Source organism: Burkholderia sp. SR8 (assembly GCF_052851275.1).
In genome coordinates, this window is record NZ_JAULUC010000016.1 from 56,802 (window position 1) to 154,714 (window position 97,913).

Below are 97,913 nucleotides of genomic sequence, written 5' to 3' on the forward strand. Positions count from 1 at the left end.
AGCCATGCGGAGACCTTCGTCGCACTGCGCGCGCACATCAACAACTGGCGCTGGGCGAACGTGCCGTTCTTCCTGCGCACCGGCAAGCGGCTGCAGCGCCGCCAGTCGGAAATCGTGATCGAGTTCGCGGACATGCCGTTCTCGATCATCCCGACCGGCCCGCGCCACTACAGCAACCGCCTCGTGATCCAGCTCCAGCCGGAAGAATCGATCCAGCTGCAGATGCTCGCGAAGGAACCGGGCAGCGGGATGAAGATGGTGCCGGTCAGCCTGAACCTCGACCTGCAGCAGGCGATTCCGGAGCGGCGCGCGGAAGCGTACGAGCGGCTGCTGATCGACGTGATCCGCGGACGCCTCACGCACTTCATGCGCCGCGACGAACTCGAAGCCGCATGGTCGTGGGTCGAGCCGATCCTCGACGGCTGGAAGCAGCTCGGCGACCGCCCGCGCCTCTACACGGCCGGCACGTTCGGGCCCGCGGCATCGTCGGCGCTGCTCGCGCGCGACAACATGTCGTGGGCGGAAGAGGCGTAACGGAAGGCGTAATCCAAGCAAGCGGCGCGAGAAGTCCGACACGCGAAGGCATGCCGACGGCGCGCGCGCCGTTGGCATGCCGGGTGATATCGCGGCGACCGCCGCATGCCCGCGTCGCCGTGAGCTTCGGCGCGAGGAAATCGGGCGAGCCGCCACGCGGCGGAACGACCGCCGGCTTTCGCAACGCAGCCGCCACGCGGCGTAACGGCATGCGGTTTCCCACCACGCAGGCGCCCCCCGCTACAGCGGCCTCATCCACGCCGCCTTGCGCCGCGCCGGCGCATCGCTGCCGCTTCCGCCGCCCAGCACCTCGATCATGTAGTCGACGAACGACGCGATCCGCGACGAAACCGCGGTGTTCCGGTAATACACCGCGTTGATCGGCTGCTCGACGTCGAGCGTCTGCCGCGCGAGCACCTGCACGAGCCGCCCGGCCTCGCGATCCTGCGCGGTCAGGAAATCCGACAGGCACACGACGCCCGCACCCTCCAGCGCAAGCTGCCGCAGCGTCTCGCCGCTCGACGACCAGATGCGGGGCTCGATGCGGAACGGCTCGCCGTCCGCGCCGAGGATCGGCCACACGTTCAGCGATTCGGGCTGCGTGAAGCCGAGCAGCGTGTGCTTCGCCAGATCCTCTACCTTGCGCGGCTGACCGTGCGCTTCGAGATACGCGGGGCTCGCGAGGATGCGCACCCGACTGTTGCCGATCCGCCGGCTATGCAGCGTGGAATCCTTGAGCCGGCCGATCCGGATCGCGACGTCGGTGCGCCGCTCCAGCAGGTCGATGATGCCCTCGTTGCTGTTCAGTTCCAGGTCGACCTTCGGGAAGCGCTCGCGGTAGCCGCGCACGAGCGGCACGATCACGTGCAGCATGAACGGCGTCGCGGCGTCGATGCGCAACCGCCCCGACGGCATCTCGCGCCGCGCGAGCATCTGCTCCTCGGCGTTCTCGACCGATTCGATGATCGCGCGCGCATCCTGCAGGAACGCGCGCCCCTCTTCGGTGAGTTCGAGCCGCCGCGTGGTCCGGCGCAGCAGCGTGGTCTTCAGCTTCTCCTCGAGCCGCGCGAGCGTGCGGCTGGTGGCCGACACGGTCAGGTCGAGCTGCTGCGCGGCGGCCGTGATCGAACCGGTGTCGACCACCGCGGCAAACGCCTGGAGTTCATCGAGCGTGATTTTCATTGTTGATTTGAAATCAAAACAATTTGGTTTATAGACCAGTTTTTCCGCAAAAGTAAAGGCGGCACACTGCGATCCATCCTTACCGGAACCTGGATCCCATCATGCCACTCGCCCTGCTTGCGCTGACCATCAGCGCGTTTGCCATCGGCACGACCGAATTCGTGATCGTCGGGCTGATTCCGACGATCGGCGCAGACCTCGGCGTCAGCCTGCCGTCGGCCGGCCTGCTCGTCAGCCTCTACGCGCTGAGCGTCGCGATCGGCGCGCCGCTCCTCACCGCGCTCACCGGCCGCGTGCCGCGCAAGACGCTGCTCGCCGCGCTGATGGCGCTGTTCACCGTCGGCAACCTCGTCGCGTGGCAAGCGCCGGGCTACGAATCGCTGATCGTCGCGCGCGTGCTCACCGGCCTCGCGCACGGCGTGTTCTTCTCGGTCGGCTCGATCATCGCGACGACGCTCGTGCCGAAGGACAAGGCCGCGAGCGCGATCGCGACGATGTTCAGCGGGATGACCGTCGCGTTCGTCGCCGGCATTCCGCTCGGCACCTTCATCGGCCAGCACTTCGGCTGGCGCGCGACGTTCCTGATCGTCGCGCTGTTCGGCCTCGTCGCGTTCGTCGGCGCGGTGGCGTTCGTGCCGCGCGGCCTGCCGCAGACGCCGCCGGCGCCGCTCGCCCGCCAGTTTCGCGTGCTCGCGCAACCGCGCCTGCTGCTCGTCTATGCGATGACGGCGGTCGGCTACGGCGGCTCGCTGATCGCGTTCACGTACATGGCGCCGCTGCTCGAACAGATCGCCGGCTTCACGCCGTCGCAGGTCAGCCTCGTGCTCGTCGGCTACGGCGTATCGGTCGCATTCGGCAACGTGTGGGGCGGCAAGCTCGCCGACCGCGTCGGCCCGGTCAAGGCGCTCAAGCAGATCTTCCTGCTGCTCGCGATCGTGCTGCTCGCGCTGACCTTCACGGTGCACGTGAAGTGGCTCGCGGTGCTGACGATGCTCGCATGGGGCGCCGTCGCGTTCGGCAACGTGCCGGGGCTGCAGGTGTACGTCGTCAAGCAGGCGCGCCACTTCGCGCCGGACGCCACCGACGTCGCGTCGGGCTTCAACATCGCCGCGTTCAACCTCGGCGTCGCGGGCGGCTCGTCGCTCGGCGGCCTGATCGTCGCGAACGTCGGCCTCGGCCATACGCCGTGGATCGCCGCCGTCGTCACGCTCGGCGCATTCGCGCTGACCGCACTGAGCGGCCGCCTCGACCGCGGCCAGGGCCTGCCGGAACGCACGGCCGAACCCGTCGAACTCGCCCATTGAACGTCATCTTTTTGCAGGAGCGACACAGCATGAACGCATCGACCCAACGTCCGCCGTTCGCCGGCAAGACTTTCGAAGTCCGTTACGACGGCCTTACCGCACTCAACGCCTATGACGAGGACGGCGTCCACATGCGCTACGAGATCACCGAAGGCGCGTACGCCGGCGCGAAGGGCGAAGTCGCCTATACGTGGCAGCACGTCGCCGGCGAGACCTACGCGATCTCGTGGCAGGAAGCCGATCGCGCGACCGTCGTGCATATCGACGATTTCGCCGCCGGCACGTCGCGCTCGTTCTTCACCGCGGCATCGCTCGATTTCTACCGGCTCGAAGGCAGCCTGCGCGCGGTCTGAACGGAGGCGTCCACCATGTCCACGTCACTCGACAAGCTCGCCGGCGGCGGTTTCAGCATCGGCATCGAACTGCCGATCGACAACGACTGGTCGCCGGCCGGCGACGCGAAGCGCCAGCACGACGGCCGCCGCCCCGGCGTGCCCGATATGGAGATCCACGCGGAGCTCGCGCAACTGGCCGACACCCTCGGCTTCCGCGCGCTCTGGGTGCGCGACGTGCCGGTGTACGACCCGTCGTTCGGCGACGCCGCGCAGGTGTTCGAGACGTTCTCGTATCTCGGCTATCTCGCCGGCATCACGCGCGACATCCTGCTCGGCACGGCGGCCGTCGTGCTGCCGCTGCGCGAACCGCTGCTGACGCTGAAATCGGCCGCGACGATCCAGGAGCTGAGCGGCTCGCGCCTGCTGCTCGGCGTCGCGAGCGGCGACCGGCCGGTCGAATATCCGCTGTTCGGCCGCGACTTCGCGTCGCGCGGCGCGCATTTCCGCGACCAGATCGCGCTGCTGCGCGACGGCGCGCGCGGGCACCTGCCGCCCGGCCTCGACGTGCTGCCGGCCGCGCGTTCGCCGGTGCCGCTGCTCGTCGCGGGCCTCGCGCAACAGACGCCCGCATGGATCGGCGAACACCTGGACGGCTGCCTCGCGTATCCGGGCACGCCGGCCGATCACCTGCAGCGCGTCGCGAACTGGCGCGCGGTGGCCGGCAGCAAGCCGTACGTGAGCTTCATCCATCTCGATCTCGCGGAAGATCCGCACGAACCGCTGCAGCGCCACCGCTTCGGCGCACGTGCGGGGCGCATCGCGCTCGCGGAAGAACTCGCGGCGATGCGCGACGCCGGCGTGCAGCACATCGGCCTGCACTTCCGCCGCAACCGGCGGCCGCTCGACGAGACGATGTCCGAGATCGCGTCGGACGTGCTGCCTGCGTTCCATGCGAACGCGCAGGCGCGCGTCGCGTAAGGCCGTCGAGCATTTCCGAACGGGCGAATCGCCGCCCGATATTTGATTTGAAATCAAATATTTTTGACCTCTGAAGGCGTTTATCTCATCAGTCTCGAGCGTCAGAATGACTTCCATACCGCAATCGTTCCACCTCTTTCAGGAGCACATGATGAGCAACATTCCCGCATTCGGCCTCGGTACGTTCCGCCTGCAAGGTCAGGTCGTCATCGACTCGGTCCGCAACGGCCTCGAAGTCGGCTATCGCGCGATCGACACCGCGCAGATCTACGGCAACGAAGCCGAAGTCGGCGAAGCGATCGCCGCATCGGGCGTGCGACGCGACGACCTGTTCGTCACGACGAAGGTCTGGGTCGACAACTACGCGCCGGAAAAGCTCGCCAGGAGCCTCGAGGAAAGCCTGCGCAAGTTGCGCACCGACTACGTCGACCTGACGCTGATCCACTGGCCGGCGCCGGGCAACGGCGTGTCGCTCGACGCGTTCATGACCGCGCTGGCCGACGCGAAGGCGAAGGGCCTCACGCGCCGGATCGGCATCTCGAACTTCAACATCGCACTGACGAAGGAAGCGATCGCCGCGGTCGGCAAGGACGCGATCGCGACGAACCAGATCGAGCTGAGCCCGTACCTGCAGAACCGCAAGCTGGTCGAGTTCCTGCAGAGCGAAGGCATCCACGTGACGTCGTACATGACGCTCGCGTACGGCAAGGTGCTCGGCGATCCGGTGATCGGCGCGATCGCGCAGCGCCACGACGCGACGCCGGCGCAAGTCGCGCTCGCGTGGGCACTGCAGCTCGGCTACTCGGTGATTCCGTCGTCGACCAAGCGCGAGAACCTCGCGAGCAACCTGCTCGCGCAGACGCTGCGCCTGACCGGCGAAGACATGGCGCAGATCGCCGCGCTCGAGCGCAACGGCCGCGAAGTCGACCCGGCCGGCCTCGCGCCGAAGTGGGACTGATGGAGCGCCCCGCTCTCTCCTCCGATATGACCCGCCCGCGGCCCGCCGGCCGCGGCACCGACAGGACACCATCATGACCCAGGACCCGCTGTTCCAACCGTTGCAATTCGGCGCGCTGACGCTGCCGAACCGCATCGTGATGCCGCCGATGACGCGCTCGCGCGCGAGCCAGCCCGGCGACGAAGCCAACGAACTGATGGCCGCGTATTACGCGCAGCGCGCGAGCGCGGGCCTGATCGTCAGCGAAGGCACGTACATCGCGCCGCTCGGCAAGGGCTACGCATGGACGCCCGGCATCCATACGCCGTCGCAGGTCGCCGGCTGGCGCAAGGTGACCGACGCGGTGCATGCCGCGCACGGCAGGATCTTCGCGCAGCTGTGGCACGTCGGCCGGCTCAGCCATACGAGCCTGCTCGGCGGCCAGCAGCCCGTGTCGTCGTCGCCGCTCCAGGCGAAGGGCGTGAACGTGTTCGTCGCCGGCGAAGACGGCAGCACGCCGGGCTTCGTGCAGGCATCCGAGCCGCGCGCGCTGTCGGTCGACGAGATCCGCGAGATCGTCGGTCAATACCGCGCCGCCGCCCGTCACGCGATCGAAGCCGGCTTCGACGGCGTCGAGCTGCACGGCGCGAACGGCTACCTCGTGAACCAGTTCATCGATTCGAACGCGAACACGCGCACCGACGCATACGGCGGCTCGCTGGAAAACCGTCTGCGCTTCCTGCACGAGGTCACGCACGCGCTGATCGAAGGCACCGGCGACGCGTCGCGCGTCGGCATCCGGCTCGCGCCGCTGACCACGCTGAACGGCTGCGTCGACGACGATCCGGAAACGACCTACCTGGCCGCCGCGAAGCTGCTCGGCGAACTCGGCGTCGGCTATCTGCACATCGCGGAAGCCGACTGGGACGACGCGCCGCTGATGCCGGTCGCGTTCAAGCAGCAGCTGCGTGCCGCGTTCCCGGGCGTGCTGATCTATGCCGGCGCGTACACCGCCGAGCGTGCGCGCGACGCGATCGCCGCCGGCTGGGCCGACCTCGTCGCGTTCGGCCGTCCGTTCGTCGCGAACCCCGACCTGCCCGAACGCCTGCGTACCGGCGCCGCGCTCGCGCCGCACGACCGCGACACGCTGTTCGGCGGCGGCGCCGCGGGCCTGACCGACTATCCGCCGCTCGCGCAAGCCGCGGCATGACGATCAACAGGAATCCGGAATGATGAAAGCCACGCTCGCGCGACTCGCGCTCGCCGCGATCCTGCCGTTCGCGGCGGCCCAGGCGGCCCAGGCGGCGCACGCCGCACCGGTCGCTCCCGCGGCCGACTGGTATCCGTCCGTGTACGGCGCCAATGACGAAATCGGCGCGGCCAACCTGCTGACGCCCGACGTGATCAGGCGGGCCGTCGGTCTCGTGAAGGCCGGCAAGACCTATCCGCTGGCCGTGCCGGTCGACAAGAACCTGCCCGCGTTCCGCCATCGCAGCTTCCGGCTGTACAACGTGCAGGTCGGCCAGCAGGCCGGCAAGAGCCTCGGCCCGAACAAGTTCACGTTCAACGACGAACTCGTGAACGCATGGACCGGCGTCGGCACGCAGCTGAACGGTATCGGCCACATCGGCATCGACAACGTCTATTACAACGGCAACCGCGCGGCCGATTTCGTGACCGTCGACGGCGTGAAGAAGCTCGGCGTCGAGAAGGTGCCGCCGATCGTCACGCGCGGCGTCGTGCTCGACATGACCGCCTACTACGGCAAGCCGATCGTGCCGGGCGGCACCGAATTCACCGTCGCCGACATCCGGGCCGTGCTGAAGAAGGAAGGACTGACGCTGCGCAAGGGCGACGTCGTGCTGTTCAACACCGGCTGGCTCGAACTGATCGGCAAGGACAACAAGCAGTTCCTCGAAGTCGAGCCGGGCATCGGCATGGAAGCCGCGAAGTGGCTGGCCGACCAGGGGATCGTCGCGTTCGGCGGCGACACGTGGGCGTCCGAGGTCTATCCGAATCCGCACACGAACGAAGAATTCCCGATCAATCAGTACATGCTCGCGAAGCGCGGCATCTACAACCTCGAGCTGATCGACAGCCGCGCGCTGGTGCGCGACAACGCATGGGAATTCCTGTTCGTGCTCGGCCAGCCGCTGTACGTCGGCTCCACGCAGGTCAACATCAATCCGGTCGCGATTCGCTGATCCGCATCGACAGCTCGACATCGCCGCCGAACGGCACCGACAGATAACCGTTCCGCGGCGTGCGCACGTACGCGAGGTACTCGGGGCTGTAGTCCGCGTTGTCGGCGACGACGAACGCGCCGGGCCGCAGGTGCGGCTCGACCCGCGCGAGAATCTCCGGATACAGCGCCTTCGCACCGTCGAGCAGCAGCAGGTCGACGGTGTCCGGCAGATCGGCGGCCAGCGTGCGCAGCGCATCGCCTTCGCGGATCTCGACCAGGTCGGCCAGCCCGGCCGCCGCCACGTGCGCGCGCGCCCGCGCGACCTTCGATGCTTCGAACTCGCTCGTGATCAGCCGGCCACCGCCGTTGTCGCGCAGCGCGGCCGCGAGGTGCAGCGTCGAGATGCCGAACGACGTCCCGAATTCGACGATCGAGCGCGCGCCGCAACCGCGCGCGAGCATGTACAGCAATGTGCCCGTCTCGCGCGACACCGCGAGCGGATAGTCCTTCAGGCGGGCGTAGAACTCCGCGTAATCGGTCTTGCTGCGCATCAGCCGCGCGCGCTCGTCGTGCGTCAGGTCGGCGAAATCCGGGTTCGACGCAGGCGACGATGCATCGGCTTCGTCGAACAGGCGCGCGAGCAGCGACGCGAGCGGATCGTGAATCAGGGTGGTCATGCGAATCTCCGGTGTCAGGTTGAGAGCGTCAGTGCGCCCGGCTAGAATATGACGAACCATTCAGGTTTTACTATTCGCATTGGCAGACCCGTCATGACCGACCGCCGCAACGCCCCGATCGCCTCGCGCAGACAGCCTCGGCAGGCGCGCTCGTCCCGGCTCGTCGACGATGTGCTCGAGGCCGCTATTCAGGTTTTGGCGACCGAAGGCGCGCAGCGCTTCACGATGGCGCGCGTCGCGGAGCGGGCCGGCGTGAGCGTCGGCTCGCTGTACCAGTACTTCCCGAACAAGGCGGCCGTGCTGTTCCGGCTCCAGCACGACGAATGGCAGCAGACGTGCGAGATGCTGCGCAGGATGCTGGAAGGCCCGCAAAAGACGCCGCCCGAGCGGCTGCGCACGGCCGTTCATGCGTTCATCCGGTCGGAGTGCGACGAGGCGCGGATGCGCAACGCGCTCGACGACGCCGCGCCGCTCTATCGCGATGCCCCCGAGGCGCAGGAAGCGAGGGCCGCCGGACGCCGGATCTTCAGCACGTTCATGCGGGAAGCGCTGCCCGACGTACCGGACGCCACGCGCGCGCTCGCGTGCGAACTGATCCTGACCACGCTCACGAGCGCCGGCAAGACGTTTTCGGAAACCGAACGCACGCCCGACGAGATCCACGCATACTCGAGCGCGATGGCCGACATGTTCTGCGCGTACCTCGCGCAGCTCGCGCTCGCTTGACGCGAAGCCGCGCGCGAACGCAGCATCCGCGTGGCGCCGGTATCATCCGGATGCGCGTTGTACAGGTCGGCAAATCGCGTCGCACGCGGCCGCTTCCACGCGCCCGCGCGGCTTTTCCGAAAGACATTGGTAAGTTTCGATGCATCGCCCGCCCCGTTCAGCCCCGCCGACCCGCCCGCCGATCCCGCATTCAAATAATCGCCTTAACGGATTCCAACTAGGCGTATACACGCGTTCCGCGACGACGAAGCCCCGTTGCACGCCGATATAAGCGTTGCGACATGCGCTGCATGCTCGTCCCCCAATGGGACGTGATGAGCCGTTCGCCTAACCTTCGCTACGGCAAAGCACACGTGACGGGGTCGACCGCACCACGCGTCGCACGACGCGACCTCCTCGCGCCCTTCGAAGCGCGTACGACGACACGCATCACGCGTCATGCGTCCCCACGACGTTGCCGATAACTTCAACCAGATACGAGACACCCTGACGACGGTCCGCGACGGCCCGTTTCAGCATGCTGATAAAGGAGCAAGCTCATGAGTGATACCCCGGTGCAGCCGACGGTCGGCGTCGGTGCGGAAGAAACGGCCCTCGGCACCACGGGAGTCATCGACCGGTACTTCGACATTTCGTCGCGCGGCAGCACGCAGCGCCGCGAAATCGTCGCGGGCGTGACCACCTTCCTCGCGATGGTCTATTCCGTGTTCGTCGTGCCCGGCATGTTCGGCAAGGCCGGCTTCGACACGAGCGCGGTGTTCGTCGCGGTGTGTCTCACCACCGCGTTCGGTTCGCTGCTGATGGGCCTGTGGGCGAAGCTGCCGATCGCGATCGGCTGCGCGATTTCGCTGACCGCGTTCACCGCGTTCGGCCTCGTGCTCGGCAAGGGGCTGCATCCGAGCGTCGCGCTCGGTGCCGTGTTCCTGATGGGCCTCGTGTTCACCGGCATCTCGGTCACCGGCGTGCGTTCGTGGATCCTGCGCAACCTGCCCGCGGGCGTCGCGCACGGCACCGGGATCGGCATCGGCCTGTTCCTGCTGCTGATCGCGTCGAACGACGTCGGCCTCGTGATCAAGAACCCTGGCGCCGGCCTGCCGGTCTCGCTCGGCCAGATCACCGCGTTCCCGGTCATCATGTCGGTCATCGGCCTCGCCGCGATCTTCGGGCTCGAAAAGCGTCGGGTGCCGGGCGGCATCCTGCTCGTCGTGGTCGCGATCTCGCTGATCGGCCTCGCGTTCGATCCCGCGGTGAAGTACCGCGGCGTGTTCGCGCTGCCGTCGCTGAGCGCGCCGGGCCATGCGTCGCTGATCGGCGCGATGGACATCAAGGGCGCGCTGTCGATGGCCGTGCTGCCGAGCGTGCTCGCGCTCGTGATGACCGCCGTGTTCGACGCGACCGGCACGATCCGCGCGGTCGCGGGCCAGGCCGGCCAGCTCGACGAGAACGGCCGCATCATCAACGGCGGCCGCGCGCTGACCGCCGATTCGGTCAGCTCGATCTTCTCCGGCTTCCTCGGCGGCGCGCCGGCGGCGGCCTACATCGAGTCGAGCGTCGGCGTGGCCGCCGGCGCGAAGACTGGGCTCGCGGCCGCGGTGGTCGGCCTGCTGTTCCTGGTCGTGATGTTCTTCTCGCCGCTCGCGGGCCTCGTGCCGTCGTATGCCACCGCGCCCGCGCTGATGTACGTCGGCCTGCTGATGCTCGGCAGCGTGAGCAAGCTGCACATGGACGACATGGTCGACGCGATGTCGGGCCTCGTGTGCGCGGTGTTCATCGTGCTGACCGCGAACATCGTGACGGGCATCATGCTCGGCTTCTCGACGCTCGTGATCGGCCGCATCGCCAGCGGCGAATTCCGCAAGCTCAACGTCGGCACCGTGCTCATCGCAGCCGTGCTCGTCACGTTCTATCTCGGCGGCTGGGCGATCTGATCGCCGAGCATGCGCGACGCCGCTCGCGCACAGGACGGCGCGCATCGGGACGATACCGTCTCCTCCACCATCGTCATTGATGGCCTCCAGGCCTGGGAACGCATGTTTCCAGGCCTTTTTTGCCGGCGCGGGACGCGGTGCCGCGGTGCTGTCCGGCCAAGGCCGAGGTCGTGCGCCGGGTCGCATCACGAATGCCCGCGCGGTGCTACGATCGCGCTTTGTTCTGCGGAACCGCCATGAATCCGTTCGGCAATCCGTTCGGCATCGTCGCCGAATCCGACACGCGGACCGCGGCGCGCAAACCGCCGTTCATCCCGTCGTTCGGCTTCGTCGAAGTTCACGAATCGCGGCCGATCGACGCGCCGCCTTCGCGCATCATCGACGCGGTGGCCGCGCTCGACATGCGCGCCGATCCGGTGATCGACGCGCTGCTCGCCGTGCGCGAATTCCCGGCGGCGGTCGCCCGCGCGCTGGGCAACCGGCCCGCCGAAGCCGCATCCGCGCGCTTCGGCTTCGATGCGTTCACGCTGCTGCATCGCGACGACACGTCGCTGTCGCTGGGACTCGTCGGCCGCTTCTGGCGCCCGGCGCCCGACGTGCGGGCGATCGCCGACGCCGCAGCCTTCGTCCGCCACGACGATCCCGACGACGCGAAGCTCGTGCTGCGGTTCGAGGTGATCGGTTTGCCGTCCGGCTCGCGCCTGCTGCGCACGGAAACCTTCGTCCACTGTCCGAGCACGCGCACACGGATGCTGTTCCTGCCTTACTGGCTCGCGATCCGGCTCGGCAGCGGCTGGATCCGGCGCCGCACGCTCGCGGCCGTCGAACTGGCGCTCTGCTGATACGCCGGCTCACCCCGCCCCGGCTCGCCACACATCGCATCGCGACGGGGGCACCCGCGCGCGTGCTCGGTCATCTGCCATCCTGACGGCTTGCCGCGCGAAGCCGCGAAAGCACGGTGCGCTCGCCGCAGCGATTTTTGTTCCGCCCGGCGCGCGACGCCGCGGCGCGCTACCCTGTCGGTCTTCGCGGCGGCGCCCCGCCCGCCGCGAGATCCGAACCGACCGATGACCCGCATCCGCAACCACCTGAACATCGCGCAGCTCCAGGCGTTCGTCTCCGCCGCGCATCACAAGAGCCTGCGCGCCGCCGCACGCGAGCTCGGCGTCACGCAGCCCGCGATCACGCACACGATCCGCGAACTCGAAACGGCGCTGAACGCCGAGCTGCTCGCGCGCAGCGTGCGCGGCGTCGAGCTGACCGCGTGCGGCCATGCGCTGCTGCCGCGCGCGGAGCAGCTGCTCGGCGACATGCGCCGCACCGTCGAGGCGGTCGAGCAGGTGAAAGGGGAAATGTCGGGGCGCGTCGCGGTCGGCACGATGCCGTCGATCGCACTGACCGCGCTGCCGCACGCGGTCACCGCGTTCCGCCGGTCGATGCCGAACGTCAGCCTGCATCTCGAGGAAGTGACGGTGCCCGACGCGCTCGCGCAATTGCGCAACGGCACGCTCGACATCGCTGCGATGCACCATGTGCCCGCGCTCGATCGCGATTTCACGCAGGTGCCGCTGCTGTCGACCGAATTCACGATCGTGATGCGCGAAGGCCATCCGCTCGCGCACGCACGCCGGTTAGAGGACTTGCTCGACGCGGAGTGGATCGTGACGGTCGGTGCCGAACAGTTTCCGCACAGCGTGATGATCGCGATGTTCGAAGGGCGCGGGCTGCCGCTGCCCAAGCGGTTGCTGCGCTCGCCGATGTCGTTCGCGGTGACGCTCGGGCTCGTCGCGCGCTCCGACGTGATCGGCTGCTTCACGCGCCCGCTGGCCGCGATGGTGGCGCCGCTCGGCATCCGCACGGCCGAACTCGACGAAAGCATGCCGCGCTTCGACCTGTCGATCATCGCGCGCCGCGATCTGCTGCCGACGCCCGCCGTCTCGCAATTCGTCACGTGCCTGCAGCGCGCGGTCAACGAAACGCTGGGTTGAATCGTTCCTTGGTCTGAAACGGTCGCGCGGCGCATGCGCGGCCGTCCGGTCCGGTATCGGGGCATGTCCTAGGCGCCCTGCCGGTATTTTGTCTTGATAATCTTGCGCACGTCGCGCGCCCGCATCGGGCAGGCGAAACGGACTGTCCGGCGCGAAACCGCACCGGACCGAAGGCTTACGGCGCGGCACAACCGCGCACCCATCGAACAAAACGAGGAGTCACCGAGTGAAAAAGATTCTTGCGGCTGTGACCGTAGCCCTGCTCGCCGTATCGGCCGGCACTGCCTACGCGAAGGACTGGACGACCGTACGCTTCGGCGTCGACGCAAGCTACCCGCCTTTCGAGTCGAAAGGGGCTGACGGCAAGGTGGTCGGCTTCGACGTCGATCTCGGCAACGAAATCTGCCGCCGCATCAACGCGAAGTGCGTATGGATCGAGAACGACTTCGACGGGATGATTCCGGCACTGAAGGCTCGCAAGTTCGACGGCGTGCTGTCGTCGATGTCGATGACGCCGGCGCGCCAGGAACAGATCGCGTTCTCGTCGAAGCTGTTCAACACGCCGACGCGTCTCGTCACGAAGAAGGGTGCCGGCCTGATGCCGACGGCCGAATCGCTGAAGGGCAAGTCGATCGGCGTCGAGCAAGGCACGATCCAGGAAACCTATGCGAAGACGTACTGGGCGCCGAAGGGCGTCACGGTCGTGCCTTACCAGAACCAGGACCAGGTCTACGCCGACCTGATCTCGGGCCGTCTGGACGGCGCGCTGCAGGACGCGGTGCAAGCTGAAATCGGCTTCCTGAAGACGCCGCGCGGCGCGAACTTCGATTTCGCCGGCAAGGATCTCGACGATCCGAAGACGCTCGGCGAAGGCGCCGGCATCGGTCTGCGCAAGGAAGACACCGACCTGAAGGCGAAGATCGACGGCGCGATCGCCGGCATGCGCAAGGACGGCACGTACCAGAAGATCGCGAAGAAGTACTTCGATTTCGACGTGTACGGCAAGTAATGCCGCGTAAAAGCGCGCTTCTCGTCCGCGCTGACGGGCTCCGCAAGGAGCCCGTTTTTTTTGCGCGCACGCGGCGACAGGCCGCGCGCAGCGCGTGCGCAACGGGCTGCTGCCGCGCTATTTTTTACGCGTCAACCCGATGATTCGAAAAGGAAAACGACGTGCCGGGGAACCGGTTTGATAGGTTCGCGGAAGGCAACGTACAATCGATCTTCCACGCATACCGGATCATTCGCGGCTGCGCCGCCCTCCCCTCATCATGCAAACGCAGACCCATCCGCTGATTTCCCCCGCCGTCGGCACCGAGCGCCAGATCACGAGCTTCCACTACGGCCCGCGCGGCGGCAAGAAGGTCTACATCCAGTCGTCGCTGCATGCGGACGAACTGCCCGGCATGCTGGTCGCCGCGCTGCTGCGCCGCAAGATCGCCGCGCTCGAGACGGCCGGCAAGCTGCGCGGCGAAGTGGTCATCGTGCCGGTGCCGAACCCGATCGGCCTGTCGCAGCACGTGTTCGGCGATCATCTCGGCCGCTTCGAGCTCGGCTCGATGCAGAACTTCAACCGCAATTTCTACGATCTCGCGGCGCTCGTGCTGCCGCGCATCGAAGGCCGCCTGACGAGCGACGCGCAGCGCAACCTCGCCGCGGTACGCGCCGCGATGCGCGAGGCGCTCGACGAGCAGAAACCGCGCACCGAACTCGAATCGCAGCGCCTCGCGCTGCAGAAGCTGTCGTTCGACGCGGACATCGTGCTCGACCTGCATTGCGACAGCGACGCGGTGATGCACCTGTACACGAACCCCGACCTGTGGGAGGACGTCGAGCCGCTGTCGCGCTACCTCGATGCGCAGGCGTCGCTGCTCGCGCTGAATTCGGTCGGCAATCCGTTCGACGAGATCCACAGCTTCTGCTGGTCGGATCTGCGCAGCCGCTTCGGCGATCGTTTCCCGATTCCGAACGGTGCGATTTCGGTCACGATCGAACTGCGCAGCGAGCGCGACGTATCGTACGAACTCGCGGAAAAGGATTCGCAGGCGATCGTCGAATACCTGACCGAGCGCGGCGTGATCGACGGCACGCCCGCGCCGCTGCCGCCGCTCGCGCATCCGGCCACGCCGCTCGCCGGCACCGATCCGCTCGTCGCGCCGGTTTCCGGCGTGATCGTGTTCCGCACGCCGGTCGGCGCGTGGATCGAGGCCGGCCAGGAAGTGGCCGACATCGTCGATCCGCTGAGCGATCGCGTGATCACGCTGAAGAGCAGCGTGTCGGGCGTGCTGTACGCGCGCCAGATCGTGCGCTTCGCGACGGCCGGGATGGAAGTCGCGCGCATCGCCGGCGCGACGCCGATCCGCACGGGGTCGCTGCTGTCGGCCTGAGTGCGGTTGGCCTGGGCGCTGTTGGCCTGAATGCGCAGGGCGGCCCCGGCCGCCGGCCCCCGCGCGCGGCATCACCGCGCGCACCAATGAAATCGCCCGCTTGCGCGGGCGATTTGCTTTTCGGCCGGGCGGGATTCCCTGCGGCACTGCGGCTTGCGGCTTGCGGATCGCGGCTCACGGCTTGCGGCTCGCAGCTCGCGCGTCGGCTATCGTCGCTCAGAACGCCGGCACGATCGCGCCGCCGAACTTCTGTTCGATGAACTTGCGTACGTCGTCCGATTCATAGGCCGCGACGAGCTTCTTCACCCACGGCTTGTCCTTGTCCTGCGCGCGCACCGCGATCAGGTTCGCGTACGGCCCGCGCAGGTCCTCGATCGCGATCGCGTCCTTCACCGGCGTGAGCCCGGCCTTCACCGCGTAGTCGGTGTTGATCGACGCGGCGTCGAGATCGGGCAGCGCGCGCGGCAATTGCGCAGCGTCGAGCTCGACGATCCTGATCTTCTTCGGATTCTCGGCGACGTCGAGCGGCGTCGCGTTCACGCCGTTCGTGCCGGCGCCCGCCTTCAGCTTGATCACGCCGTATTTCTGCAGCAACAGCAGCGCGCGGTTGCCGTTCGACGGATCGTTCTGGATGCCGACCTTCGCGCCCGTCGGCAAGTCCTTCAGCGACTTGAGCTTCTTCGAATAGAAGCCCATCGGCGCCGTATACGTGAGCCCGACGTTGACGATCCTGTAGCCGCGCTGCTTGATCTGGCTGTCGAGAAACGGCTGGTGCTGGAAACCGTTCGCGTCGAGGTCGCCCGCGTCGAGCGCCGCGTTCGGCTGCACGTAGTCGTTGAATTCGATGACCTTGATCGCGAGGCCCTCGCGTGCGGCGACTTTCGTCACCTCGGTCCAGATCTGCGCGTCCGGGCCGCTCATCGTGCCGATCTTCAGCGTCTGCGAATCGGCGTGCGCGCCGGGCGCGGCAAAGGCCAGCGCCGCGGCAAGCGCGCCGAGGCCGGTCAGGATCGAACGTCGCATGGTGTCCTCTTGTCCCGTGTCGTTGTTGAAGCGCGCATCGTGACACGGGGCCGGAACGGCACCAACCAAGCTTATTTCATGTGCATATTCCTGATCCCGATCGAATCTCAGGCGGAATCGGTATAACTCCCTGCTGTACAACCGGGCAAAATCCAGTGTCGCATCGGCACCACAGATTCGTCATATGACAAGGCTGTCACATTCATTACGTGGCTCGCCGATAAAGTTGCGACCGGTCCGTGAAAGCGCCCATAGAGAGCGCCGGAACCGCAACTGGACACGCCATTTATTCGCTCGGAGAATCCTTTGAACAAGAAACTGTTGACCATCGCCATCCTCGCAGCAACGGCCGGCACGGCGCACGCACAAAGCAGCGTCACCCTGTACGGCGTGATCGACGCCGGTATCAGCTACGTGAACCACAGCAAGACCGCGAACGGCGGCAGCGGCAAGCTGTTCAAGTACGACGACGGCGTAGCGCAGGGCAGCCGTTGGGGCCTGCGCGGCACCGAAGACCTCGGTGGCGGCCTGAAGGCGATCTTCGTGCTCGAAAACGGCTTCAACAGCGGTAACGGCACGATCGGCCAGGGCGGCGCGATCTTCGGCCGCCAGGCTTATGTCGGCCTGAGCCAGGCGCAATACGGCACGGTCACGTTCGGCCGCCAGTACTCGTTCTCGACCGACATCCTCGGCTCGAACTACTCGACGGGCGGCAACACGGTCGCGGGTAACTACGCTTACCACGTGAACGACATCGACCAGCTGACGTCGAGCCGCATCAACAACGCGGTGAAGTTCCAGAGCGCGAACTACGCCGGCTTCACGTTCGGCGCGTTGTACGGCTTCTCGAACTCGACCGACTTCGCCGGCGCACCGGCGACGACGACGGGCACCACGACGACGGCCGGTTCGTCGCGTGCATACAGCTTCGGCCTGAACTACGCGAACGGCCCGTTCGCCCTCGGCGCCGCATACACGGACATCCGCTTCCCGAGCCAGTCGACGCCGGCATTCTCGACGTCGATTGCGAACATCGCGCTGACGAACATCCGCGACCTGCGCACGTACGGCGTCGGCGGCCGCTACATCTTCGGGCCGGCAACCGCATGGCTGCTGTGGACGCGCACGCAGTTCACCCCGATCGCGGCAGGCGCATCGGGCACGTTCTACAACGCGTACGAAGCAGGCGTGAAGTACGCGATCACGCCGGCGCTGTCGGCAGCAGCGGGCTACACGTACACGAACGCGACGCAAAGCGGCAGCTCGGCGCACTGGAACCAGGGCAACCTTGGCCTCGACTACGCACTGAGCAAGCGTACGGACGTGTACGGCCTGGTCGTCTACCAGAAGGCATCGGGCAACAACGTGCAGGCGCAGATCGGTTCGAGCACGAGCTACTTCAACACGTCGGGCAACGGTTCGTCGAACCAGCTGGCCGCTCGTGTCGGTATCCGTCACAAGTTCTAAAGCATCCGCTTAACTGTCCGCGTCTCACGCGGATCAGGACGGCAACCAGCGCCCCGCTCCACGCGGGGCGCTTTTTTATAGGCTTTTAAGTTTCGCTTAATTCTGGGCTGAGACGATGCTCTCACCCCCCCTGTTGGCCGCCTGAGCATCGGCGGCTTTTTTTTTGAGACCCACTACGGCACCGCCATCAAACTGCCCACAAGACAGGATCGGAGGCCAAGATGATCGAAGATACCGTTTTCAGCCATCTGCACGCGATTCTGACGCGCCAGCATTCGCTTCCCGTCCAGAGCTGCCGCGTGTCGGTGGAAATGCAGCGCCCGTGGGGCCGCCCGTACCGGCTCGTCGAATGGACGATGCATCTCGACGCCCCCGCGCGGCGCCAGATCGTGCCGGCCGAATCGACCGACGAGGAAATCGCCGAAGTCGTCGCCTCGCACGTGCCGGGCCGCCTGTACGGCGACGGCCGGCTGCAGTTCTGACTCCCCTCTTTCCTGCGCCGCGCCCGGCCCGCGCGCATCGTGCGGCACTCGGTCTCGTTTGACGCGGCAACGAAGTCTGCTACGCTGCGCGTTTTCGTCCACGCACCACACGATGGAAAACGCATTCAACGAGCGCGGCGTGACGGTCACGCGCAACGGCCTGTCGGCCGCCGGGCAAGTGTTCCCGCTGCGTGACATCCGCGACGTCGACGTCGTCAAGATCCCGAAGAATCGTCTCGTGCCGTCGCTGATCTCGCTGATCGGCGTGGCTACCGCCGTCGCCGGCGGCATCGGCGCATCGAGCGCCGCGCTGGTCGTCGGCGTGATGCTCGCCGTCGTCGGCTATCTCGCATGGACCACGCAGGACGTCACGTACCGGCTGATGGTCGAGCTGCCCGACGGCAAGCGCGAAGCGCTGTCGAGCGTCGACGCCGAGTTCGTCGAACGCGTCGCGCAGGTCGTGCGCGACGCCCGCACCGCGACCGCCGCCGGCTGATTTCCGCTCGGCGCGCCAACCACCTACCATGAAACGAGCGGCCCGCCGCCGCATCGTTCGAGGAGGTCGGCATGAACGCCCAATTGCTGTCAGGCATGCTGCGCGCGCAGGAACTGCTGCTCGTCTCGATGATCCGCACGCTGCCGCCCGACGCGCGGCGCGCGCTGGTCGACCTCTACGCGGAACAGCTCGCGTTCGCCGAGGAGGCCGGCTTCGAAGGCCACGGCGATCGCGCGACGCACGACGCGTTCATCGCGCATGCACGCAATCTGCTGATTCGCATCGAATCGCTGGCCTGACGGCCGCCGTTCTCCGCGATGTCCTTCCCGCGCGGATCGCCCGATCCGCGCCGACGGCGCGCGTCCGCAATGCCGCCTTTCGTTCTTGTATTGATAATGATTCTCATTTAGACTGGTAAAGTTATCGGTTACCTTTCAATTTGCCGTTCGAATTTGCCGTTCGCCGCGTGTCGCGCGCGAACGGGCCAGCCAGGTGAACGCGTCACCCAGCCAGCCTTCGGGCTAGTCATCGTCAATGGGAGACCACCTGTGCATTGCTATCCGCTGGCGCGGCGGCCGATCTGCGCCGCGCTGTTCGGCGCGTTCGGCCTGTCCGCCGCCCCGGCTCACGCCGATTCGTCGCCGCAAGGCGCCAACCCGCCTTCCACCGTCGTCGTTGCCGCGTCCACGCGCGGCGACGCGGCGCTGCTCGATCCCGTCACCATCACGGCCACCCGCACCGCCACCGCGGCCAGCCGGACGGCCGCGTCGGTGTCGGTGATCACCGACGACGATCTCGACGAACAGCAGGCCGCCAACATCAAGGAGGCGCTGCGCTACGAGCCGGGCGTCACGGTGCGCCGCACTGCGTACCGGCCGGGCAGCGCCGCGCTCGGCGGCGGCCGCGACGGCGATTCGAGCATCAACATCCGCGGGCTCGAGGGCAATCGCGTGCTCTTGATGGAAGACGGGATCCGCCTGCCGAACGCGTTCTCGTTCGGGCCGCTCGAAGCCGGCCGCGGCGACTACGCGGATCTCGACACGCTCGAGCGCATCGAGATCCTGCGCGGCCCGGCATCGGCGCTATACGGCAGCGACGGGCTGACCGGCGCGGTGAACTTCATCACGAAGGATCCGCGCGATTTGCTGTCGATCTACGGCAAGCCCGCGTACTTCGCGTTCCGGCCGAGCTACGATTCGGCCGATCGCAGCGTGGGCGCGACGGTGTCGGCCGCCGGCGGCAACGATCGCGTGCAGGCGATGATCATCGCGGACGGCCGCCGCGGCCACGAGGTCGACACGCGCGGCAGCAACAACTCGGCGAGCACGCGGCGCACGACGTCGAACCCGCAGGACGTCTATTCGGAATCGCTGCTCGGCAAGCTCGTGCTGACGCCCACCGCGCGCGACACGATCAGGTTCACCGCGGAAACCGTGCAACGCCGCGTGAGCACCGACGTGCTGTCGGCGATCAACCGGCCGGCCACGCTCGGCCTCACGACGTACGACCGGCTCGAACGCAATCGCTTCAGCGTCGACTACGACTTCCGCGACGATGCGTTCCGCTGGTTCCAGAACGCGCACGTGCAGCTCTACTACCAGGACGCGAAGCAGGACCAGTACGCGTTCGAGACGCGCGGCACGCAACCTTCGCGCTCGCGCGACAACCAGTACAAGGAACGCACGTTCGGCGGCTCGGCGTTCGCCGAAAGCGGCTTCTCGACCGGCCCGCTTGCGCACAAGCTGCTATACGGCGTCGACGGCAGCCTGTCGCGCGTGACGAACCTGCGCGACGGCACGGTGCCGGGCGTCGGCGAGGCATTCCCGAACAAGGCGTTTCCCGATACCGACTACACGCTGTTCGGCGCGTTCGTGCAGGACCAGATCGGCTATGGCCGGCTGCTCGTCACGCCGGGGCTGCGCTTCGACACGTACCGGCTGAGCCCGACCGAACACGATCCGCTGTTCACCGGCAAGGCCGTGTCGACGAGCGCCAACGAAGTGTCGCCGCGCGTTGCGGTGCTGTACGAGATCACGCCCGCGCTGATTCCGTACGTGCAGTACGCGCACGGCTTCCGCGCGCCCACGCCCGATCAGGTCAACAGCAGCTTCTCGAATCCGGTGTACGGCTACACGTCGATCGGCAATCCGAACCTGAAGCCGGAAACCAGCGACACGTTCGAAGCGGGCCTGCGCGGCAAGGCCGGCACCGGCTACGGCGTCGTGCGCTACAGCGCGGGCGCGTTCGCCGGCCGCTACCGCAACTTCATCTCGCGCACGACGATCGCGGGCAGCGGCCGCCCGGCCGACCCGTTCGTCTTCCAGTACGTGAACTTCGCCGATGCGCGCATCCACGGGGTCGAAGGCCGCGCCGAATGGGTGATGCCGAACGGCATCACGCTGAAGACGGCGATGGCGTTCACCAAAGGCTCGACGCAGAACGACGGCGCCGCGAGCCAGCCGCTGAACACGGTCAACCCGTTCTCGGCGGTGTTCGGCGTGCGTTACGAGCCGGGCGAACGCTGGTTCGTGCAGACCGACCTGCTGTTCCAGGCCGGCAAACGCGACAACGACATCGACAAGTCCGACTGCTCGAACAACGCATGCTTCGCGCCGCCGTCGTCGTTCGTCGTCGACCTGCGCGGCGGCTACCGCTTCAACAAGCACGTGAGCGCGACGATCGGCATCCGCAACCTGTTCGATCGCAAGTACTGGAACTGGTCGGACGTGCGCGGAATCGCGGCCGATTCGCAGGTGCTCGACGCGTACACGTCGCCCGGCCGCACCGTCGCCGTCAGCATGAAGGTGGATTTCTGATGTGCGTTCCGATGTTCCGATGCGCGCCATCGCGCGTTCCTGTCCCAACCGTTACCCGAAGGAGTCCGACATGATGCATTCCGCCCTGCCCGGTCAGCCGGCCACGCCGGCCCGCGCCACCGCATTGCGCGACGCGTTCGTCAAGCTCAAGGCCGAGCGCCAGTTGCGCAACCGCGACGTCGCGCAGGCGCTCGGCGTCAGCGAAGGCGAAGCACTGGCCGCGTTCGTCGGCGAGCACGTGGTGCGGCTCGACGCACGCTTTCCGGCGATGTTCGAGGAAATGCCGCGTCTCGGCCGCGTAATGGCGCTCACGCGCAACGATGCGGCCGTCCACGAGAAGGACGGCGAATACGCGCAGATGAGCCACGACGGCCCGGTCGGCCTCGCGCTCGGCGACATCGACTTGCGCATCTTCTATCGTCACTGGGTGTCCGCGTTCGCGGTACGCGACGAGACCGCGCACGGTCCGCTGAAGAGCCTGCAGTTCTTCGACGCGCAAGGTCATGCGATCCACAAGATCTACCTGCGCGCGCACAGCGACCACGCCGCGTACGACGCGTTCGTCGAACGCTGGCGCGCAGCGTCGCAGGAGCCGGGCCTCGACGTCGTGCCCGCCGCAGCGAAGACGCCCGAGCGCGCGGACTCGGAGATCGACGTCACGGGTTTTCGCGCCGCGTGGGATGCGATGACCGACACGCACCAGTTCTTCGGCATCACGCAGCGCTTCGGCGTAAGCCGAATGCAGGCGCTGCGCCTTGCCGAGCCGCACTACGCGTATCCGGTCGAAGCGACGCGCGCGCTGCGTCACGTGCTCGAGCAGGCCGCGCGCAGCGGTCAGCCGATCATGGTGTTCGTCGGCAATGCGGGGATGATCCAGATCCACACCGGCCCCGTCGCGAACGTGCGCGAAGTCGGCGCGTGGATCAACGTGCTCGACCCCGGCTTCAACCTGCACGCGCGCGAAGACCTGATTGCCGCCGCATGGGTCGTGAAGAAGCCGACGAGCGACGGGATCGTCACGTCGCTCGAACTGTTCGACCGGCAGGGCGACCACGTCGCGCTGCTGTTCGGCGAGCGCAAGCCGGGCAAGGCCGAACGCGACGACTGGCGCGCGCTCGTCGCGACGCTGCCGTGCGCGGCGCGCGGAGACGCGCGGTGAGCGCGCGATCGTTCGTGCCGCGACGTCGGGTCGTGCTGGCGAGCGCCGTTGCCTGTGCGCTCGCGGGCGCGTTGTCGGGGCGCGTGCTCGCGCAGGCCGCTCGAGCTGCTGTGGCCGGACAGAAGCGCGTCGTCGTGATCGGCGGTGCGCTCGCGGAAACCGCGTTCGCACTCGGCGGCGCCGACGCGCGCGGCTACCGGCTCGTCGGCACCGACACGACCTGCACGTATCCGGACGCGGCGAAGCGCCTGCCGAAGGTCGGCTATCAGCGTGCGCTGTCGGCCGAGGGTCTGTTGTCGCTGCGGCCGGACCTCGTGCTTGCATCGGCCGAAGCCGGCCCGCCTGCCGCGATTGCGCAGGTGAAAAATGCGGGCGTCGCCGTGACCACGTTCGACGAACGCCACGACGTCGATTCGGTGCGCGCGAAGATCACCGGCGTCGCGCAGGCGCTCGACGCGCGTGATGCGGGCGCCGCGCTGCTGCAACGCTTCGATCGAGACTGGCAGGCCGCGCGCGATGCGGTCGCCGCACGCGTGCCAGGCGGCGGCGCGCAGCCGCCGCGCGTGCTGTTCGTGCTCAACCATACCGGCAACCAGGCGCTCGTCGCCGGCCAGCGCACGGCTGCCGACGCGATGATCCGTTACGTCGGCGCGCGCAATGCGATGCAGGGCTTCGATCACTACAAGCCGCTGACGACCGAAGCGCTCGCCGCCGCCGCGCCCGACGTCGTGCTGATCTCCGATGAAGGGCTCGCGGCCGTCGGCGGCCGGGACGCGCTGCTCGCCGCGCCCGGCTTCGGCGCGACGCCGGCCGGCCGCGCGCAGCGCGTCGTGTCGCTCGATGCGCTGTTCCTGCTCGGCTTCGGCCCGCGCCTGCCGCTCGCCGTCACGACCCTGCACCGACGCCTGTCGGATGCGCTCGCCTGATTCCCGGAGCGTTCCGATGCGGGTTCATGGTTCGCCTTTCAATGCGCCGTCGCCGGGCTCCTGGGCGGGTGCTGCTGTCGGTGCTGGTGCTGCTGGCGCCGGTGCCGGTGTTGCTGTCGGTGTCGGTGCTGATGCCGGTGTCGGTGCTGCTGTCGGTGTCGGTGCTGCTGTCGGTGCCGGTGCTGCTGTCGGTGCCGGTACTGCTGTCGGTGCCGGTACTGCTGCCGGTGTCGGTGCTGCTGCCGGTGCCGGTGCTGCTGTCGGTGCCGGTGCTGCTGTCGGTGCCGGTGCTGCTGCCGGTGCCGGTGCTGCTGTCGGTGCCGGTGCTGCTGTCGGTGCCGGTGCTGCTGTCGGTGCCGGTGCTGCTGCCGGTGCCGGTGCTGCTGTCGGTGCCGGTGCTGGTGTCGGCACTGCTGCCAGCGCTGGCGCCGATACCACCGCCGCTGCCGCGCGTATCGGCACATCGCGCCGCGTTGCGCCGTTCGCGCTCGCAGCACTCGCGATCCTCGGATGCGTAATGTCCATCGTCGCGCTGTGCACAGGCGCATACCGAATTCCGTTCGCCGAAGCCTGGGCCGCGCTTGCAGGCGATCCCGCGGCACAACAGGCGCGCGCGGTGCTGCTCGATATCCGCGCGCCGCGTGTCGTGCTCGCACTGCTGGTCGGCGGCGGCTTCGGCGCGGCCGGCGCCGCGATGCAGGCGCTGTTTCGCAATCCGCTCGCCGATCCCGGGCTCGTCGGCGTATCGAGCGGTGCGGCGCTCGGCGCGACCACGACGATCGTGCTCGGCCCGGCACTGTTCGCCGCGCACGTGACCGCGGCCGTGCTGCCTGTCGCCGCGTTCGCCGGCGCGCTCGCGGTTGCGGCGCTCGTCTACCGGCTCGCCGCGTCGCACGGCCGGCTCGCGCTGCCGCTGCTGCTGCTCGCCGGCATCGCGATCAACGCGCTGGTCGGCGCGGCGATCGGACTGCTCACGTTCATCGCCGACGACGCGCAGCTGCGCTCGCTGACCTTCTGGAGTCTCGGCAGCCTCGGCGGCGCGCAATGGTCGGCGCTGGCAGGCGTCGCGCCGTGCGTCGCGATCGGCTGCATGCTGCTCGCGCGCGATCGCGATGCGCTGAACGCATTGCAGCTCGGCGAAACCGAAGCAATGCATCTCGGCGTGCCCGTGCAGCGGCTCAAGCGGCGCGTGCTCGTCGCGGTCGCGCTCGCGGTCGGCGCGCTCGTGTCGTGCGCAGGGATCATCGGCTTCATCGGACTCGTCGCGCCGCACTGCGTGCGCCTCGCGTGCGGCCCCGATCAGCGCATTGTGCTGCCCGGCGCCGCGCTGCTCGGCGCGCTGTTGACGCTGGCCGCCGATCTCGCCGCACGCACGGTCGCCGCACCCGCCGAGATTCCGCTCGGTGTCCTCACCGCGCTGCTTGGCGCGCCGTTCTTTCTCGCGCTGCTGTGGAAAAGCCGCGGCGCGCTGGGCGGCTGACCCATCACTCACACACCATGCTCACCGCCCATCATCTCGACGTCGCCCGCCGGCATCGTGCCGTTCTGCGGGACCTGTCGCTGTCGATCGAACCCGGCCGCGTGACTGCGCTGCTCGGCCGCAACGGCGCGGGCAAGAGCACGCTGCTGAAGACCTTGGCCGGCGAACTGACCGGCAGCGCCGCGCCGAACGGCGTGCGCGTGACCGGCGCCATCACACTGAACGGCGAACCGCTCGCGCGCATCGATGCGCGGCGGCTCGCGTGCCTGCGCGCCGTGCTGCCGCAGGCCGCGCAGCCGGCGTTCCCGTTCAGCGTCGACGAAATCGTGCTGCTCGGCCGTTATCCGCATGCGCGGCGCAGCGGCGCGCGCCACGCGATCGCGCACCGCGACCGCGACCGCGACATCGCATGGCAGGCGCTCGAACGCGCAGGCGCCAGCGCACTCGTCGGCCGCGACGTCACCACGCTGTCGGGCGGCGAACTCGCCCGCGTGCAGTTTGCACGGGTACTCGCGCAACTGTGGCCCGACGGCGACGCACACGAAACCGGCCCGCGTTATCTGCTGCTCGACGAGCCGACTGCCGCACTCGATCTCGCACATCAGCACCGGCTGCTCGATACCGTGCGCACGGTCGCGCGCGAATGGCGGCTCGGCGTGCTCGCGATCGTCCACGATCCAAACCTCGCCGCGCGGCACGCCGATACGATCGCGCTGCTCGCTCACGGCACGATCATCGCGCACGGCGCGCCGCACCATGTGATGACACCCGCGCACATCGCGCAGTGCTACGGGTTCGCGGTGAAGATGGTGGACACCGGAGACGGAGCGCCGCCGGTCATGGTGCCGGTGTAGCACGCGCGTATCGCCGTATCCGGTCGGCGGCGCGGCTCAGCGTTCAACATCCGCGACCCCGAACGTCCGCATCTTCCACCCGAGCCGCACGGCCAGCATCCGCATCGCGAAGCCCGCCGCGAGCGCGACCACCGTTGCGAACCGGGCGTCGATCCCGAGATGCTGCATTCCGACATACAGCGTACCCGTGAAGAACGCGACGCTCGCATACAGTTCCTCGCGCAGGATCAGCGGCATCTCGTTGCACAGCAGATCGCGCAGCATCCCGCCGCACACGCCGGTGATCGCACCGGCCAGCACGACGATGATCCGCGCGGTGCCCGTCGATGCGCCGATGTCGCATCCGATGATCGTGAACGCCGCGAGCCCGATCGCGTCGACAGTCACGAACAGCGTCTTCATCCGCGCGACGTGCCGCGCGGCCCACGAAGCGACGGTCGCCGCGGCAAGCGTGATCACCAGATATTCGGGATGTGCGATCCAGCCCAGCGGATAGTGACCGAGCAGCACGTCGCGCACCGTGCCGCCGCCGAGCGCGGTCACCGCGCCGACCAGCGCGAGACCGAAGCGGTCCATCCCGCGCCGCATTCCCATCAACGCACCCGACATCGCTTCCGCGACGATCGCGATCAGATAAAGCGTATGCATCGTGCGCGTCAGTCGTCGGTCCGGAACATGTCGAGCACGCGTTCGCGCTCGCTCGCGTCGACCGCTGCCGGCATCGGCTCGTCGGGCTTGCCGTGCGCATCCGGCGCATCGGGCGCATCGGACGTCGGCGTACCGCCGCACGCGAAACGGCTGCGGACGAACGGCGGCACGTCGGCCGTGCACGCGCCGTGCGCGTATTCGGCGTACACGAAATCGCCGTCGACGAGCGCGACGTCCTGCGGCGGCGTCGCATCGGCCGGCGTGCGTCCGTCGAGGGCCGTCTTCATGTAGTCGAGCCAGACCGGCAGCGCGAGCGTCGCGCCGGTCGCGCGCCCCATCGAACGCGGCGTGTCGTAGCCGAGCCACGCGACCGCAACGATCCCCGACGAATAACCGGCGAACCATACGTCCTTCGACCCGTTCGACGTACCGGTCTTGCCGGCCGCGTCGTCACGCCGCAGCGCGAGCGCGCCGCGCGCGGTGCCTGCCCGCACGACGTCGCGCAGCATGCTGTCCATCACGAACGCATTGCGCGCCGATACGACACGCGTGCCGTGCGGCGCCGATCCGTCGTACAGTGCGCCGCCATGACGCTGCTTCACCGACAGGATCAATCGCGGCACCATCCGCACCCCGCCGTTCGCGAATACGCCGTACGCGCTCGCGAGTTCGAGCGGCGTCACTGCACCCGCGCCCAGCGCGAGCGGCAGCGACGCCGGATTGCGCTGCGCGTCGAAGCCGAAGCCCATTGCGTGCTGCTGCACGAAGCGTGCGTCCGCTGCCTGCATCAGGTTGACCGCGACGAGGTTCTTCGAGCGTACAAGGCCGCGCCGCACCGGAATGAAGCCCTCGTAACGGTTGCCGAAATTGCGCGGACGCCACGGCCGCGCGCCGGTTTCCGCATGCGTGAGCGTGCGTTGCGTGTCGTCGACCAGCACGCCGGGGAAGTAGCCCTTCTCCAGCGCAGCCGAATACACGAACGGCTTGAAGCTCGAGCCCGGCTGGCGATACGCCTGCAGTGCGTGATCGAACACGTTGCGGTTGAAGTCCGCGCCGCCGACGAGCGCGAGCATGTCGCCCGTCGCCGCATCCAGCGACACGAGCGCGCCTTCGAGGCCGTTGCGCGCATCGCGCCCGGCCGGCTGGCGGCGCAGCGTGCGCTGAAGCGCCGCCTCGGCCGCGCGCTGGTCGCGCATCGAGATCGTCGTGGTCACGTCGAGGCCGAGCGTATATGCGTCGTCGTGAAAACGCTCGACCATCATCCGTCGTGCGCGCTCCGCGACGTACGGCGCGGCGACGATGCCGGGCGGCGGCGTGGTTGCCAGTGCGATCGGCGCATCGGCCGCCGCGCGGTAGGTCGCATCGTCGAGCTCGCCGAGCGCATGCATGCGGCCGAGCACGTAGTTGCGCCGCGCGGTCGCGCGCGCCGGATTCACGACCGGGTTGAACGCGGACGGCGCCTTCGGCAGCCCGGCGAGCACAGCTGCCTCGCCGGCGCTCAACGCATCGAGCGGCTTGCCGAAATACACGTTTGCGGCGGCCGCGAAGCCGTACGCGCGCTCGCCGAGATAGATCTGGTTCATGTACAGCTCGAGCAGCTTGTCCTTGCCGTATTCGCGTTCGAGCTTGATCGCCATCAGGATCTCGGCGAGCTTGCGGCTCAGCACCTTGTCGCGCGTCAGGTAGAAGTTGCGCGCGACCTGCATCGTGATCGTGCTGCCGCCCTGCCCCGGCTGCCCGGTCACGACGTTCGCGAACGTCGCGCGCGCGAGGCCGCCGATATCGACCGCGCCGTGCCGGTAGAACTTCGCATCCTCGGCCGCGAGCAGCGCATGCCGCATCAGCAGCGGAATGCGTTCGAGCGGCACGAACTCGCGGCGCTCGACGCCGTACTCGGCGAGCAGTTCGCCGTCGCGCGAGAAAATCCGCAGCGGCAGCGCGGGACGGTAGACCGCCAGATGTTCGACGGACGGCAATTGCGTCCAGATCCGCTGGATCGTCCATGCGCCGATGCCCGCGCACGCGAGCGTCAGGCCGAGCAGCGCACCCGCGAATATGCGCCAGCCGCGGCGGCGCGGCGATGCCGGCGGCGGGGCCGGCGGTGGTGGTGGCGGCGGCGGGTTGGCGGTGTGATCGGTCATGCAGGCTCCTTCTTCGATGCGGCGACCGACGAGCGCTGAAGAGCCGCCCGTCGATCGCGGAAGGCGCGCATTGTCGAAGGGATGCCGGGATACCGGAACATTCTTTAGTCAAAGTTTGGCCGGCTAAATTTTCTTTAGGAAAGGAATTCACACACGCCAGCGGCGTCGATGGAGCCGCGCTGCGGATGAGCCGGTTCGCCTGTACCATCGTCAGCATGTTCGACACGTACCTGCGCCTGTGGGATCTCGTTCCCGACGGCGGCCCGATCCTCACCGCGAGCGGCGGCGTGCTGCCGGTCGTGTGGCGCGCGCGGCCGGCGATGCTGAAGGTCGCGACCTGCGACGAAGAGCGCCGCGGCAATGCGCTGATGACCTGGTGGAACGGGAACGGCGCCGCACGCGTGTGGCGGCACGACAGCGACGCGGTGCTGCTGGAGCGCGCGCAGCCGGCGCCGACGCTCGGCGGCCTGTCCGCGGCCGGTCACGACGACGATGCGATCCGGATCGCGTGCGACGCGGTCGCGCGGCTGCATGCGCATCGCGCGCCGGCCCCGCCCGCGCTCGTGCCGTTGCACGACTGGTTCTATGCGCTGCTGTCGCACGACGCGGACGACGACGTGCTGCGCCGCTCGGCCGCGACCGCGCGCCGGCTGCTGGCCGCAGCGGCCGCCGACGAAGTCGTGCTGCACGGCGACATTCATCACGGCAACGTGCTGCATTTCGGCGATCGCGGCTGGCTGGCGATCGACCCGAAGGGTTTGCGCGGCGACCGCGCGTTCGACTACGCGAACCTGTTCTGCAATCCCGCGCACGACATCGCGGTCGATCCTGTCCGCTTCGAACGGCGCGTCGCGCTCGTTGCCGAGGTCGCGCAGCTCGAGCGGCACCGGCTGCTGCGGTGGATTCTCGCGTGGGCCGGCTTGTCGGCGATCTGGCTGATGGAAGACGAATCGCCGCCCGATACGCGGCTCGAGGTCGCGATGCTGGCCGCCGCCGCGCTCGGCGAGTAGCCCGTAGCGGGTAGCGCGCGCCGCACGCCGCCACGGCGACCTCTTTGAACCGCATCAACCCGCCTCGCCAATAAAAAAACCGCCGGCATGCACCGGCGGTTTTTGGTACCCAGCGCTCGCGACGCTCAGCGCGCCGGATTCAGCGTCAGGTTCATGTGACGGTTCACGTCCTTGTACAGCAGGTAACGGAAGCGGCCAGGGCCACCCGAATAGCATGCCTGCGGGCAGAACGCGCGCAGCCACATGAAGTCGCCCGCTTCCACCTCGACCCAGTCCTGGTTCAGGCGATAGACGGCCTTGCCTTCGAGCACGTACAGCCCGTGCTCCATCACGTGCGTCTCGGCGAACGGGATCACGCCGCCCGGCTCGAACGTCACGATGTTCACGTGCATGTCGTGACGCATGTCGCTCATGTCGACGAAGCGCGTCGTCACCCATGCGCCGTTGGTGCCCGGCATCGGGATCGGCTCGACGTCCTGCTCGTTCGTCACGAACGCTTCCGGCAGCGGAATGCCGTCGACGACCTGGTAGTGCTTGCGGATCCAGTGGAAGCGCACGGCGGCATCGCTGACGTTGTGCAGCGTCCAGTCTGCGCCCGGCGGAATGAATGCGTAGCCGCCCGGCTTCAGCGTGTGCTTCTTGCCTTGCAGCGTCAGCTCGGCCTCGCCTTCGACGACGAACAGCACGGCTTCGGCGTTCTTGTCCTGCTCCGGCTTGTCGCTGCCGCCGCCCGGATTCACTTCGACGATGTACTGCGAGAAGGTTTCCGCGAAACCCGACAGCGGACGCGCGATCACCCACAGGCGCGTGTTCGTCCAGAACGGCAGCCAGCTCGTGACGATGTCGCGCATCACTCCCTTCGGAATGACCGCGTACGCCTCGGTGAACATCGCGCGATCGGTCAGCAGATCGGTCTGCGGCGGGTGGCCGCCATGCGGCGCGTAATACGTTGTCTTAGACATAAAGCATCCAGGCAATGGGGTTGGTCCGGCCCCGGGTCGCAACGGCAGGCGCGGCATGCGCGTGGGGCGCGCATGCGGCGGCGGGACATCGTTGCCGGGGTGGCTTGAAGGCGCAGGCGCCTTCGTTCGGTCGGCCAGGCTTCGCGACGGGTCCGTCCGGTTCAGCGGGCGGCGCGGCCGATGCCTGTGGGTCCGGCGGCCGGGCCGCGGACACTGGAGGTGATGCGGCGGGGCACGGGGGACGGCAGGGTTCGATTCCGTACGCGGGCAGCGTTGACGATAGCGAAGTCGATCCCGATCGACCAATTAAATGTTGCGATGACATCCATTCGATTTCGCACTACCTGCCGCCGCCCGCGATGGCCGGCGGACGCTAGTCGCGGATGGTCGTCCCGTCAGGGAAATCCTGATCAACGAACGGCGTGCGGGGGCTTGCGGGACCCGTGTGCGGCAACTCGATCGACGATGCGCATGCAGGTCGCGATCGACCGGTCGTGCCGACGGGAAAGGGCTCGGATCGTCGCCAAGCACGCGTGAAGACCCGCTGCGTGCGTATCGTGCGATCTGCTCGGGCCGTGCTCGATCGACGCGCCGCGATCAACGGTATCGACTGGCATTGGCCCACGCTGCCCGAGTGCATGTCAATGCAACCGGCGATGGAGTCTGGAGCGGAAAAGGTACAGCGGGAGGGAGCGTGCCAACCCGTCGAGCGGGGCTGCGGATGAACTCGTGTAAAGCGGTGAAAACGGCCGGGCTTGCTGTCGATGGCGGCCCGGCTGAAGCCGCCGGGCCGTGTGCCGGATCGGGTGCCTACGCGTCGGGCGCGCCGGTGCGCGAGTTGCGCACCGGGCCGCGCCCGCGGCGATCAGTCCCAGTCGCGGTGATGGCGATGCTTGCGGTGACGGTAGCCGCGATCGCCGTGATCGCGCTCGTACGAGCTGCGCGACATGTTGCCGCCCAGCGCCGCACCCGCGCCGCCGCCGACGGCCGCGCCCAGCAGGCCGCCCGTACGGCCGCCCATTGCGTTGCCGGCCGCGGTACCCGCGCCGCCGCCGAGGGCGCCGCCGATGATTGCGCCGGTGCGTTCGCGACGGTTCGACGTCACTGCGCCGCCTGCGCCGCCGCCGATCGCGCCGCCGATGACGGAGCCCGTGCTGCCGCCGACCGCGCCGCCGACCGCTGCGCCGGCAACCCCGCCGAGCGCGCCGCCGAGCGCGTTGTTCAGGTCACCGGCCATTGCCGGCAGTGCGGTCGCGCCGGTCAACGCGGCGACGACGAGAGCGGGGGCGATTTTCTTCCACATTCCCGTATTCTTCCTTGTTCGCAATCTGGTTATTGAAGGTCCGCTCGTTACGACGATCTGAATCGATCGACGTCGATGTCGGCATTGTGCCGAATCCCGGACCAATTCATTTCAATGAGCTTGCGGCGAAGAATAGCACCGGTCGAGCGTCCGTGCTGCCGACATTCTGGTAACAAGTTGTTTACCCGAACGCGACCGGAAAAGCTTGCCGAAATCGCCGGGGAAGGCCGCCAGCCGGGCCCCCGCGGCGATATACCCCCATTTAATGGCGAAGCCCGAAGCGCCGGTTATGCCGGTTCGGACACACGTGGCAACACATCGGGCGTGCGATGCGAACCGGCCGCGACCCGCCGCGCCTGTCGTGAATGCCAGAGGGTCAGTACACACCGGGAACGAGCCGCCACGAACGCGCGCAGTACGCGTCGTATTCGGCGCCGAACTGCGCGCGCAGCAGCGCTTCCTCCGAACGGATGCGCGCGACGAGCGGCACCATCGTCAGCACGACGAGCAGCAGCCCGACGCCCGAGCGGAACGCCAGCGCCCAGCCCGTCGCGTTGACGACGAGGCCGAGATAGCTCGGGTTGCGGATTCTTCGATAGATGCCGTCCGTCACCAGCGTGTGGCCCGGCTGGATCGCGACGAGCCCGCTGAAGCGCTTGCCGAGCACGAACACCGGCCAGATGCGCAACACGCCGCCGGCGACGTACAGCACGACGCCGGTCCAGCGCACCGTGTCGCCGCCGAAGGTCCACACGCCTAGCCGGTCGGTCAGCGCGGGCAGATAAGCGAGCAGGAATCCGCTCGCTGCAAAGGCCGCGAGCACCCAGCGATTGTCGCGGTTCTCGCGTTCGCCGGTGCTCAGGTTGCCTTCGGTAAACAGTGCGGCGACGCCGAGCGCGAGCGTCGCGATGGCGATCGCGATCAGTGGCGGATGCGAGAAGAACGCGGCGAACCCGCCGCTGCCGAGCACGGCGAGCCCGAGATAGACGAGCGTGGAGACGCTCGACACGATTGCGACCTTGCGCGTCACGGCCATGGTTGCCTCGCCGGGTGAGCTTTCCCGTGAAGTATAGGAAGCCGGGCGAGCAATACGCGCGCGCGCGCCGTCAGGCGGCGCGCGTCGTCGTGCAAGGCAGGGAAGTGGCGGCGGCCTGTGCCCGCCGCAGAATTAGCGGATGCGGAAGTTGCCGCCGATCCCGACACTGACCGGCGGTGCGTAATACGCGGGCGCATAGCCGTAGTAGACCGGTGCGGGCGCGTAGCCGTACGGCGGCGCGACGTAACAGCCGGACAGGCCGGCGATCAGCGCGAACGTGATGAGGACTTTGTACATGGCTCGATTCCCGGCGAAGAGGACACACGACACCTCGCGAACGCCGTGCCGCCGCAACCTGCGGCGGCCGGCACGAAGGTGCGATCCGCCCTTCCTGTCGCTCGATGAAGCAATGCGCGGAGTCTAGCGCCGGGCCAGCCGGAACGCGTTTCGCGAGCGGTTACACGTGTTACCAGGCGTGACCGCCGAAACGGGCACGCCCGGCCCGGCGGCGCAACTGCACCGCCGCCACGCCGCATCGCGCGCCATGCACGCGTTACACGAAGTGCGCGCGGATACGTTGCGCGACCGCTTCGAGCGTGGTCGCGTCGGCGACGTCGCGCGCGTGCATCCGCAGCTCGACGCCCTCCCAGCGCGGAATCACGTGGAAATGCACGTGCGGGACCGTCTGCCCGGCCGCCGCGCCGTTGAACTGGCCGATGAACACGCCGTCCGGCACGAGCGCCGCGCGCACGGCCGCCGCGACGCGCTGCGTCATGCGGATGCCGGCCGCGGCCGCATCGCCGGACAGCTCGAAGATCTGCGCGGCCGGCTCCTTCGGGATCACGAGCACGTGGCCGTCGGCCTGCGGCATCAGGTCCATGATCGCGAGGGTCGCGTCGTCTTCGGCGACCTTCACGCACGGGAGTTCGCCGCGCAGGATTCTCGCGAACGGGTTGTTGTCGTCGTAGGACATGGCGTTTTCCGATGTTTCCGATTGCGGTTTGACTGGGAGGAACGATGCCGGACGATTATCGGCCGACGGCGGCCAGGAGTTCAACTTGTCAGCGCGTGTCGCCGTCGCAGTGAACAATGCGCGCGGGCTCGCCCGCCACGCTGCTCAGCGGACGGAATATCCGGCCGTCGCGATCCGTTTACTCCGAGCGCGGTGTCGCATTGCCGAATCGCGAACCCGCGCCAGGCACCCGTCGGTTGCGCTGGCCGGCAGCCCGGATGACTGCTTGCGATCATCAACCGGAGTCATGCCATGGACCCGCTCCCTTCCTGTCGTTCCCCCGCCGCGCCCGTGTTCGCCGCTCACCCGCCGCTCCTTGCCCACGCCGGTCGCACGCTGGCGCGCACGCTATGTCGAGCGGCTTGCGGCGCCGGGCTGCTCGCATTGTCGTCGGCTTTCGCGTGGGCCGGCGGCAGCGACGTCATCCTGCCGCCTTCATCGGTCACCGCGTCGACCGTGCCCGCCAACGGCGACATCAATCCGTACGGCATCGCATTCGTGCCGCGCGGCGTGCCGTCGTGGAGCACGCTGAAACCGGGCGACGTCGTCGTGTCGAACTTCAACGCGGCATCGAACGCGCAGGGTACCGGCACGACGATCGTGAAGCTGTCGCCCGGCAATGCGCCGGCGACGTTCTTCCAGGGCAGCAACGTCGGCCTGACGACCGCGCTCGCGGTGCTGCGCAGCGGCTTCGTACTGGTGGGCAACGTCCCGGCACCGGACGGCAAGACGGTGGTCGCCCCCGGTTCGCTGCTCGTCATCGGGCCGCAAGGCCATCTCGTCACGCAATTGTCGAGCAACACGCTGCTCGACGGTCCGTGGGACATGACCGTGATCGATCGCGGCTCGCGCGTCACTGCGTTCGTGTCGAACGTGCTGAACGGAACGGTCGCGCGGATCGAGCTGGCGATCGGCAACGACGGCGTCACGATGCTGCCGGGCTCGCGCATCATCGCGTCGGGTTACGTGAACCGGACCGATCCCAATGCGCTCGTCGTCGGCCCGACCGGCCTCGCGTACGATCCAAATCTCGATGTGCTGTACGTCGCGTCCACCGGCAACAACGCGGTGTTCGCGATCCACAACGCTGCATCGACGACTCGCGACGGCGGTGTCGGACGGATGATCTACTTCGACCCGGTACACCTGCACGGCCCGCTCGCGCTGGCCCTCGCGCCGAACGGTCATCTGGTGACCGCGAACGGCGACGCGGTGAACGCCGACCCGAAGCAGCCGAGCGAGATCGTCGAATTCACGGTCGACGGACGCTTCGTCGCGCAGATGCAGGTCGACATCGTGCCTGGAGCAGCATTCGGCCTTGCGTTCGGACAAGGCAGCGCAGGCCAGCCGCAATTCGCGGCGGTCGACGACAACACGAATACCGCGACGGTCTGGACCCTGCGTCTGGACAACAACAACGCGCGATGACGCTTCGCGCGAACGGGCCGCGTGCGGCCCGTTCGAACCTGCGCGATCGACACATGCGATTCGCACACGCCGGGCAACATGCGGCATGGCCGATGCCGCCCGACGTCGCCCTTCCCCGCGATTGCCAGCGCTTGCCCGAACCTGCGACACTGCCGGATCGTTGCCGGCCGGCACGCCACCGAGGACGCTCGCGCATGACGATCCCCTTCAAATCGCTGATTCTGCGCGGTGCCGCAGTCGCGCTCGTTGCCGCGCTCGGCTACACCGGGTACATGCTGTCGCGGCTCGCGCCGATCGCGACCGGCTATGCCGCGAAGGCGCTGTGTTCGGGCGTATTCGTGTCGGGCCGGCCGGCCGCGTCGGTGATCGACGTCGACATCATGGCCGGCGTGCATCCGCTGCTGAAACTGGTGCGGCCGTCGATCGATCCCGACCATCATCGCGCGGTCGCGACCTTTGCCGGTTTCGCGCAACGCGAAGCGGACTTCCGGCCCGGGCTCGGCTGCACGCTCGCGCTCGGGCCGTCGCCCGGCGTGCTGCCGGCCGCGCTCCCGCCCGTCGCCGAGCCGCCGGCCGTACAGGCGATGCCCGTCGCGCTGACCGCCCCGCCCGCCGGCATCGACACGCACAAGCTGCAGACCGCGCTCGATCGCGCATTCGACGAGCCCGATCCGGCGCGGCCGCGGCGCACACGGGCGGTCGTCGTGATGTGGCGCGGCCAGGTCATCGCGGAACGCTATGCGCCCGGCTTCACGGCCGACACGCCGCTGCCCGGCTGGTCGATGACGAAGACCGTGACGGCCGCGCTGGCCGGCATGCTCGTCGCGCAACACAAGCTGGCGCCGGACGCGTCGGCGCTGCTGCCCGAATGGCGCGGACACGCCGACCCGCGCGCAGCGATCACGCTCGACGAACTGCTGCGGATGACGAGCGGCCTGCAATTCAACGAGGACTACGACGACCCGCTGTCCGACGTCGCCGTAATGCTGTTCACGCAGCCCGATACCGCGCGCTTCGCGTCGGCCAAATCGCTCGCCGCGGCACCCGGCACGCAGTGGGCATATTCGAGCGGCACGAGCGCGATCGTCGCCCGCGTGATGCGCGTGGCGATGGGCGGCACCGAAGCCGACTACCTCGAATTTCCGCGCCGTGCGCTGTTCGCGCCGCTCGGGATGCGCAGCGCGGTGTTCGAGCCCGATGCGGCCGGCACGCTCGGCAGCGCGTCGTTCATGTATGCGAGCGCGCGCGACTGGGCGCGCTTCGGCCAGCTTCTGCTGCAGGACGGGGTGTGGAACGGGCAGCGGCTGTTGCCGGAAGGCTGGGTGCGCTACCTGACGCGCGTGACGCCGCTGTCGACGCGGCAAGAATTCGGCGCGCATTTGTGGGTGAAGGTGCCGGAGCCGTTCAACGACCGCGATGCGCACACGAGCCCGCTGCCCGCCGACGCGTTTCATGCGGTCGGCCACGAAGGCCAGTTCGTGAGCGTGGTGCCGAGCCGCGAGCTGGTGGTCGTGCGGCTCGGGCTGTCGCGGCCGGAATCCGCGTGGAATCACGAGGCGTTTCTCGCGCACGTGCTCGAGGCCGTGCCGGCTGCCGTCAAATGATGGCCACGGCGCGGCGGCCGTCGTTGCGCCGCCGCGCCGCGCATCGCGTCCGGCGCGTTACGGATTCGCGCTGCCCGCGTACTGCCTGAACCCTTCGCGCGTCGCGAGCCGGTCGATGTAGCGCTTCACCGCCGGGAAATCCGGATGCTCGAACGGCGTGCCGAACCAGCGGTTCACCGACAGGCCGATCGGAATGTCGGCGAGCGTGAAGCGGTCGCCGGCCACGTACGCGTCGGTCGCCTCCAGTTGCGCGTTCAGCACCTGCATGTGCTTGGTCCAGCCCGCAATCGACTGCGCGATTGCCGCCGGATCCTGATGATCGGGCGACTTGCGCACGAGGCCGAGGAACGCGCCGACCCACGCGCGGTTCAGGTCCGACGCCTGCCAGTCGATCCACTGATCGACCCGCGCGCGCGCCTGCGGCTCGGCCGGATACAGTGCGTCGCCGCCGTAGCGGTTCGCGAGATAGCGGATGATCGTGTTCGACTCCCACAGCACGAAGTCGTCGTCCTTGACGACCGGCACGAGACCGTTCGGATTCAGCGCGAGATAGGCGGGGTCGTTGGTGGCGCGAAAGCCCGCGCCCCAGTCTTCCTGTTCGAACGGCAGGTTGAGTTCGGTGCACAGCCACAGCACCTTGCGGACGTTGATGGACGGGATCTTGCCGAGGACGTGCAGCATGCGGGCTCCTTGTGAGGTCGGATGCGGAGCGTTCGGGGCGCACGACACGGCCCGAACGCGGTCACGTCGATTTATACACGAGCTCGCGGGAATCGACAGCGCCTGCACGCGAAAGCGGTATTCAGGCCCCGCCGTGCCGCTCACATCGGCTTGAGCACCATCAGGAAATAGACGGTCAGCATCGCAAAGAACGCCGGATAGCCGAGCAGCTCCCAACGCTTCGCATAGCGCCAGTAGCGCGCCGGCAGCGCGGCATCGCCGTTCGCATGCGCGAGCTTCGCCATTGCAGCCAGCTCGATCTGCAGCCATACGACCGGCAGCCAGCACGCGCCCGCGATCGCGTACAGCACGACCGACGCGACGAGCCACGGCGTATCCCACGGCCACCCGGCCGTATGCGCGAGCCACAGCCCGGACGCGGGCTGGAACAGCACGGCCGGCGTCGTGAACCACCAGTCCGCGCGCACCACGAGGCGCGACACTGCGGCAATCGCCGGCACCGAGCGCGTGCGGTTCGCGAAGTACAGGTAGAACGCGGTGCCGAAGCCGGTGCCGACCATCAGCACCGACGACAGGATGTGCAGCGTCTTGATCACGAGATAGGTGTTCATGCGTGTTCTTCTTCTGAAAACAGGATCAACAGGATCGCGAGAATCGGCACGTTCTTGAGCACCGGGCCGAACGGCTCGGCGAGCAGGCCGGGCATCGTGACCGCGATGACGGCCGAATACGCGACGATCAGCACGGCTTGCGCTGCCCACAGGCGCCGGGACGGCGCGGCAACGGTCGCGACGCCGAACGCGAAGTCGAGCGCGCATGCCGCATAGAGCGCGATCAGCGCGGGCAGCCCCGTCAGATGCGCGCGGGCGAGCATCGCAAGACTGTCGCGCTGCGGATGGATGAACGCGCTGACGACGGCCGTCCAGATCCACACGATCCCGAGCGCGCCGAGCAGCAGCGGCCGCCGCCACATCGCGAGCGCATCGTGGCGCAGCGCGGCTGCGCCTGCGCCCGCGCCGATGAAATCCCGCAGCCCGCGCGGCGGACGGCCGACCACCGCCGAGAGCGCCGCCGGATCGCCGGTGTTGCCGCCGCGCAGCATCGTCCACGTGTCGCGGGTCAGCATCGCGCCCGGCAGCATGCCGAGCAGCGCGGCCGCCGCGCCGACCAGCGGGCCCGGTAGCGCGATGCGTGCCGCCGGCGGGAAGCCGAGCGCGGCGCGATAGACGCTCAGCATCTCGCGGTACTCGACTTCGTCGGCGCCGACCGCATCGATGACCGGGCTGCCGGCCGCCGGCGAATCGACGAGCCGCGCGACGAGTTCCGCGAGATCGTCGACATGCACCGGACGCAGCCGTTGACGGCCGCCCGCGGGCAACATGTGCACCGGCAGGCTCGCGAGCATCCGGAAGAACCGTGCCGATGCGCCGGACGTCCCGTAGACGAGCGCCGGACGCACGATCCGGTAATCGATCGGCAGCGTCTGCAGGAACGTGTCGGCGGCGAGCTTGCTCGCGAAATACGGCGTGTCGCCGCGCTCGACGCCCAGCGCCGAAATCTGGATCACGCGCCGCACACCGGCGCGGCAGCACGCGGCAAAAAGCGCGCACGGCGCCGCCCGATGCACGGTGTCGAGCCGCGCATCGCGCCGGTCCGTGAGGATCCCGACCGCATTGATCACGACGTCGACACCTTCCAGCCGCGCCAGCCATGCGTCGGGATCAATATCGTTCGCGAAGTCGATCGCGACGTCGTCCGGGCCGACCGCATCGCGCACGCCGCGCAGCACGCGATGGCCAGCAGCCTCCAGCCGCGCGCTCAGCGCCCGCCCGATGAAGCCGTTCGCGCCGCAGACGAGGACGTTCATGCCGCCCTCCGCGATGCGGGATGCCGGCGAATCGACCGCAGGACCGTGTTCATCTCCGACCTCTTCGTACAGTTATTTCTGTAATGACAGAAATCAAACCTTCAAAAAAAGCGGGCTGCGTGCCCGCACTTCCGGCGCCGTCTACTTCGACGACTTGCGCCTGACCGTCTGACTGATCTTCGCGCCGATGCCGAGCGCCTTCATCAGCGTGTCGGGCTTCAGCCGCAGCATCTCGTCGGACCATGTCGTGAGCGTCTCGACGAACTGCAGCGTGTCGCGGATCCGCTGTTCGGTCTCGCGGCTCTCGTCGGCGATCTCGGGACTCGTCAGGCAATCGCGCAGCACCGTGAGGGTGGGCTCGATCTCGCGCTGCCGCCGCCCTTCGACGATCAGCTTGAACAGCTCCCAGATGTCGGTCGACGTCTCGAAGTGGTCGCGGCGATCGCCCAGCACGTGCACGACCTTCGCGAGCCGCCACGCCTGCAGCTCCTTCAGGCTGGTGCTGACGTTGGAGCGCGCGACGTTGAGCGTCTCGGCGATCTCGTCGGCCGCGACCGGCCGCCCGGCCAGGTACAGCAGCGCGTGGATCTGCGAGACGGTGCGGTTGACGCCCCATCGCGAGCCCATTTCGCCCCAGTGGAGGATGAATCGTTCGGCAATCGGTGTGAGTTCCATGTCGGGAAATTTAGTTTTTTCAGTTATTTCTGTCAAGAGAGAAATATCCGCGCGCGTCGCAGCTTGCCGGCTTGCGTTCAACCGGCACCCCGCCGATCACGATGGTCCGCGCCGCCCGCGACGCAGCGCCTTTCCCGCCGCGCGTGCCGGCTTCCATTACAATGCGCGGGATTTTTCCGATTTCAGGCCGTCTCCGCCTTTCTGATTAGACTGAGGTTTCCATGATCATCAAACCGCGCGTGCGTGGCTTCATCTGCGTGACGACTCATCCGGTCGGCTGCGAAGCCAACGTCAAGGAACAGATCGACTACGTGACTTCGCACGGCCCGATCGCCAACGGCCCGAAGAAGGTGCTCGTGATCGGCGCGTCGACCGGCTACGGCCTCGCCGCCCGGATCTCGGCCGCATTCGGCTCGGGCGCGGACACGCTCGGCGTGTTCTTCGAGCGTGCCGGCAGCGAAACGAAGCCGGGCACGGCCGGCTGGTACAACAGCGCCGCGTTCGAGAAATTCGCCGCCGAAAAGGGGCTCTATGCGCGCAGCATCAACGGCGACGCGTTCTCCGACAAGGTCAAGCAGATCGCGATCGACACCATCAAGCAGGATCTCGGCAAGGTCGACCTGGTCGTCTACAGCCTCGCGGCGCCGCGCCGCACGCATCCGAAGACCGGCGAAACGATCAGCTCGACGCTGAAGCCGGTCGGCAAGTCGGTCACGTTCCGCGGCCTCGACACCGACAAGGAAGTGATCCGCGAAGTGTCGCTCGAGCCGGCGACGCAGGAAGAGATCGACGGCACCGTCGCGGTGATGGGCGGCGAGGACTGGCAGATGTGGATCGATGCGCTCGACGAAGCCGGCGTGCTCGCCGACGGCGCGAAGACGACCGCATTCACGTATCTCGGCGAACAGATCACGCACGACATCTACTGGAACGGCTCGATCGGCGAAGCGAAGAAGGATCTCGACAAGAAGGTGCTGTCGATCCGCGACAAGCTGGCCGCGCACGGCGGCGATGCGCGCGTGTCGGTGCTGAAGGCCGTCGTCACGCAGGCGAGCTCGGCGATTCCGATGATGCCGCTGTACCTGTCGCTGCTGTTCAAGGTGATGAAGGAAAAGGGCACGCACGAAGGCTGCATCGAGCAGGTCTACGGGCTGCTGAAGGACAGCCTGTACGGCGCGACGCCGCACATCGACGAAGAAGGCCGTCTGCGCGCGGACTACAAGGAGCTCGATCCGCAGGTGCAGGACCAGGTCGTCGCGATGTGGGACAAGGTCACGAACGAGAACCTGTACGAGATGACCGACTTCGCGGGCTACAAGACCGAGTTCCTGCGCCTGTTCGGCTTCGAGATCGCCGGCGTCGACTACGACGCGGACGTGAACCCGGACGTGAAGATCCCGGGCATCATCGACACGACGGTCTGACGGCCGCGCCCGCCGCGCGCATGCGCGGGCGGCGGGCCATCTGCACAAGCGACGTCAGAGCGGCGTCGCCTCTTCCAGATACACACCGGCCGACAACGCGGCTTTCACCTGCCGCGTGAAGTCGTCGGTCGATACCGCTTCCGCACCGCACTCGATCGCGTCGTATGCGTGGCGCACGCTCGTCGGGCGCCCCGACGATCCAGTCGCTCCGGCGTAGCGCCAAGGCGCCGGACACCGGCGGGCCGACCGCTACTCCACCGCCTTCGCGGCATCCCACAGCGGCTGCTGGCCCAATGCCGCGTGCCACGCCGCGAACTGCGTGCGCCACGACTCGAACGGCTCCTTCAGCGGACGACGCGGATCGTCGCTGAGCGCATACGCCATCCCTTCGATCAGCCAACGCGGCTTGGTCGCGACCGCGAGGTTGCCGAGCACTTCCGCCTGGCGGTGATGGATCAGTTCGTGCGCGAGAAAGTAGGTCGTCCAGCCGCGCGGCGCGATGACCACGCCGAAATCTCCCAACGTCAGGGCCGCCCGTTCGCCGAGACCGAACTTGTCCGCACATTCGCGCGTCGAGCAGAACACCACGCGCGGCGCCGCGCGGAACCGGCCCACCGCCGCCGCCGCGCGCGCGTAGCCGTCACGATAGAGCTGCTCCGCGTCGCCGAGCTTCGCAGTGTCGTCCGTGCAGATGTCCGCACTCGGGCATGACACGCCCGGCAGCAGCGCGGGCGCGACGACGCGCAGCGGCTTGACGAGCGCGAAAGCGGCGATCGGCACCGCGACGAGCAGGCCCGTGAGGGCAAAAGCGACATGGGAGCGTTTCATCGATGCGGCGATTTCGTTGGCGTTACACGAGCTGCTTGTGAAAATACGTGGTCGCGCACAACGTGCCGTCGGGCATCAGCGCATAGTTCGGCACGACGCCGACGCGCTGCCAGCCGGCCTGCTCGTACACGCGCTCGGCATCGCCGCCCGTCACGGTGTCGAGCACGAGGACGGTCTTGCCGGCGTCGCGCGCCGCTTCGTCGGCCGCCGCCATCAGGCGCGCGGCAATCCCCTGCCGGCGCGCATGCGGAGACACGAGCATCTTCGCAATATCGGCGCGATGCGGCTGGTTCTCCGGCTGCGCGGTGACGACCTGCACCGTGCCGACGATCCGGCCGGCGGCGTCCTCGGCGACGAGCAGGATCCGCTCGCCGCTCGCGACGCCTTCGGCGACGCGGGTCCAGAACGCGACGGCCGTCGAGCGCGCGATCGGCAGCATGAAGCTGACGGACGCGCCGCCCTCGACGCACTCGATCAGCACGTCGGCGAGCGCGTCGATGCAGGCGCCTGCTTCGCTCGCGTCGACGCGGCGTACGGTAACGGCTTGAGTCATGCCCTCTCCGATAAGTGATGCGGACGGCATGCGCCCGATTCTGTAGTGACGACGGCCGCGACCGCTACTCGCGCAACGGCGGCCGGCGGCCAAAAACACCGCATCGAGCCAGCCGGCGGATGTTACCGCCCCATCATCCTACTCGACGAAAATTCCCGTTGCATCGCCCCGACCGTTTGCCTACACTTAGCCAAATGGATAACTTTCAACCGGGCATCGACGACGTATTCCACGCGCTCGCCGACCCGACGCGCTGCGCGATCGTCAGCGCGCTCGGCGACGGCGAGCGAACCGTGTCGGAACTGGCCGCACCGTTCGACATGGCGCTGCCGTCGTTCATGAAGCACGTCGCGGTGCTCGAGCGCAGCGGACTCGTCCGCACCCGGAAAGCCGGCCGCTCGCGCACCTGCGAGCTGGTCGGCAGCCGGCTCGCGGAAGCCGAGCAGTGGCTCGCCGCGCAGCGCGCGCTGTGGGAAGCGCGCTCGGATCGTCTCGTGGAATTCCTCGAACGCCAACACCAGGAGGAGCAAGCGCATGTCAGCCAGCCACGTCGAACCCGCCGAAACCCATGACCTCGTCATCACGCGCACGCTGCGCGCGCCGCGCCGGGCGCTGTGGCGCGCGTGGACCGATCCCGACCTGCTGAAGGAATGGTGGTGCCCGAAACCGTGGACGACCGAGGTCCGCGCGTTCGACCTGCGCCCCGGCGGCACTTTTCACACGTTCATGCGCGGCCCGGACGGCGGCACGAGCGACAACCCCGGCTGCTTCCTCGACATCGTGCCCGAAACGCGGATCGCGTTCACGTCGATGCTGACCGGCGGCTGGCGGCCGCAGGTGCCGTGGCTGGGCTTCACGGCCATCATCACGATGACCGACGACGACGCAGGCTGCCGCTACGAAGCCCGCGTGATGCACCCCGACGCGGCGACGCGCGAACGGCACGAGGCGCTCGGCTTTTTCGAGGGCTGGAACACCTGCATCACGCAGCTCGACGCATTCGCGGCCGCGCTGCGCTGAAAACGCTGGACGCGGCCATTGCACGGCGCGTTGTACGCGCATAGCATTCCTGAAGGAAGCACGACGACACGCCGGCCGCCGGCGTGCACCGTCGCGCGCATTCCGCAGGAGGCGACATGCTGCACATGCACACGCATTCGACCCGGGTCAGCCGGCACCTGAACGCACCGCGCGGGCGCATCTATCGCGCGCTGCTCGATCCGCACGCGGTCGAACAATGGAAAGTGCCGGACGGCATGACGTGCCGCGTGCACGCTTACGACACGCGCGAAGGCGGCGCGCTGCGCGTATCGCTGAGCTACGACGAACCGTCGGACGACAGCGGCAAGACCAGCGCGCACACCGACACCTATCACGGCCGCTTCGTGACGCTCGTGCCCGACGAGCGGATCGTCGAAATCGACGTGTTCGAGACCGACGATCCGATGCTGCGCGGCGCAATGACGATCACGATCACGCTGTGCGACGAGGAAGGCGGCACGCGCGTCGATGCGGTGCACGACGGCGTACCGCCCGGGGTGCCGGCCGCCGACAACGAAACCGGCTGGCGCATGGCGCTCGCGAAACTCGCGGCGCTGGTCGAGAAGGGCTGATGCACCTGCACGTTGCGCAGTGACGCGTGATGCCGCGGGCATCGCGCCGCCGCCGCGCGCATCGGCCACCTGCGGTCGCCCGTACGCACCGCCCGGCAGCGCGAAATGCCGCGGCGTGCGACACTGGCGCGCCCACGCGTGCATCGCCCGCCATCCGCCCCGCCTTCGCACGCGCCCACCCGGATTCGCCCGAGGAGACACACGCGATGACCGCCGCGCGCACCGCCACCTGGTATTTCGATTTCGTTTCGCCGTTCGCGTATCTGCAGCAGGAACGGTTCGACCAACTGCCGCCCGCCGCCGCGTACGAACCGAAGCCGATCGTGCTCGGCGCGCTGCTCGCACACTGGGGCCAGAAAGCGCCGGCCGAGATCGCGGCGAAGCGCATCTTCACCTATCGCCATGCGCAATATCGCGCGGACAAGCTCGGCATTCCGTTCCGGATGCCGCCCGCGCATCCGTTCAACCCGATCCGGCCGCTGCGTCTCGCGATCGCGATGGGCAACACGCCCGATGCGATCCGGCGGATCTTCCGGCACATCTGGCGCGATGGCCACGACGTGTCGACGCCCGACGGCTTCGCCGGGCTGTGCGACGCGGCGGGCTTCCCGGAAGGCGTGACGGCGGTCGACGCACAACCTGTGAAGGACGCGCTGCGCGCGAACACCGATCAGGCGATCGCGCGCGGCGTGTTCGGCGTGCCGACCTTCGAACTCGACGGCGACCTGTTCTGGGGCGACGATGCGACCGACATGTTCGTCGACTGCGCGACGTCGCGCGCGTGGCTCGACTCGCCGGAAGTGCGCCGCATCAGCGCGCTGCCCGAGGGCATCCGGCGCGGCTGACGGCGCGGGCCGCCGCTTACGTGTCGAGCCCTTCGACGAGCGGCGGCACGGCCTCGCGCATCATCGCGACGAAGCGCACGAGCCGCGACGGATAGAACTGCGCATGCGGGTAGGTCAGGTACACCGGCAGCGGCGCGGCCTGCCATTCGGGCGCGAGATGCACGAGTTCGCCGCGCGCGAGATTCTCGGCGAGCAGCCACGACGAACCGACGCATGCGCCCACGCCGAGCAGCGCCGCGCTGCGCAACGCGTACAGGTTCTCGGTCGTGATGCGCGGACGGATCGCGATGCGGCGCGTGTCGCCCGTGGCGGCGTGCGTGAGCGTCAGTTCCGTCCGGTAATACGTGCGCAACGCGAGCCACGGCAACGCGGCGAGCGCGTCCGGATCGGCCGGCACCGGCGCGCCGTGCAGCACCGACGGCGCGGCCACCACGAAACGCGGCACCTTCGTCAACCGGATCGCGACGACGCCCGGATCGGTCGGCTCGCCGACCTGGATCGCGCAGTCGATTCCGCTGCCGACGAAATCGCGCACGTCGTCCTGCAGCAGCCATTCCACCGATACGCGCGGATATTCGCGCAGAAACGTCGCGAGCGGCGCGACAAAGCGCTCCTGCCCGAACGCATGCGGCACCGCGACGCGCAACAAGCCGTCAGGCTCCTCCTGCGCGCCGCGCAGGTCGGCCTCGAACGCCGCCCAGCTCGCCAGCAGTTCCTTCGCGCGCGTGAAGCAGCGCTCGCCGTCGACGGTCAGCCGCATCGTGTGCGTCGTCCGCTGCAGCAGCCGCATGCCGAGCGAGCGCTCGAGCGTCTGCAACCGGCGGCTGACGGTCGGTTGCGTCGTATGCAGTTGCGCGGCGGCGGCCGACAGGCTGCCGGCCTCGACTATGCGTACGAAGGTTTCCATCAACTCGAAACGATAGCCGGCACCGTCGACGGGCACCGTGTCGATACGCGCAGAGCCGCCAGCAGCGGGCGAAGCGGAGCTTTTCTCGGTCATTCGTCAAGCGTATAACAAATCTGCGCCGGGCGACACTACCGTGGCTGCCGGCCCGTCGGCACACTGGCGTCCATCCGCTAACCGAACAAGGATGCACGCGATGTCCACTTCCACTCGTCTCGATGCCGCGCCCCGCGCGGCCCATGCACCGGCCCACGCGGCCGCGTCGTCGATGCCCGACCGCCGTCTCGTGCTGCTGCTCGCCGCGGCGGCCGGTCTCGGCGTCGCACCGCTCTACTATGCGCAGCCGATGCTCGCCGCGCTCGGTCCTGATCTCGGCGCGTCGGCCCGCGCGATCGGCTTCGTGCCGACGCTCACGCAGCTCGGCTATGCGCTCGGAATCCTGCTGCTCGCGCCGCTCGGCGACCGCTTCGACCGCCGCCGCGTGATCGTGACCAAGGCCGCCGCGCTGGTCGGTGCGCTGCTGCTCGCGGCGGTTGCGCCGTCGCTCGGGCTGCTGCTGGCCGCGAGCTTCGCGATCGGGCTGACCGCGACGATGGCGCAGGACGTCGTGCCGGCCGCCGCGACGCTCGCGCACGATGCGCATCGCGGCCGCATCGTCGGCACGGTGATGACCGGCTTGCTGCTCGGCATCCTGCTGTCGCGCGTCGTGGCCGGCTTCGTCGCGGAAACGGCCGGCTGGCGCGCGATGTTCGCGCTCGCGGCCGCCAGCGTCGCCGCGATCGGCGTCGTCGCCGCCCGCGGGCTGCCGCGCTTCGCGCCGACCACGCAGCTGTCGTATCGCGCATTGATCGGCTCGCTCGGCGAACTGTGGCGTCGTCATCCCGCGCTGCGCCGCGCCGCGCTTGCGCAAGGGCTGCTCGCCGTCGGGTTCAGCGCGTTCTGGTCGACGCTCGCGGTGATGCTGCACGGCGCGCCGTTCCATCTCGGCAGCGCGGCCGCCGGCGCATTCGGCCTCGCAGGCGCCGCCGGCGCACTGGCCGCGCCCATTGCCGGACGCCTGGCCGACCACCACGGTCCCGAGCGCGTCACGCGGATCGGCATCGCGATCGCAACGGTGTCGTTCGCCGCGATGGCCGCCGCGCCGCTGCTGACGCCGCATGCACAACTCGCGCTGCTCGCCGCCGCGACGATCGGCTTCGATCTCGGCGTGCAGGCTACGCTGATCGCGCACCAGTCGATCGTCTACCGGATCGATCCCGCGTCGCGCAGCCGCCTCAACGCGGTGCTGTTCGTCGGCATGTTCATCGGGATGGCGGCCGGGGCCGCGGCGGGCAGTACGCTGCTCGCGCAACTGGGCTGGAACGCGGTGATCGTGCTGGCCGTCGCGACATCGCTCGGCGCGCTGGCCGTGCGGATGTGGCGCCGGTAATTTCCGGCATCCCGGATACGAGGCGGGCGGCCCGCAGGGCTTGCCCGCCTTTTTCTTTCCAATTTCGTACGGTGCTGCAGGACGCGGCGCAGCACTGCAGATCCATGCAAGGCACAGGTCGCACTCGTTCATTCGATGCAAGGTCGGCGACGATGCACCGAATCGTGCAGTTCAGCCAATTATTTTTCGGCCGGCGCCGATCGGTGCGCGCGCAACCATCTGATGATTCGGCATCCCCGCACGGCACGGCCCCATGCAATCCGGCCCCATGACGACTTCGCGTTTTCTCAGGGGATTCCCGGTATTTTTTCCCATTTTCTTCGAAATTACCGATGACATACTTGCCCCCCGTTGCGCTCCGGTGCGAGCGCGCTTCCTGATCCTGCCGGCCGCGCGCCATGCGCATGCGGCCGCCGGGTCGCAGAACATGAATAATTTCGACACCACGATCCAGACCTTCCTCACCCACATCACGTTCGGCCCGCTGATGAATCACGCGATCCGGGTGATCGCCGGCCTGTACACGTTCAAGGGCTTCGTGCTCATCCCCGTGCTGTGCTGGCTATGGTTCCAGCCCGGGCCGCAGCGCGAACGGCAACGCGAGCTGGTCGTCGCGACGGTCGCAAGCGGGCTCGTCGCGCTCGCGTTCGGCCGGTTGCTCGCGAAAGTGCTGCCGTTCCGCGTGCGGCCGATCTACAACCCCGATCTGCACCTGCACTTTCCGTCGGAGGAATTGCGTGCGGCCACGCTGCAGGCGTGGAGTTCGTTTCCGAGCGATCACGCGATGCTGTGGATGGCGATCGCGACGGGCATCTTCATCATCGCGCGCCGCGTCGGCGTGCTCGCGCTGCTGTATGCGGTCGTGTTCATCTGCGTGCCGCGCGCGTATCTCGGCTATCACTACCCGACGGACCTGATCGCCGGGGCCGCGATCGGCATCGCGATCGCGTGGCTGCTGACGCGCGATGCGATTCGCGCGCGCTTCGCGCCGCAGGTGCTGGACGCGATCCGGCGCTTCCCCGCGCCGGCGTATACGCTCGCGTTCCTGCTGTGCTTCGAGTTGATCACGCAGTTCGACGAACTGCTGACGCTCGCGCAGTCGGTCAAGCACACGGCGATGTAACGGGACGGCGCCGCGATGCATCCGCTGCTCTCGTCACGACGGCCGGGCCCACGCTGCCGGCCCTGCTCGGTTGCATCGCGCGGTGCGCTTGCCGCCGCCCGCGTCGTCGCCGCAGCCGCGCATGTGCACGTCAGTCGCGATCGGGCGCACCCAGCGGAAAAAACGGACGATACGGCCGCGCCTCGTCGACCGCGCGCGCGAACGACGGCCGCGCAAGCAGCCGCTTGCGATACGCGATCACGTTCGAGAACGACGGGTCGATCCGGTGCGTCCAGTCCGCGTAGAACAGGAACGGCGCCGCGCCGCAGTCGGCGAGGCTGAAACGGTCGCCGGCCGCCCATTCGCGACCGGCCATCGTGCGATCGAGCCACGCGTACGACGTCTCCAGCATCGCGCGCGCATCGGCCACGCCGCGCGCATCGCGCTCGTGCTCGGGCCGCAGCGCATCGAACACGACTTTCTGCTGCGGCGTGGCGACGTAGTTGTCGAAGAAGCGATCCATCGTCCGCACTTCCAGCGCCGCGCGGCGGTCTTCCGGCACCAGCCGCACGGGGCCCGGATGGTAGAGGTCGAGGTATTCGACGATGATCGTCGCCTCGATCACCGTGCGGCCCGCATCGACCAGCACCGGGAAGCGTTTCATCGGCCACAGCGCGGCCAGTTCCTGCATCGGCTTCGGATCGTCGTGCGCGAGCACGCGGTACTCGAACGGCGTGCCGTTCTCGTAAAGCGCGGTCAGCGCCTTCTGGCAGTACGACGAAAAAGGATGGGCATAGAGCGTCGGCATCATCGCAGGGTCTCTCGGGGTTTCGGCGCCGCGTCATGCGGCGCCATGTGGTCGGATACCCGGACGACGAACGGCACGACGCCGATTCAACACCGGTCCGAACATTTTTTGGTCGTGGGTTACCGCGTCGCTACGATCGGCCGTCCATCACGACGCGCCCTTCGCCGCGCCAGCGCAGCATCCCGCCGCCGAGGTTCGCGACGGCATCGAAACCGGCCTTCAGCAGGATCACCGTGGCCTGCGCGGAACGGCCGCCGGCGCGGCACACGGTCACGATCGGCCGGTCGTGCGCGAGTTCGCCGGTGCGCGCGGCCAGTTCGCCGAGCGGGATCGGCGTCGCGCCGGGCAGATGACCGAGCGGCCCGGTGAATTCGTCCGGCTCGCGCACGTCGACGATCTGCACCGCCGGCAGGTGATCCTCGAGCCACTGCGGATCGATTTCCCAGAACCCGGCGAACGTGTAGACGAGCGGCGCCCAGTCGGGTGCGGCCTGCGTGTCGGGCGCGTTCGCGGCGACGCCGCACTGCAGGTTCGCCGGCACCGCGACGTCGATCTGGCGCGGATGCGCGAGCCCGAGATTGCGCATGTAGCCCGCGAAGTCGTCCTCGCTGAGATCGCCGCCGAGACGCGGATTGAAGCGCCGCTCCTCGCCGACGCTCGTGACCGTCAGCCCGCGATAATCGTGCGCCGGATACAGCAGGCACGCCGCGGGCAGCGTGAACAGCCGGCCGTGCACCGCGCGATACAGCGCGCGCGGGTCGCCCTGCTGGAAGTCGGTGCGGCCGGTGCCGCGAATCAGCAGGCAGTCGCCGGTGAACGCCATCGACTCGTCGTCGAGCACGAGGCTGATGCAGCCGCTCGTGTGGCCCGGCGTCGCGCGCACGGTCAGGTAGCGCGAGCCAAATGCGCAGCGGTCGCCGTCGTTCAGATAGCGGTCGGCACCCTGCGCGCCGCTCGCGGCCGAGATCGCGATCGTGCTGCCGGTGCGCTGCTTCAGCAGCCATGCGCCCGTCACGTGATCGGCGTGCACGTGCGTGTCGACGGTCGCGACGAGCCGCAGCCCGAGTTCGTCGAGCAGCGCCGCGTCGCGGCGCACCTGCTCGAACACCGGATCGATCAGCAGCGCTTCGCGCGCCGTGGGGTCGGCAAGCAGATAGGTATAGGTCGACGATTGCGGGTCGAACAGTTGCCGGAAGATCATCGCGAGGTTGCTCCGTCGGCGGGTAACGCGGTTGGGCGGACGATGGTGCGGATCGCCGGAAGCGGCGTGCCCCATCCTGCGCGCGTCGCCGGCACGGCGGCGCACACGTCCATACAGCGTAGTTCAAAACATGCGTGCGCCGCCATCCCGCGGCCGGCCCGCCGCGCGCGCTGCCTTACACTACCGCCTGTTCTCGTCTTACGTTCACAGGAATCGCGCCGACATGTCGATGACGATCGATCCGAAGCAGGCCGCCGCACTGCTGGCCGTCGCCGACACCGGCAGTTTCGAACAGGCGGCCGCGCGGCTGCACGTGACCGCGTCCGCCGTCACGCAGCGGGTCCGCGCGCTAGAAGCGAGCCTCGGCACGCCGCTCGTGCTGCGCACGCGGCCGTGCCGGCCGACCGTCGCCGGCCAGCGCGTGCTGCAGCATCTGCGCCGCGTCGCGCTATTGCAGGCCGACCTGCAAAGCACGCTCGCGGCCGAGCGCGAATCGCCGATCTCGGTCACGATCGCGCTGAACTCCGACAGCCTCGGCACCTGGTTCCTGCCCGCGCTGACGTCGGTGCTCGCGGGCGAACGCATCCTGTTCGAACTGATCGTCGAGGATCAGGACCACACGTTCGCGCTGCTCGAAAGCGGCATGGCCGTCGGTTGCGTGACGACCGAGCCGAAGCCGATGCGCGGCTGCGTCGCGACGCCGCTCGGCACGATGCGCTACCGGCTGCTGGCAGCCGCCGCGTTCGCCGGTCGCTGGTTTCCGCGCGGGCTGAACCGCACGAGCGCGCGCGCCGCGCCCGTCGTCGCGTATTCGCGGCGCGACACGCTGCAGTCGGCATTCCTGAAGGAGAAGTTCGGCTTGCCCGAAGGTGCATATCCGTGCCACTACGTGCCGGGCACGCACGCGCATTTCGCGGCGGTGCGGCACGGGCTCGGCTACGCGATGGTGCCGGAGCCGCTGATCGGCGGCGCGCCGCTCGACGCGCAGGGGCTCGTCGATCTCGCGCCCTTGCATCCGACCGACGTCACGCTGTACTGGCATGCATGGACCGTGCAGTCGCCGACGATGGCGTCGCTGTCCGCGCGGGTGGTCGAAGCGGCGCGCCGGTTGCTCGCGCCGCTGCGGTAACGAGCAGCGGGCGATCGGCCCTGCCGGCGCTGCCCGCGCTGCAGCGAGAAACCGTGCCGTGCCGCCTATACTTTTTTCGTCGGCCTCGCGAACGCGCCGCGCGGCCGCTCATGCAAGTCCGGCCGTTCCCTTTCCTGTGAGGAGAACATCATGTCCCGCCGCTATATCGATTGCCGCGAGTTTCCCAGCGCGATGAATTGCTCGGTCGCAATTTCCGCCGACTCCGACGACGAACTGCTGGAGGCCGCCGTGCAACATGCGGTGTCGGTGCACCAGCACACCGACAGCGCCGAACTGCGCACGCAGCTGAAATCGCTGTTCCGCGACGGCACGCCGCCCGTCGACACGCCGCGGCAAGCGTAATCCGCCGGCGCGGCACGTATCGTGCCGACAACGCGCCGCGCTGTTTTGCACCGTGTCGCGTCGCGCCGGCCCGCCGCCGGCCGGCGCCTTCCGGATTCCCCGTTACGCGCGCCGCTGCGCGAAATACGCGCCGACCGCGTCGATGAAGGTATCGATGTCCGCGCGCGACACGTCGCAATGCGTGACGAAGCGCGACGCGTACAGCATCTGCGTGAGAATCCCGCGTTCCTTGAGCCACGCCTCGAGCGGCGCGCAGTCGGCTTCGGGGAATTGCGCGAACACCATGTTCGTCGCATGCGACAGCACCTTCACCGGCTCGATGCGCGCAAGGCCTGCGGCGAGATGCGCGGCGTTCGCGTGATCGTCGGCGAGCCGCTCGACGTTGTGATCGAGCGCATACAGACAGGCTGCCGCCAGAATGCCCGACTGCCGCATCCCGCCGCCCAGCACCTTGCGCCAGCGCTGCGCGCGCTCGACCAGCGCGCGATTGCCGACCAGCACCGAGCCGACCGGCGCGCCGAGCCCTTTCGAGAAACAGATCGATATCGTGTCGAACGGCGCGCACAGCTCGGCGATCGCGCGTCCCGACGCGACCGCCGCATTGCACACGCGTGCGCCGTCGAGGTGCGTGGCCAGCCCGCGGCTGCGCGCGAGTGCGACGGCTTCCTGCACGTAACCTTCCGGCAGCACCTGGCCGCCGATCGTGTTTTCGAGCGCGAGCAGCCGCGTGCGGGCGAAGTGATTGTCGAGCGGCTTGATCGCCGCGGCGATCTTCGCGAGCGGCAGCGTGCCGTCCGGCGCGTTCTCGATCGGCTGCGGCTGGATGCTGCCGAGCACGGCCGCGCCGCCGCCTTCGTACTTGTAGGTGTGCGCGAGCTGGCCGACGATGTATTCGTCGCCGCGTTCGCAGTGGGCCATCAGCGCGGCCAGGTTGCCCTGCGTGCCGCTCGGGAAGAACAGGCCGGCTTCCTTGCCGGCCCGCTCGGCCGCGACGGCCTGCAGGCGCAGCACGGTCGGGTCGTCGCCCCATACGTCGTCGCCGACTTCGGCGGCTGTCATCGCGGCCAGCATCGCCTGGCTCGGACGTGTCACGGTATCGCTGCGTAAATCGATCATCTTCGTGCCCTTGTGAACGCGGACCGGAACCGAGGCGCCCGGCCCTGCCGAAACGAGACTGAGAGTGTACGCAATTCGCGCGGCGCCTGCCCGTGGCCGGACGCTTGCGGGATGCGCGCGCCGTCGCGCCGGTGGCGAACGGATCCGACGCGCGGCGGCACCGCGTTGCGCGCGGACATCCCGACGCCGGCCGCATCGTTCCGATGATGCGACGCGCCATATTGCCGCACGTGCGGCAGACCGCCACGCCGCGGCCGCATGCGCGGCGCGCCGCGTTCTTGATACGAATCAACGATTTATCCCGAAAATGCGGGCGACGGGCTGGACATCTGCGACGAGTTGGCACATTTCGCGGCGCAACATCGCGTTCCATACTCCAGCCAACCCCGCCGCCTCGTCGGCCGGGGTCCGCCGGCACCCGCCGGCGGGTATCGTCAGCCTCGGTCAACTGGTATGGACACCGCATTTTCGGCCCTCGATCTGGCCCGCCTGCAATTCGCGTTCACCGTCTCCTTTCACATCGTCTTCCCGGCGCTGAGCATCGGCCTCGCCAGCTTCATCGCCGTGCTCGAATATCGCTGGCTGAAGACCGGCAAGCAGTACTACAAGACGCTGTGCCTGTTCTGGTCGAAGATCTTCGCGGTCGCGTTCGGGATGGGCGTCGTATCGGGCGTCGTGATGAGCTATCAGTTCGGCACGAACTGGTCCGGCTTCTCGAGCTTTGCCGGCTCCGTCACCGGCCCGCTGCTGATGTACGAAGTGATGACCGCGTTCTTCCTCGAAGCCGGCTTCCTCGGCATCATGCTATTCGGCTGGAATCGCGTGAGCCCGCGTGCGCACTTCGGCGCGACGCTGATGGTCGCGATCGGCACGCTGATCTCGACGTTCTGGATCCTCGCATCGAACAGCTGGATGCAGACGCCGCAAGGCTTCGAGATCGTCGACGGCCGCGTCGTGCCGACCGACTGGTTCGCGATCGTGTTCAACCCGTCGTTCCCGTACCGCCTGTTCCACATGGCGATCGCCGCGTTCATCGTCGCCGCGCTGGTGGTCGCCGCGACGGGCGCGTGGCACCTGCTGAAGGGCCGCCGCGACAAGGGCGTGAAGAAGATGTTCTCGATGGCGCTGTGGCTGCTGCTGGTGCTCGCGCCGCTGCAGGCCGTGATCGGCGACCAGCACGGCCTCAACACGCTGAAGCACCAGCCCGCGAAGATCGCCGCGATCGAAGGGCTGTGGGAAACGGAAAAGGGCGGCACCGCGCTCAACCTGTTCGGCATTCCGGACATGAAGGCCGAAACGACCCGCTACGCGGTCAAGGTGCCGCACCTCGGCAGCCTGATCCTCACGCACAGCTGGGACGGCGAGATCCGCGGGCTGAAGGACTTCCCGCCCGAGGACCGCCCGAACTCGACGGTCGTGTTCTGGAGCTTCCGGATCATGGTCGGCCTGGGCTTCGCGATGATCGGCCTCGCCGCGCTCGCATGGCTGCTGCGCCGCCGCGGCAGCCTGTATGAATCGAAGTGGTTCCAGCGCTTCGCGCTCGCGATGGGCCCGACCGGCTTCGTGTCGCTGCTCGCGGGCTGGGTGACGACCGAAGCGGGCCGCCAGCCGTGGGTCGTCTACGGCGTGATGCGCACCGCGCAGGCCGTGTCGCCGCTGTCGGTGCAGCAGGTCAGTCTGTCGATGATGACGTTCGTGATCGTGTACTTCCTCGTGTTCGGCACCGGCGTGTACTACATGCTGAAGCTGATGAAGGCCGGCCCCGCGCTGCCCGACGTCGCGCACGGCGCGAAGCACGACCTGCCCGACACGCGCCCCGATCACACCGCGCGCCGCCCGATGTCGGCCGTCGACGATCTGATCGAGACCGTCTGAGCAAACCCCCTTCGCAAACGAGAAAACCTATGGACGTCACCGTAATCTGGGCCGCGATCATCGCATTGGGGCTCTTCATGTACGTCGTGCTCGACGGCTTCGACCTCGGCATCGGCATCGTCTTCCCGTTCTTCCCGGACGAGAAGGAGCGCGATCTGATGATGAACACCGTCGCGCCCGTGTGGGACGGCAACGAAACGTGGCTCGTGCTCGGCGGCGCCGGGCTGTTCGCGGTGTTTCCGGTCGTCTATTCGACGGTGCTGTCGGCGCTGTACCTGCCGCTGATCTTCATGCTGGTGTGCCTGATCTTCCGCGGCGTGTCGTTCGAGATCCGCGCGAAGGCGCGGCGCACGAAGCAGCTGTGGAATCTCGCGTTCATCGGCGGCTCGGCCGGCGCGACGCTGTTCCAGGGGATCGCGCTCGGCGCATTCCTGCAGGGCATCGACGTGAAGGACGGCGTGTACGCCGGCGGCGCATTCGACTGGCTCACGCCGTTCAGCCTGCTGACGGGCCTCGGCCTGATCGTCACGTACGCGCTGCTCGGCTGCTGCTGGCTCGTCGCGAAGACGGAAGGCGACCTGCAGCGGCGCCTGCATCGCGTCGTGTGGCCGCTGACCGTCGTGCTGCTCGGCTTCATCGCGGTCGTCAGCCTGTGGACGCCGCTGCAGGATCCGGCCATCGCGCAGCGCTGGTTCGATTCGGGGTTGTTCTGGCGCCTGCTGCCGGTGCCGTTCCTGGTCGCCGGGTGCGCGGCGTGGATGCGCCGCGCGGTACGCGACCGGCACGACATGACGCCGTTCGTGCTCGCGCTGGCGCTCGTGCTGCTCGGCTACGTCGGCCTGCTCGTCACGATGTTTCCGTATGCGATTCCGCAGACGATGACGATCTGGGAAGCGGCCGCGCCGCGTTCGAGCCAGACCTTCACGCTGGTCGGCGCAGCGGTTATCCTCCCGATCATCATCGCGTACACGACGATGGGTTACTGGGTATTCCGAGGCAAGGTGCGCCATGAAGACCAGCATTACTACCACCACTGATTCCGCCGCCGGCCGGCCCGGCCGGCCCCGCCGGCCCCGCCGGCCCGACGCGCCGCGGCCGCGGATGCGCGGCTGGATGTGGTTCGTCGTCCTGTGGGCGGGCGGCGTGCTCGGTGCGGTCACGCTCGGCTATGCGTTCAAGATCTTCATGAATCTGACGCTGTTTGCGGTGAAGTAGGCGGAGCGGCCGCCCGGGTCGAACGATGGTCCGGCCGGCCGTTTTGTCGTGGGGCTGCGGCTCGGCGGGCTGCATCAGGCAGTGCATCGTGCATCCGCTCACGAACGGACGGCATCAAGCCGAACCACGCACGAATCCGCCATTCAGGCAGAAATCCATACAAATCACATCGCCGATGTGAACAAGACATACCGATTTCTACCGAAATACAAACCACGCGGCTGAATCACCCCACCGCGCACTGCGCGTCTACCCGCGCCCGCGCAGCGCCGCTTCGATCTTGCGATCGGTCTTGTACTGGCTCAGCGCATACACCGACCAGATCGCTGCCGGCAGCCAGCCGATGATCGTGAGTTGCAGGATCAGGCAGATGATCCCGGCGATCGGGCGGCCGATCGTGAAGAACTGGAACCAGGGGAGCAGCAAGGCAAGCAGCAGGCGCATGAACGATCCTCTCGGTGCGTCGTTGAACGGGTGATGCGCAGCGAATATGCCGGTGCACGCGCCCGAATTCAAGGCGTGCACCGGCATCGCGGCGCTATCGGCCCGGCGGCACCGCCGGCCGGGCGGCCCGCTCCACCGCTCAGCGATCGATCCCCAGCCCCGGCAGCACGTGCGTGTTCTCGGCCACGACCGCGTGCAGCAGCTTCGGATCGGCGCCGAGCAGCCCGAGGATCGTCGGCGCGACCTGCTTCGTGCCGACGACGTCCGACACGGTGCGTGCGCGATGCAGGCCCGGGTACGACACGAGCAGGCCGAGATGGCTGTCGTCCGGCGCGTTGCCGCCGTGTTCCTCGTCCTTCTTCGTGCTGGTCGTATAGATCACGCCCGGATTCGGCTGCACGATGATGTCCGGCGCGCGGCCGTTGGCCGGATCGCCGAACCGGTCGGCCAGCGCCGCGCCGTACAGGATGTACGCCTGCGAACCGTCCGCGCAGATCCCCGGCGCGTTGCAGCCGAGGTTCGCCTTCAGCGTCTGCACCACCGCCGTGCGCTGGCTGCGGTCGCGCAGCCAGATCAGGCCGACGTCGTCGGTCTGCACGAAGCCCGTGCCGACCAGGCCCGAGCCGTCGTTCAGGTTGCCCGTCGTCGTGTTGTTCTGGCCGAAGTTGCCGTTCGGGTCGAGATAGTTGTTCGCTTCGAGCAGCTTCGTCAGCGTGTCGCCGTTCTTCACGAGCTTCGTGTGATCGGTCGGCGACTGGCCGTGCTTCGACGTGACGATCACGGCCGTCGACGTGTACAGGTTGCGCTGCTTCAACTCGGCGACGATGCGGCCGATCGAGTTGTCGACGTACGTGATCGCGTTCGCGACCTGGCCGTTCGGCGTGAAGTTCGCATCGAGGTAGCCGCCGCCCTTCGCGACCGGCGCCTTCTGCGCGACGCTGAGCGTCTGGAAGTTGGCGCCGAACAGCGTCGGCACCGGCGCGGTCTTCGTGCCGGTCGAATCGCGGCCGTCGATCTGGTTCACCAGCGCCTGCACGTGCAGGTTGTCGAAGCGCGCGGTGTGCGAATAGGCGTCCGTGTAGTCGGTGTTGGTCGCCGGGTCGATCGAGTTGATCTCGGTGCGCATCAGGTCGTCGACGCCGGTGCCCGACGGGCCGTTCAGCCAGTCGTAGCCCCACGCGTGCTTGTCGGCCCACGCGGTGTACGCGTTCGGCACGCCGGCCTTCACGGCCTCGAACACGGTGTTGGTCTTCACGTAGTTGTGCGGGTAGACCGGCACGCACTGGCCGTCGACCTTCGCGTGCGGGATGGCCTGCGGATTGAATGCGCCGCCGCCGTCCAGATGCACGAGCGCGCCGCCGTTCTGCGCGTCGATGCCCGTCGTCTCGTCGAACACGACGTTCCAGCCCTGCTTGCCCGAGCACGTCGTGTCGCTCGGCGCGTACAGGTTGCGGTCGTACGACACGTCGTAGAACAGGCCGGCCGTCTTCGGCGAGCCGCCCGTCACGAGCGCGGCGAGGCCCGGGAACGAGTCGGACAGGCCGGGCGTATACGCATTCGTGTACGTGACGCCGTTTTGCGCGAGCACCGCGATGTTCGGACACGTGTTCGCGCCGATGCAGCGCGCGAGATCCTGCTCGTGCAGGCCGTCGACGCTGATCAGCAGCACGTGCTTCACCACGCGCGGGCCGTTGCCGTTCTGCTGCGCCGCGTGGGCGCCCGCGCCGGCGAGCGCCAGCGCGCCCGCCACCATCAGCGCGATGTTTCGTTGTTTAGCGAACCTGGAAATCATCACCCCACCTCATCGATTGACGTTGAACCGCATGACTTGCCAACAGGCGCGCAAAATATGGCCGGATCGTGCGGCGGTCCGATGAAGCGGGGCTTTCTGTTCTCTATCAAACGTAACCAATCGCAAATGACATCGCGCGGTCGCAATGCGGTGCGTGCCCGGGCGCAGCCCGTCGCCGCCGGACGCCGCCGCATTTTTTTCCCGGTTGGCGCGCGACTATTGGCGTGTGATAAAGGGTTTTCCCTGACCCGGAGCACGAGTATGTCGACCCTGGAAGCTCTCCGGTTCGTGCTGGACGACGCACGCACCCCCGAAATCATTCGCCACCACGTCGTCGACGCGCTGCAGTACGCATTGCGCAACTACGGTCAGGTGTTCACCGCGAAGGAAGTCGAATGGCTCGCGCAGTGGGACGATGCCCGTCTGCCGCTGGCCGCAAGGAAGGAACTGGACAAGCGCGAGCCGGAATTCACCGCGCGCTGAAAGGAAGCGCGCCGCCGCGCCCGGTTGCCGATCGGGCGCGGCGGCGGATGATCGCGTAACGCTTACTGCAGGCCGAAGTCGACGCGCGTCGTCGCGCCCTTGTCCTCGATGCCCTTCGCATCGAGCTTCGGCGCCACGACGAACACGCGGCTCGAATCGATCTTGCCGTCGAGGTACTGGCGCACGGCCTGCGCGCGCTGCTGCGCGAGCGCTCGCAGCGCGTTGTCGTCGGCCGGCGCGTGCTCCGCGAGCGCCTGCTTCATGTCCGCGTCGGGCAGCGTCTTCTGCAGCCCGATCAGGTTGCGCGGCTTCTTGAAGTCGGCCGCCTTGTACGCACGCGTCAGGTACTTGCCGTACTCGGCCGGCTCGACCTTCACCGACATCGGATCGACGCTCTCGCCCTGGCCGACGACGTCCTTCAGCTTCTGCTGGCGAACCAGCCGGTCGACGTACGCGTCGCGCAGCCCCGGCGTGTCCTTTGCCGGGTCGACGCGGCCGATCAGGTCGAGCCGGATCGACGGCTTCTCGGTCAGCATCTTCACGACGGTATCGAGCTTCTTCTGCTGCGCGTCGGTCAGGTGGTACGAGCCGGGCGCGAACTCGACGTAGCCGAGGTCCTCGCCGCCGCTGCCGCCGAACGCGTTCGCGAGCAGCGTGAACGGCGACGTGACGGCCTTCGCGATCAGGTTCAGCACCGCGTGCCAGATCAGCCCGCCGATGCTGAACTCCGGATTCGACAGCGAGCCCGACACCGGCAGGTTCACGTCGATCTGGCCGCGCGTGTTCTTCAGCAGCGAAATCGCGAGCTTCACCGGCAGCTTCGTCGCCGTGTCGTTCTCGACGTGATCGCCGAACGTGAGCTGGTCGATGAAGATGTGGTTGTTCGCCGACAGCTGGTCGTTCGCGAGCTGGTAGTGCAGATCGACGTTGAGCTTGCCCTTCGTGATCGGGTAGCCCGCGTATTTCGCCGAATAAGGCGTCAGGTTGGTCAGCTCGATGTCGTGCGCGGTCGCCGTCAGGTCCAGCGCCGGCTTGTCGATCAGCGGGTTCACCGTGCCCTTGATCGAGATCGGCCCGTTGCCCGCGAGGTTCGCGGCGACGTCGACCGGCGCGGACGTCGTCGAGTCCGTGCCGAACGCGCCGACCGTCCCCTTGATCGCGACCAGGTTCGCCGTGTAGTTCGGCTTGATGAAGTTGTCGGTGTACGTCACGCGGCCGTTCTGCAGCAGCAGCTCGCCGAAATGCATGCGCACCGGGTTCTGCGGCGGCGGCGCGGCCTTCACGACGACCGTCGCCGACGCGGCGGCCGGCGCGGATGCCTGCTGCGCGGCCGCGGCCGACGCGGCCTGCGCGGCAGCCGGCGGCGTCACGCCCGGCGACAGCGGCACCGGTTCGCCCTTGCTCGCGTCGCGCGTCAGCGACTGCGCGGGGCCCGTCTCCTTCGCGACGACGTCCTTCAGGTTCAGCCGCCCCTGCGCGTCGAGCAGCACGCGGCCGTAGAAGTTCGAGAACGTCACGCGCGCGGCGTCGACGTCGGTGCCCTTCTCGTCGTAGTTCACCTTCAGGTTCGACAGCGCGAGCGAGCGCCAGCCCGCGAACGGATCGGACGTCGCCTTGTCGAGCATCCGCACGTCGACCAGTGCGACGTCGCCGCGATAGGTCGCGCGCGGCGTGTCCTTCACCTGCGCGAACGTCAGGTTGCCCTGCGCGTTGAGCAGCGCGCTCGCGATGGTCGCGTTCAGCGCGCTGCCGAAGTACGGCTCGAACGCGGCCGCGTCGAGGCGGTTGCCGTTGATCTTCAGGCCGAGTTTCAGCGGCTGCGCGGTCACGTCGCCCGACACGCTCACCGAGCCCTTGCGGTTCAGCGTCGCCTTCAGCTGCACCGGCAGCGGCTTCGTCATGTCGTCGCTGAGCTTCTGCACCGACAGGTCGAGCGGCTTGATCGCGAGCTTCACCGCGCGCGGCGTCGACAGGTCCGTGAAGTTCGCGGACGAGTCCTTCACGTTCAGCGCGTCGATCCGGTAATGCCACGACGGCGCGGCCGCCTCGGCCTTGCGCGCGACCGTGCGCCTGGGCACCGCCGGCTGCGCGGGCTCGGCGAGCGCCGCGAGGTCGATCTTGCCGTCCTTCAGGCGCTTCACGTCGAGCGCGAGGCCGGTCGCGTCGACACTCGAGATCTCCGCCATGCGCGCGGCGACGTCGACCTTCGCGATCTTCGCGCTCGCGTCCGGCAGCACGATCGCGGGCGCCTTCGCATCCGGCGTCGCGAGCTTCAGCGACTTCAGGCTCACCGTGCTGTCGGCGACCTGCGCGTCGAGCGGCGTCTTGCCCCAGTCGGCCTTCGCGTTGACGGTCGCGCCGAGCGACCCGTCGAGCACGCGCGCGCGGGTCGCTTCGCCGAGGTACGGCTGCAGCGCCGGCAGCGCGAGCGCGTCGACCGTCAGCTTCGTGTCCGCCTGCTTCGCCGCGAGGTTGAACGCGCCTTCGGCCTTCACGTCGCCGCCGCGCGACAGCGACGTCGACAGCGTGTACTTCGCCGGCGTCTTGCCCTGCAGCGTGAAGCCGTCGAGCGTCGCGGCGAGCTTGGTCAGCGACATCGCGGTCGGCGTCGCCGGCACGCGGTCGTCGACGTTGATCGTGCCGCCGTCGATCGCGAAATGACGGATCGTCAGGTCGAGCGGCGGTGCTTGCTTCGCGGCGGCTTCGGCCTTCGCGCCGCTCGCGGCACTTGCTGCAGCGGCCGATGCCGCAGGCGATGCGGCGGTGCCCGACGCAGCCGGCTGCGAGGCCGCAGCCTTCGGCGCGGCGGCCGGCTGGCCGGCCAGCTTCTCGACGTTCAGCACGCCCTGCTTGTCGCGCGCGAGGTCGACGACGGGCTGGTCGATCCGGATCTCGTCGAAACGCAGCGCGTTGCGCAGCGGCTCGAGGCCGGCGGCCGCGACGTGCACGCCGCGCGCGGCGAACAGCGGCGCGGACGCGCGATCGGTCACCTTCGCGTCGGCGAGATCGACGGTGCCCGACACGCGCAGCGTCGGCGTGTCGCCGCTCATCACGAAGTTCAGCGACAGGTCGCTGCTCAAGAGGCCGCTCGTGACGATCACCGGCAGCTTCGACGGCGCGTACGAAATCAGCTTCGGCACGTCGAGCCGGTCGAACTTCAATGCGACTTCGGACTCGCGCGATTGCGCGAACGGCTTCGTCCTGCCGTCGATCGCGATCGGGCTGCCGTCGAACCGCGCGCGCAGCTTCGGCTGCACGAAGATGTCGGTCTTCGACGGCAGCGTCGCGATGAACGGAATGCCGAGCGTCCAGTTGTCGACCACGTGCTTTTCATTCAGCAGGCGGTCGTCGAAATCGATGCGGCCGTCGTTGACCTGGATGTTCGACACCGAGAACTGCGTCGGCTTGCTGTCCGGCTTCGACGGCGTCGAGAACTTCTCGATCAGGTCGGTGAAATTGAAGCGCTGCGCGTCGTAGCGGACGATATGAAAGCGCGGCGAGTCGACGCGCACTTCGTTGACGATCGGCGCACCGCGGAACAGCGACGACCACGACGGCCTCACGACGAGCTTGCCGATGTCGATGAAGTCGCCCTGGCCGCCGCGCTCGCCGACGTGCACGCCGTCGGCTTCGAGGTTCAGCGTGTACGGGTTCAGTGCGATGCGCTGGACCGTGGATGGCCGGCCGAGTTGCTGGCTCAGTTGCTGTTCGGCGATATGGCGGATCAGCGGGGGCGCCGCGAAGAACCCGAGCAGTCCGAACAAAACGAGGAAGATCAGCACGCCGAGGCCGATACGCCGGGTCCGGCGCGAACGTGCAACGCCGCCGAGGGCATGGAGAGTCGAAGGTACGGTTTGTTTGTCTGCGCTTGACATGCTTGGATGCCTCGGGAATGGATGCCGGGGCGCGCCGGAAAACCGGCGCGGCCGCGCCCGCAATCCCGAAAGTATAGGCTCAGGTGGTGACGGAACGGCGTTCGGGCGCGGCCGCTGCGCCCGCGGATCGGACAGCGGCCGCGCCTATCCGTTCATTTGCGGACGACGGCGGGCGGCATCCACGAGCCGTCGCTCGCCTGCGGCTTCGGAGCGTAGAGGCGCAGCGCGAGCGCGAAGTCGGTGCGCGGCGCCGGCAGCCAGTTGCCCGCATGCGCGCCACCCGGCGACGCCGACACGACCACGTCGATCGACCCGTCGTGGTTGCGGCGCAGCCGGTCGCGGTCGCCGAGCGAGCGGCGCGCGGAGCCGACGTCGGGCAGCGCGCCGTTCGTCGTGTACGGCGTCAGCGTCCAGAACCCGCGCACCGGCGGCAGCGCGCCCGGCGCGAAATGCAGCACGTAACGGTTCGCACCGTTCAGCGGGTGGCCGTCGCTGTCGACGCGCACGAGCGCGAGCGTCTCGTCGTCGCGCGTCGCGGTACCGAACTGCGTGTACGCCGCGTACGCGCGCAGCGCATAGTCCTGGCCGTACTTGCCGGCCGCGTCGCCGATCCAGCTCCAGCCGTTCGCGTTCAGCAGGTTCGACGGCGGCTCAGCAAGCCGCGCGCGCGCTTCGGCGACGCCGGCCGTCGCGGCGGTCAGGCGATCGCCCGTCCACAGCACCGGGTAGCCGGCCGATACGCCGATGTCGTTGAGCAGTTCCTGCGCATGCGCGTCGTCGGCGGGCGCCGGGTTGTCCTGCAGCGCCTGCGCGAAGCGCGTGAAGAACGCCTTCGGGTCGAGCGCGGCGACCTGCTCGGCCGGCGTGCCGCCGCTTGCAGCTTCCGACGGCGCGCTGCCCGCATGGACCGCGACCGACGCGCCGCGTGCGGCGCCCGTGTACACGGAAAGCGGCACCACGCGGATCGCCCGCTGCAGTTTCTTCACGTTCGTGAGGTCGCGGCCGCCGCTCGTCTGCACCCGCACTTCGAGCCATGCGTTGGCCGACGGCACGTCGACACGCAACGCGCCCTTCGGCAGCGTGCCCTGCCAGTCCTTCGCGGCGAAGGCAATCGTTTGCGATCGTGCGGCACCGCGTGCGCCACGGGCGGTCACGCTCGACGACGACCACAGCACGTTCGTCCACATGTCGAGCGCGCGGGCATCCCAGTAGCGGCCGCGGGTATCGGGCAGCGTGACGATCACCGGCTCGGCGCCGACGTCGAGCCAGCCGGTCGAGTCGAGCGTATCGACGCCCGGCAGCGGCGGGTTGAGCGCGCCGACGGGCGGCAGCGCCTGCGCGTGACGCAGCGTGTTGAGCGGCGCCTGGCCCGGCTGCGCGCCGTCGCCGCCGGTCGCGGCTTCCTTCGCGACGTCCATCAGCACGAGCGGATACGCGTATATATAGGAGTCGGCCACTTCGGCGCGCATCCAGCCGGTTTTCCGCTGGATCGCATCCGGTTGCGACGCGCATCCCGCCAGCAGCGCCGCAATGGCCAGCGACGCGCCTGCCGCGCGCCGCAGGGAAATTGATTCTCGTCGATTTTCAATCATTGATTACTGGCCGAATATCGTTCTTGTCAGTCAACGCCTTGTTCGACTCACGATCGGCGAAAGCAAGGCACCCCAGCCTGCCCGTTCGCCGTCTCGCTACGGCGGGCGCTGATGTCAGGCCGGTATCATAGCGCCTAAGGGCATCCCCCAATATGCCGAATAACGGGTGGGAAGATAGCTGCCCCGTCGTCAGTGTCGAATTTCTGTGATTCGGCACCTGTCAGGCGGCAGCCCGCGTCCCGCGTGGGCTGCCCGGCGGGAAGCGAATGCCCCGTCCGTCGGCCCGTTCCGGATCGCATCGCGCCCTTGACCTTCCCATCATGGGAATGTTGATACTGGGAATATTCGCGGCACGAACCGCGCCTTTGGGGAATCCGACATGACTGAATCACTCGCGTCCGCGGGAGTGCAAACGACCGAACTCGATATCGACGGAATGACCTGCGCATCGTGCGTGTCGCGCGTCGAAAAGGCATTGGCGAAGGTGCCCGGCGTCACGCGGGCATCGGTGAACCTCGCGACCGAGCGCGCGACCGTCGACGCCACGCCCGGCGTTTCCGCGACGCAGCTCGCCGACGCCATCCGACAGGCAGGCTATGGCGCGACGCCCACCGGCCCCGCCGTCCAGCCGACGGCCCCCGCGAGCATCGAACTCGACATCGACGGGATGACCTGCGCATCGTGCGTGTCGCGCGTCGAGAAGGCACTGGCGAAGGTGCCGGGCGTCACGCGTGCGTCGGTCAATCTCGCGACCGAGCGCGCGACCGTCGACGCGGCGCCCGACGTTTCCGCGGCGCAACTGGCCGCAGCCGTGCAGCAGGCCGGCTATGGCGCAACGCCGGTCGCGGCCACGCCGGCCGCCGCTGGCGCCCCCGCGGCCTCGGCCGCCTCCACCGATCTCGAATTCGACATCGGCGGGATGACCTGCGCGTCCTGCGCCGGCCGCGTCGAGAAAGCGCTGGCGGCGGTGCCGGGCGTCGCGCGCGCGTCGGTCAATCTCGCGACCGAGCGGGCGTCCGTGCATGGCGCTGCGACGCTCGACGCCGCCGTGCTGATCGCGGCGGTCGCGACGGCCGGCTACCGCGCATCGGTCGCCGCCGCTCCGGATGCCGGCGCCGCGACCGCCGCCCCCCGCGCCACCGGTCCGGCGCCAAGCGCCGACGCGCGCAAGCGCCGCGAAGCGGTCCGCGAACGCAATCTCGTGATCGGCTCGGCGGTGCTGAGCGCACCGCTCGTCGCACCGATGCTCGTCGCGCCGTTCGGTGTCGACGCGATGCTCAACGGCTGGCTGCAACTGGTGCTCGCGTCGATCGTCCAGTTCGGTTTCGGCGCGCGTTTCTACCGCGCGGCGTGGCATGCGGTGAAGGCGCGCACCGGCAACATGGACCTGCTCGTCGCGCTCGGCACGTCGGCCGCGTTCGGCCTGAGCCTGTGGATGCTGTTGCGCGACCCCGCCCACCCGGGGCACCTGTACTTCGAGGCATCGGTCGTCATCGTCACGCTGGTGCGCTTCGGCAAATGGCTCGAAGCGCGCGCGAAACGCCAGACGACCGAGGCGATCCGCGCGCTCAATGCGCTGCGCCCGGACCGGGCACGCGTCGTCGAGCACGGCGTCGAGCGCGACGTGCCGCTCGCGCAGGTGCGCGTCGGCACGACCGTCAGCATTCGTCCCGGCGAACGCGTGCCCGTCGACGGCCGGATCGTGTCGGGCCGCTCGCACGTCGACGAATCGCTGATCACCGGCGAAAGCCTGCCGGTGCCGAAGGACGACGGCGATCCGGTCACGGCCGGCTCGATCAACGGCGAAGGTGCGCTCGTCGTCGAAACCACCGCGATCGGCGCCGAGACGACGCTCGCGCGCATCATCCGCCTCGTCGAATCCGCGCAGGCGGAGAAGGCGCCGATCCAGCGGCTGGTCGATCGCGTCAGCGAAGTGTTCGTGCCGGCGATCCTCGGCATCGCCGTGCTGACGCTGATCGGCTGGCTGATCGCCGGCGCCGGCACCGAAACGGCGATCCTCAACGCGGTCGCGGTGCTCGTCATCGCCTGCCCGTGCGCGCTCGGCCTCGCGACGCCCGCCGCGATCATGGCCGGCACCGGCGTCGCCGCGCGCCACGGCGTGCTGATCAAGGACGCGCAGGCGCTGGAACTCGCGCAGCGCACGACCGTGATCGCATTCGACAAGACCGGCACGCTGACCGAAGGCAAGCCGTCCGTGACGGCGTTCGACGCCGTCGGCATCCCGCGGGAGCAAGCGCTCGCGCTCGCGGCCGCGGTCCAGCGGCAGAGCGATCATCCGCTCGCGCGGGCCGTGGTCGCCGCGTACGATGCGGACGTCGCCGGGCGGGCCGGCAGCGGCGCCGGTTCGGCCAGTGCAGTCGTCGCGACCGATGGCCGCGCGGTGGCCGGACGCGGCGTCGAAGCGCGCGTCGACGGACAGCTTCTCGCGCTCGGCAGCACGCGCTGGCGCGATGAACTCGGAGTCGCCGTGCCTTCCGGACTCGATGCGCGCGCCGCGGAGCTCGAGCGCGCAGGCAACACGATCTCGTGGCTGATGCGCGCCGATGCGCCGCGCGCGGCGCTCGCGCTGATCGCGTTCGGCGACACCGTGAAGCCCGGTGCGCGCGACGCGATCGCGGCGCTGTCGGCGCGCGGCGTCGCGAGCGTGCTCGTGACGGGCGACAACCGCGGCAGTGCGGCGGCCGTCGCGGCGTCGCTCGGGATCGACGAAGTGCACGCGCAGGTGCTGCCCGACGACAAGGCGCGCGTGGTGGCCGAACTGAAGCGCACGCACGGCGGCATCGTCGCGATGGCCGGCGACGGAATCAACGATGCGCCCGCGCTCGCCGCGGCCGACGTCGGGATCGCGATGGCGACCGGCACCGACGTCGCGATGCATACGGCCGGCATCACGCTGATGCGCGGCGATCCGGCGCTCGTCGCCGATGCGATCGACATCTCGAAGCGGACCTACCGGAAGATCCAGCAGAACCTGTTCTGGGCGTTCGTCTACAACCTGATCGGCGTGCCGCTCGCGGCGTTCGGCTGGCTGAACCCGGTGATCGCGGGAGCGGCGATGGCGTTCTCCAGCGTCAGCGTCGTCACGAACGCGTTGCTGCTGCGGCGATGGAAAGGCCACGCGCGGTGATGCGGGGGCGCGGGGGCCGGGATGTCCGACAGGCGTACGGCGTTTGCCATATCGGCGTTGCTGATGGTGCGGTGGGAAGACCGCGCGCGGTGATGCGCGGCTGCGCGCCGGAACGTCCGATGGCCGTCCGGCGCTTGTCATATCGGTGTGGCTGCTGCATCGATGGAAAGGTCGCGCACGCCGATGCGGCCCGCGCGGCGGACTGTCTGACGGGCGTCCGGCGTTCGTCATATCGGCGTTGCCGCTGCGCCGGTGGAAAGGCGACGCGCGCTGACGCGGGCCGTGGCGCGCGCCCGAACCTCCGATGGCCGTCCGGCGCTCGTCATATCGAGAATAGGGAAATTCACGGCGCTTGCCGGGCCGCATTGTGCACGTGCCGGCCTGGGCTTCAGCCCCCCGCATCGAGCAGCGGATCGGCAAGCCGCGGCGCGCTACGCCGACGTACGCTCGAATGGCATCAGCCCTGAACGACCGGCTTGATGAGCGTCGTCGTGATCGGTACGAAGCCGCAGGCCCGATAGAGCGCACGTGCAGCCGTGTTGTGATTGAACACCGACAGCCCGATCTCCGTGACGCCATGACGGCGGGCCTCCGCCTCGAGCGCATCGAGCGCACGCGTGGCCCAGCCCTGGCGGCGCCGGGACGGGACGATGTCGAGGTCGTAGATGAACAGCGTGCGGTTCGGCCCTTCGGCCACGATCGCGTACCAGAGATCGCCGACCGTATCGCCGGTGGCGGCGTCGATCAGCTGGACGAGTGTCTGGCCCGCGGTGAGCAGACCGTCGGGCAGCAGCGTATCGAAGCAGGCGCCGGCGCGGCCCGCTGCGTCGTCGATCGCGTTCTGACCGGATGACACGAGGTCGCGCGCGTAGCCGTCGATGGCGCGCGTGCGGTATGCATGGAATTCGCCGGCCGTCATCGGCCGCATCTGCAGCATGGCCCGGGGGTCGCGAGGGAAGTCGAACTTCCAGTGTAGCGGGACGGTCGCACCGGCGCGCGATGCGACGGCGGAAAACGGACCGGCAGGTGCGGCGAGCGCCGCGGCGAATCAGCGAATCAGCGAATCAGCGAATCAGCGAATCAGCGAATCAGCGAATCAGCGACGGTACAGGACGATCGGCACGAGGTTCGCACGACGCATGCGCTCGACTTCCGCGTGACGCGCGGCGTACGAATAGTCCGCGTCGAGCGGCAGGTGCGGGGAGACGAACAGGTCGTCGATCTTTTGCAGCAGGGCGAGAATGAAGCTCATGTGAGACTCCTGACAGATGGCGCTAGGGTTTTCCCTTAGATGAGCTCCATTCTAAGGGTTTTCCCTGAATTCTGCCAGCCTGCCGCATCAGTTTGCCGCACCCACGGGGCCGTCAGACGACGCCATAACCTGACGCTCCTTGCCCGGCGGGACGCCCCAAGTAGGGTCGGACTATTTAGCGGGTACGACGCACGCGCTTCGCGGCCGCTGCGTCGCGGTTCGCATTGCGCTGGAGCCGGTCGACCTGCGACAGCAGCGCCTCGTGGTGTTCCGCGAGCGTCATCAGGGTCGCCTGCTGCGTCGACAGATCGGCCGCGAGCCGGTCGATCCGCTGTTGCCGGACGTCCAGCTCCTGTTTCAGGTGCGCGATTTGCCGCGTTTGCAGCACCAGCGCGACCAGCCCCGCGAACACGACGATCGCCAGCGCCAGCAGCAGCCGGTTGACGCGGCGCATCTCGCGATCGGCCGCCTGTTTGATGCCGGCCGTCTCGGCCTGCAGCGCGCCGAGCCGATCGGACAGCGGACGCAGATGGGTGTCGGGATCGAAGGCCGGCGAAGTCGGCACAGCCGGTTGCGCACGATCGACGGACGGCTTCGTCATGAAAGAGGCCGCGGAAGCCATCGGCGGCACGGAGGGCGACACCGGCGCTGCTGCTCGCGTCGCATCGCCGGCGTTCGTCGAAATGGCGGCGACGGTAGGTTCGGACGGTTCAACCGACGCCCGCCGCTCCGCGGACGGCGCAATGTGCTCGGTCGTCGCCGAAGCCGAAGCCGAAGCCGGCTCCAGCTTCGCACCAACCGCGCCCGCGTCCGGCGTGCCGCGAACCGCTGCCGCTTCGCGAGCACCGCTCGCCGCTCGCCGCTTGCCGCCCGACGATGCGCGACGCCCCTTCGGGGTCGCGCCGGGCGTCCGCGCTGCTTCAGCGCGTTTGTCCCGCGTATCGGCACCTTCCGCTTCGCTGTCGGACTTCACGGGCCGATCGCCGGCGACCGCGCCGACCGCACCGGCAACCGCCGTCGCGCTCAGCGCCGCGAACCCGTCATGCGTTACCGCACCGTCGACGGTTTCCGACACGCTACCGGCCTTCGCGTTCGCGCTGTCGATGTCGGGCTCGCCGATCGCAATCGCACCGACGCTCGCGGGTTGCTGCGCGTCGGCCGCCTTCATTGCGGCGGCATCGAACGCGCGCACGACATCCGCGTCCGTCACATCGTCATGTCCCGGTATCGATCCGGATTCCGCCGATACGGCAACGTCATCGTCCTGCTCCCGCGCTGCAACGGGCGCGCCGAACCCGTCGAGCGTCGCCTGCCGTCCGGCGTCCTCGCTGTCGGCCGTGGCCGCTACCGCCTGCACGTCCGCCAGCGTGTCGTCACGCGCGACACCCGGCGCACGCGCGGCCGGCTCGAACACCGGATCGCCGAACAGGTCGAGCGTGCGTTCGTCGCGCAGCGCATCGCCGGCCGGCGCATGGGCGGGCCGCGCGGATGCGTTGGCGGCGGTATCCGCGGCGGCCGCGGCCGAGCGCGGACGCGAACGGTCGGAACGGGAACGAGGCAGGGAAACGGATTCGGTCATGGAGTCGGATTACAGGCCAGCGAACGCGGAACCGGATGTCGAACGGAATCGGTGACCGGCCATTGTCGCATGACCGATCGCCGATCCGGCCGGTCGGATGCCGTCTATTCGTCGCCCGGCGCGCCGTCGCCGTCGTCGAAGCGCGTCACGCACGGCAGCGCGCGCAGCTTGTCGCAGATCGCGCGATATTCGAGATCGGACACGCGCGCGAGTGCGATACGCACCTCGTCGTGCTCACCCGTGTCGTCGGCGCGCTGCACGATGAACTGCTTCACGCGCGCGCTGTCGGGGCCGAGCGCCGCATGCAGCGAATCGAACGTCAGCGCGCCGCCCACCACGGTCAGCGTGAACTGGCGGCGCTGGCGAACCGTGAAGTAGCGGCGCTCGAGCGGCTTGATGCCGGCGAGGATGATCAGGATGATGATCGTCGCGGAAATCGACGCGACATAGAGGCCGCCGCCCACCGCGAGACCGATCGCGGCGACCGACCACAGGCTCGCGGCCGTCGTCAGTCCGCGGACGATCTCGCCGCGCAGCAGGATCGAACCCGCGCCGAGGAAACCGATGCCCGACACGACCTGCGCGGCGATCCGCGACGGATCGAGCACGATGTGGTCGCTGCGCCCGAGCACGTCGGCGAAACCGAACGCCGACACGATCATGATGAGCGTCGAGCCGACGCAGACCAGCATGTGCGTGCGCAGGCCGGCCGCCCATGAAAGACGCTCGCGCTCGAAGCCGATGACGCTGCCGAGCGCCGCCGCGAGAACCAGCCGCATCACGAGTTCCAGGTTGCTGAGCATCGGATTTATCTCCTTTTTTTTGGTGCCGGCGCTGCGGAATGTTTTATCCTTGGCCTCGGTCGCGCCGATCCTCCGGGCCGCGCCGACACGTTTCGATCCAAGCGCACAACCCCGTCATGTCCGTTTCCGACTCCGCTCCCGCCCAGGCCGCTCAATTGCGCGACCATTTTGCGCACGTCATCTTGCCGATCTGGCAGGGTTCAGGGTTCGACCACACGCTGCGACTGCCGTTCGAGGCCGTCGATCCGGCCACTCACGCACCGCTGCCCGTCACCCGTTATCGCGCAATGGCGTGCGCACGGCAACTGTTCGTGTTCGCGCAGGCCGGCCATGCCGCGCACGCGGCCACGCTGTTCGACTCGCTGTGCAGCCGCTTCCGCGACCCGGTCCACGGCGGGTGGTTCTATAGCGTCGACGCACAAGGCGCGCCGCTCGACACGACGAAAGACCTGTATACGCATGCGTTCGTCGTGTTCGCGTGCGCCGCATGGCATGCGGCGTCGGGCGACGCCGCCGCGCGGACGGTCGCGGAGGACACCGCCGCACTGATCCAGGACCGCTTCGCGCGCCAGCCGGGCGATGCGCTGCTCGATGCCGCGCGTCACGCCGATTTCTCGCCGTCGGGCAGCGGCGCGCTGCAGAACCCGCTGATGCACCTGACCGAAGCGTGGCTCGCCGCCGCCGACGCGTTCGGCGACGCGGCGTTCGACGATGCGCTCGCGCGCACCGCGCAGGCCGTCGAGCGCACGTTCGTCGATCCGGCGACCGGGTGCGTCGCCGAGCTGCCGCTCGGGGCGGCCGGCAACCGCTTCGAGCCCGGCCATCAGTTCGAATGGTTCTACCTGGTCGACGCGGCCGGCGCGCGGCTCGCGCAAACCGGGCTGCCCGGCGCGCTGGCGCGCGCGTTCGCGTTCGCGGAACGGCACGGCATCGATCCGCAGACGGGCGCCGTGTGCGCGGCGCTCGACACGCAAGGCACGTGCATCGACGGCACGCAGCGGATCTGGGCGCAGACCGAATACCTGCGCGCGCTCGCGACGCACGGCGGCACGCCGGTGTCCGCACCGCTCGCGCGGCAGATCGAGCGCTTCGCCGCGCGCTTCCTGCATCCGCGCGGCTGGTTCGAGTGCAAGGCGGCAGACGGGCAGGTATCGCGCGCGGACATGCCGTCGACGACGCCCTACCACCTCGCGACCGCCTACGCGGCGCTGCCCGCCGTTTCGTAACCGGCACCGGCGTCGGCAAACGACGACGACGCGCGCGCGTCGCGCGCACCGCGTCCGCTGCGCGCATCGCCCAGTTCGAACACCGATACCGCCTGCATCAGGTGCGCGGTCTGCTCGTTCAGCGACGCGGCCGCCGCCGCGACTTCCTCCACCAGCGCCGCGTTCTGCTGCGTCAGCTGATCCATCTGCGTGACGGCCTGATTCACCTGTTCGATGCCGACGCTCTGCTCGACCGACGCGGCCGTGATCTCCGACATCGTCTGCACGACGCGCGTGATCGACGCCGAGACCGTCCGCATCGCGTCCCCGGCGCGCTCGACCAGCTCCGAGCCGCCGTCGATCTGCGCGACCGATTCCTCGATCAGCGCCTTGATCTCCTTCGCCGATTGCGCGCTGCGCTGCGCGAGCGAGCGCACTTCGCCGGCCACCACCGCGAAGCCGCGGCCCTGCTCACCCGCGCGCGCGGCTTCGACCGCCGCGTTCAGCGCGAGGATATTGGTCTGGAACGCGATGCCGTCGATCACCGAAATGATCTCCGCGATCCGCCCGGAGCTCTGCGCGATGCCGCGCATCCGGTCGATCACGCTGTCCACGACGCCGCCGCCGTGACGTGTCGCGTCGAGCGCCGCGTCGGCCAGCGCGCTGGCGGCGCGCGCGCTGTCGGTGTTCTGGCGGACGGTCGCGGTCAGTTCCTCCATGCTCGCGGCCGTTTCCTCGAGCGACGCGGCCTGCGTGCCGGTGCGCGCGGACAGGTCCGCGTTGCCGCCGGCGATCTCGCCCGCACCGAGGTGGATCGCGTCGGACGCGTGACGCACGGTACGCACGGTGTCCGCGATGCTCGCCTGCATCGCGGCGAGGCCGCGCAGCATCCGGTCGATTTCGAACACGCCGCCCGCCCGCACGGCTTCGTCGAGCCGGCCTTGCGCGATCCGCTCGAAATGGCGGCCGGCTTCGTCGAGCGGCGCGACTACCGCGCGCCGCGCGGCCGCGTAAATGGCAGCACTCGCCGCGAGCATCGCCACCAGCAGCACGATGCCGACCCACTTGAACCACTGGATGCCGCCGTCGATCGTGTCGAGCGCGGCGCGGCTCGATGCACCGCCGTAGTCCGCAAAACGATGCAGTTCGGCGATGTACGCGTCCTGGAAGCCCTGCGTCGGCTGATCGAGGAACGCCTGGATGTTGTCGGCGTCGAGGAACTGCACGAGTTCGCCGAGCGCGCCGCGCAGCGCGCGATAGCGCTCGGCGAGCGCCGCGACGCGCGCGCGGTTGGTTTCGTCGACGGCGTGCGCGGCCGTCAGCGACGCGAACGCCTTGTCCGCTTCGGCAAGCGAAGCGCTGGCATGGCGGATGATGTCGTCGGGCTTCGGGCCGCCGCGGACCATCCGCGTGCCGGCACGCGACAGGTTCACGCGCGCGTCGAGCAGGCGTTCGGTGGCCTGGCTCGCCGCGTCGACCTGCGCGATCGCGACGTTCGACAGATCGTCGACGCCGCTGCGCGTCGACGCGAGCGCCCAGAAGCCGAGCGCCTCGATCGCGACCAGAAAGAGGCAAAACACGGTCAACACGCCGAGCAGACCCGACGCGAGCTTGATTTTTCCGAACATGGGGAAGATTTCCTGGAGAGCCGACGATGGTGCAATGGGGGAATGCCCCGGCATTAGCGGCATTTCTTCGTCGGACTTTAGGGACGCCCGGTTAGGGACGCCCGGTCAGGGGCACCCGGCTAGGGACGCCCGGCTTGGGGCCCGTTGGGGCTACCGGCCGCGGCCGTACGAACAAGACCCGCTGCCCCGTCATTCCTGTCGAATCGCCGCCGAACGAGGACAACTCCGACGTTCGACGCAATAATCGCATCACATCGCGCCGGCAATTGCACGAAAAGCGGTCGAATTTCCTTGCTTATCCGCAGCCCCCTTCCTAGAGTTCAGCGCAAGCGGACACGCATTGCGAGGCAACTCGATGACGGACATCACGGATCACGCGCGCGGCGCATTGCGCGCGCAACCGTTCAGCATGTTGCTGGGCACGCAGTTGATGCATATCGGCGACAACGAGGTTTCGCTGTGCCTGCCGGTGCGCGAAGAACTGCGGCAGCAGCACGGTTTCGTGCACGGCGGCGTGATCGGCTATCTCGCCGACAACGCACTGACGTTCGCCGGCGCGCTCGTGCTCGGCCCGCGCGTGATCACCGCCGAATACAAGATCAATTACCTGCGGCCGGCCGTGAACGGTACGCTCGTCGCGCGCGCGAAGGTCGTCTACGCGGGCCGGCACCAGGCGACCTGCCAGTGTCACGTGTTCGTCATCGACGGCGATCACGAGCGGCTCGTCGCGATCGCGCAAGGCACGATCAATCGTGTCGGCGACGGGAAGATGCCGGATGCGCCGGAGGAAACGGCGTGAATTGTGCCGGGCCCGGCACGCCGATGAGCGCGTGACCGGCGACCAGTCATGCAACATCGCACCAGCCGGATCTAACGCTTCATCGCGGCAAGATGGACGGCGTCGCGATCACGGCGACGCACTGCAACGACCAGCACGATCATTTCCGCATCGCCAAGTTTGGTGCTTTTTCGTCGTCGCGCCGCCCCGAATCGCGGGCTGCGGATCGATGCGGACACGGATCTATTCCGCTCCATCGGCCTTCAACGGCATGAACCGCGGCGCCACGCGCGCACGAATGTTGCCATTCGCATCGGTGCGGTAAATGCCGCGCGCCGCATTGTGTGGATGCTCCGCCGCGCCGGTCACGCTCAGCACGGGCGCGAAGCACGCGTCGGTCCCTTCGAGCAGCGCGCGCCAGTGCGCGGACGGCTGCTGCGCGAACACATCGGCGAAACGCGCCTTCAGCGCCGGCCAGCGCGCGCGATCGTACTGCGCTGCCGGATCGAGATCGGTCAAACCGAGCCGCTCGACCAGCAGCGCATAGAACGGCGGCTCGAGCGCGCCGATCGTCACATGCTCGCCGTCCGCGCAGCGATACACGTCGTAGAACGGCGCGTCGTGGAACAGGCTCGGCTGCACGCCGTCGAGCTGTCCGTTCGCACGCGCCCACAGCGCGAGCGAGCCGAGCATCGACACGATGTCGACGATTGCACCGTCGACCACGCGCCCCGGGCCGCCGCCGCGCACGTCGAACAGCGCGCAGACGATTCCGAATGCAAGCCCGAGCGCGCCGCCGGCGTCGCCGACGACGGTTGGCGGCACGCCGGGTCGTCCGTCGCACGGCGCGGACAACGACAGCAGCCCTGTCAGCGCCACGTAGTTCAGGTCGTGTCCGGCGGCCGACGCGAGCGGGCCATCCTGGCCCCAGCCGGTCATGCGTCCGTACACGAGCTTCGGATTGGCGCGTGCGCAATCGTCCGGACCGAGGCCGAGGCGCTCCATCACGCCGGGCCGCAGGCCTTCGACCAGCGCGTCGGCCTGTGCGATCAGCGCGAGCGCCGCGTCGCGGCCGGCCGCGGTTTTCAGATCGAGTTCGACGATCGTCTTGCCTTCGCGCAGCAGGTCGCCGTCGCGGGCCTGCAATGCATCGGGTGCGCTCGTGCGGCCGGCCGGGCGTGTGATCAATGTGATCCGCGCGCCCATGCCGGCGAGCATCCACGCCGCGAGCGGACCGGGGCCGAGACCTTCGAATTCGACGATATGGACGCCGGACAGCGGGACACCAAGCGACATACGGTTCTCCTGTCGACCCCTGTTAGCGCTTTAGCGCTTACAGGGGTCCCATGCTTCGCGGTCGGCCTACGTTGGCGCTTCAGCGCTTACGCAAGGCCCCATGCTTCGCAGTCGCCCCCGTTGGCGCTTCAGCGCTTACGCAAGGCCCGATACTTCGCGATCACCCCGCATCGGCCCTTCATCACCGACGCATGCATCAACGAAAAATCCCTGCACAGCGCGGATCGCCGTGCAGGGATCGCTTGCTGTTCACCGCTGCCGGTTCACAGCGCGGCAGCCGCGACGCGGATCAGAACGCATCCCCCGGCACCCGCACCCAGCCTTCCATCAGCACGCGCGCGCTGCGGCTCATGATCGCCTTCGTGACGGTCCACTCGCCGTTCTCGAGCCGCGCCTCCGCGCCGACGCGCAGCGTGCCCGACGGATGTCCGAAACGTACCGCGTTGCGCTCGCCGCCGCCCGCCGCAAGATTGACGAGCGTGCCGGGGATCGCCGCGGCCGTGCCGATCGCGACCGCCGCCGTGCCCATCATCGCGTGGTGGAGCTTGCCCATCGACATCGCGCGCACCAGCAGGTCGACGTCGCCCGCATTCACGCGCTTGCCGCTCGACGCGACATAGTCGGCCGGCTTCGCGACGAACGCGACCTTCGGCGTGTGCTGACGCGTCGCGATCTCGTCGAGCGTGTCGATCAGCCCCATCCGCAATGCGCCGTGCGCGCGGATCGTCTCGAACTTCTCGAGCGCCTTCGCATCGCCGTTGATCGCGTCCTGCAGCTCGGTGCCCGTGTAGCCGATCGCTTCAGCCTCGACGAAGATGGTCGGGATCCCGGCGTTGATCATCGTCGCCTTCAGCGTGCCGATGCCCGGCACCGCGAGATCGTCGACGAGGTTGCCGGTCGGGAACATCGACCCGCCCGCGCCCTCTTCCTCGGCGGCCGGGTCCATGAACTCGAGCTGCACTTCGGCAGCCGGGAACGTGACGCCGTCCAGTTCGAAGTCGCCCGTCTCCTGCACCGCGCCGTTCGTGATCGGCACGTGAGCAACGATCGTCTTGCCGATGTTCGCCTGCCAGATCCGCACGGTCGCGACGCCGTCGCGCGGCACGCGCGACGCATCGACGAGGCCGCCGCTGATCGCGAACGGCCCGACCGCCGCCGACAGGTTGCCGCAGTTGCCGGTCCAGTCGACGAATGCCTTGTCGATCGCGACCTGCCCGAACAGGTAGTCGACGTCGTGACCGGGCCGCGTGCTCTTCGACACGATCACGGTCTTGCTGGTGGACGACGTCGCGCCGCCCATCCCGTCGATCTGCTTGCCGTACGGATCGGGGCTGCCGATCACGCGCAGCAGCAGCGCGTCGCGCGCGGCGCCCGGCGTCTGCGCGGCGTCCGGCAGGTCCTGCAGCCGGAAGAACACGCCCTTGCTGGTGCCGCCGCGCAGGTAGGTCGCGGGAATCCTGATTTGAGGAATGTGAGCCATGTCTGTGTTGTCCTGTCGACCGGCGCCTGCGCTCGCGCGCCGGCGCCGGTCCCATGCAAAGCCATATGACGACGGGCGATACACGCATGCACCGCCCGGCTTCGACGGATCAGCGCGCCGTCACGCCGCCTGCGACGATTCGAGGAAGTCCTGCGCGAAACGCTGCAGCACGCCGCCCGCGTCGTAGATCGACACTTCCTCGGCCGTATCGAGCCGGCACGTCACCGGCACTTCCACGCGCTCGCCGTTCCTGCGATGAATCACGAGCGTGAGATCGGCGCGCGGCGTACGCTCGCCGATCACGTCGAAGGTCTCGGTGCCGTCGATGCCGAGCGTCGTCCGGTTGGTGCCCGGCTTGAACTCGAGCGGCAGCACACCCATCCCGATCAGGTTCGTGCGGTGGATCCGCTCGAACCCTTCGGCGACGATCGCCTCGACACCCGCGAGCCGCACACCCTTCGCGGCCCAGTCGCGCGACGAGCCCTGGCCGTAGTCGGCACCGGCGATCACGATCAGCGGCTGCTTGCGATTCATGTACGTCTCGATCGCTTCCCACATCCGCATCACCTTGCCGTCCGGCTCGACGCGCGCGAGCGAGCCCTTCTTCACCGCGCCGTCGACGACCGCCATCTCGTTGACGAGCGTCGGGTTCGCGAAGGTCGCGCGCTGCGCGGTCAGGTGGTCGCCGCGGTGCGTCGCGTACGAGTTGAAGTCCTCTTCCGGCAGGCCCATCTTCGCGAGGTACTCGCCGGCCGCGCTGCTCGCGAGAATCGCGTTCGACGGCGACAGGTGGTCGGTCGTGATGTTGTCGCCGAGCACGGCGAGCGGCCGCATGCCCTTCAGCGTGCGCTCGCCGGCCAGCGCGCCTTCCCAGTACGGCGGACGGCGGATATACGTGCTCTGCGGGCGCCAGTCGTACAGCGGCGCCGCGCGCTCGCCCGCGTCGGCGGTGCGCGCGAACATCGGTTCGTACACCTTGCGGAACTGCTCCGGCTTCACGCTCGATGCAACGATCGCGTCGATCTCCTCGTCGGTCGGCCAGATGTCCTTCAGCGTGACGGGCTTGCCGTCCCGGTCGTGGCCGAGCACGTCCTTCTCGATGTCGAAGCGGATCGTGCCGGCGATCGCATACGCGACGACGAGCGGCGGCGACGCAAGGAACGCCTGCTTCGCATACGGATGGATGCGGCCGTCGAAATTGCGGTTGCCGGACAGCACGGCGGTCGCGTACAGGTCGCGGTCGACGATTTCCTGCTGGATCTTCGGATCGAGCGCGCCCGACATCCCGTTGCAGGTCGTGCACGCGAACGCGACGATGCCGAAGCCGAGCTTCTCGAGTTCGGGCAGCAGGTTCGCTTCTTCCAGATACAGCTCGACCGCCTTCGAGCCCGGCGCGAGCGAGCTCTTGACCCACGGCTTGCGCGTGAGGCCCTTCGCGTTCGCGTTGCGCGCGAGCAAGGCGGCAGCGATCACGTTGCGCGGGTTGCTGGTGTTCGTGCAGCTCGTGATCGCGGCGATGATCACCGCGCCGTCGGGCATCTCGCCCGGCTTCTCTTCCCACTGGCCGGCGATCCCGCGGGCGGCCAGATCGGACGTCGGCAGCCGCTTGTGCGGGTTCGACGGGCCGGCCATGTTGCGCACGACGCTCGACAGGTCGAACGTCAGCGTGCGCTCGTATTGCGCGTTGTTCAGCGTGTCGGCCCACAGGCCCGCCGTCTTCGCGTAGGTCTCGACGAGCTTCACCTGCTCGTCGCTGCGGCCGGTGAGGCGCAGGTAGTCGGTCGTCTGGCCGTCGATGAAGAACATCGCGGCCGTCGCGCCATATTCGGGCGCCATGTTCGAGATCGTCGCGCGGTCGCCGAGCGTCAGGCTCGCCGCCCCTTCGCCGCGGAATTCCAGATACGCGCCGACCACCTTCTCCTTGCGCAGGAACTCGGTCAGCGCGAGCACGATGTCGGTCGCGGTGATGCCGGGCTGGCGCTTGCCGGTCAGCTCGACGCCGACGATGTCGGGCAGCCGCATCCACGACGCGCGGCCGAGCATCACGTTCTCCGCCTCCAGCCCGCCGACGCCGATCGCGATCACGCCGAGCGCGTCGACGTGCGGTGTGTGGCTGTCGGTGCCGACGCAGGTGTCCGGGTACGCGACGCCATCCTGCGCCTGGATCACCGGCGACATCTTCTCCAGGTTGATCTGGTGCATGATGCCGTTGCCCGGCGGGATCACGTCGACGTTCTCGAACGACTGCTTCGTCCATTCGATGAAGTGGAAGCGATCCTCGTTGCGGCGATCCTCGATCGCGCGGTTCTTCGCGAACGCGTCCGGATCGAAGCCGCCGCATTCGACGGCGAGCGAGTGGTCGACGATCAGCTGCACGGGCACGACCGGGTTCACCTTGGCCGGGTCGCCGCCGCGCTCCGCGATCGCGTCGCGCAGGCCCGCGAGATCGACGAGCGCCGTCTGGCCGAGGATGTCGTGGCACACCACGCGCGCCGGAAACCACGGGAAGTCGCGTTCGCGCTTGCGCTCGACGATCTGCTTCAGCGACTCGGCGAGGATCGCCGGATCGCAGCGCCGCACGAGGTTTTCGGCGAGCACGCGCGACGTGTACGGCAGCGTGTCGTATGCGCCGGGGGCGATCGCGTCGACCGCGGCACGCGCGTCGAAGTAGTCCAGCGACGTGCCGGGCAGGGGTTTGCGGTAGGCGGTATTCATGATGTGGGGCGGAATTCGGGGTGAAACGTTGCGCGCGCCCGGCGGCCCGCATCACGGGCGCCGGTGCGCGCGGCCGGCGATCAGCGCTTTTCGATCGGCACGAACTGCAGGTCTTCCGGACCGGTGTAGTTCGCGCTGGGGCGGATGATCTTGTTGTCGATGCGCTGCTCGATGATGTGCGCGCTCCAGCCGGACGTGCGCGAGATCACGAACAGCGGCGTGAACATCGCGGTCGGCACACCCATCATGTGATACGACACGGCGCTGAACCAGTCGAGGTTCGGGAACATCTTCTTCGCGTCCCACATCACCGATTCCAGCCGCTCGGCGATGCCGTACAGCTTCAGGTCGCCCGCTTCCTTCGACAGCTTGTGCGCGACGCCCTTGATCACCTTGTTGCGCGGATCGGAGATCGTGTAGACCGGGTGGCCGAAGCCGATCACGACTTCCTTGTTCTCGACGCGGCGGCGGATGTCGGCTTCGGCATCGTCCGGCGAGCTGTAGCGGCTCTGGATTTCGTACGCGACTTCGTTCGCGCCGCCGTGCTTCGGCCCGCGCAGCGCGCCGATCGCGCCGGTGATCGCCGAGTAGATGTCCGAGCCCGTGCCCGCGATCACGCGGCCGGTGAACGTCGATGCGTTGAATTCGTGCTCCGCGTACAGGATCAGCGACGTATGCATCGCGTCGACCCACGACTTCGACGGCGTCTTGCCGTGCAGCAGGTGCAGGAAGTGGCCGCCGATCGAGTCGTCGTCGGTTTCCGTCTCGATGCGCTTGCCGTTGTGCGAGAAGTGATACCAGTACAGCAGCATCGAGCCGAGCGACGCCATCAGGCGGTCGGCGATGTCGCGCGCGCCCGGCAGGTTGTGATCGTCCTTCTCCGGCAGCACGGTGCCGAGCACCGACACGCCGGTGCGCATCACGTCCATCGGATGAGCGGAAGCCGGGATCTGCTCGAGCGCGGCCTTCAGCGCGCTCGGCAGGCCGCGCAGCGCGCGCAGCTTGGTCTTGTACGCGGCCAGTTCGGTCAGGTTCGGCAGCGTGCCGTGCACGAGCAGGTGCGCGATTTCCTCGAACTCGCACGATTCGGCGACGTCGAGAATGTCGTAGCCGCGGTAGTGCAGGTCGTTGCCGGTCTTGCCGACCGTGCACAGCGCCGTGTTGCCGGCCGTCACGCCCGACAGCGCCACCGACTTCTTCGGCTTGAATGCGCCTGCGGCGGCCGGTGCTGCTGCGTCTTTCGTCTCGCTCATGTTTCCGTTCTCCAATGGGGATCAATCTCGGCCGGCGCCGGCGCTTCGGCGGCGCATGGCTCCGGCTTCATGCAAGGCGTCCCGGGAAGCGTGTCCCGGCGCGCGGACACGTTACTTCTTGCCCTGCGCGAACAGTTCGTCGAGCTTGCGTTCGTATTCGTGATAGCCGAGGAAGTCGTACAGCTCGGCGCGGGTCTGCATCGTCGGTACCGCGGCCTTCTGCGTGCCGTCGCGGCGCAGCGTTTCGTAGAAATTCAGCGCGGCCTTGTTCATCGCGCGATACGCGCCGCAGCAATACAGCGCGATGTCGACGTTCGCCTCGCGCAGTTCGTCGACCGTAAACAGCGGCGTCGAGCCGAACTCGGTCAGGTTCGCGAGGATCGGCACCTTCACCGCGGCCTTGAAGCGGCGGTAGTCGTCGAGCGTCTTCATCGCTTCGGGGAAGATCATGTCCGCGCCGGCTTCCACATACGCGATCGCGCGCTCGATCGCCGCGTCGATCCCTTCGGCGGCGGCCGCGTCGGTGCGGGCCATGATTACGAACTGGTCGTCGGTGCGCGCATCGACCGCGGCCTTCACGCGATCGACCATTTCGGCGGTCGGCACGACTTCCTTGCCCGGACGGTGGCCGCAGCGCTTCTGGCCGACCTGGTCCTCGATGTGGACCGCCGCGACGCCCGCGTTGATGAACGAGCGGACCGTGCGCGCGATGTTGAACGCGCCGCCCCAGCCCGTATCGATGTCGACCAGCAGCGGCAGGTCGGTTGCGTTGGTGATCCGGCTCGCGTCGATCAATACGTCTTCCATCGTGCTGATGCCGAGATCGGGGATCCCGAGCGAATTCGCCGCGACGCCGCCGCCCGACAGGTAGACGGCCTTGAAGCCGACGGCCTGCGCCATCTTGGCCGCATACGCGGTGATCGCGCCGACCACCTGCAGCGGCTGCTCGGCCGCGACTGCCGCGCGAAACTTCGCGCCGGCGCTCTGAAGATGCGTGTTGCTCATGAACGGCCTCCTGAAGGAACGACCATTAACAGCAAGGACCGGGCCAGCCTGCGAAACGCCGCTAACCCACTGATTCTTAAGTAACCGGCGCGCGCGGCGTTTCGCCCGCCGATTTCAATTCGGCAATTTCGTGTTTCAAAAATGAAATCCTGCGCGCATAATCGGTCGCCATGGACCTCTCCTCGACCAAGCCCGTCGGCCCCGCCGACCGAACGGTGCGCCCGCGTATCTGGGCCATGGGCATCAGCCGCCTGCGCGAACTGTTTCGCGAGATCGCCGGCGAATTCGACGAACGCGCCGACGTGCGGATCGTCACGCGCGCGTACGAAGACGCGCTGAGCGCGATCGCGGAGGCCGGCACCGCGCGGCCCGACGTGATCGTCGCGGCCGGCTCGAACGGCGGCTTCCTGAAAACGCGTGCGCAGGTGCCGGTGGTGGTCGTGTCGCCGACCGGCTTCGATGTGATGCAGGCGCTCGCGCGCGCCCGCCGCGACGCGTCGCGGATCGCGCTCGTGAGCGCCGGCGAGACGCCGCCCGAAGTGCGCCGCTTCGTCGCCGCGTACGGCCTCGACGTGCAGTTTGCGTCATATCAGTCCGCGCAGGAAGCGGAAGCCTGCGTGCACGACCTGCACGACCGCGGCATCGAGACGATCGTCGGCCCCGGCCTCGTCACCGATCTCGCGGCGAGCGCCGGCATGGGCGCGGTGTTCCTGTATTCGCACGCGTCGGTGCGCAAGGCGGTCGAAACCGCGCTCGAAGTCGCGTACGCGACGCACGCCGAGGCGTTTCGCCGCCAGCGGCTCGACAACCTGCTGCAGCACCTGCGCGACGGCGTGGTCGCGCTCGATGCGCGCGGCCGCGTCGAAGCGATCAACGAGCGGCTCGCGTCGGCGCTCGGGGTCGAGCCTGCGGCGGCCGTCGGCCGCGCGCTCGTCGATCTGCGTCCGGAGTTGCGCACGCTGCGCGGCGAGGACGGCGACGCGCTCGCGACCGTGCGCGGCGTGCGCTACGTCGTGCATCGCGGGCCGCTCGTCGATCGCGGCGTCACGTCGGGCAGCGTGCTGACGTTTCAGGAGTCGCGTGCGGTCGAACGGCTCGACCGTGCGCTGCGCTCGCAGCCGACCACGCAGCAGTTCGCAGCGCGCTACGCGCTCGACGACGTGGTCGGCGCATCGGCGCCGATGACGCGCGTGCGCGACCTGGTGCGCCGCTACGCGAAATCCGACGCGACCGTGCTCGTGCTCGGCGAAAGCGGCACCGGCAAGGAGATGATCGCGCAGAGCCTGCATGCGCTGTCCGCGCGGCGCAGCTATCCGTTCGTCGCGGTCAACTGCGGCGCGTTTCCGGAAGCGCTGCTCGAGAGCGAGTTGTTCGGCTACGAGGAAGGCGCGTTCACCGGCGCGCGGCGCGGCGGCAAGACCGGGCTGTTCGAGGCCGCGCACCGCGGCACGCTGTTTCTCGACGAAATCGGCGAAATGCCGCCGTCGCTGCAAAGCCGGCTGCTGCGCGTGCTGCAGGAACGCGAGGTGATCCGCCTCGGCTCGACCGAGCCGATCCGCATCGACGTGCGCGTGATCGCCGCGACGCACCGGCCGCTGCTCGCGGCCGTCGAGGCCGGCACGTTCCGTGCGGACCTGTATTACCGGCTCAACATCCTGAACATCGGCCTGCCGCCGCTGCGCGAGCGCGCCGCCGACATCCCGGCGCTCGCGGCCACGCTGCTCGTACAGGCCGCACGGCGCGAGCCGCGGCTCGCCGAACGCGTGCGCGAGGTCGGCGATGCGATGCGCGTGCTCGACGCGACGCAGACGACGCTCGCGCGGTATCGCTGGCCCGGCAACGTGCGGGAACTGCAGAACGTCGTCGAGCGGATCGCGGTGGAACTGGCCGAGGAAGTCGACGAGCGCGACCCGGACGCCGCTTGCCCCATGCTCGCGGCCGATGCGCTGCAGGCGATCGCGCCCGAACTGTTCGCGGCCGCGCCTGATGCGCTCGATGCGACCGAGGCCGGCGACGCGCGCACGCTCCATGCGCGCCGCCGCTGCGCGGAAGCCGACGAGATCCGCGCGGTGCTCGACGCGTGCGGCGGCGACCGCGATCGCGCGTGCGCGATGCTCGGCATCAGCAAGACGACGCTGTGGCGAAAGCTGTCGGCGAAATAGATTCGGCGGGCGGGATTCGGACGATGGCAATGTGACGCGCAGGCCGCGCGTTGCCGTCAACCGGCCTTGTGATAATGGCGATATGCCTTCGCGCGGTTCCCGCACGACGACATCGAGCACCAGCGGCGGCTGCCGTTCTTGCTGTCGTCGATGAACAGCCACTGGCATGCGTCGTTCGCGCAGCGCTTGACCTTCGCGAGCCGCGCGCCGCCCAGCAGGTCGGTCGCCGACCACAGCACCGGGCTCAGCAGCCGCGCGAGCGATGCGTCCGCTTCCGGGATCCGCCATGCGTAGGCGCCGTCGATCCGCGCGAGCGCGACGCGCGGCGCCGCTTCCGCGAGGAAACCGCCGAGCAGCACGAGATCGTCGGGCTGCGGCTCGCGCCGCTCGGCCTGCGCATGAAACAGCCGATACAGCGCCTCGCGCAACGCGAGCGCGCGGGCCAGCATCGTTGGCTCGTCACCCTGCTCCTTCCCGTTTTCATGTCCGAGACATGCGTCGGCCAGGCGCGCCGGCACGCCCGCCTGCTCGCGGCACCACGCGAACAGGTCGGCGAGCGTGCCGAAGGTCTCCGTCGGCGCGTCGGCACCACGCCAGTACAGCGTATTCGCGAAATCGATGCTCAATGTTTCGGACGGTGCCGGAATCAGGCAGTCCGACGTGACGGAAGGTTGCGTTTTGCTCATGACGCGATCGTATCTAACCACCATGCCGGTTGACAAGCGTCAGGACGGTTTCTAACATAACCAGCATGGTGGTTAAGAATGGTGCGTCGCACTGGCGTCCCCGTCGGTTCAACGAGCCACAGATGAACGATCGCCTTTCCTGCGAAGTTGTCCACACCGTCCGCACCCGCGGATTCGACGACAGCACGCGCGGCGCGCTGCGTTACAAGCTGGCGGCATGGTGTGGGTAGGCAGTTTGCTGCGTTGACGTCCCCTCTCAGTTCAAGGAGCCACAGATGATCGATCACCTTTCCTTCGGCGTTGCCCACATCGACCGCAGCCGTGCGTTCTACGACAACACGCTCGGTGCGCTTGGCTACAAGCGGCTGCACAGCGACGACGGTTCACTCGGCTACGGCACCACCGAACCGGTGCTGTGGCTGCAGCACGCGAAGCGCCCGGTCGTCGCCGATCCGGAGTCGGGGCTGCACGTGTCGTTCCGCGCGGCGTCGCCGGTCGAAGTCGATGCGTTCTACCGCGCCGCGCTGCAGCATGGCGGTCGCGACAATGGCGGGCCGGGCAAACGCGAGCAATACGGTCCTGGCTATTACGCGGCGTTCGTCGTCGATCCCGACGGCTATCGGATCGAAGCGCATTGCGAGCTGGACAACGTCGTCTGATCTGCGAAGTGCGGATTGGATGAACGACGAGAGCCCGATTCCGCATTGCGCGGAATCGGGCTCTCGTCTTTTAGTGAATCGGTGGCAGGTTCGCGACGGCCGCCGTCGCGAAGCATCCGACGCGATTGCTGCGCTCGCTCAGCGGGCCGGGCGGTGCGGCAGGTTCGCGGCCGATAGCACGCGCCGCGCCGGCGCCTACCGCGCGTTGCGGGTGCTCTGCAGTTGCTCGCCGAGGCCCTCGATCCCGAGCCGCACCATCTGACCGGCCTTCAGGAACACCGGCGCGGGTTTGATGCCCATCCCGACGCCCGGCGGCGTGCCGGTCGTGATCACGTCGCCCGGTTGCAGCGTCATGCAGGTCGACAGATAGGCGATCAACTGCGCGACGGTGAACACCATCGTGCGCGTGTTGCCGTTCTGATAGCGGTGGCCGTCGATTTCGAGCCACAGGTCGAGGCGCTGCGGATCGGGCACCTCGTCGCGCGTGACGAGCCACGGGCCGATCGGGCCGAACGTGTCGAAGCCCTTGCCCTTGTCCCATTGGCCGCCGCGCTCGATCTGCCATTCACGCTCGGACACGTCGTTGACGACGCAGTAACCGGCGACGTGATCGAGCGCGCGGGCTTCGTCGACGTCCTTGCAGGTCGTGCCGATCACGACGCCCAGCTCGACTTCCCAGTCCGTCTTCACCGAGCCCTTCGGGATCTCGATGCCGTCGTTCGGGCCGCAGATCGAACTCGTCCATTTGCCGAATACCACCGGCTCCTTCGGCACCGGCATGCCGGCCTCGGCCGCGTGGTCGGCATAGTTCAGACCAATGCCGATGAATTTGCCGACGCGTCCGACGCACGCGCCGATGCGCGGCTCGCCGGGCACGAGCGGCAGCGTGGCCGGATCGAGCGCCCGCAGGCGCGCAAGACCGGCGTCGGACAGCGCGTCGCCGGCAAGATCCGGCACGTGGGCGGACAGATCGCGAATCCGGCCATCCGCGTCGAGAATACCGGGCTTTTCCTGGCCGGACGGGCCATAGCGAAGCAGTTTCATCGTGCTCAACCTCTGTTGTCGAATGTGACAGGATACCGGCCGACGCGGCCGCTGACGGCCACGCGCCGGACTGAATATCGATCGTCGATGACGCGCGTCGGCGCCGTATCCGGCAGGCCGTTCGACGCGCGAGGCTCGCGCAGGCGCAGCGATCGCGGCGCCGCACCGGAGTGCGACGCGCATCGAACGGGCGGCCGCCGGTCTGCGCATCGGCGACGACGGCCCGGCATTCGCGCAACGTGCCGGCCTCTGCCGGCCGGCTTCGCGCGCGGCCGCGCCGTCGTTGGCCCGCCGCTCTTTGTACCATCGGCGCCGCGCCGTGAAATGGCGCGCGACGGATACCGACTATTGGTGCGCCTGCAGGCGTTGCGGCGCAGCATCGGGATGCCCGCGACGAATTGCGCGGCACCGAAATCGCATCAGTCGTCGACTGCGGGACACGAATAGGCAATATTCGTTGCGACCCTGTCATCGAAAACGACACCTGATCCGTTCTTGCTCGGTAACGATCGGTAAAAAGACGCTGCATTGCACACTGAAAGTTTGTTGTTAAGCTCGCGCGGATGGCGTTCGCATCGGATGCGGGCGCCACGAACCAGCGTGCAAAAAGGCCAGCGTGCGTCGCCGCCGATCGGCAATTCCCCGGACCTCATACCCATGATGCAATCGACCAATACTCCGTTTCCCGGCAGCGACGCACGGGAATCGATGGGCGCAGCCGACCGCTATCGCGCGCCCGCGCTCGACAAGGGTCTCGACATCCTCGAACTCCTGTCGGAACAGAAGGAAGGACTGACCCGCACCGAAATCACGAAGGAGCTCGGCCGTAATGCGAGCGAGATCTACCGGATGCTCGAACGGCTGGTCGCGCGCCGCTACGTGATGCGCTCGAGCGGCGGCGACCGCTACACGCTGAGCCTGAAACTGTTCGCGCTCGCGCACCGGCATCCGCCGATGAACCGCCTGATCGCCGAAGCGCTGCCGCTGATGCAGCGCTTCGCCGATGCCGCCGAACAGTCGTGCCATCTGAGCGTCTACGATCGCGGCAACCTGCTCGTGATCGCGCAGGTCGACGGCCCCGGCCCGTGGGGCGTGTCGGTGCGGCTCGGCGCGCGCGTCGGCCTTGCCGATACCGCGTCGGGCCGCGTGATGCTGTCGTTCCAGAGTGCCGAGCAGCGTGCGCACATGCTGGCCGAGCATCGCAAGGTCAAGGGCGAAACGCCGCTGAACGAGCAGGAACTCGCATACGCGTGCCAGTCGATCCGCCAGTCCGGCTACGTGCGCCAGGACAGCCGTCAGGCATATGGCGTCACCGACCTGAGCGCGCCGATCCTCGGCCCGGCCGGCCACGCGATCGCGGTGCTGACCTGCCCGTACATGCGCCGGATCGACGCGCACATGGCGCCGTCGATCGACGTCGTCGTCGCCGGGCTGCGCGACACGGCAGGCCAGTTGTCGATGTGCCGCGCGGAGACTTGCTGAACGCGAACCGGCGCACTGTAGCGGTGCGTCGCTCGCGCGGACGCGGCCTTTCACGAATCTCCCGGTCGGCGAGACCGGGGCCGACGCTGCGGCAGCGGGATGCGAGTCACCACGATATCGCGCATGCTCGCCCCGATCTTCGACGGATCGTTCCCGGATGCGCGAGCGCCAGCCTCCGGCGCTACGCTAGAATAGCGGCCCTCTCAAAAACTACGGCGGCCAGCTGTCGCAGCCGCCGTATCCGATGGATGTCATGGCCAAACTTCTGAACGATCAAGAATTCCAGCGTTTCTCCGAACTTCAGCAGAAGCAGGCAAGCTTCACGATCACGCCCGAGGAAGCGGACGAGCTGCGCGACATCGTCGCGCGCGCGCAGAAGAAGCGCGACGATCGTGCCGCGGCGATGCGCGCGATCGAGAACTACATCGAGCAGTTCGACATCACGCCCGACGAACTCTTCTCGCCCGAGCAGATCGGCGATGCCGCACGCACGTACGGCCTGATCACGGCCACCAAGAAGGAACGCACGCTGCCGCCGTCGATCACGTTCAACGGCAAGCCGTACCAATGGACCAAGACGCTTCCGGACGACGTGCGCAGCGCGCTGTTCGAAGCGTTTACGTCCGGCGAGTCGGTCAAGCGCTTCATCGCGATGCCGAAAGACACCGCACGTTGCGCGCTGACAATCGCGCGACTCGAGCGTGAGACCGGCGGCGTTTATGCGGATGCGCACCTCGAGGAACTCGCGATTTCACGCGACCAGGTGAACGACGCGGCGTCGAAACTCGCGGCGTAAAACCGGAGCCGGGCACGGTTCATGCGTGCCCGTATTGGCGCGGACGCCGGCAAACGCGCGCGCCGCGCGCCGTGGAGCACTGCGTCCGGAGGCTCCCGAAAAGTCTCACCGAATGCTCCTGCAAGCACTCACCGGTACATCCCGGAAAGGCTCACCTGACGCTCCCGGATGCGCTCACCGAAGCCTCCCGAATCTTCTCACCCGCGCCTCCCGCAGACGCTCACCGAGCCTTCCCGGAAAGGCTCACCGGGGGCCTCCTGCAAGGGCTCACCTGCGGTTCCCGCGAAGGCTCACCGGCCGCTCCCGTATCGGCTCACCCGCGCACTCCCGGAAAGGCTCACTTACTGCTCCCGAAAAACCTCACCTTTGCGTCGTTTCGCATGCTGCGGGTGCCGAATGTGCGGATCCGCGTCGCGGAATATTCGGGCGGTTCTGCCGACACGGGAAACTATTCGCCCATGCGATCCGCTTGTCGCGGACGCCACGTAGCGCCTATTTGTCGTTCCTCGCCGGCCACTGCGCATTGTGGCGCTGCGAGTGTTCGTCTCGTGCGATTTTATTTGGATGCCGAAGCGTCGCGAGCCCGCGTTGTCTACATTGCATATGGTGTATCGACCGTGCGCACTATCGCCGCACGCGGGAACGTCCGCGGAAACGCGACTACGGTTGCAACTTCATCCTGAACCCCACCACACCGGGCTCCTCGGTCGTCGACACCGCGAAACCGCACGACTTCGCCAGCGAGATCATCGCCGTGTTCTCGCGCAACGCCTCGCCGACCATCCATGCGGTGCCGCGCGAGCGCGCATATTCGATGATGCGGGTCATCATCAGGCGGCCGAGCCCCTTGCCCTTCTGATCGGGCCGCACAGCGATCGCGAACTCCGCCACCTCGTTGTCGGGATCCGCAACCGCGCGCGCCACCGCGAGCGTGTGGGCGCGGCCCGACACGTCGGTAAACGACACGATGAACGCCATCTCGCGGTCGTAGTCGATCTGCGTCATGCGCGCCACTTGCGAATGATCGAAGCTGCGTACCGCACCGAAGAAACGCATCCGCAGATCGTCCGGCGTCATCGCACCGAGCAGCTCGTTGTGCGCCTCCTCGTCTTCCGGACGGATCGGGCGGATCGTGACGGTCTCGCCGCGCCATTCGAGCGTCTGCTCGAGATGACGCGGATACGGCATGATCGCGAGCCGGCTGCGCCCCGCCGCCAGCGTGATGCGCGGCGCGACGACGTATGCGCGGTCGGGCAGCACGCGCAACGTGAGCGACATCGCGACGACTTCGCGCACGTCGCATACGACTTGCGACAACGCCGTCAGCACATCGAGCGTGGGTTCCACGGGCGCGCGACGCGCGTACGGCGAACGCGCCATCACCGCGCGGGCGAGCACCGTGTTCAGCGGCGGCAGCCCGTAGACGACGAACGGCGCCGATACGCCGTCCGCCGGCGGCACGAGATAGCGGAACACCGGACCGAAGTTCGAATCGTCGTACATGCCGACCGTGACGTCGACGACCCGGGCGGCCGCCGACGCGTCGGCCGGCTCGCCGTGGAGGCCGAAGTGAGCGAGCCAGCGCAACGCCGCTTCGCCGGCCAGTTCGTGCTCGCCGGCGTCGACCATGCGGCGCGCCTCCGCCTGGGCGGACCCGACACACTCGGCCGGCTGCAGCGGCGTGCCTTCGGGCGTCTGCATCAGCAACTGCCGGCCGAGGTTGTAGTCGACGAGCCGTGCGTATGCGCGCGCGAGCCGCTGCGGTGTCGTATGAACCGGAATGCCGTTCGCATGCAGTGCGTCGCGCGTGGCCGCGTCGACCGCGCCGAAGAAACACGCGAGGATGCCGCGATACGCGTACTGCCTCGATTCGATCAGCGTGCGCGCGACGGCATCGGCCGGCGCGCTGTGGGACGTCGAATGCACGACGAACAGCGTGCCCGTTTGCGGGAACGGCGCGAGCGCCTGGATGGCGGCGCCGAAATGCTCGGGACGCGCGTCGTCGCCGAGCGTCAGCGGATTGCGCGGCTCGGCGAGATGGGGCAGCGCGGCCGCTACCGCCGAGGTTGCCGCGGCCGGCCAGTCGGCCAGCACGTCGCGCACTTCCGCGACCGCATCGACCGCCAGTTTCGCGACACCGGCGTCGCTCGTCACGAGCGTCGCCGCACCGCGGGCGGCGACGCGCCCGACGCCGAGCGTCTCGATCTCGTCGAGCAAATCGTCGAGCGCATCGACCCGCACCATCCCCGCGCGCTGGAATGCCGCGGTGTAAAGCGCGTCGCCGGGATCCGCCCGCCCGGTGCGCAGCGCGAGAACCGGCTTGTTCCGGGCCGCGGCACGCGCCGCCGACATGAACTTGCGCGCCGCACATACGGTGTCGAGTTCGAGCAGGATCGCGCGCGTACCGGGATCGCTGGCGAGGTAGTCGAGCACGTCGCCCGCGTCGACGTCGGCCTCGCTGCCGAGCGCGACGACATGCGAAAAGCCGAGGCCGCGCGCATCGGCCCAACCCAGAACCGCGTTCGTCAGCGCGTTCGATTGCGACACCCACGCGACTCCGCCCGATCGTGCCGTATAGGCCGGCGCGCCGAAGTGCGCGCGCCGCGCGGGCGACAGCACGCCAAGACTGCCGGGCCCGACGATACGGAGCACGAACGGCTTCGCGGCCTTGAGCGTGCGGTCGAGCGCCGCGCGATCGGCGTCGGTGCGCGCGTCGCCGACGATCACGGCGACGCGCGTGCCGAGCTCGCCGAGCTTGCGCACGATGCCGGCCCACGTCGCGGGCGGCGTGCAGATCACTGCGACCGACGGTGGCGCCGGAAGCCGGTCAACGTCCGTCACGACCGCGTGCCCGTTCAGCTCGCGATACTTCGGGTTGACGGGCCACACCGGCCCTTCGAACGCGCCATCGAGCACGCGCGCCCATACCATCGCCCCGATACTTCCGGCGCGCGACGACGCGCCGACGACCGCAACGGACTTGGGCTGGAACAACGCATCGAGATGGCGAACGGTCACATCGGCTCCCTGCGGTAACGAAAGACGACCCGCCCCGCACACGGGCCGGTTAGCCCTGCGCCGGGCGACGCGAACTCCAAGCATAGGCGAACCGGATGCGGCTGCCTATATGCCGAACGGCCGACTGTGCGACGCGCATCAACGCCCGCAACATGGGCCCGTCACGGACGCCTTCGCACATTGCAACAGGCGAACGCGACCCGACGCGGCGATCGGGCCGTCCGTTCAAAGGTGAGCATTTACAGGAGCCATGGTGAGCACTTTCGGGAATTGCCCGGCACACGGGCGCAATGCGCGAAAGGTGATGGCAGCGAGCAATTCGCCAGCACCGCGAAAATCGCGAATGCCGATACACGTATCGCGCGTAATAGCCGGGCTGTTTACCGCAATTCGCCGCAATATCCGGTCGAATCGCGGCGAATTCGCAAAACGGCATCCGCTAATCGCGGGCCATTGCCGTTCGATTCACGATTCGGCATCGCGCCGCGGCTGCCCAAAAACAAAACGGTGCGACGGCCGCAGGGCCGTTCGCACCGTCATTCAGCGCACGAAAGGTGAGGATGTTCGGGAGTCAGTCCTTGATCAGGAAACGCGCGCGATTCTTGCCGAGCCACGCCGGCGCACGCCCGCGGCCACTCCACGTTTCGCCCGTCTTCGGGTTGCGGTACTTCGGCGGCAACGGGCGTTTCGGTTTGGCGGCAGCGGCCTTGCCGGCCGGAAGGAAACCGAGTTCTTCGGCCGTAATGTCGAATTCCTCGATTTTCGCCCGAATGGCGGCAATCGCATCGGCAATCGCCTTTTCGCGTTCCTTGTCGATCTTTTGCTGAAGTCTTTCGAGCTGCGCTGTCAGTTGCCTGTAGGTCGCCATATGGATGGGACTCCGTGAGTGTTATTCATGAAAAATAGCCGACTCCCAGCGAATAGAAAAGCGCTTCACCCGATTATGGTCTCCTCATCCGGTCATGTCGGGATCAATAACCGCTTTTCTTCTTGCATGCGAAGAGAAGATTTCGCACGGCGTCATCGGTCGATTGCTGGAGGACTTCGAATTCCCCGTTGCAGATGGCTCGAGCGTTGTCCGTGCAATTGCTCCAGTCGCTACCGGTGCACTGCACCTGCGTAGTCGGGCGCCCGTCCGACGTGAACAGCGGAGCCCCGCCACCGCACCCGCCGAGCCCTGCAACGAGAGCCAACAATCCGGCCCGACGCCAATGCGTTCGAGGCCACCGACAGACCGACGCAAGCATGTGTTTCATTGTTCTTTCCGTCAACCGATTTTTTAATGTCGCGAGTATGCCATGCGCTGTCGTGCCGCGTTCACTCGGACGGGCGGTCGGGTGTGCGCTCCGGCCGTCCGCGCGTCTTGTACGGCAACGAGCGACGCGGATCGTCGGTGATGCGAACGAACACCTGCTCGACGTCCGGAAGCGCGCCGAGTTCGCGCGCCAGCGCCTGCCGGTCGAACGCCGGATCGGCGCACCCTTCGACGTAAATGAAGCGCCGCTGCACGGTGATCCACAGGCTCGTCCCCTGCAGACGATCGGTGCCCGCGAAATGCGCTTTCGCGTCTGCGGCGATCGGCGCGTCATACATATAGGAATTCGGCTTCGTGCAGCGATGGGCGAGCCAGCAGGTGGTCCCGCGCTCGACGCGGTAATGCGCATCGTCTTCCATCTCGGCGCGCGTCATCCACGGGCCGAGCGGCAACGGGCATTCGGCAAAGTCCTGCGACAGCGCAACGAACGGATCGTTGTACCAGTTGCGCCGCACCGCGGGCGCGTCCGCGTCGCCGGACTGCGCGAACGAGGACGTCGCCACCAGTACGGCCAGCCATCCGGCGATGCCGAGTCGCTTCATCGTTGTCTCCTGTCGGGCACGTCACCGATGATGCCCATCGCGTCCGGCCTGGCCCGTTGCGCCCCGCTAGCGGGCGATACCGAGCGCCGTCATTTTCTTGTACAGCGTCGCCCGGCCGATGCCGATGCGCGCGGCCGCTTCGACCACCTTCCCGTCGCAGGCCGCCAGTGCGTCGACCAGGAACTGGCGCTCCCACGCGGCCAATGCATCGGCATACGAAACGACCGGTGTGTCCGGCGCATCGTGCATGCCGCCCGTGTCGCGGCCACCCGGCAACGGAGCAGCGCGCGTGCCCGGCGGCACGCCGTCCGACGCCACGCGCACCGGGCCGAGAAACGGCGCGAGTGCATCCGCGTCGATCACCGCGCGATCCGACAGCATCAGCGCGCGCTCGAGCGTGTTGCGCAGTTCGCGCACATTGCCCGGCCACGGGTACGCGCACAGCATCCGCAGCGCATCGTCGGTCAGCTCGCAATGCGCAGCGCGGCCGTGCTGCGCCGCGAGCTCCTCGAGCGTCGCGTAGACGAGCGCCGCGATGTCGGACGCACGCTCGCGCAGCGGCGGTGCGTGAATCGTCAGCACATTGAGCCGGTAGTAGAGATCCGCGCGGAAGCGGCCGGCCTCCACCAGCGCGGGCAGGTCGGCCGACGTCGCGGCGATGATGCGCACGTCCGCGCGCACGATCCGGTTCGAGCCGACCGGTTCGAACTCCTTGTCCTGCAGCACGCGCAACAGCTTGCCCTGCAGCGGCAGCGGCATGTCGCCGATCTCGTCGAGAAACAGCGTGCCGCGATCGGCCAGCTCGAACTTGCCGACGCGCCCCTTGCGATCGGCCCCGGTATACGCGCCGGGCGCCGCGCCGAAGAATTCCGTTTCGAGCAGCGTGTCGGGAATCGCTGCGACGTTCACGGTCACGAGCGGCTGCAGTGCGCGCGCCGATGCCGCGTGGATCGCATGCGCGAGCAGTTCCTTGCCGGTGCCCGTCTCGCCGAGCAGCAGCACCGGCGAATCGACGTGCGCGGCGCGCCGCGCCTGACGCTTCGTTTCGAGGCTCGCGGCGCTCGTGCCGACGAAGCTCGCGAACGTGTATTTCGCGCGGCGCGCCTGCGCGAGCGAACGCTGCGTCGCGATCAGCTGCTGCTGAAGCTGCGCGTAACGGGAAAAGATCGGCGTGAGCGTCTTCAACTGGTCGAACAGCGCGAAGCCGATCGCGCCGACGGTCTCGCCCGCCTCGTTCTTCAGCGGCAGGCGCGTGACGACGAGCGGCTCGCGGCCCGTCTCCATGATGTCGAGCAGGATCGGCTGTCCGGTCGACACGACCTCGCGCATCAGGCTGTTCGGAATCACCGCCTCGCAGTCGAGCCCGACCGCCTGCTGCGGATCCGCGAATCCGAAGCGCGCCGCATAACGCTCGTTCATCCACACGACGCGCGCGTCGCGGTCGACGACCACCGTGCCCGCACTCGAATCCTCGAACGTGCGAAACAGCGACTCGGCCGCGCGCCGCAGCACGTCGCCGTAATTGACGGGCAGGCGGGCCCAGTCGTTCATCATCGTGTCGTCGTCTCCGCGTATGCTTGGCCGGATGTCTCCGGAACGAGACGAAGTATCTCACTTCGGAGACATGCCGGAACGCCTTGTCCGGGAAAGTCCTGCCCGGTCCGACGGGCTGTGTTCACGGCCGATTCGTCTCCGGATGGAGACGATTTATGTAGAATCGTCAGACATTGGCCGGCGCGGGCCCGCCGACCTGCGCCGGATCCACGTCCGGCGGCGCAATCCGGCCGATGGCACGAAACCTGCACGAACCTGAGCCGGTCCGCGGCGCGCTCCGCGATCGAACAACAACCAAAGCCATTCCAAGCCTTTAGGAGACTCCCTTGTCTTTCGTGATCGTCCTCGCCGCGCTGGCGTTCCTGATGTTTGCCGCGTATCGCGGCTACAGCGTGATCCTGTTCGCGCCGATCGCCGCGCTCGGCGCCGTCCTGCTGACCGAACCCGCTGCCGTCGCGCCGGTCTTCTCCGGCATCTTCATGGAGAAGATGGTCGGCTTCGTCAAACTCTATTTCCCGGTGTTCATGCTCGGCGCCGTGTTCGGCAAGGTGATCGAACTGTCCGGGTTCTCCGAGTCGATCGTCCATGCGGCCATCCGCTATATCGGCCGCTCGCGCGCGAATGCGGTGATCGTCGCGGTGTGCGCGCTGCTCACCTATGGCGGCGTGTCGCTGTTCGTCGTGGTGTTCGCCGTCTATCCGTTCGCGGCCGAGCTCTATCGCCAGAGCAACATTCCGAAACGGCTGATGCCCGGCGCGATCGCGCTCGGCGCGTTCTCGTTCACGATGGACTCGCTGCCCGGCACGCCGCAGATCCAGAACATCATCCCGACCACGTTCTTCAAGACGACCGCATGGGCCGCGCCCGCGCTCGGCACGATCGGTTCGCTGTTCATCATCGTCGTCGGTCTCTCGTATCTGGAATGGCGCCGCCGTTCGGCGATGGCGAAGGGCGAAGGCTACGGCACGTCGCTCGTCAACGAACCGGAACGCGTCGAAGCGAAGTCGCTGCCGAATCCCGCGCTGGCGATCCTGCCGCTGATTCTCGTCGGCGTGTCGAACTTCGCGTTCACGAAGCTGATCCCGCAGTGGTACGGCGCCGCGTCGTACACGGTCGCGCCGGAAGTGCTGCCGGGCGTGCACGCGCCCGTCACGACGTCGATCAAGACGGTCGTCGCGATCTGGTCGGTCGAAGCCGCGCTGCTGCTCGGCATCCTGCTGGTCATCCTGACCGCGTTCAAGCGCGTCAGCGGACGCTTCGCGGCCGGCTCGAAGGCCGCCGTCGCCGGCGCGCTGCTCGCCGCGATGAATACCGCGTCGGAATACGGCTTCGGCGGCGTGATCGCCGCGCTGCCGGGCTTCCTCGTCGTCAGCGATGCGCTGAAGAGCATTCCGAACCCGCTCGTGAACGCGGCGGTGTCAGTCAGCTCGCTCGCCGGCATCACCGGTTCGGCGTCGGGCGGCATGAGCATCGCGCTCGCCGCGATGTCGGACCTGTTCATCAAGGGTGCGCAGGCGGCCAACATTCCGCTGGAAGTGCTGCACCGGGTCGTCGCAATGGCCAGCGGCGGCATGGACACGCTGCCGCACAACGGCGCGGTCATCACGCTGCTCGCGGTCACGGGCCTCACGCACCGCGAGTCGTATCGCGACATCTTCGCGGTCACCGTGATCAAGACGCTCGCCGTGTTCTTC

Annotated in this window: 90 protein-coding genes and 1 pseudogene (1 of these 91 only partly in view); 48 read left to right on the forward strand and 43 right to left on the reverse strand. The window is 68.3% G+C overall.

The genetic code is table 11. The annotated features are described in order from the left end of the window. Positions 1 to 534, forward strand: the 3' portion of a protein-coding gene (gene zwf / locus Q3A80_RS20510) for a glucose-6-phosphate dehydrogenase (RefSeq protein ID WP_446330718.1). Its footprint begins 942 nt before the window's first position; 534 of the gene's 1,476 nt are visible here — the last part of the coding sequence; its start codon lies off the left edge, out of view; the stop codon is at positions 532 to 534. Between the two features lie 240 nt (positions 535 to 774). On the opposite strand, the gene Q3A80_RS20515 is transcribed toward zwf, so the two are convergent. Beyond that, on the reverse strand, positions 775 to 1,716 hold the full coding sequence (locus Q3A80_RS20515; RefSeq protein WP_446330719.1) for a LysR substrate-binding domain-containing protein: 942 nt from the start codon (positions 1,714 to 1,716) through the stop codon (positions 775 to 777). A 101-nt stretch (positions 1,717 to 1,817) separates the two neighbouring features. Between Q3A80_RS20515 and Q3A80_RS20520 the strand changes: the two genes are divergently transcribed. The 6 genes from Q3A80_RS20520 to Q3A80_RS20545 all read left to right on the forward strand — a co-directional run bounded on the left by Q3A80_RS20520 (position 1,818) and on the right by Q3A80_RS20545 (position 7,474). Continuing rightward, positions 1,818 to 3,020 (forward strand): MFS transporter, encoded by a 1,203-nt coding sequence (locus Q3A80_RS20520; protein ID WP_446330720.1) that lies wholly within the window; start codon positions 1,818 to 1,820, stop codon positions 3,018 to 3,020. Positions 3,021 to 3,049: 29 nt separating this feature from the next. Then, the gene (locus Q3A80_RS20525) at positions 3,050 to 3,373 is read left to right on the forward strand and encodes a MoaF-related domain-containing protein (protein WP_446330721.1); all 324 of its coding nucleotides are present in this window, start codon (positions 3,050 to 3,052) and stop codon (positions 3,371 to 3,373) included. A gap of 15 nt (positions 3,374 to 3,388) precedes the next feature. Then, positions 3,389 to 4,333, forward strand: a complete 945-nt coding sequence (locus Q3A80_RS20530; protein WP_446330722.1) for an LLM class oxidoreductase — start codon at positions 3,389 to 3,391, stop codon at positions 4,331 to 4,333. A 151-nt stretch (positions 4,334 to 4,484) separates the two neighbouring features. Next, positions 4,485 to 5,291 carry a 2,5-didehydrogluconate reductase DkgB gene (gene dkgB / locus Q3A80_RS20535; RefSeq protein WP_446330723.1) on the forward strand — a complete coding sequence of 269 codons (807 nt, stop codon included), beginning with the start codon at positions 4,485 to 4,487 and terminating at the stop codon, positions 5,289 to 5,291. Positions 5,292 to 5,364: 73 nt separating this feature from the next. Further along, positions 5,365 to 6,480 carry an alkene reductase gene (locus Q3A80_RS20540; RefSeq protein WP_446330724.1) on the forward strand — a complete coding sequence of 372 codons (1,116 nt, stop codon included), beginning with the start codon at positions 5,365 to 5,367 and terminating at the stop codon, positions 6,478 to 6,480. A gap of 22 nt (positions 6,481 to 6,502) precedes the next feature. After that, a complete protein-coding gene (locus Q3A80_RS20545) occupies positions 6,503 to 7,474 on the forward strand; it encodes a cyclase family protein (protein ID WP_446330797.1) in 972 nt (323 codons plus the stop codon). On the opposite strand, the gene Q3A80_RS20550 is transcribed toward Q3A80_RS20545, so the two are convergent. Next, entirely contained in the window at positions 7,452 to 8,132 is a 681-nt protein-coding gene (locus Q3A80_RS20550; RefSeq protein WP_446330725.1) for an O-methyltransferase, read from the reverse strand. The genes Q3A80_RS20545 and Q3A80_RS20550 overlap by 23 nt on opposite strands. Before the next feature lie 93 nt (positions 8,133 to 8,225). Here Q3A80_RS20550 and Q3A80_RS20555 point away from each other — a divergent pair, with 93 nt between their 5' ends. From Q3A80_RS20555 to Q3A80_RS20580, 6 genes are all read left to right on the forward strand, one after another. After that, the gene (locus Q3A80_RS20555; protein ID WP_446330726.1) at positions 8,226 to 8,858 is read left to right on the forward strand and encodes a TetR family transcriptional regulator; all 633 of its coding nucleotides are present in this window, start codon (positions 8,226 to 8,228) and stop codon (positions 8,856 to 8,858) included. 539 nt (positions 8,859 to 9,397) lie between these two features. Next, a complete protein-coding gene (locus Q3A80_RS20560) occupies positions 9,398 to 10,786 on the forward strand; it encodes an NCS2 family permease (protein ID WP_446330727.1) in 1,389 nt (462 codons plus the stop codon). Between the two features lie 236 nt (positions 10,787 to 11,022). After that, positions 11,023 to 11,628 (forward strand): hypothetical protein, encoded by a 606-nt coding sequence (locus tag Q3A80_RS20565; protein WP_446330728.1) that lies wholly within the window; start codon positions 11,023 to 11,025, stop codon positions 11,626 to 11,628. A gap of 225 nt (positions 11,629 to 11,853) precedes the next feature. Beyond that, a complete protein-coding gene (locus tag Q3A80_RS20570; protein ID WP_446330729.1) occupies positions 11,854 to 12,774 on the forward strand; it encodes a LysR substrate-binding domain-containing protein in 921 nt (306 codons plus the stop codon). A 226-nt stretch (positions 12,775 to 13,000) separates the two neighbouring features. After that, positions 13,001 to 13,783 carry an ABC transporter substrate-binding protein gene (locus Q3A80_RS20575; RefSeq protein ID WP_446330730.1) on the forward strand — a complete coding sequence of 261 codons (783 nt, stop codon included), beginning with the start codon at positions 13,001 to 13,003 and terminating at the stop codon, positions 13,781 to 13,783. A gap of 259 nt (positions 13,784 to 14,042) precedes the next feature. Beyond that, on the forward strand, positions 14,043 to 15,158 hold the full coding sequence (locus tag Q3A80_RS20580; protein ID WP_446330731.1) for a succinylglutamate desuccinylase/aspartoacylase family protein: 1,116 nt from the start codon (positions 14,043 to 14,045) through the stop codon (positions 15,156 to 15,158). A gap of 216 nt (positions 15,159 to 15,374) precedes the next feature. On the opposite strand, the gene Q3A80_RS20585 is transcribed toward Q3A80_RS20580, so the two are convergent. After that, positions 15,375 to 16,181 (reverse strand): MetQ/NlpA family ABC transporter substrate-binding protein, encoded by an 807-nt coding sequence (locus Q3A80_RS20585; protein ID WP_446330732.1) that lies wholly within the window; start codon positions 16,179 to 16,181, stop codon positions 15,375 to 15,377. A 306-nt stretch (positions 16,182 to 16,487) separates the two neighbouring features. On the opposite strand from Q3A80_RS20585, the gene Q3A80_RS20590 reads away from it, so the two are divergent. From Q3A80_RS20590 to Q3A80_RS20635, 10 genes are all read left to right on the forward strand, one after another. Next, the gene (locus tag Q3A80_RS20590; protein ID WP_446330733.1) at positions 16,488 to 17,648 is read left to right on the forward strand and encodes a porin; all 1,161 of its coding nucleotides are present in this window, start codon (positions 16,488 to 16,490) and stop codon (positions 17,646 to 17,648) included. Positions 17,649 to 17,869: 221 nt separating this feature from the next. Continuing rightward, complete coding sequence (locus tag Q3A80_RS20595; protein ID WP_059448988.1) at positions 17,870 to 18,130, forward strand: DUF2866 domain-containing protein; 261 nt, start codon at positions 17,870 to 17,872, stop codon at positions 18,128 to 18,130. Between the two features lie 112 nt (positions 18,131 to 18,242). Further along, positions 18,243 to 18,626, forward strand: coding sequence for a DUF6232 family protein (locus tag Q3A80_RS20600; RefSeq protein ID WP_446330734.1), 384 nt, complete (start codon positions 18,243 to 18,245; stop codon positions 18,624 to 18,626). Positions 18,627 to 18,697: 71 nt separating this feature from the next. Continuing rightward, the gene (locus tag Q3A80_RS20605; protein ID WP_446330735.1) at positions 18,698 to 18,925 is read left to right on the forward strand and encodes a hypothetical protein; all 228 of its coding nucleotides are present in this window, start codon (positions 18,698 to 18,700) and stop codon (positions 18,923 to 18,925) included. 249 nt (positions 18,926 to 19,174) lie between these two features. Beyond that, positions 19,175 to 21,442 (forward strand): TonB-dependent hemoglobin/transferrin/lactoferrin family receptor, encoded by a 2,268-nt coding sequence (locus Q3A80_RS20610; RefSeq protein WP_446330736.1) that lies wholly within the window; start codon positions 19,175 to 19,177, stop codon positions 21,440 to 21,442. A 70-nt stretch (positions 21,443 to 21,512) separates the two neighbouring features. Next, positions 21,513 to 22,601: a hemin-degrading factor gene (locus Q3A80_RS20615; RefSeq protein ID WP_446330737.1), complete on the forward strand. Its 1,089-nt coding sequence runs from the start codon at positions 21,513 to 21,515 to the stop codon at positions 22,599 to 22,601. After that, entirely contained in the window at positions 22,598 to 23,527 is a 930-nt protein-coding gene (locus Q3A80_RS20620; RefSeq protein ID WP_446330738.1) for a heme/hemin ABC transporter substrate-binding protein, read from the forward strand. The genes Q3A80_RS20615 and Q3A80_RS20620 overlap by 4 nt, the downstream gene beginning before the upstream one ends. A gap of 26 nt (positions 23,528 to 23,553) precedes the next feature. Continuing rightward, complete coding sequence (locus tag Q3A80_RS20625) at positions 23,554 to 24,045, forward strand: hypothetical protein (RefSeq protein ID WP_446330800.1); 492 nt, start codon at positions 23,554 to 23,556, stop codon at positions 24,043 to 24,045. Further along, positions 23,982 to 25,007 (forward strand): FecCD family ABC transporter permease, encoded by a 1,026-nt coding sequence (locus Q3A80_RS20630; protein ID WP_446330798.1) that lies wholly within the window; start codon positions 23,982 to 23,984, stop codon positions 25,005 to 25,007. The genes Q3A80_RS20625 and Q3A80_RS20630 overlap by 64 nt, the downstream gene beginning before the upstream one ends. A gap of 17 nt (positions 25,008 to 25,024) precedes the next feature. Further along, complete coding sequence (locus tag Q3A80_RS20635) at positions 25,025 to 25,861, forward strand: heme ABC transporter ATP-binding protein (protein ID WP_446330739.1); 837 nt, start codon at positions 25,025 to 25,027, stop codon at positions 25,859 to 25,861. Between the two features lie 36 nt (positions 25,862 to 25,897). On the opposite strand, the gene Q3A80_RS20640 is transcribed toward Q3A80_RS20635, so the two are convergent. Beyond that, positions 25,898 to 26,509, reverse strand: a complete 612-nt coding sequence (locus tag Q3A80_RS20640) for a trimeric intracellular cation channel family protein (protein ID WP_446330740.1) — start codon at positions 26,507 to 26,509, stop codon at positions 25,898 to 25,900. An 8-nt stretch (positions 26,510 to 26,517) separates the two neighbouring features. Then, complete coding sequence (locus Q3A80_RS20645) at positions 26,518 to 28,650, reverse strand: penicillin-binding protein 1A (protein ID WP_446330741.1); 2,133 nt, start codon at positions 28,648 to 28,650, stop codon at positions 26,518 to 26,520. Positions 28,651 to 28,865: 215 nt separating this feature from the next. Here Q3A80_RS20645 and Q3A80_RS20650 point away from each other — a divergent pair, with 215 nt between their 5' ends. Next, complete coding sequence (locus Q3A80_RS20650) at positions 28,866 to 29,660, forward strand: aminoglycoside phosphotransferase family protein (protein WP_446330799.1); 795 nt, start codon at positions 28,866 to 28,868, stop codon at positions 29,658 to 29,660. Positions 29,661 to 29,785: 125 nt separating this feature from the next. Here the strand turns inward: Q3A80_RS20650 and Q3A80_RS20655 are convergent, their stop codons facing one another. From Q3A80_RS20655 to Q3A80_RS20675, 5 genes are all read right to left on the reverse strand, one after another. Next, positions 29,786 to 30,622: a bifunctional allantoicase/(S)-ureidoglycine aminohydrolase gene (locus Q3A80_RS20655; protein ID WP_045205213.1), complete on the reverse strand. Its 837-nt coding sequence runs from the start codon at positions 30,620 to 30,622 to the stop codon at positions 29,786 to 29,788. Between the two features lie 865 nt (positions 30,623 to 31,487). Beyond that, entirely contained in the window at positions 31,488 to 31,925 is a 438-nt protein-coding gene (locus tag Q3A80_RS20660; protein WP_059608095.1) for a hypothetical protein, read from the reverse strand. 376 nt (positions 31,926 to 32,301) lie between these two features. Next, a complete protein-coding gene (locus tag Q3A80_RS20665) occupies positions 32,302 to 32,961 on the reverse strand; it encodes a methyltransferase family protein (RefSeq protein WP_446330742.1) in 660 nt (219 codons plus the stop codon). 132 nt (positions 32,962 to 33,093) lie between these two features. Next, positions 33,094 to 33,258, reverse strand: a complete 165-nt coding sequence (locus tag Q3A80_RS20670; RefSeq protein ID WP_446330743.1) for a hypothetical protein — start codon at positions 33,256 to 33,258, stop codon at positions 33,094 to 33,096. Positions 33,259 to 33,514: 256 nt separating this feature from the next. After that, positions 33,515 to 33,934 carry an HIT family protein gene (locus Q3A80_RS20675; protein ID WP_446330744.1) on the reverse strand — a complete coding sequence of 140 codons (420 nt, stop codon included), beginning with the start codon at positions 33,932 to 33,934 and terminating at the stop codon, positions 33,515 to 33,517. Positions 33,935 to 34,225: 291 nt separating this feature from the next. On the opposite strand from Q3A80_RS20675, the gene Q3A80_RS20680 reads away from it, so the two are divergent. Next, positions 34,226 to 35,401, forward strand: a complete 1,176-nt coding sequence (locus Q3A80_RS20680; protein WP_446330745.1) for a hypothetical protein — start codon at positions 34,226 to 34,228, stop codon at positions 35,399 to 35,401. A gap of 194 nt (positions 35,402 to 35,595) precedes the next feature. Further along, complete coding sequence (locus tag Q3A80_RS20685) at positions 35,596 to 37,005, forward strand: serine hydrolase domain-containing protein (RefSeq protein ID WP_446330746.1); 1,410 nt, start codon at positions 35,596 to 35,598, stop codon at positions 37,003 to 37,005. A gap of 57 nt (positions 37,006 to 37,062) precedes the next feature. On the opposite strand, the gene Q3A80_RS20690 is transcribed toward Q3A80_RS20685, so the two are convergent. From Q3A80_RS20690 to Q3A80_RS20705, 4 genes are all read right to left on the reverse strand, one after another. Further along, a complete protein-coding gene (locus Q3A80_RS20690) occupies positions 37,063 to 37,686 on the reverse strand; it encodes a glutathione S-transferase family protein (protein WP_446330747.1) in 624 nt (207 codons plus the stop codon). Between the two features lie 140 nt (positions 37,687 to 37,826). Continuing rightward, the gene (locus tag Q3A80_RS20695; RefSeq protein ID WP_446330748.1) at positions 37,827 to 38,297 is read right to left on the reverse strand and encodes a DUF2269 family protein; all 471 of its coding nucleotides are present in this window, start codon (positions 38,295 to 38,297) and stop codon (positions 37,827 to 37,829) included. Continuing rightward, positions 38,294 to 39,553, reverse strand: a complete 1,260-nt coding sequence (locus Q3A80_RS20700; RefSeq protein WP_446330749.1) for an SDR family oxidoreductase — start codon at positions 39,551 to 39,553, stop codon at positions 38,294 to 38,296. Before Q3A80_RS20700 ends, Q3A80_RS20695 begins: the two co-directional genes overlap by 4 nt. A gap of 141 nt (positions 39,554 to 39,694) precedes the next feature. Further along, positions 39,695 to 40,228, reverse strand: a complete 534-nt coding sequence (locus Q3A80_RS20705) for a GbsR/MarR family transcriptional regulator (protein WP_006760784.1) — start codon at positions 40,226 to 40,228, stop codon at positions 39,695 to 39,697. A gap of 221 nt (positions 40,229 to 40,449) precedes the next feature. Here Q3A80_RS20705 and fabV point away from each other — a divergent pair, with 221 nt between their 5' ends. Further along, positions 40,450 to 41,652, forward strand: coding sequence for an enoyl-ACP reductase FabV (gene fabV, locus Q3A80_RS20710; protein ID WP_446330750.1), 1,203 nt, complete (start codon positions 40,450 to 40,452; stop codon positions 41,650 to 41,652). A 54-nt stretch (positions 41,653 to 41,706) separates the two neighbouring features. Here fabV and Q3A80_RS20715 read toward each other — a convergent pair. From Q3A80_RS20715 to Q3A80_RS20725, 3 genes and pseudogenes are all read right to left on the reverse strand, one after another. Continuing rightward, a pseudogene (locus Q3A80_RS20715) lies at positions 41,707 to 41,829 on the reverse strand (short-chain dehydrogenase); the annotation flags it as partial. A 72-nt stretch (positions 41,830 to 41,901) separates the two neighbouring features. Beyond that, positions 41,902 to 42,480 (reverse strand): hypothetical protein, encoded by a 579-nt coding sequence (locus tag Q3A80_RS20720; protein WP_446330751.1) that lies wholly within the window; start codon positions 42,478 to 42,480, stop codon positions 41,902 to 41,904. Between the two features lie 22 nt (positions 42,481 to 42,502). Further along, a complete protein-coding gene (locus Q3A80_RS20725; RefSeq protein ID WP_446330752.1) occupies positions 42,503 to 43,033 on the reverse strand; it encodes an N-acetyltransferase family protein in 531 nt (176 codons plus the stop codon). A gap of 194 nt (positions 43,034 to 43,227) precedes the next feature. On the opposite strand from Q3A80_RS20725, the gene Q3A80_RS20730 reads away from it, so the two are divergent. The 4 genes from Q3A80_RS20730 (at position 43,228) to Q3A80_RS20745 (ending at position 45,491) form a co-directional block, all read left to right on the forward strand. Beyond that, positions 43,228 to 43,605, forward strand: a complete 378-nt coding sequence (locus tag Q3A80_RS20730) for an ArsR/SmtB family transcription factor (protein ID WP_446330753.1) — start codon at positions 43,228 to 43,230, stop codon at positions 43,603 to 43,605. Next, positions 43,568 to 44,053 carry an SRPBCC family protein gene (locus Q3A80_RS20735; RefSeq protein WP_446330754.1) on the forward strand — a complete coding sequence of 162 codons (486 nt, stop codon included), beginning with the start codon at positions 43,568 to 43,570 and terminating at the stop codon, positions 44,051 to 44,053. Before Q3A80_RS20730 ends, Q3A80_RS20735 begins: the two co-directional genes overlap by 38 nt. Before the next feature lie 116 nt (positions 44,054 to 44,169). Beyond that, complete coding sequence (locus tag Q3A80_RS20740; RefSeq protein WP_446330755.1) at positions 44,170 to 44,646, forward strand: SRPBCC family protein; 477 nt, start codon at positions 44,170 to 44,172, stop codon at positions 44,644 to 44,646. Between the two features lie 206 nt (positions 44,647 to 44,852). Beyond that, positions 44,853 to 45,491 carry a 2-hydroxychromene-2-carboxylate isomerase gene (locus Q3A80_RS20745; RefSeq protein ID WP_446330756.1) on the forward strand — a complete coding sequence of 213 codons (639 nt, stop codon included), beginning with the start codon at positions 44,853 to 44,855 and terminating at the stop codon, positions 45,489 to 45,491. Positions 45,492 to 45,507: 16 nt separating this feature from the next. Here Q3A80_RS20745 and Q3A80_RS20750 read toward each other — a convergent pair whose 3' ends face one another. Then, positions 45,508 to 46,491: a LysR family transcriptional regulator gene (locus tag Q3A80_RS20750; RefSeq protein ID WP_446330757.1), complete on the reverse strand. Its 984-nt coding sequence runs from the start codon at positions 46,489 to 46,491 to the stop codon at positions 45,508 to 45,510. Between the two features lie 100 nt (positions 46,492 to 46,591). Here Q3A80_RS20750 and Q3A80_RS20755 point away from each other — a divergent pair, with 100 nt between their 5' ends. Together Q3A80_RS20755 and Q3A80_RS20760 are read left to right on the forward strand one after the other, a co-directional pair. Then, positions 46,592 to 47,824: an MFS transporter gene (locus tag Q3A80_RS20755; RefSeq protein ID WP_446330758.1), complete on the forward strand. Its 1,233-nt coding sequence runs from the start codon at positions 46,592 to 46,594 to the stop codon at positions 47,822 to 47,824. 427 nt (positions 47,825 to 48,251) lie between these two features. Then, positions 48,252 to 48,947, forward strand: coding sequence for a phosphatase PAP2 family protein (locus Q3A80_RS20760; RefSeq protein ID WP_446330759.1), 696 nt, complete (start codon positions 48,252 to 48,254; stop codon positions 48,945 to 48,947). Between the two features lie 130 nt (positions 48,948 to 49,077). On the opposite strand, the gene Q3A80_RS20765 is transcribed toward Q3A80_RS20760, so the two are convergent. After that, entirely contained in the window at positions 49,078 to 49,737 is a 660-nt protein-coding gene (locus Q3A80_RS20765) for a glutathione S-transferase family protein (RefSeq protein WP_446330760.1), read from the reverse strand. A 127-nt stretch (positions 49,738 to 49,864) separates the two neighbouring features. Further along, positions 49,865 to 50,935 carry an MBL fold metallo-hydrolase gene (locus Q3A80_RS20770; protein WP_446330761.1) on the reverse strand — a complete coding sequence of 357 codons (1,071 nt, stop codon included), beginning with the start codon at positions 50,933 to 50,935 and terminating at the stop codon, positions 49,865 to 49,867. 223 nt (positions 50,936 to 51,158) lie between these two features. Between Q3A80_RS20770 and Q3A80_RS20775 the strand changes: the two genes are divergently transcribed. Beyond that, a complete protein-coding gene (locus tag Q3A80_RS20775; protein WP_446330762.1) occupies positions 51,159 to 52,064 on the forward strand; it encodes an HTH-type transcriptional regulator ArgP in 906 nt (301 codons plus the stop codon). Between the two features lie 150 nt (positions 52,065 to 52,214). Beyond that, the gene (locus tag Q3A80_RS20780; protein WP_446330763.1) at positions 52,215 to 52,427 is read left to right on the forward strand and encodes a DUF1059 domain-containing protein; all 213 of its coding nucleotides are present in this window, start codon (positions 52,215 to 52,217) and stop codon (positions 52,425 to 52,427) included. 102 nt (positions 52,428 to 52,529) lie between these two features. Here Q3A80_RS20780 and ltaE read toward each other — a convergent pair whose 3' ends face one another. Then, positions 52,530 to 53,543: a low-specificity L-threonine aldolase gene (gene ltaE / locus Q3A80_RS20785; protein WP_446330764.1), complete on the reverse strand. Its 1,014-nt coding sequence runs from the start codon at positions 53,541 to 53,543 to the stop codon at positions 52,530 to 52,532. Positions 53,544 to 53,996: 453 nt separating this feature from the next. Here ltaE and Q3A80_RS20790 point away from each other — a divergent pair, with 453 nt between their 5' ends. Genes Q3A80_RS20790 through Q3A80_RS20800 form a run of 3 tightly spaced genes read left to right on the forward strand, consistent with a single transcriptional unit; the run spans position 53,997 to position 56,633 of the window. Beyond that, the gene (locus Q3A80_RS20790; protein WP_446330765.1) at positions 53,997 to 55,418 is read left to right on the forward strand and encodes a cytochrome ubiquinol oxidase subunit I; all 1,422 of its coding nucleotides are present in this window, start codon (positions 53,997 to 53,999) and stop codon (positions 55,416 to 55,418) included. Between the two features lie 29 nt (positions 55,419 to 55,447). Beyond that, the gene (cydB, locus tag Q3A80_RS20795) at positions 55,448 to 56,455 is read left to right on the forward strand and encodes a cytochrome d ubiquinol oxidase subunit II (RefSeq protein ID WP_446330766.1); all 1,008 of its coding nucleotides are present in this window, start codon (positions 55,448 to 55,450) and stop codon (positions 56,453 to 56,455) included. Further along, complete coding sequence (locus Q3A80_RS20800) at positions 56,427 to 56,633, forward strand: hypothetical protein (RefSeq protein ID WP_446330767.1); 207 nt, start codon at positions 56,427 to 56,429, stop codon at positions 56,631 to 56,633. Before cydB ends, Q3A80_RS20800 begins: the two co-directional genes overlap by 29 nt. Before the next feature lie 249 nt (positions 56,634 to 56,882). Here Q3A80_RS20800 and Q3A80_RS20805 read toward each other — a convergent pair whose 3' ends face one another. Beyond that, on the reverse strand, positions 56,883 to 57,077 hold the full coding sequence (locus Q3A80_RS20805) for a YqaE/Pmp3 family membrane protein (RefSeq protein ID WP_040130871.1): 195 nt from the start codon (positions 57,075 to 57,077) through the stop codon (positions 56,883 to 56,885). A gap of 139 nt (positions 57,078 to 57,216) precedes the next feature. After that, positions 57,217 to 58,869 carry an alkaline phosphatase family protein gene (locus Q3A80_RS20810; protein WP_446330768.1) on the reverse strand — a complete coding sequence of 551 codons (1,653 nt, stop codon included), beginning with the start codon at positions 58,867 to 58,869 and terminating at the stop codon, positions 57,217 to 57,219. Positions 58,870 to 59,130: 261 nt separating this feature from the next. Here Q3A80_RS20810 and Q3A80_RS20815 point away from each other — a divergent pair, with 261 nt between their 5' ends. Then, positions 59,131 to 59,352, forward strand: coding sequence for a hypothetical protein (locus Q3A80_RS20815; protein WP_040138834.1), 222 nt, complete (start codon positions 59,131 to 59,133; stop codon positions 59,350 to 59,352). A gap of 62 nt (positions 59,353 to 59,414) precedes the next feature. Here Q3A80_RS20815 and Q3A80_RS20820 read toward each other — a convergent pair whose 3' ends face one another. Then, positions 59,415 to 63,227, reverse strand: a complete 3,813-nt coding sequence (locus Q3A80_RS20820; RefSeq protein WP_446330769.1) for a DUF748 domain-containing protein — start codon at positions 63,225 to 63,227, stop codon at positions 59,415 to 59,417. Between the two features lie 152 nt (positions 63,228 to 63,379). After that, positions 63,380 to 64,819, reverse strand: a complete 1,440-nt coding sequence (locus Q3A80_RS20825) for a DUF1254 domain-containing protein (RefSeq protein ID WP_446330770.1) — start codon at positions 64,817 to 64,819, stop codon at positions 63,380 to 63,382. 379 nt (positions 64,820 to 65,198) lie between these two features. Here Q3A80_RS20825 and Q3A80_RS20830 point away from each other — a divergent pair, with 379 nt between their 5' ends. Beyond that, positions 65,199 to 67,967, forward strand: coding sequence for a heavy metal translocating P-type ATPase (locus Q3A80_RS20830; protein WP_446330771.1), 2,769 nt, complete (start codon positions 65,199 to 65,201; stop codon positions 67,965 to 67,967). 457 nt (positions 67,968 to 68,424) lie between these two features. Here the strand turns inward: Q3A80_RS20830 and Q3A80_RS20835 are convergent, their stop codons facing one another. The 3 genes from Q3A80_RS20835 to Q3A80_RS20845 form a co-directional block, all read right to left on the reverse strand. After that, a complete protein-coding gene (locus tag Q3A80_RS20835; RefSeq protein WP_446330772.1) occupies positions 68,425 to 68,904 on the reverse strand; it encodes a GNAT family N-acetyltransferase in 480 nt (159 codons plus the stop codon). 159 nt (positions 68,905 to 69,063) lie between these two features. Further along, entirely contained in the window at positions 69,064 to 69,219 is a 156-nt protein-coding gene (locus Q3A80_RS20840) for a hypothetical protein (RefSeq protein ID WP_446330773.1), read from the reverse strand. Between the two features lie 175 nt (positions 69,220 to 69,394). Next, the gene (locus Q3A80_RS20845) at positions 69,395 to 69,820 is read right to left on the reverse strand and encodes a hypothetical protein (RefSeq protein ID WP_446330774.1); all 426 of its coding nucleotides are present in this window, start codon (positions 69,818 to 69,820) and stop codon (positions 69,395 to 69,397) included. Here Q3A80_RS20845 and Q3A80_RS20850 point away from each other — a divergent pair. Then, positions 69,819 to 70,853 (forward strand): hypothetical protein, encoded by a 1,035-nt coding sequence (locus Q3A80_RS20850; RefSeq protein ID WP_446330775.1) that lies wholly within the window; start codon positions 69,819 to 69,821, stop codon positions 70,851 to 70,853. The genes Q3A80_RS20845 and Q3A80_RS20850 overlap by 2 nt on opposite strands. A 49-nt stretch (positions 70,854 to 70,902) precedes the next feature. Here Q3A80_RS20850 and Q3A80_RS20855 read toward each other — a convergent pair whose 3' ends face one another. Next, positions 70,903 to 71,601 carry an MgtC/SapB family protein gene (locus Q3A80_RS20855; RefSeq protein WP_446330776.1) on the reverse strand — a complete coding sequence of 233 codons (699 nt, stop codon included), beginning with the start codon at positions 71,599 to 71,601 and terminating at the stop codon, positions 70,903 to 70,905. Positions 71,602 to 71,717: 116 nt separating this feature from the next. Between Q3A80_RS20855 and Q3A80_RS20860 the strand changes: the two genes are divergently transcribed. Next, positions 71,718 to 72,827, forward strand: a complete 1,110-nt coding sequence (locus Q3A80_RS20860; RefSeq protein WP_446330777.1) for an AGE family epimerase/isomerase — start codon at positions 71,718 to 71,720, stop codon at positions 72,825 to 72,827. Here Q3A80_RS20860 and Q3A80_RS20865 read toward each other — a convergent pair. Then, entirely contained in the window at positions 72,800 to 74,434 is a 1,635-nt protein-coding gene (locus Q3A80_RS20865; protein ID WP_446330778.1) for a methyl-accepting chemotaxis protein, read from the reverse strand. The two genes, Q3A80_RS20860 and Q3A80_RS20865, sit on opposite strands and share 28 nt — an antisense overlap. A 355-nt stretch (positions 74,435 to 74,789) precedes the next feature. Between Q3A80_RS20865 and Q3A80_RS20870 the strand changes: the two genes are divergently transcribed. Then, positions 74,790 to 75,233, forward strand: coding sequence for a PaaI family thioesterase (locus Q3A80_RS20870; protein ID WP_096507802.1), 444 nt, complete (start codon positions 74,790 to 74,792; stop codon positions 75,231 to 75,233). 71 nt (positions 75,234 to 75,304) lie between these two features. On the opposite strand, the gene Q3A80_RS20875 is transcribed toward Q3A80_RS20870, so the two are convergent. The 6 genes from Q3A80_RS20875 to prpB all read right to left on the reverse strand — a co-directional run bounded on the left by Q3A80_RS20875 (position 75,305) and on the right by prpB (position 82,961). Next, a complete protein-coding gene (locus tag Q3A80_RS20875) occupies positions 75,305 to 75,451 on the reverse strand; it encodes a hypothetical protein (protein ID WP_446330779.1) in 147 nt (48 codons plus the stop codon). 4 nt (positions 75,452 to 75,455) lie between these two features. Beyond that, positions 75,456 to 76,508 carry a CaiB/BaiF CoA transferase family protein gene (locus tag Q3A80_RS20880; protein WP_446330780.1) on the reverse strand — a complete coding sequence of 351 codons (1,053 nt, stop codon included), beginning with the start codon at positions 76,506 to 76,508 and terminating at the stop codon, positions 75,456 to 75,458. A 289-nt stretch (positions 76,509 to 76,797) separates the two neighbouring features. Beyond that, positions 76,798 to 77,988 carry a 2-methylaconitate cis-trans isomerase PrpF gene (gene prpF, locus Q3A80_RS20885; RefSeq protein ID WP_446330781.1) on the reverse strand — a complete coding sequence of 397 codons (1,191 nt, stop codon included), beginning with the start codon at positions 77,986 to 77,988 and terminating at the stop codon, positions 76,798 to 76,800. Positions 77,989 to 78,108: 120 nt separating this feature from the next. Further along, entirely contained in the window at positions 78,109 to 80,703 is a 2,595-nt protein-coding gene (gene acnD / locus Q3A80_RS20890) for a Fe/S-dependent 2-methylisocitrate dehydratase AcnD (RefSeq protein ID WP_446330782.1), read from the reverse strand. Positions 80,704 to 80,783: 80 nt separating this feature from the next. Next, positions 80,784 to 81,956, reverse strand: a complete 1,173-nt coding sequence (gene prpC / locus Q3A80_RS20895) for a bifunctional 2-methylcitrate synthase/citrate synthase (protein ID WP_446330783.1) — start codon at positions 81,954 to 81,956, stop codon at positions 80,784 to 80,786. Positions 81,957 to 82,067: 111 nt separating this feature from the next. Next, entirely contained in the window at positions 82,068 to 82,961 is an 894-nt protein-coding gene (gene prpB / locus Q3A80_RS20900) for a methylisocitrate lyase (RefSeq protein WP_446330784.1), read from the reverse strand. Positions 82,962 to 83,131: 170 nt separating this feature from the next. Here prpB and prpR point away from each other — a divergent pair, with 170 nt between their 5' ends. Then, positions 83,132 to 85,123 (forward strand): propionate catabolism operon regulatory protein PrpR, encoded by a 1,992-nt coding sequence (prpR, locus tag Q3A80_RS20905; protein ID WP_446330785.1) that lies wholly within the window; start codon positions 83,132 to 83,134, stop codon positions 85,121 to 85,123. Between the two features lie 56 nt (positions 85,124 to 85,179). Here the strand turns inward: prpR and Q3A80_RS20910 are convergent, their stop codons facing one another. Further along, the gene (locus Q3A80_RS20910; protein WP_446330786.1) at positions 85,180 to 85,833 is read right to left on the reverse strand and encodes a CGNR zinc finger domain-containing protein; all 654 of its coding nucleotides are present in this window, start codon (positions 85,831 to 85,833) and stop codon (positions 85,180 to 85,182) included. Positions 85,834 to 86,084: 251 nt separating this feature from the next. Here Q3A80_RS20910 and Q3A80_RS20915 point away from each other — a divergent pair, with 251 nt between their 5' ends. Then, positions 86,085 to 86,468 carry a VOC family protein gene (locus tag Q3A80_RS20915; protein WP_446330787.1) on the forward strand — a complete coding sequence of 128 codons (384 nt, stop codon included), beginning with the start codon at positions 86,085 to 86,087 and terminating at the stop codon, positions 86,466 to 86,468. Positions 86,469 to 86,663: 195 nt separating this feature from the next. Here Q3A80_RS20915 and Q3A80_RS20920 read toward each other — a convergent pair whose 3' ends face one another. Continuing rightward, positions 86,664 to 87,512: an ureidoglycolate lyase gene (locus tag Q3A80_RS20920; RefSeq protein WP_446330788.1), complete on the reverse strand. Its 849-nt coding sequence runs from the start codon at positions 87,510 to 87,512 to the stop codon at positions 86,664 to 86,666. A 657-nt stretch (positions 87,513 to 88,169) separates the two neighbouring features. On the opposite strand from Q3A80_RS20920, the gene Q3A80_RS20925 reads away from it, so the two are divergent. Beyond that, positions 88,170 to 88,994 carry an IclR family transcriptional regulator gene (locus tag Q3A80_RS20925; RefSeq protein WP_446330789.1) on the forward strand — a complete coding sequence of 275 codons (825 nt, stop codon included), beginning with the start codon at positions 88,170 to 88,172 and terminating at the stop codon, positions 88,992 to 88,994. A 244-nt stretch (positions 88,995 to 89,238) separates the two neighbouring features. Further along, positions 89,239 to 89,790 (forward strand): hypothetical protein, encoded by a 552-nt coding sequence (locus Q3A80_RS20930; protein WP_446330790.1) that lies wholly within the window; start codon positions 89,239 to 89,241, stop codon positions 89,788 to 89,790. Positions 89,791 to 90,450: 660 nt separating this feature from the next. Here the strand turns inward: Q3A80_RS20930 and Q3A80_RS20935 are convergent. The 5 genes from Q3A80_RS20935 to Q3A80_RS20955 all read right to left on the reverse strand — a co-directional run bounded on the left by Q3A80_RS20935 (position 90,451) and on the right by Q3A80_RS20955 (position 96,219). Beyond that, complete coding sequence (locus Q3A80_RS20935; RefSeq protein ID WP_446330791.1) at positions 90,451 to 92,808, reverse strand: bifunctional acetate--CoA ligase family protein/GNAT family N-acetyltransferase; 2,358 nt, start codon at positions 92,806 to 92,808, stop codon at positions 90,451 to 90,453. A 571-nt stretch (positions 92,809 to 93,379) separates the two neighbouring features. After that, positions 93,380 to 93,676 carry an H-NS histone family protein gene (locus Q3A80_RS20940; RefSeq protein WP_446330792.1) on the reverse strand — a complete coding sequence of 99 codons (297 nt, stop codon included), beginning with the start codon at positions 93,674 to 93,676 and terminating at the stop codon, positions 93,380 to 93,382. A 103-nt stretch (positions 93,677 to 93,779) separates the two neighbouring features. Beyond that, the gene (locus Q3A80_RS20945; protein ID WP_446330793.1) at positions 93,780 to 94,064 is read right to left on the reverse strand and encodes a hypothetical protein; all 285 of its coding nucleotides are present in this window, start codon (positions 94,062 to 94,064) and stop codon (positions 93,780 to 93,782) included. Positions 94,065 to 94,125: 61 nt separating this feature from the next. After that, positions 94,126 to 94,665, reverse strand: a complete 540-nt coding sequence (locus Q3A80_RS20950; RefSeq protein ID WP_446330794.1) for a BON domain-containing protein — start codon at positions 94,663 to 94,665, stop codon at positions 94,126 to 94,128. A gap of 66 nt (positions 94,666 to 94,731) precedes the next feature. After that, positions 94,732 to 96,219, reverse strand: coding sequence for a sigma-54 interaction domain-containing protein (locus tag Q3A80_RS20955; RefSeq protein ID WP_446330795.1), 1,488 nt, complete (start codon positions 96,217 to 96,219; stop codon positions 94,732 to 94,734). Positions 96,220 to 96,545: 326 nt separating this feature from the next. Here Q3A80_RS20955 and Q3A80_RS20960 point away from each other — a divergent pair. Then, a partial coding sequence (locus Q3A80_RS20960) for a GntP family permease (protein WP_446330796.1) occupies positions 96,546 to 97,913 on the forward strand: 1,368 nt, incomplete at its 3' end.

Excerpts from the sequence above, each read along its gene's own strand:
- Q3A80_RS20515 (WP_446330719.1), bottom strand. The coding sequence starts at position 1,716 with ATGAAAATCACGCTCGATGAACTCCAGGCGTTTGCCGCGGTGGTCGAC.
- Q3A80_RS20520 (WP_446330720.1), top strand. The coding sequence starts at position 1,818 with ATGCCACTCGCCCTGCTTGCGCTGACCATCAGCGCGTTTGCCATCGGC.
- Q3A80_RS20525 (WP_446330721.1), top strand. The coding sequence starts at position 3,050 with ATGAACGCATCGACCCAACGTCCGCCGTTCGCCGGCAAGACTTTCGAA.
- Q3A80_RS20530 (WP_446330722.1), top strand. The coding sequence starts at position 3,389 with ATGTCCACGTCACTCGACAAGCTCGCCGGCGGCGGTTTCAGCATCGGC.
- dkgB (WP_446330723.1), top strand. The coding sequence starts at position 4,485 with ATGAGCAACATTCCCGCATTCGGCCTCGGTACGTTCCGCCTGCAAGGT.
- Q3A80_RS20540 (WP_446330724.1), top strand. The coding sequence starts at position 5,365 with ATGACCCAGGACCCGCTGTTCCAACCGTTGCAATTCGGCGCGCTGACG.
- Q3A80_RS20545 (WP_446330797.1), top strand. The coding sequence starts at position 6,503 with ATGAAAGCCACGCTCGCGCGACTCGCGCTCGCCGCGATCCTGCCGTTC.
- Q3A80_RS20550 (WP_446330725.1), bottom strand. The coding sequence starts at position 8,132 with ATGACCACCCTGATTCACGATCCGCTCGCGTCGCTGCTCGCGCGCCTG.
- Q3A80_RS20555 (WP_446330726.1), top strand. The coding sequence starts at position 8,226 with ATGACCGACCGCCGCAACGCCCCGATCGCCTCGCGCAGACAGCCTCGG.
- Q3A80_RS20560 (WP_446330727.1), top strand. The coding sequence starts at position 9,398 with ATGAGTGATACCCCGGTGCAGCCGACGGTCGGCGTCGGTGCGGAAGAA.
- Q3A80_RS20565 (WP_446330728.1), top strand. The coding sequence starts at position 11,023 with ATGAATCCGTTCGGCAATCCGTTCGGCATCGTCGCCGAATCCGACACG.
- Q3A80_RS20570 (WP_446330729.1), top strand. The coding sequence starts at position 11,854 with ATGACCCGCATCCGCAACCACCTGAACATCGCGCAGCTCCAGGCGTTC.
- Q3A80_RS20580 (WP_446330731.1), top strand. The coding sequence starts at position 14,043 with ATGCAAACGCAGACCCATCCGCTGATTTCCCCCGCCGTCGGCACCGAG.
- Q3A80_RS20585 (WP_446330732.1), bottom strand. The coding sequence starts at position 16,181 with ATGCGACGTTCGATCCTGACCGGCCTCGGCGCGCTTGCCGCGGCGCTG.
- Q3A80_RS20595 (WP_059448988.1), top strand. The coding sequence starts at position 17,870 with ATGATCGAAGATACCGTTTTCAGCCATCTGCACGCGATTCTGACGCGC.
- Q3A80_RS20600 (WP_446330734.1), top strand. The coding sequence starts at position 18,243 with ATGGAAAACGCATTCAACGAGCGCGGCGTGACGGTCACGCGCAACGGC.
- Q3A80_RS20605 (WP_446330735.1), top strand. The coding sequence starts at position 18,698 with ATGAACGCCCAATTGCTGTCAGGCATGCTGCGCGCGCAGGAACTGCTG.
- Q3A80_RS20615 (WP_446330737.1), top strand. The coding sequence starts at position 21,513 with ATGATGCATTCCGCCCTGCCCGGTCAGCCGGCCACGCCGGCCCGCGCC.
- Q3A80_RS20625 (WP_446330800.1), top strand. The coding sequence starts at position 23,554 with ATGGTTCGCCTTTCAATGCGCCGTCGCCGGGCTCCTGGGCGGGTGCTG.
- Q3A80_RS20635 (WP_446330739.1), top strand. The coding sequence starts at position 25,025 with ATGCTCACCGCCCATCATCTCGACGTCGCCCGCCGGCATCGTGCCGTT.
- Q3A80_RS20640 (WP_446330740.1), bottom strand. The coding sequence starts at position 26,509 with ATGCATACGCTTTATCTGATCGCGATCGTCGCGGAAGCGATGTCGGGT.
- Q3A80_RS20645 (WP_446330741.1), bottom strand. The coding sequence starts at position 28,650 with ATGACCGATCACACCGCCAACCCGCCGCCGCCACCACCACCGCCGGCC.
- Q3A80_RS20650 (WP_446330799.1), top strand. The coding sequence starts at position 28,866 with ATGTTCGACACGTACCTGCGCCTGTGGGATCTCGTTCCCGACGGCGGC.
- Q3A80_RS20655 (WP_045205213.1), bottom strand. The coding sequence starts at position 30,622 with ATGTCTAAGACAACGTATTACGCGCCGCATGGCGGCCACCCGCCGCAG.
- Q3A80_RS20660 (WP_059608095.1), bottom strand. The coding sequence starts at position 31,925 with ATGTGGAAGAAAATCGCCCCCGCTCTCGTCGTCGCCGCGTTGACCGGC.
- Q3A80_RS20665 (WP_446330742.1), bottom strand. The coding sequence starts at position 32,961 with ATGGCCGTGACGCGCAAGGTCGCAATCGTGTCGAGCGTCTCCACGCTC.
- Q3A80_RS20670 (WP_446330743.1), bottom strand. The coding sequence starts at position 33,258 with ATGTACAAAGTCCTCATCACGTTCGCGCTGATCGCCGGCCTGTCCGGC.
- Q3A80_RS20675 (WP_446330744.1), bottom strand. The coding sequence starts at position 33,934 with ATGTCCTACGACGACAACAACCCGTTCGCGAGAATCCTGCGCGGCGAA.
- Q3A80_RS20680 (WP_446330745.1), top strand. The coding sequence starts at position 34,226 with ATGGACCCGCTCCCTTCCTGTCGTTCCCCCGCCGCGCCCGTGTTCGCC.
- Q3A80_RS20685 (WP_446330746.1), top strand. The coding sequence starts at position 35,596 with ATGACGATCCCCTTCAAATCGCTGATTCTGCGCGGTGCCGCAGTCGCG.
- Q3A80_RS20690 (WP_446330747.1), bottom strand. The coding sequence starts at position 37,686 with ATGCTGCACGTCCTCGGCAAGATCCCGTCCATCAACGTCCGCAAGGTG.
- Q3A80_RS20695 (WP_446330748.1), bottom strand. The coding sequence starts at position 38,297 with ATGAACACCTATCTCGTGATCAAGACGCTGCACATCCTGTCGTCGGTG.
- Q3A80_RS20700 (WP_446330749.1), bottom strand. The coding sequence starts at position 39,553 with ATGAACGTCCTCGTCTGCGGCGCGAACGGCTTCATCGGGCGGGCGCTG.
- Q3A80_RS20705 (WP_006760784.1), bottom strand. The coding sequence starts at position 40,228 with ATGGAACTCACACCGATTGCCGAACGATTCATCCTCCACTGGGGCGAA.
- fabV (WP_446330750.1), top strand. The coding sequence starts at position 40,450 with ATGATCATCAAACCGCGCGTGCGTGGCTTCATCTGCGTGACGACTCAT.
- Q3A80_RS20720 (WP_446330751.1), bottom strand. The coding sequence starts at position 42,480 with ATGAAACGCTCCCATGTCGCTTTTGCCCTCACGGGCCTGCTCGTCGCG.
- Q3A80_RS20725 (WP_446330752.1), bottom strand. The coding sequence starts at position 43,033 with ATGACTCAAGCCGTTACCGTACGCCGCGTCGACGCGAGCGAAGCAGGC.
- Q3A80_RS20730 (WP_446330753.1), top strand. The coding sequence starts at position 43,228 with ATGGATAACTTTCAACCGGGCATCGACGACGTATTCCACGCGCTCGCC.
- Q3A80_RS20735 (WP_446330754.1), top strand. The coding sequence starts at position 43,568 with ATGTCAGCCAGCCACGTCGAACCCGCCGAAACCCATGACCTCGTCATC.
- Q3A80_RS20740 (WP_446330755.1), top strand. The coding sequence starts at position 44,170 with ATGCTGCACATGCACACGCATTCGACCCGGGTCAGCCGGCACCTGAAC.
- Q3A80_RS20745 (WP_446330756.1), top strand. The coding sequence starts at position 44,853 with ATGACCGCCGCGCGCACCGCCACCTGGTATTTCGATTTCGTTTCGCCG.
- Q3A80_RS20750 (WP_446330757.1), bottom strand. The coding sequence starts at position 46,491 with ATGACCGAGAAAAGCTCCGCTTCGCCCGCTGCTGGCGGCTCTGCGCGT.
- Q3A80_RS20755 (WP_446330758.1), top strand. The coding sequence starts at position 46,592 with ATGTCCACTTCCACTCGTCTCGATGCCGCGCCCCGCGCGGCCCATGCA.
- Q3A80_RS20760 (WP_446330759.1), top strand. The coding sequence starts at position 48,252 with ATGAATAATTTCGACACCACGATCCAGACCTTCCTCACCCACATCACG.
- Q3A80_RS20765 (WP_446330760.1), bottom strand. The coding sequence starts at position 49,737 with ATGATGCCGACGCTCTATGCCCATCCTTTTTCGTCGTACTGCCAGAAG.
- Q3A80_RS20770 (WP_446330761.1), bottom strand. The coding sequence starts at position 50,935 with ATGATCTTCCGGCAACTGTTCGACCCGCAATCGTCGACCTATACCTAT.
- Q3A80_RS20775 (WP_446330762.1), top strand. The coding sequence starts at position 51,159 with ATGTCGATGACGATCGATCCGAAGCAGGCCGCCGCACTGCTGGCCGTC.
- Q3A80_RS20780 (WP_446330763.1), top strand. The coding sequence starts at position 52,215 with ATGTCCCGCCGCTATATCGATTGCCGCGAGTTTCCCAGCGCGATGAAT.
- ltaE (WP_446330764.1), bottom strand. The coding sequence starts at position 53,543 with ATGATCGATTTACGCAGCGATACCGTGACACGTCCGAGCCAGGCGATG.
- Q3A80_RS20790 (WP_446330765.1), top strand. The coding sequence starts at position 53,997 with ATGGACACCGCATTTTCGGCCCTCGATCTGGCCCGCCTGCAATTCGCG.
- cydB (WP_446330766.1), top strand. The coding sequence starts at position 55,448 with ATGGACGTCACCGTAATCTGGGCCGCGATCATCGCATTGGGGCTCTTC.
- Q3A80_RS20800 (WP_446330767.1), top strand. The coding sequence starts at position 56,427 with ATGAAGACCAGCATTACTACCACCACTGATTCCGCCGCCGGCCGGCCC.
- Q3A80_RS20805 (WP_040130871.1), bottom strand. The coding sequence starts at position 57,077 with ATGCGCCTGCTGCTTGCCTTGCTGCTCCCCTGGTTCCAGTTCTTCACG.
- Q3A80_RS20810 (WP_446330768.1), bottom strand. The coding sequence starts at position 58,869 with ATGATTTCCAGGTTCGCTAAACAACGAAACATCGCGCTGATGGTGGCG.
- Q3A80_RS20815 (WP_040138834.1), top strand. The coding sequence starts at position 59,131 with ATGTCGACCCTGGAAGCTCTCCGGTTCGTGCTGGACGACGCACGCACC.
- Q3A80_RS20820 (WP_446330769.1), bottom strand. The coding sequence starts at position 63,227 with ATGTCAAGCGCAGACAAACAAACCGTACCTTCGACTCTCCATGCCCTC.
- Q3A80_RS20825 (WP_446330770.1), bottom strand. The coding sequence starts at position 64,819 with ATGATTGAAAATCGACGAGAATCAATTTCCCTGCGGCGCGCGGCAGGC.
- Q3A80_RS20830 (WP_446330771.1), top strand. The coding sequence starts at position 65,199 with ATGACTGAATCACTCGCGTCCGCGGGAGTGCAAACGACCGAACTCGAT.
- Q3A80_RS20835 (WP_446330772.1), bottom strand. The coding sequence starts at position 68,904 with ATGCTGCAGATGCGGCCGATGACGGCCGGCGAATTCCATGCATACCGC.
- Q3A80_RS20840 (WP_446330773.1), bottom strand. The coding sequence starts at position 69,219 with ATGAGCTTCATTCTCGCCCTGCTGCAAAAGATCGACGACCTGTTCGTC.
- Q3A80_RS20850 (WP_446330775.1), top strand. The coding sequence starts at position 69,819 with ATGAAAGAGGCCGCGGAAGCCATCGGCGGCACGGAGGGCGACACCGGC.
- Q3A80_RS20845 (WP_446330774.1), bottom strand. The coding sequence starts at position 69,820 with ATGACGAAGCCGTCCGTCGATCGTGCGCAACCGGCTGTGCCGACTTCG.
- Q3A80_RS20855 (WP_446330776.1), bottom strand. The coding sequence starts at position 71,601 with ATGCTCAGCAACCTGGAACTCGTGATGCGGCTGGTTCTCGCGGCGGCG.
- Q3A80_RS20860 (WP_446330777.1), top strand. The coding sequence starts at position 71,718 with ATGTCCGTTTCCGACTCCGCTCCCGCCCAGGCCGCTCAATTGCGCGAC.
- Q3A80_RS20865 (WP_446330778.1), bottom strand. The coding sequence starts at position 74,434 with ATGTTCGGAAAAATCAAGCTCGCGTCGGGTCTGCTCGGCGTGTTGACC.
- Q3A80_RS20870 (WP_096507802.1), top strand. The coding sequence starts at position 74,790 with ATGACGGACATCACGGATCACGCGCGCGGCGCATTGCGCGCGCAACCG.
- Q3A80_RS20880 (WP_446330780.1), bottom strand. The coding sequence starts at position 76,508 with ATGTCGCTTGGTGTCCCGCTGTCCGGCGTCCATATCGTCGAATTCGAA.
- prpF (WP_446330781.1), bottom strand. The coding sequence starts at position 77,988 with ATGGCTCACATTCCTCAAATCAGGATTCCCGCGACCTACCTGCGCGGC.
- acnD (WP_446330782.1), bottom strand. The coding sequence starts at position 80,703 with ATGAATACCGCCTACCGCAAACCCCTGCCCGGCACGTCGCTGGACTAC.
- prpC (WP_446330783.1), bottom strand. The coding sequence starts at position 81,956 with ATGAGCGAGACGAAAGACGCAGCAGCACCGGCCGCCGCAGGCGCATTC.
- prpB (WP_446330784.1), bottom strand. The coding sequence starts at position 82,961 with ATGAGCAACACGCATCTTCAGAGCGCCGGCGCGAAGTTTCGCGCGGCA.
- prpR (WP_446330785.1), top strand. The coding sequence starts at position 83,132 with ATGGACCTCTCCTCGACCAAGCCCGTCGGCCCCGCCGACCGAACGGTG.
- Q3A80_RS20910 (WP_446330786.1), bottom strand. The coding sequence starts at position 85,833 with ATGGTGGTTAGATACGATCGCGTCATGAGCAAAACGCAACCTTCCGTC.
- Q3A80_RS20915 (WP_446330787.1), top strand. The coding sequence starts at position 86,085 with ATGATCGATCACCTTTCCTTCGGCGTTGCCCACATCGACCGCAGCCGT.
- Q3A80_RS20920 (WP_446330788.1), bottom strand. The coding sequence starts at position 87,512 with ATGAAACTGCTTCGCTATGGCCCGTCCGGCCAGGAAAAGCCCGGTATT.
- Q3A80_RS20925 (WP_446330789.1), top strand. The coding sequence starts at position 88,170 with ATGATGCAATCGACCAATACTCCGTTTCCCGGCAGCGACGCACGGGAA.
- Q3A80_RS20930 (WP_446330790.1), top strand. The coding sequence starts at position 89,239 with ATGGATGTCATGGCCAAACTTCTGAACGATCAAGAATTCCAGCGTTTC.
- Q3A80_RS20940 (WP_446330792.1), bottom strand. The coding sequence starts at position 93,676 with ATGGCGACCTACAGGCAACTGACAGCGCAGCTCGAAAGACTTCAGCAA.
- Q3A80_RS20945 (WP_446330793.1), bottom strand. The coding sequence starts at position 94,064 with ATGAAACACATGCTTGCGTCGGTCTGTCGGTGGCCTCGAACGCATTGG.
- Q3A80_RS20950 (WP_446330794.1), bottom strand. The coding sequence starts at position 94,665 with ATGAAGCGACTCGGCATCGCCGGATGGCTGGCCGTACTGGTGGCGACG.
- Q3A80_RS20955 (WP_446330795.1), bottom strand. The coding sequence starts at position 96,219 with ATGATGAACGACTGGGCCCGCCTGCCCGTCAATTACGGCGACGTGCTG.